79 protein-coding genes, 1 other RNA gene and 2 pseudogenes are annotated in these 92,152 nt (G+C 54.7%); 43 read left to right on the forward strand and 39 right to left on the reverse strand.

The window, feature by feature from the left end; all coding sequences use genetic code 11:
* Positions 1-7: 7 nt before the first annotated feature.
* On the reverse strand, positions 8-595 hold the full coding sequence (locus HB631_RS21990) for a DUF3251 domain-containing protein (RefSeq protein ID WP_213993317.1): 588 nt from the start codon (positions 593-595) through the stop codon (positions 8-10).
* Between the two features lie 176 nt (positions 596-771).
* Here HB631_RS21990 and nrdR point away from each other — a divergent pair, with 176 nt between their 5' ends.
* From nrdR to pgpA, 6 genes are all read left to right on the forward strand, one after another.
* A complete protein-coding gene (nrdR, locus tag HB631_RS21995) occupies positions 772-1,221 on the forward strand; it encodes a transcriptional regulator NrdR (protein WP_213993318.1) in 450 nt (149 codons plus the stop codon).
* A 9-nt stretch (positions 1,222-1,230) separates the two neighbouring features.
* Positions 1,231-2,355 (forward strand): bifunctional diaminohydroxyphosphoribosylaminopyrimidine deaminase/5-amino-6-(5-phosphoribosylamino)uracil reductase RibD, encoded by a 1,125-nt coding sequence (ribD, locus tag HB631_RS22000; protein WP_213993319.1) that lies wholly within the window; start codon positions 1,231-1,233, stop codon positions 2,353-2,355.
* Positions 2,356-2,440: 85 nt separating this feature from the next.
* Complete coding sequence (gene ribE / locus HB631_RS22005; RefSeq protein WP_213993320.1) at positions 2,441-2,911, forward strand: 6,7-dimethyl-8-ribityllumazine synthase; 471 nt, start codon at positions 2,441-2,443, stop codon at positions 2,909-2,911.
* A 15-nt stretch (positions 2,912-2,926) separates the two neighbouring features.
* A complete protein-coding gene (nusB, locus tag HB631_RS22010) occupies positions 2,927-3,346 on the forward strand; it encodes a transcription antitermination factor NusB (RefSeq protein WP_213993321.1) in 420 nt (139 codons plus the stop codon).
* 67 nt (positions 3,347-3,413) lie between these two features.
* Complete coding sequence (gene thiL / locus HB631_RS22015) at positions 3,414-4,391, forward strand: thiamine-phosphate kinase (RefSeq protein ID WP_213993322.1); 978 nt, start codon at positions 3,414-3,416, stop codon at positions 4,389-4,391.
* Positions 4,392-4,395: 4 nt separating this feature from the next.
* Positions 4,396-4,896, forward strand: coding sequence for a phosphatidylglycerophosphatase A (gene pgpA / locus HB631_RS22020; RefSeq protein ID WP_213993323.1), 501 nt, complete (start codon positions 4,396-4,398; stop codon positions 4,894-4,896).
* A gap of 629 nt (positions 4,897-5,525) precedes the next feature.
* Here the strand turns inward: pgpA and HB631_RS22025 are convergent.
* A complete protein-coding gene (locus HB631_RS22025; protein WP_213993324.1) occupies positions 5,526-6,500 on the reverse strand; it encodes an aldo/keto reductase in 975 nt (324 codons plus the stop codon).
* A gap of 232 nt (positions 6,501-6,732) precedes the next feature.
* Here HB631_RS22025 and HB631_RS22030 point away from each other — a divergent pair, with 232 nt between their 5' ends.
* Complete coding sequence (locus HB631_RS22030; protein ID WP_213993325.1) at positions 6,733-7,989, forward strand: dicarboxylate/amino acid:cation symporter; 1,257 nt, start codon at positions 6,733-6,735, stop codon at positions 7,987-7,989.
* A gap of 157 nt (positions 7,990-8,146) precedes the next feature.
* On the opposite strand, the gene HB631_RS22035 is transcribed toward HB631_RS22030, so the two are convergent.
* The gene (locus HB631_RS22035) at positions 8,147-9,127 is read right to left on the reverse strand and encodes an AraC family transcriptional regulator (RefSeq protein ID WP_255557204.1); all 981 of its coding nucleotides are present in this window, start codon (positions 9,125-9,127) and stop codon (positions 8,147-8,149) included.
* A gap of 232 nt (positions 9,128-9,359) precedes the next feature.
* On the opposite strand from HB631_RS22035, the gene HB631_RS22040 reads away from it, so the two are divergent.
* Together HB631_RS22040 and HB631_RS22045 are read left to right on the forward strand one after the other, a co-directional pair.
* Positions 9,360-10,193, forward strand: a complete 834-nt coding sequence (locus tag HB631_RS22040) for an oxidoreductase (RefSeq protein WP_213993387.1) — start codon at positions 9,360-9,362, stop codon at positions 10,191-10,193.
* Positions 10,194-10,837: 644 nt separating this feature from the next.
* Positions 10,838-11,605 (forward strand): inverse autotransporter beta domain-containing protein, encoded by a 768-nt coding sequence (locus HB631_RS22045; protein ID WP_213993326.1) that lies wholly within the window; start codon positions 10,838-10,840, stop codon positions 11,603-11,605.
* A gap of 120 nt (positions 11,606-11,725) precedes the next feature.
* Here HB631_RS22045 and dxs read toward each other — a convergent pair whose 3' ends face one another.
* From dxs to xseB, 3 genes are read right to left on the reverse strand one after another with little or no spacing between them, the layout of a single operon-like run.
* Positions 11,726-13,588 carry a 1-deoxy-D-xylulose-5-phosphate synthase gene (gene dxs, locus HB631_RS22050; RefSeq protein ID WP_213993327.1) on the reverse strand — a complete coding sequence of 621 codons (1,863 nt, stop codon included), beginning with the start codon at positions 13,586-13,588 and terminating at the stop codon, positions 11,726-11,728.
* Between the two features lie 37 nt (positions 13,589-13,625).
* Positions 13,626-14,525 carry a (2E,6E)-farnesyl diphosphate synthase gene (gene ispA, locus HB631_RS22055; RefSeq protein ID WP_213993328.1) on the reverse strand — a complete coding sequence of 300 codons (900 nt, stop codon included), beginning with the start codon at positions 14,523-14,525 and terminating at the stop codon, positions 13,626-13,628.
* A gap of 4 nt (positions 14,526-14,529) precedes the next feature.
* Positions 14,530-14,772 carry an exodeoxyribonuclease VII small subunit gene (xseB, locus tag HB631_RS22060; protein ID WP_213993329.1) on the reverse strand — a complete coding sequence of 81 codons (243 nt, stop codon included), beginning with the start codon at positions 14,770-14,772 and terminating at the stop codon, positions 14,530-14,532.
* Between the two features lie 226 nt (positions 14,773-14,998).
* Here xseB and thiI point away from each other — a divergent pair, with 226 nt between their 5' ends.
* A complete protein-coding gene (gene thiI, locus HB631_RS22065; RefSeq protein ID WP_213993330.1) occupies positions 14,999-16,447 on the forward strand; it encodes a tRNA uracil 4-sulfurtransferase ThiI in 1,449 nt (482 codons plus the stop codon).
* Positions 16,448-16,530: 83 nt separating this feature from the next.
* Here thiI and HB631_RS27325 read toward each other — a convergent pair.
* Positions 16,531-16,773, reverse strand: a pseudogene (locus HB631_RS27325) (hypothetical protein); the annotation flags it as partial.
* A 92-nt stretch (positions 16,774-16,865) separates the two neighbouring features.
* Here HB631_RS27325 and HB631_RS22070 point away from each other — a divergent pair.
* The 3 genes from HB631_RS22070 to HB631_RS27145 are packed head-to-tail and all read left to right on the forward strand — an operon-like array spanning position 16,866 to position 19,718.
* Entirely contained in the window at positions 16,866-18,491 is a 1,626-nt protein-coding gene (locus HB631_RS22070) for a lipase family protein (RefSeq protein ID WP_213993331.1), read from the forward strand.
* Complete coding sequence (locus HB631_RS22075; protein ID WP_213993332.1) at positions 18,485-18,946, forward strand: hypothetical protein; 462 nt, start codon at positions 18,485-18,487, stop codon at positions 18,944-18,946. Before HB631_RS22070 ends, HB631_RS22075 begins: the two co-directional genes overlap by 7 nt.
* Position 18,947: 1 nt before the next feature.
* Complete coding sequence (locus tag HB631_RS27145; protein WP_255557207.1) at positions 18,948-19,718, forward strand: hypothetical protein; 771 nt, start codon at positions 18,948-18,950, stop codon at positions 19,716-19,718.
* Positions 19,719-19,844: 126 nt separating this feature from the next.
* Here HB631_RS27145 and yajL read toward each other — a convergent pair whose 3' ends face one another.
* Both yajL and panE read right to left on the reverse strand, forming a co-directional pair.
* Positions 19,845-20,435: a protein deglycase YajL gene (yajL, locus tag HB631_RS22085; protein WP_213993333.1), complete on the reverse strand. Its 591-nt coding sequence runs from the start codon at positions 20,433-20,435 to the stop codon at positions 19,845-19,847.
* On the reverse strand, positions 20,395-21,312 hold the full coding sequence (gene panE, locus HB631_RS22090; protein ID WP_213993334.1) for a 2-dehydropantoate 2-reductase: 918 nt from the start codon (positions 21,310-21,312) through the stop codon (positions 20,395-20,397). The genes yajL and panE overlap by 41 nt, the downstream gene beginning before the upstream one ends.
* A 193-nt stretch (positions 21,313-21,505) precedes the next feature.
* Between panE and HB631_RS22095 the strand changes: the two genes are divergently transcribed.
* Positions 21,506-21,997: a YajQ family cyclic di-GMP-binding protein gene (locus HB631_RS22095; protein WP_213993335.1), complete on the forward strand. Its 492-nt coding sequence runs from the start codon at positions 21,506-21,508 to the stop codon at positions 21,995-21,997.
* Between the two features lie 341 nt (positions 21,998-22,338).
* Positions 22,339-26,127, forward strand: coding sequence for a hypothetical protein (locus tag HB631_RS22100; protein ID WP_213993336.1), 3,789 nt, complete (start codon positions 22,339-22,341; stop codon positions 26,125-26,127).
* A 138-nt stretch (positions 26,128-26,265) separates the two neighbouring features.
* On the opposite strand, the gene HB631_RS22105 is transcribed toward HB631_RS22100, so the two are convergent.
* The 8 genes from HB631_RS22105 to HB631_RS22140 form a co-directional block, all read right to left on the reverse strand.
* Positions 26,266-27,630: an MFS transporter gene (locus HB631_RS22105; RefSeq protein WP_213993337.1), complete on the reverse strand. Its 1,365-nt coding sequence runs from the start codon at positions 27,628-27,630 to the stop codon at positions 26,266-26,268.
* A 313-nt stretch (positions 27,631-27,943) separates the two neighbouring features.
* Complete coding sequence (gene cyoE / locus HB631_RS22110; protein ID WP_213993389.1) at positions 27,944-28,834, reverse strand: heme o synthase; 891 nt, start codon at positions 28,832-28,834, stop codon at positions 27,944-27,946.
* 15 nt (positions 28,835-28,849) lie between these two features.
* Complete coding sequence (locus HB631_RS22115) at positions 28,850-29,182, reverse strand: cytochrome o ubiquinol oxidase subunit IV (protein ID WP_213993338.1); 333 nt, start codon at positions 29,180-29,182, stop codon at positions 28,850-28,852.
* Positions 29,182-29,805 carry a cytochrome o ubiquinol oxidase subunit III gene (locus tag HB631_RS22120; protein WP_213993339.1) on the reverse strand — a complete coding sequence of 208 codons (624 nt, stop codon included), beginning with the start codon at positions 29,803-29,805 and terminating at the stop codon, positions 29,182-29,184. Before HB631_RS22120 ends, HB631_RS22115 begins: the two co-directional genes overlap by 1 nt.
* Complete coding sequence (gene cyoB, locus HB631_RS22125) at positions 29,795-31,789, reverse strand: cytochrome o ubiquinol oxidase subunit I (protein ID WP_213993340.1); 1,995 nt, start codon at positions 31,787-31,789, stop codon at positions 29,795-29,797. The genes HB631_RS22120 and cyoB overlap by 11 nt, the downstream gene beginning before the upstream one ends.
* 4 nt (positions 31,790-31,793) lie before the next feature.
* A complete protein-coding gene (gene cyoA / locus HB631_RS22130) occupies positions 31,794-32,726 on the reverse strand; it encodes a cytochrome o ubiquinol oxidase subunit II (RefSeq protein WP_213993341.1) in 933 nt (310 codons plus the stop codon).
* Positions 32,727-33,184: 458 nt separating this feature from the next.
* Positions 33,185-34,672 (reverse strand): muropeptide MFS transporter AmpG, encoded by a 1,488-nt coding sequence (gene ampG / locus HB631_RS22135; protein WP_213993342.1) that lies wholly within the window; start codon positions 34,670-34,672, stop codon positions 33,185-33,187.
* A 90-nt stretch (positions 34,673-34,762) separates the two neighbouring features.
* Complete coding sequence (locus HB631_RS22140; RefSeq protein ID WP_213993343.1) at positions 34,763-35,341, reverse strand: lipoprotein; 579 nt, start codon at positions 35,339-35,341, stop codon at positions 34,763-34,765.
* Between the two features lie 305 nt (positions 35,342-35,646).
* Here HB631_RS22140 and bolA point away from each other — a divergent pair, with 305 nt between their 5' ends.
* The 9 genes and pseudogenes from bolA (at position 35,647) to HB631_RS22185 (ending at position 46,686) form a co-directional block, all read left to right on the forward strand.
* Entirely contained in the window at positions 35,647-35,964 is a 318-nt protein-coding gene (gene bolA / locus HB631_RS22145; protein ID WP_213993390.1) for a transcriptional regulator BolA, read from the forward strand.
* A 459-nt stretch (positions 35,965-36,423) separates the two neighbouring features.
* A complete protein-coding gene (gene tig, locus HB631_RS22150; protein WP_213993344.1) occupies positions 36,424-37,728 on the forward strand; it encodes a trigger factor in 1,305 nt (434 codons plus the stop codon).
* A 426-nt stretch (positions 37,729-38,154) separates the two neighbouring features.
* Positions 38,155-38,778 (forward strand): ATP-dependent Clp endopeptidase proteolytic subunit ClpP, encoded by a 624-nt coding sequence (gene clpP / locus HB631_RS22155; RefSeq protein WP_213993345.1) that lies wholly within the window; start codon positions 38,155-38,157, stop codon positions 38,776-38,778.
* 148 nt (positions 38,779-38,926) lie between these two features.
* The gene (clpX, locus tag HB631_RS22160) at positions 38,927-40,201 is read left to right on the forward strand and encodes an ATP-dependent protease ATP-binding subunit ClpX (protein WP_213993346.1); all 1,275 of its coding nucleotides are present in this window, start codon (positions 38,927-38,929) and stop codon (positions 40,199-40,201) included.
* 198 nt (positions 40,202-40,399) lie between these two features.
* Positions 40,400-42,760: an endopeptidase La gene (gene lon, locus HB631_RS22165; protein ID WP_213993347.1), complete on the forward strand. Its 2,361-nt coding sequence runs from the start codon at positions 40,400-40,402 to the stop codon at positions 42,758-42,760.
* A gap of 212 nt (positions 42,761-42,972) precedes the next feature.
* Positions 42,973-43,245, forward strand: coding sequence for a nucleoid-associated protein HU-beta (hupB, locus tag HB631_RS22170; RefSeq protein ID WP_132922930.1), 273 nt, complete (start codon positions 42,973-42,975; stop codon positions 43,243-43,245).
* A gap of 239 nt (positions 43,246-43,484) precedes the next feature.
* Complete coding sequence (gene ppiD / locus HB631_RS22175) at positions 43,485-45,365, forward strand: peptidylprolyl isomerase (protein WP_213993348.1); 1,881 nt, start codon at positions 43,485-43,487, stop codon at positions 45,363-45,365.
* A gap of 196 nt (positions 45,366-45,561) precedes the next feature.
* Positions 45,562-46,134: pseudogene (locus HB631_RS22180) on the forward strand (helix-hairpin-helix domain-containing protein); the annotation flags it as partial.
* Positions 46,135-46,404: 270 nt separating this feature from the next.
* Positions 46,405-46,686 carry an Arc family DNA-binding protein gene (locus tag HB631_RS22185; RefSeq protein WP_213993350.1) on the forward strand — a complete coding sequence of 94 codons (282 nt, stop codon included), beginning with the start codon at positions 46,405-46,407 and terminating at the stop codon, positions 46,684-46,686.
* A 91-nt stretch (positions 46,687-46,777) separates the two neighbouring features.
* Here the strand turns inward: HB631_RS22185 and queC are convergent, their stop codons facing one another.
* Positions 46,778-47,479: a 7-cyano-7-deazaguanine synthase QueC gene (queC, locus tag HB631_RS22190; RefSeq protein WP_213993351.1), complete on the reverse strand. Its 702-nt coding sequence runs from the start codon at positions 47,477-47,479 to the stop codon at positions 46,778-46,780.
* A 187-nt stretch (positions 47,480-47,666) separates the two neighbouring features.
* A complete protein-coding gene (locus HB631_RS22195) occupies positions 47,667-48,707 on the reverse strand; it encodes a PLP-dependent cysteine synthase family protein (protein WP_213993352.1) in 1,041 nt (346 codons plus the stop codon).
* A gap of 112 nt (positions 48,708-48,819) precedes the next feature.
* Here HB631_RS22195 and HB631_RS22200 point away from each other — a divergent pair, with 112 nt between their 5' ends.
* From HB631_RS22200 to amtB, 5 genes are all read left to right on the forward strand, one after another.
* Entirely contained in the window at positions 48,820-49,275 is a 456-nt protein-coding gene (locus tag HB631_RS22200; protein ID WP_213993353.1) for an Lrp/AsnC family transcriptional regulator, read from the forward strand.
* Between the two features lie 70 nt (positions 49,276-49,345).
* Positions 49,346-51,115, forward strand: coding sequence for a SmdA family multidrug ABC transporter permease/ATP-binding protein (locus HB631_RS22205; RefSeq protein ID WP_213993354.1), 1,770 nt, complete (start codon positions 49,346-49,348; stop codon positions 51,113-51,115).
* The gene (locus HB631_RS22210; protein ID WP_213993355.1) at positions 51,108-52,892 is read left to right on the forward strand and encodes a SmdB family multidrug efflux ABC transporter permease/ATP-binding protein; all 1,785 of its coding nucleotides are present in this window, start codon (positions 51,108-51,110) and stop codon (positions 52,890-52,892) included. The genes HB631_RS22205 and HB631_RS22210 overlap by 8 nt, the downstream gene beginning before the upstream one ends.
* A 325-nt stretch (positions 52,893-53,217) precedes the next feature.
* Positions 53,218-53,556, forward strand: coding sequence for a P-II family nitrogen regulator (gene glnK / locus HB631_RS22215; RefSeq protein WP_009639071.1), 339 nt, complete (start codon positions 53,218-53,220; stop codon positions 53,554-53,556).
* 37 nt (positions 53,557-53,593) lie between these two features.
* Complete coding sequence (amtB, locus tag HB631_RS22220; RefSeq protein ID WP_213993356.1) at positions 53,594-54,880, forward strand: ammonium transporter AmtB; 1,287 nt, start codon at positions 53,594-53,596, stop codon at positions 54,878-54,880.
* Positions 54,881-55,455: 575 nt separating this feature from the next.
* Here amtB and tesB read toward each other — a convergent pair.
* Positions 55,456-56,325 carry an acyl-CoA thioesterase II gene (tesB, locus tag HB631_RS22225; protein WP_213993357.1) on the reverse strand — a complete coding sequence of 290 codons (870 nt, stop codon included), beginning with the start codon at positions 56,323-56,325 and terminating at the stop codon, positions 55,456-55,458.
* A 250-nt stretch (positions 56,326-56,575) separates the two neighbouring features.
* Here tesB and HB631_RS22230 point away from each other — a divergent pair, with 250 nt between their 5' ends.
* The gene (locus HB631_RS22230) at positions 56,576-57,136 is read left to right on the forward strand and encodes a YbaY family lipoprotein (RefSeq protein ID WP_213993358.1); all 561 of its coding nucleotides are present in this window, start codon (positions 56,576-56,578) and stop codon (positions 57,134-57,136) included.
* A 63-nt stretch (positions 57,137-57,199) separates the two neighbouring features.
* Here HB631_RS22230 and HB631_RS22235 read toward each other — a convergent pair whose 3' ends face one another.
* Positions 57,200-57,514, reverse strand: coding sequence for an MGMT family protein (locus tag HB631_RS22235; RefSeq protein ID WP_213993359.1), 315 nt, complete (start codon positions 57,512-57,514; stop codon positions 57,200-57,202).
* A 196-nt stretch (positions 57,515-57,710) separates the two neighbouring features.
* Here HB631_RS22235 and ffs point away from each other — a divergent pair.
* Positions 57,711-57,807, forward strand: an RNA gene (gene ffs, locus HB631_RS22240) — signal recognition particle sRNA small type.
* A gap of 575 nt (positions 57,808-58,382) precedes the next feature.
* Here the strand turns inward: ffs and HB631_RS22245 are convergent.
* The 6 genes from HB631_RS22245 to HB631_RS22270 all read right to left on the reverse strand — a co-directional run bounded on the left by HB631_RS22245 (position 58,383) and on the right by HB631_RS22270 (position 64,524).
* Positions 58,383-58,586, reverse strand: coding sequence for an HHA domain-containing protein (locus tag HB631_RS22245; RefSeq protein WP_132922918.1), 204 nt, complete (start codon positions 58,584-58,586; stop codon positions 58,383-58,385).
* A 46-nt stretch (positions 58,587-58,632) separates the two neighbouring features.
* Entirely contained in the window at positions 58,633-58,992 is a 360-nt protein-coding gene (gene tomB, locus HB631_RS22250) for an Hha toxicity modulator TomB (protein WP_213993360.1), read from the reverse strand.
* Between the two features lie 639 nt (positions 58,993-59,631).
* On the reverse strand, positions 59,632-59,772 hold the full coding sequence (gene ykgO, locus HB631_RS22255) for a type B 50S ribosomal protein L36 (protein WP_213993361.1): 141 nt from the start codon (positions 59,770-59,772) through the stop codon (positions 59,632-59,634).
* Between the two features lie 14 nt (positions 59,773-59,786).
* Positions 59,787-60,047 (reverse strand): type B 50S ribosomal protein L31, encoded by a 261-nt coding sequence (locus HB631_RS22260; protein WP_213993362.1) that lies wholly within the window; start codon positions 60,045-60,047, stop codon positions 59,787-59,789.
* Positions 60,048-60,150: 103 nt separating this feature from the next.
* Positions 60,151-63,309, reverse strand: coding sequence for an efflux RND transporter permease subunit (locus tag HB631_RS22265; protein WP_213993363.1), 3,159 nt, complete (start codon positions 63,307-63,309; stop codon positions 60,151-60,153).
* An 18-nt stretch (positions 63,310-63,327) separates the two neighbouring features.
* Positions 63,328-64,524: an efflux RND transporter periplasmic adaptor subunit gene (locus HB631_RS22270; RefSeq protein ID WP_213993364.1), complete on the reverse strand. Its 1,197-nt coding sequence runs from the start codon at positions 64,522-64,524 to the stop codon at positions 63,328-63,330.
* A 149-nt stretch (positions 64,525-64,673) separates the two neighbouring features.
* On the opposite strand from HB631_RS22270, the gene acrR reads away from it, so the two are divergent.
* On the forward strand, positions 64,674-65,321 hold the full coding sequence (gene acrR, locus HB631_RS22275) for a multidrug efflux transporter transcriptional repressor AcrR (protein WP_213993365.1): 648 nt from the start codon (positions 64,674-64,676) through the stop codon (positions 65,319-65,321).
* Here acrR and rsmS read toward each other — a convergent pair.
* Both rsmS and HB631_RS22285 read right to left on the reverse strand, forming a co-directional pair.
* A complete protein-coding gene (gene rsmS, locus HB631_RS22280) occupies positions 65,313-65,477 on the reverse strand; it encodes a pleiotropic regulatory protein RsmS (protein ID WP_213993366.1) in 165 nt (54 codons plus the stop codon). The genes acrR and rsmS overlap by 9 nt on opposite strands.
* A 122-nt stretch (positions 65,478-65,599) precedes the next feature.
* The gene (locus HB631_RS22285) at positions 65,600-66,142 is read right to left on the reverse strand and encodes a primosomal replication protein PriC (protein WP_213993367.1); all 543 of its coding nucleotides are present in this window, start codon (positions 66,140-66,142) and stop codon (positions 65,600-65,602) included.
* Between the two features lie 357 nt (positions 66,143-66,499).
* Between HB631_RS22285 and apt the strand changes: the two genes are divergently transcribed.
* The 7 genes from apt (at position 66,500) to hemH (ending at position 74,633) form a co-directional block, all read left to right on the forward strand.
* Positions 66,500-67,051 (forward strand): adenine phosphoribosyltransferase, encoded by a 552-nt coding sequence (apt, locus tag HB631_RS22290; RefSeq protein ID WP_213993368.1) that lies wholly within the window; start codon positions 66,500-66,502, stop codon positions 67,049-67,051.
* Between the two features lie 131 nt (positions 67,052-67,182).
* A complete protein-coding gene (gene dnaX, locus HB631_RS22295) occupies positions 67,183-69,351 on the forward strand; it encodes a DNA polymerase III subunit gamma/tau (RefSeq protein ID WP_213993369.1) in 2,169 nt (722 codons plus the stop codon).
* Positions 69,352-69,408: 57 nt separating this feature from the next.
* The gene (locus tag HB631_RS22300; RefSeq protein ID WP_132922907.1) at positions 69,409-69,738 is read left to right on the forward strand and encodes a YbaB/EbfC family nucleoid-associated protein; all 330 of its coding nucleotides are present in this window, start codon (positions 69,409-69,411) and stop codon (positions 69,736-69,738) included.
* Positions 69,738-70,343, forward strand: a complete 606-nt coding sequence (gene recR / locus HB631_RS22305) for a recombination mediator RecR (protein WP_213993370.1) — start codon at positions 69,738-69,740, stop codon at positions 70,341-70,343. The genes HB631_RS22300 and recR overlap by 1 nt, the downstream gene beginning before the upstream one ends.
* Before the next feature lie 169 nt (positions 70,344-70,512).
* Complete coding sequence (gene htpG / locus HB631_RS22310) at positions 70,513-72,435, forward strand: molecular chaperone HtpG (protein WP_213993371.1); 1,923 nt, start codon at positions 70,513-70,515, stop codon at positions 72,433-72,435.
* A gap of 403 nt (positions 72,436-72,838) precedes the next feature.
* A complete protein-coding gene (gene adk / locus HB631_RS22315) occupies positions 72,839-73,483 on the forward strand; it encodes an adenylate kinase (protein WP_213993372.1) in 645 nt (214 codons plus the stop codon).
* Between the two features lie 181 nt (positions 73,484-73,664).
* Positions 73,665-74,633: a ferrochelatase gene (gene hemH, locus HB631_RS22320; protein ID WP_213993373.1), complete on the forward strand. Its 969-nt coding sequence runs from the start codon at positions 73,665-73,667 to the stop codon at positions 74,631-74,633.
* On the opposite strand, the gene ybaL is transcribed toward hemH, so the two are convergent.
* The 5 genes from ybaL to copA all read right to left on the reverse strand — a co-directional run bounded on the left by ybaL (position 74,622) and on the right by copA (position 82,125).
* A complete protein-coding gene (gene ybaL / locus HB631_RS22325; protein ID WP_213993374.1) occupies positions 74,622-76,331 on the reverse strand; it encodes a YbaL family putative K(+) efflux transporter in 1,710 nt (569 codons plus the stop codon). The genes hemH and ybaL overlap by 12 nt on opposite strands.
* 232 nt (positions 76,332-76,563) lie before the next feature.
* Positions 76,564-77,769 (reverse strand): MFS transporter, encoded by a 1,206-nt coding sequence (locus HB631_RS22330; protein WP_213993375.1) that lies wholly within the window; start codon positions 77,767-77,769, stop codon positions 76,564-76,566.
* Complete coding sequence (gene ybaK, locus HB631_RS22335) at positions 77,766-78,272, reverse strand: Cys-tRNA(Pro)/Cys-tRNA(Cys) deacylase YbaK (protein WP_213993376.1); 507 nt, start codon at positions 78,270-78,272, stop codon at positions 77,766-77,768. The genes HB631_RS22330 and ybaK overlap by 4 nt, the downstream gene beginning before the upstream one ends.
* 88 nt (positions 78,273-78,360) lie before the next feature.
* Positions 78,361-79,161, reverse strand: coding sequence for a TraB/GumN family protein (locus HB631_RS22340; RefSeq protein ID WP_213993377.1), 801 nt, complete (start codon positions 79,159-79,161; stop codon positions 78,361-78,363).
* 123 nt (positions 79,162-79,284) lie between these two features.
* Positions 79,285-82,125, reverse strand: a complete 2,841-nt coding sequence (copA, locus tag HB631_RS22345; RefSeq protein WP_213993378.1) for a copper-exporting P-type ATPase CopA — start codon at positions 82,123-82,125, stop codon at positions 79,285-79,287.
* 111 nt (positions 82,126-82,236) lie between these two features.
* On the opposite strand from copA, the gene cueR reads away from it, so the two are divergent.
* Positions 82,237-82,638 (forward strand): Cu(I)-responsive transcriptional regulator, encoded by a 402-nt coding sequence (gene cueR / locus HB631_RS22350; RefSeq protein WP_213993379.1) that lies wholly within the window; start codon positions 82,237-82,239, stop codon positions 82,636-82,638.
* Here the strand turns inward: cueR and HB631_RS22355 are convergent.
* From HB631_RS22355 to tesA, 5 genes are all read right to left on the reverse strand, one after another.
* The gene (locus HB631_RS22355) at positions 82,601-83,080 is read right to left on the reverse strand and encodes an NfeD family protein (protein WP_213993380.1); all 480 of its coding nucleotides are present in this window, start codon (positions 83,078-83,080) and stop codon (positions 82,601-82,603) included. The two genes, cueR and HB631_RS22355, sit on opposite strands and share 38 nt — an antisense overlap.
* Before the next feature lie 2 nt (positions 83,081-83,082).
* Positions 83,083-83,997: an SPFH domain-containing protein gene (locus HB631_RS22360; RefSeq protein ID WP_132922895.1), complete on the reverse strand. Its 915-nt coding sequence runs from the start codon at positions 83,995-83,997 to the stop codon at positions 83,083-83,085.
* Between the two features lie 300 nt (positions 83,998-84,297).
* Complete coding sequence (locus HB631_RS22365; RefSeq protein WP_213993381.1) at positions 84,298-85,155, reverse strand: co-chaperone YbbN; 858 nt, start codon at positions 85,153-85,155, stop codon at positions 84,298-84,300.
* A 51-nt stretch (positions 85,156-85,206) separates the two neighbouring features.
* Positions 85,207-85,983: an SDR family oxidoreductase gene (locus tag HB631_RS22370; protein WP_213993391.1), complete on the reverse strand. Its 777-nt coding sequence runs from the start codon at positions 85,981-85,983 to the stop codon at positions 85,207-85,209.
* Positions 85,984-85,987: 4 nt separating this feature from the next.
* Positions 85,988-86,650, reverse strand: a complete 663-nt coding sequence (gene tesA / locus HB631_RS22375) for a multifunctional acyl-CoA thioesterase I/protease I/lysophospholipase L1 (RefSeq protein ID WP_213993382.1) — start codon at positions 86,648-86,650, stop codon at positions 85,988-85,990.
* Here tesA and ybbA point away from each other — a divergent pair.
* The 3 genes from ybbA to HB631_RS22390 all read left to right on the forward strand — a co-directional run bounded on the left by ybbA (position 86,618) and on the right by HB631_RS22390 (position 92,099).
* Entirely contained in the window at positions 86,618-87,304 is a 687-nt protein-coding gene (ybbA, locus tag HB631_RS22380; RefSeq protein WP_213993383.1) for a putative ABC transporter ATP-binding protein YbbA, read from the forward strand. The two genes, tesA and ybbA, sit on opposite strands and share 33 nt — an antisense overlap.
* On the forward strand, positions 87,301-89,733 hold the full coding sequence (ybbP, locus tag HB631_RS22385) for a putative ABC transporter permease subunit YbbP (protein ID WP_213993384.1): 2,433 nt from the start codon (positions 87,301-87,303) through the stop codon (positions 89,731-89,733). The genes ybbA and ybbP overlap by 4 nt, the downstream gene beginning before the upstream one ends.
* Before the next feature lie 134 nt (positions 89,734-89,867).
* On the forward strand, positions 89,868-92,099 hold the full coding sequence (locus tag HB631_RS22390) for an NADP-dependent isocitrate dehydrogenase (RefSeq protein WP_213993385.1): 2,232 nt from the start codon (positions 89,868-89,870) through the stop codon (positions 92,097-92,099).
* The last annotated feature ends 53 nt before the right edge of the window (positions 92,100-92,152 follow it).

Consider the following 92,152-nt stretch of genomic DNA (forward strand, 5'->3'; position numbering starts at 1 on the left):
TCCGTCTTTATTGCTGCGATAACGGCTTGGCGGCGTCGGGTGGCGGCAGAGAATCGGCGGTTATTTTAGTGATATCGTGCAGCCGGACAAAACCCACCTGTTCCGGCGCCAGTCCGCTCAGGCGCAGCTCGATGGCGGCGTCGGATTTCGGCAGCAGCGAAGCCGGTACCACAATGGGCTGGCTGAGGGCATCGGCGGTCAGGGGTTTGCCGGTGGCGGGATCCACCTGGCCCCAATCCACCGTGGCGAAGAAAGGCGTTAGCGGTTGGTTGTCGGCGGTTCGAATATGCAACAGCGCCCGCGAACCGTTGGCTTCCGTTTCCACCTGGCTCAACGACACCTGAAGCTTGCCTATCCGGCTGTCCACTTCGGCGGCGGTTTGGGCCGCCGGATAAATATAAACGCCGCTGTCGGACTGTGCGTTAAGGGCATTTTGCTGCATCAGCGCCGACACCTGATTATTGAGATAATCCAGCCGCTGATTCAACTGGCCCATCTCGCTTTTCAAGGCGGGAACGTTGGCGTTTGGTTGTGCGGCGCATCCGGCAAGCAGCAGGGTGACAACAACACAGGCCGGGCGGTAAGCGATTGTCATGGCAACAGTTTCCTTATTCTGCCGATAAATTACAGCTTAGCCCGGAACACCGCAAAAGTCATGAACTGAAAGGCGGGAGAATTCCGTGTCCAGTGCTTAGCGCCGGGGAAGGGCCTTTGTTGTCGCCACAGTTCGCGCTAAACTAGCATACCCCTATCAGCCGCACAGGAAGCTATATGCATTGTCCTTTTTGTTCCGCAGTCGATACCAAGGTAATTGATTCCCGTCTGGTGGGGGATGGTTCCCAAGTCCGGCGTCGCCGGCAATGTCTGGTCTGCAATGAGCGTTTCACCACCTTCGAGGTGGCGGAACTGGTGTTGCCCCGGGTGATCAAAAGCAATGATATCCGGGAGCCTTTTAATGAAGATAAATTACGCGGCGGCTTTTTAAAGGCGTTGGAAAAAAGGCCGGTGAATTCCGACGATGTCGAAATGGCCATTAGCCACATCAAATCACAGCTGCGCGCTACCGGTGAACGGGAAGTCCCGAGCAAAATGATCGGTAACCTGGTGATGGACGCACTGAAAAAATTGGATAAAGTGGCCTATATCCGTTTCGCGTCGGTGTATCGCAGCTTCGAGGATGTGCGGGAGTTTGGCGAAGAGATAGCCCGTCTTCAGGATTAAGGTGGTGTTATGCAGCAGGACGAATATTACCTGGCGCGGGCGTTTGAACTGGCTCGTCGCGGACGTTTTACCACCACGCCGAATCCGAATGTCGGCTGTGTTATCGTGCGGGACGGCAAGATTGTCGGCGAAGGCTTTCATTTCCGCGCCGGCGAGCCCCATGCCGAAGTGCATGCGCTGCGTATGGCCGGGGAAGCGGCGCGGGGGGCCACCGTCTACGTCACGCTGGAACCCTGTAGCCATCAGGGCCGCACGCCGCCCTGCGCCGACGCGCTGATCGCGGCGGGGGTGGCGCGGGTAGTGGTAGCCATGCAGGATCCGAATCCACAGGTTTCCGGGCGGGGCATGCACCTGTTGCGGCAGGCCGGCATCGAAGTCCGTCACGGTTTGATGATGGATGAAGCAGAAGCGGTGAACCTCGGTTTCCTGAAGCGCATGCGAACCGGGTTTCCTTATGTTCGGCTGAAGCTGGCCGCGTCGCTGGACGGTCGTACCGCCATGGCTTCCGGTGAAAGCCAGTGGATAACCTCAATCCACGCACGGGAGGACGTGCAATCCTTCCGCGCTCAAAGTTCGGCCATTCTCTCCACCAGCGCGACGGTGTTGGCGGACGATCCCGCCCTGACCGTGCGCTGGTCCTCGCTGCCGGAACCGATTCGGTTAAGTTATTCCCAATCCGATGTGCGCCAGCCGGTGCGGGTGATTATCGACAGCCAAAATCGCGTAACGCCTGCCCACCGGCTAATAGCCCAGGAGGGCCAAACCTGGCTGGCCCGTCTGCAGGCGGATAACCTGGTCTGGCCCTCATCCGTTGAGCAATTGACCCTGCCCGCCGGAGATACGGATAATCCCCGTATCGATTTGGTTATCCTGATGATGCAGTTGGCCCGGCGCCAGGTAAACAGTGTCTGGGTCGAAGCCGGCGCCGCTCTGGCCGGCGCCCTGCTGCAGGCGGGACTGGTGGATGAGTTGATTGTTTATCTGGCTCCCCGGCTGCTGGGGGACGGGGGAAGGGGACTATGCGTCCTTCCCGGGCTTGGGCAGTTGGCGCAGTCGCCGTCGTTTACGGTGGCGGATTTACGCCAGGTCGGGCCGGATATACGGCTACGGCTCAAACCTCGTTACGCGGACTAATTGGCCCGCGCAGCGGACAAAAGAATATGTTAGAATCCGCCCCCTCTTGGGGCAATTATCGCCATTTGCCAACTGAAGGAAAGCCATGAACGTTATTGAAGGTGTTATTGCCACTCCGGAAGCCCGTATAGCGATAGCGATTGCGCGTTTCAATCATTTCATCAATGACAGCCTGCTGGAAGGCGCCATCGATGCCCTGAAGCGCGTCGGCCAGGTGAAAGACGAGAACATCACCGTGGTCTGGGTCCCCGGGGCCTATGAATTACCACTGGCGACCCGCGCATTGGCCGACAGCAAAAAATTTGACGCCGTGGTGGCCCTTGGCACGGTTATCCGTGGCGGTACCGCGCATTTTGAATATGTTGCGGGCGGATGCAGTACCGGTTTATCCCGCGTGGCCCTGGAAAGCGTTTTGCCGGTGGCTTTCGGGGTATTGACCACCGAAAGCATCGAGCAGGCCATCGAACGGGCCGGTACCAAGGCCGGCAACAAAGGTGCGGAAGCGGCATTAGCCGCACTTGAAATGATTAACGTACTGAAAGCTATCAACGCGTAAGTAAAGGGGAAATTTGTGAAACCTGCTGCTCGTCGCCGTGCCCGTGAATGTGTCGTCCAGGCGCTTTACGCATGGCAAGTATCTCATAACGATATTGCCGAAATTGAAGTCCAGTTCCTGGCGGAACAGGATGTCAAAGATGTTGATATCGCTTATTTTCGCGAGCTGTATTCGGGTACGGCGGCGCATGCGGCGGAGCTGGATCAGCTGATGGCCCCCTATCTTTCACGCCAGCTTGACGAACTGGGCCAGGTGGAGCGGGCAATTTTACGCCTGGCTTTATACGAGTTGAGCAAACGCCAGGATGTGCCCTATAAAGTGGCGATCAACGAGGCCATTGAACTGGCCAAAACGTTCGGTGCGGAAGAAAGTCACAAATTTATCAATGGCGTACTGGACAAGGCGGCGCCTTATATCCGCCCCAACCGCAAATAGCCTCGCAGGGGCGGCTGTCGGGCGCGATGGGTGCCGAGTTAGCGAGACAACAACATTTGGATAGGTTATGGCCAGTGGCGAATTCGATCTGATTGCCCGTTATTTCAACCGGGTAAGAAGCGCACGCCGGGATGTCGTGATGGGCATCGGCGATGATTGCGCCCTTTTGTCGGTTGATGAAAAACGGCTGATTGCGGTCAGTACCGATACCCTGGTATCGGGCATCCATTTCTTGCCGTCGATTTCACCGGCGGATCTCGGGTATAAATCCCTGGCGGTTAATCTCAGCGATCTGGCCGCCATGGGCGCGGATCCCGCCTGGCTTTCGCTGGCGCTGACCCTGCCGGAAATGGATGAAAACTGGCTGGCAGCCTTCAGCGACAGCCTGTTTGAGCAGTTAGATTACTACGGCATGCAGCTGGTGGGCGGTGATACCACCCGCGGCCCGCTGAGCCTGACACTGACCATCCAGGGTCTGATCCCGGCCGGGCGCGCCATTCTCCGCTCCGGCGCCCGTATCGGTGATTGGATCTATGTTACCGGCACCCTTGGGGACAGCGCCGCCGGACTGGCGGTTCTGCAGGACCGGCTTGAGGTGCCTTCAGCCCCTGACCGACAATATCTGCTTGAGCGCCATTTACGTCCTCAGCCGCGCATTTTGCAGGGTCAGGCCCTGAGGGATCTGGCCAGTGCGGCCATTGATTTGTCGGACGGGCTGATTTCCGACCTGCGGCATATTCTCGACAGCAGCGAGTGCGGCGCGCGCATTCATCTGGAAGACCTGCCTTACTCCACCGCCCTGCGCCGTCAGGTCTCGCCGGAGCAGGCGCTGCGCTGGGCGTTGTGCGGCGGGGAGGATTATGAACTCTGCTTTACCGTGCCCGAAATCAATCGCGGCGCGCTGGATGTTGCGTTGGGACATACGGGTGCGGATTTTACCTGCATCGGCCAAATAGGACCCCATAGCGAAGGCTTGCAACTCCTCCAAGATAATCAACCGCTAGACCTTGATTGGCACGGTTACGACCATTTCAGCCAGGAGTGAACCTGTGACCAGCGAAGTAACCCTCGGCATCAGCCGAATCAAACTGCGCAATCCCTGGCATCTGATGTCCACCGGTTTCGGCAGCGGACTGTTTCCCTGGATGCCGGGCACCGTCGGCTCCTTGGCGGCTATCCCCCTCTGGTGCCTGATGATCCTGTTGCCCTGGCAGCTTTATTCGCTGGTGGTGATGTTGGCAATCTGCTTAGGGATCTATGCCTGCCATCAAACCGCCAAAGATATGGGTGTGCACGATCACGGCTGTATCGTCTGGGATGAATTTGTCGGTATGTGGATTACCCTAATGGCCCTGCCGGTAAACGACTGGCGCTGGGTGCTGGCGGGATTTTTGCTGTTTCGCGTGCTGGATATCTGGAAGCCCTGGCCCATCCGATGGTTCGATCGCGAAGTCCAGGGCGGCGTGGGAATCATGATTGACGATATTATCGCCGGCATTGTCGGCGCCGGGCTTATCTATGGGCTGGGCCACTACTGGCCGTTGTTTTAAGCCGTAACTCTATTCCTCTGGCATAACCTATGCTGCGTGGTCTCACCGATCGTGCAACGAGCCTGTTAAAGGGAGAGCGTGCCAATGAGGTCGAAGCGGGCGTGGTTTTTCCGCCCGCCGGAGCACCTCATGGCTCGCTAGGCCCGCCAACACCGAATCTGAACCCGTCGTGTTAAAGGAAGAGCGTGCCGATGAGGTCGAAGCGGGCGTGGTTTTTCCGCCCGCCGGAGCGCCTCATGGCTCGCTAGGCCCGCCAACACCGAATCTGAACCCGTCGTGTTAAAGGCAGAGCGTGCCGATGAGGTCGAAGCGGGCGTGGTTTTTCCGCCCGCCGGAGTGCCTCATGGCTCACTAGGCCAGCCAACACCGAATCTGAACCCGTCGTGTTAAAGGCAGAGCGTGCCGATGAGGTCGAAGCGGGCGTGGTTTTTCCGCCCGCCGGAGTGCCTCATGGCTCGCTAGGCCCGCCAGCACCGAATCTGAACCCGTCGTGTTAAAGGCAGAGCGTGCCAATGAGGTCGAAGCGGGCGTGGTTTTTCCGCCCGCCGGAGTGCCTCATGGCTCGCTAGGCCCGCTTTCGCCAGACGTGCAACGAGCGTGTTAATGGGAAACCGCGCCAAAGCGGTCTTCTAGGCAAATCCCACCGGATAATGCGGGGTATAAGCGGTTTCAAGCTCGGCAATGTCCTGCTCGTCCAGCGTAACCTCAAGGGCACCCACCAAATCCGACAATTGATCCGGACGGGATGCGCCAATAATGGGCACCGTCACCGCCGGCTTGCTTAACACCCAGGCCAGCGCGACCTGCGCCCGTGAAACGCCGCGGGTATCGGCAATCACGCCCACGCGCTCAGCTATGCGGGCATCCACCTCTTCCGTCTGGGTGTACATCGCCTTGCTCACCTCATCGGAAACGGAACGGGCGGTGGTTTCCCCCCAGGGGCGGGTCAGCTTGCCTCGGGCCAGTGGGCTCCAGGGCAATACGGCGATATTTTCAAACCGGCACAGCGGATGCATTTCCCGCTCTTCCTCGCGCTGGATCAGATTATATTGATCCTGCATGGTGACAAACCGCGTCCAGCCGTGCAAATCCGCCATATACAACGCGCGGGCGAATTGCCAGGCGTACATTGACGAAGCGCCGATAAAACGCGCCTTGCCGGCTTTAACCACATCGTGCAGCGCCTCGAGGGTTTCCTCCAGAGGGGTATCATAATCCCAGCGATGGATTTGCAGCAGATCCACATAGTCGGTTCCCAAACGGGTCAAACTATCGTCAATGGATTGCATGATTTTTTTACGCGACAGACCCTTCGGCAAGTTGCTCATTTCATTGAACACTTTGGTGGCCAAGACGATCTTATCCCGCTGGGCAAAGTCTTTTAATGCCCGGCCGACAATTTCTTCACTGCTGCCGTCGGAATAGCTGTTGGCGGTATCGAAAAAGTTGATGCCAGCGTCCAGCGCCTGTTTGATCAAGGGCCGCGAGCTCTCTTCGGGCAGGGTCCAGGCATGTTTGCCCCGGGCGGGATCGCCAAACGTCATACAGCCGAGGCATAAGCGGGATACGCGAAGATTGGTCTGGCCAAGCGTGGTAAACTGCATGTTTATCTCCTGAATAGGCGGTGCCTTTAATGAATTTATTATAGCGGCGTTTATTCGCCGCAGGCGAAGGTAAATGCGATGCGAACCGGCAGTCAACCGGTTAATTGCTTTATTTATTTTGTTTTTTTGATGTGATACAGGGAAATTATTTCTTCATCAAGGATGATTATGCAACCAAATCTTATCTTCTCACCACTATATACGCTTCAGGGAACTGATCAGCGGGAAATATATGTCTAAATCTAATAAATTAACCACATTCATCCTGGCATTCATGGTGCTGGGCATCATCGTCGGCGCCCTGGTTCATCAGTTTGCGTCCGCGGACAGCGCTCATGCCTATGCCGACAACGTCGCGCTGCTCACCGACGTTTTTCTTCGCTTAATCAAAATGGTCATTGCGCCATTGGTCTTTACCACGTTGACCGTGGGCATCATGAGCATGGGGGATACCTCCGCCATCGGAACCTTGGGCGGCAAAGCGTTTCTTTGGTTTATCTCTTCCTCAATTGTTTCGATCCTGCTGGGTCTGGCGGTGGTCAGTATTATCCAGCCCGGGGCGGGCCTGAATCTGCAGGTTCCGGCACAGGCGGTGAATACCGGCTTGGCCACTGACGGGATGTCGCTGAAGACCTTTATCGCCCATACCTTTCCCACCAGCATCGTTGATGCCATGGGTCACAATGAAATATTGCAGATCGTGGTGTTCTCACTGTTTTTCGGTATTGCCGGCGCGTCGCTGGGAGAGAAATTCAACCGGCCGCTGGCGGACGGTTTGAATGTCGTCTCGCATATCATGCTCAAGGTCACCGGTTATGTTATGTATATGGCGCCCATAGCGATTTTTGCCGCCGTGTCGTCGGTTATCGCCAATGAAGGACTGGGCATCCTCAAAAGCTACGCGGCGTTTATCGGCGGCTATTATCTGGCCATTCTGCTGTGCTGCGGGCTGATGGTGGGATTTTGTTATATTGTATTGAAGTCGGCCACCTTCCGCCTGATAAGCCTGCTGAGAGAGCCGGTGATACTGGCCTTCACCACCAGCAGTTCGGAAGCCGCCTATCCGAAGACCCTCGAACAGCTGCGTCGCTTTGGTTGCCCGAACAACATCGCCTCGTTTGTCCTGCCGCTGGGTTACTCCTTTAATCTGGTGGGGTCGATGATTTATTGTTCGTTTGCCGCGATGTTTATCGCCCAGGCCTACAATATTCACCTCACCGGCGCGGAAGTCGCCATGCTGATGCTCACCCTGATGATGGCGTCGAAAGGCATCGCCGGCGTGCCGCGCTCGGCCTTGGTGGTGCTGGCGGCCACCATTCCGAGCTTTAACATCCCGGTTGCGGGCATTTTATTGCTTATGGGCATTGACCATGTGCTTGATATGGGGCGCTCCGGCATCAATGTGCTGGGAAACGGCATAGCCACCGCCATGTTGTCCCGTACCGATACCCAAGAAGATACGGTGGCGGAATGGCAGGAAAACCATTGATGTATACCCTCTGGATTTCAGGTTGCGGGAAGGCGGCAAGTGAGTGACAGAGCTACCCGGAGCAGATGTGAACGCCGCTTGCGGCGGCCAGAGGGGCAAGGCTCATGGATGAGCCGAGTAACGAAGCCAACACCACTGCCGCTTGGAAGATGAGGGGTCAGTGCGACGAGATATAGCCGGAAGGAGTGCGCAGGGGAGGCAGGGCGAAACTCGCTTTCATGCGTTTGGCTTCCTCCTGCGGGCTTTGGCCGAATAGCCGTTTGAATTCACGGCTGAATTGCGACGCGCTTTCATAACCGACATCCATGCAGGCCGTCGCCGCCGTCATATTGTTGCGAACCATCAGCAGGCGCGCCTGATGCAGGCGGATGGATTTGAGATATTGTATCGGCGATGTATTGGTGACCGCCTTGAAATGGCTATGAAAGGTGGGCACGCTCATGCCCGCTTCGGCGGCCAATTGCTCGACGTTGAGTTCTTGGCTGAACGAGGCGTGTATCCGCGCAATCGCCTTGGCAATCTTGCCAAACTGCCCTTGCATCAGTAGCGCCGCGCGCATGGAACCGCCTTGGTCCCCGGTGAGAACATGATAATACAGTTCCCGCACCAGGTACGGGCCGAGAATTTCCGCTTCCAGCGGCCGGCTCATGGCTTCCAGGAAACGCAGCACCGATTCGCTGAACCGCGGGTCCATGGGGGTGGAGATCATACTCTGGGGCCTGGCCTGTACACCCCCGGCCTGTGAACCCTTAGCCTGTAAATCGACATAACGCTGGTCGATCCGGATCATCAAATCCGCAGCCACCTTGAAATCAAGATGCATATAGATGGCCAATAGCGGCTCTACCGCGCTGGCGTCGGTTTCCATGGTAAAAGGCACCGGCACCGACACGGCGAGATAATGTTGCCGGTCGTACAAATAAACCTGGCCGCCGAAGAATCCCCGCTTCCTCCCCTGGCAGACAATCACGATGCCCGGGTCGTACAACACCGGCGTGCGGGTTAGCGGTCGATTGGAGCGCAAAAAACGCACATCCGGCAGCACCGTAAGGTTATACCCCTCCTCGGGGGCCAATTGCGTCAACAGTGAAACCATGCGCGCTTCGAGGGAGTTGGCCCCGCCGTTGGTGTTATCCATGTTATCAACCCTCTTATGCAACCCTTTTTTACAGGCTGGGCGCCCATTATGCCACGCTTTGCCTAAAGAATTCACCTGATCATAGGATTAGGCAAGAAAAACAGAACAATAGACATCCGTATTATTCTCCCTTAGGGATACCATGCATATCCGCTTACTACATGGGTCTTGAAAAATGAATGCTACCGCTAAACATGACGGGTCTTTGAAAGAAAACGCTAATACCAACGGCCTGGTTACCGCCAAGACGTTATTGGTTACCGGCGTCAGCAGCGGATTCGGGCTGGCCCTTGCCAAGGCGGCCATTAGCTCCGGGCATCGGGTGATTGGGACGGTACGCAGCCTATCGGCAAAAAATGCTTTCGAAGCGCTAAACCCGGCACAGGCTTTCGGGCGGATACTGGATGTCACCGATGTTGATCCCATGGACGACCTGATCGCCGAGGCCGAGTTATTGCTGGGGCCCATTGACGTGCTGGTGAATAATGCCGGCTACGGCCATGAAGGAATTTTTGAAGAATCACCGCTGGCGGACATGCGACGCCAGTTTGATGTCAATGTGTTCGGCGCCGTGGCGATGACCAAAGCGGTATTGCCATATATGCGCAAGCGGCGCGCCGGTCATATTGTCAATATTACCTCCATGGGCGGTTTTATCACCATGCCGGGCATTGCCTATTATTGCGGCAGCAAGTTCGCCCTGGAGGGCATATCAGAGGTGCTGAGCAAGGAGCTGAAACCCTTTAATATCGCCGTTACCGCCGTGGCGCCCGGATCGTTTCGCACCGACTGGGCGGGGCGTTCCATGGTACGTACCCCCAGGGACATTGCCGATTACGACCCGATATTCGATCCCATCAGAAAAGCGCGCGAGGAAAAAAACGGCAAGCAGCTCGGCGACCCGGCCAAGGCGGCGCAGGCCATACTGGCGTTGATTGAAAGCAAAAAACCGCCGGTTCATCTGCTGCTGGGGAGCGACGCCCTGGCGCTGGTGCGGGACAAACTGGCCCAATACGCGCTTGAGATTGACGCCTGGGAACAGGTCACACGATCCACCGACGGCTAGCCCAATACGCCGTAGCTTCCTGCCCAGCGTGGACTGAACCCACAATTTGGACTTTTATGGGTTCACTTCAACCGTGGGCGGGGAGATAAAACAAAAAGCGTTTGCGGACCTTATGGCGACCAACGCGGGCGTGTTTGGCCGAATGGCTAACCACCGGCCACAGCATTCGATTACAGCTCTATTGTATTAAAATTACTCTCATTCAATTTTTCTAAATAATTCGCCTGATAACTAAATATTTTCATTTCCGTCAATACGGCCGGCTAGGTTTTTTTTATTTATAGCTACCGCTGCTGTTTATTTCAATAAGCCGTGCTTTCATTAATGAAAAAAATAAATCAGCAATATATAAGTTTTTCTATGCAATAGAACCTATAAGAAATATTGTCCTGTTAATTGTCTTTATAATATGTATATTAAATATTGCCTAGTATAAAAATCGATAGCGAACTCGAAATTTTTTAATTTTGGGAGACATCTGTATGTACATTATATCTTATGGGTTGATTGATCATTCAATCAATGATTCTCATCAGGAGTGGTTTTTTTTAAAATATCCTTTATTCCATCGCTGCCTGCTTCCATTAACGATATTGGTTATAACAGTGCCTCTCTTTTCGGCGGCGTCGCCTCAGGTGGCCGTGATGGATAACCCTAACTCCCGCTATTCATCAAGTCAATTCGGCACGGCCCGGATTCAGTTTGATACGGACGATGATTTCCATTTGAACGGCAGTTCCATTGATCTGCTGGCACCCCTCTATAACAGGCCAAATACGATGTTATTCACTCAATTAGGCGGCCGTAATCGGGACAGTCGCAATGCGCTGAATCTAGGCGTCGGCGTCCGCCTGTTTACCAATAACTGGATGTACGGTATAAACTCGTTTTTCGATAACGATTTTACCGGCACTAATCGGCGCATGAGTCTGGGTGCGGAACTGTGGACCCACTATATTAAATTATCGTCAAACCTCTATTACCGCATTAAGAATTGGAGTCATTCTCCTGATTTCGATGATACTGATGAACGTCCCGCCTTCGGTTATGATATGCGGGGAGACGCCTATTTGCCGTTCTATCCCCAATTGGGCGCTAGCATGGTTTTTGAAAAGTATTATGGTTACGGGGTGGCATTGTTCGATAAAAATAAGCAGTTGGACAGTCCCCGGGCGTTAATTGTCGGTTTAAACTACACGCCGATTCCCCTGCTGACACTGGCGGTTGAGCAGCGTGTCGGCAGCGGGGATCAAAGCGAAGACCGTATCAGCCTACAAATAAATTACCGGCTGGGCCTGTCCTGGCGGGAACAATTCAACCCGCAGGGGGTGGCCTCCACCCGCACCCTGGCCGTCAGCCGATATGACGCGGTGGAGCGTAACGGTAATATGGTGCTCGACTACCGGCAGTGAACGCTATCCGGTATGGTTAAGGTATGGAGTTCGCCGTCAGCGGCCGATACGGCCTTGACCGTATCGAACGCCAGACCGGCGCGTAAAGAAGGGAGACTTATTATTGCCGCCGGGAAGGGGTCACGCCAGCCACTGCTGTATCTGGCTCAGAATGCCGACGCTGTCCAGGCCGATATCAGCGCGGATCTCCTGCTGTGAGCCCTGTGGAATAAACCGATCGGGCAGGCCGATATTCAATACCGGCACCAGCAGCCGCCTGTGCATCAGAAATTCGTTTACGCCGCTGCCGGCCCCGCCCATGACGGCGTTTTCCTCCAGTGTCACCAAAACCTCATGGCTGGCGGCCAGGGACGCAATCAACACCTCGTCCAGAGGCTTAACAAAGCGCATATCCACCAGGGTGGCATTTAAATGCCGGGCCGCGATTTCCGCTTCGGCTAACAGTGTGCCGAAATTGAGAATGGCGATTTTCTCCCCCTGGCGACGGATGATGCCTTTACCGATCTCCAGCGGCGCCAGCGGCGAGAAAGCCGCGCCGGTGCCGTTGCCCCTGGGATAACGCACCGCGGCGGGGCCGGCATCATAATGGTAGCCGGTATGCAGCATCAGCCGGCATTCGTTTTCGTCGCTCGGCACCATAATCACCAGATTGGGAATACAGCGTAAATAAGACAAATCAAACGCGCCCTGATGGGTCGGCCCGTCGGCCCCCACGATACCGCCGCGATCGATGGCGAACAGCACAGGCAGACACTGGATGGCGACGTCATGAATCACCTGATCATAGGCTCGCTGTAAAAAAGTGGAGTAAATTGCCACCACCGGCTTATAGCCGCCGATGGCCAGGCCGGCGGCAAAGGTCACCGCGTGCTGTTCGGCTATCGCCACATCGAAATAGCGATCCGGATATTTCCGGGAAAACGACACCATGCCGGAACCTTCCCGCATGGCCGGCGTTATCGCCATCAATTTAGGGTCGGTGGCGGCGGTTTCACACAGCCAGTCGCCGAAAATGGCCGAATAGGTGGGCAAGCCCCCGGCGCTCTTCGGCAGGGTACCGATGTGCGGATCGAACTTGGGCACCGCATGCCAGCCGATGGGATCTTTTTCCGCCGGGGCGTAACCTTTGCCTTTTTTGGTCATGATGTGTAAAAACTGCGGGCCTTTCCTGCCGCGCATGTTCTTCAGGGTGTGAACCAACCCCAAGACATCATGGCCGTCAACCGGCCCGATATAATTAAAGCCCAGCTCTTCAAACAGAGTGCCGGGCACCACCATGCCCTTGATATGTTCCTCGGTTCGCTTCACCAGTTCTTTAATGGGCGGTATGCCGGACAGCACTTTTTTGCCCCCCTCCCGCAGAGTGGAATAAAGCTTGCCGGACAGGATTTGCGCCAGGTGATTGTTCAGCGCGCCGACGTTTTCCGAAATGGACATTTCGTTATCATTCAGGATAACCAGCAGATCGGGTTTGATGTCCCCGGCATGATTCATAGCTTCAAACGACATGCCGGCGGTAATGGCGCCGTCGCCTATCACACATACCGTTCGGCGGCCCTTGCCTTCATGTTCCGCCGCCACCGCCATGCCGAGGCCCGCGCTGATGGACGTGGACGAGTGCCCCACCGACAAAACGTCGTACTCGCTTTCGCCGCGCCAGGGAAACGGGTGCAGGCCGTCCTTTTGCCGGATGGTGGAGATGTTCTCCCGCCTTCCGGTTAGTATTTTATGGGGATAAGCCTGATGGCCCACGTCCCATATCACATGATCAAAAGGGGTGTTATAAACATAATGCAGCGCCACGGTGAGTTCAACGGTACCGAGTCCCGAGGCGAAATGGCCGCTGGATCGACTTACGCTATCAAGCAAAAACTGCCTGAGTTCGTCGCAGAGTTTAAGCAAACTCTCCCTGGGCAGCAGGCGCAGTTGTGCCGGGATGTCCGCTAAAGCCAGTGTCGGGTACTTTGTTATATCAAGACTCATTGGATACTCATGCCTGAGGTAATAAAACCATCAAATTTTATTTATCGCGCTCGATAACGAAACGGGCCAATGCCATCAGCGTGGAAGTATCATAGCCCAGGGCGGCGACATATTCTAAAGATGCCAAAGATTCCCGGTGCAGATCCCGCGCCTTGGCCCGCGCGCCGTCCAGCCCAAGCAGCGCCGGGTAGGTATTTTTACCCAATTGTTGATCGGCCCCTTGTCGTTTACCAATAGTAGCGGTATCACCCACCACGTCCAGAATGTCATCCTGCACCTGAAACGCCAGTCCGATGGCGGCGGCGTAACGATCCAGATGGGGCAAAACCTTTTTGCCCGGTTCGCCGGCGGCCAGCGCGCCCAGTTTAACCGCCGCCCGGATCAGGTCACCGGTTTTATGTCGGTGGATGGTTTCCAGCGCCGGCAATGATACCGGCTGACCTTCCGACGCCAGATCCAGCGCCTGGCCGAGACACATGCCGTGAGCGCCGCTGGCCTGCGCCAGGGCTGAAATCATCAGCAGGCGATCTTCAGCCGTCACCGCCGGCATCGGCGCGTCCGCCAGAATGGAGAACGCCAGGGTTTGCAGTGCGTCTCCCGCCAGGATAGCGGTGTCTTCGCCAAATATTTTATGGCAGGTGGGCAGGCCGCGCCGCAGATCGTCATTATCCATGGCGGGTAAATCGTCATGGATCAACGAATAGGCATGGATACATTCAATGGCCGCCGCCGGCGCGTCCAGGGTGTCCGGTGTCAGGCCGAATAATTGTCCGGTACGGTAAACCAAAAACGGCCGCAGGCGCTTGCCCCCCAATAAGGCACCGTGGCGCATGGCCTGCATCAGCGGTTCGCGATTATCCAGCGGCGCAAAAAAGCGATCCAGCGCGCCGTTGACCCGCTCATGGCTGGCCTTGAGCTGCGAGGCAAAATCACTCATGGGTCTATTCCGCGTCCGGGGTAAATGGCGCTAATGGCGCTTCCTGGTCTTCGCTTTGCAAAATCTGCACCCGCTGTTCGGCCTGTTTCAAGGTTTGCTGGCCCTGACGCGCCAACTGCACCCCTTGCTCAAACGCATTAAGCGCGTCCTCAAGCGGCAATTCGCCGGATTCAAGACGGGTCACAATCTGCTCCAACTCTTTTAGCGCTGTTTCAAAACTGGCGGGCTGTTCGGCTTTTTTCGGCATAATTTTTTTCAATATGGTGAGTGACGGCGAGTATGAAAACAGTCAACGTTAGCCCAGAGTGCGATGATAAGCAAATTGAGCCTCAATCCGCCAGCGTAAGGTGATATACTCCGCGCCTCGGATGCTATTGATAACACCCGTGCCAAGGCTCCGGAGGTTATCGATAACTCATTATATGACGTGTTCCGATACGTTGTCTTTTTCTGATCACATAACGACTATTGCCATGAAGTTTATCATTAAACTGTTTCCGGAAATTACGATAAAGAGTCAATCCGTACGGTTGCGCTTTATTAAAATCCTTACCAGCAATATCCGCAACGTTTTGAAACATTATGACGAATCTCTGGCGGTAGTGCGCCACTGGGACCATATTGAAGTCCGCGCCCAGGATGAAAGCCAGCGTACGCCGATTATCGATGCGTTAACCCGTATTCCCGGTATTCATCATATCCTGGCGGTGGAAGATCACCCCTATGCGGATATGCATGATATCTACCTGCAAACCCTCGAGCTGAATCACGACCGCCTGGTGGGCAAAACCTTCTGCGTACGCGTAAAGCGCCGCGGCACTCACGACTTTACCTCGCAGGATGTGGAGCGCTATGTGGGGGGGGGTCTGAATCAGAATGTGGCCGGTACCCGCGTCAAGCTCAACCATCCGGAAGAAACGGTCCATCTGGAAATTGAAGACGACCGGCTGCTGCTGATTACCGGGCGCTATGAAGGCATCGGCGGTTTTCCCATAGGCACCCAGGAAGACGTACTGTCGCTTATCTCGGGCGGCTTCGATTCCGGCGTATCCAGTTATATGCTGATCCGTCGCGGTTGCCGGGTGCATTACTGCTTCTTCAACCTCGGCGGCGCGGCCCATGAAATCGGCGTCCGGCAGGTAGCCCATCATATTTGGAATCGCTTCGGCAGCTCCCACCGGGTCCGTTTTATCGCCATAGATTTTGCGGCGGTGGTGGGGGAAATCCTGGAAAAAGTGGACGACGGGCAAATGGGTGTGGTGCTTAAACGCATGATGGTGCGGGCGGCTTCAAGTATGGCCGAACGCTACGGCATCCAGGCGCTGGTAACCGGAGAAGCCCTGGGCCAGGTTTCCAGCCAAACGCTGACCAATCTGCGCCTGATAGATAATGTCTCGGATACCTTGATTCTGCGTCCGCTGATCTCTCATGATAAAGAACATATCATCAATCTGGCCCGTAGCATCGGCACCGAGGATTTCGCCAAAACCATGCCGGAATATTGCGGCGTCATTTCCAAAAGCCCGACGGTGAAAGCGGTAAAACAGCGTATCGAACATGAAGAGGAGAATTTTGATTTCGCCATTCTTGATCGGGCGGTAGCCGAAGCGCAAAGCATCGATATCAGGGAGATTATCGAACAGACCAACCAGGATGTGGTGGAGGTTGAAACCGCGGACAAAGTGGGCGATAACGATATCGTGCTGGATATCCGCCCGGTGGATGAACAGGAAAGCCAGCCGCTGATACTGGACAAGATTGTCGTGAAGGCCCTGCCGTTTTACAAGCTGGGGTCCCTGTTCAGCGAACTGGACCAGAGCAAATCCTACCTGTTGTACTGTGAACGGGGCGTCATGAGCCGTCTACAGGCGCTCTATCTGCGCGAACAGGGATTCGCCAACGTCAAGGTATACCGGCCATAAAAGGCGGCCATAAAAGGCCCGAGCGAGCGGCCTGGGACGCGCAACGTTCAGGCTGCCGCTCAGTTCCCCATCGTCCGCATCCGTCAGCAACCCTTAAGGTATCCGCTTGGGAAACGGAAAACATCCCCGCTAAGACTGTTTTTCTCCAGACTGCGATCCACTGCGCGTAACGAACGGTATTTCCCTGACCCCTGCTTAAGATTGGTTCACCAGACATAATCCTCGCTCAGGTTGATATGCTCCCTGACCAGCGGGGACAGATAAGAAACCCATTGCTTATTAAGCGGGATCCCTTTTCGCTTCAGTGAATCCGGAGCTTTTTCTATATTACTTTTGTTAATCCCCCGTCGACGAAGATGAAATGCCGTTTCGGTTATGATGGAGCGCTATTAGCCTCTTTAAAGTGCAAGGAATTGGCATGGAAATCATTGGCGAAAACACCTGCGTAACCAGCATAAGGCCCACAGGCAAAGTCGTTTACTGCCGCAGTGAGCCTCATAAATACTGGCTTGAGTTGCAGTTTGTTGATGAGAATAATTTGCCCGTCGCCGGGCTGAACGTGAGGTTGGAGTACCGTCCGCTGGCCTCCGCGGAGGAAGTGGCGATGTGGAGCAAAACAGGCCGCCACTACAGTCCCACGCCGCCACCCAATCCGCCCGCCGGCGTCACCGACAGCCAGGGGCTGGTCCGGTTCGACGACCTGTACTGGGTCACGGTTGATGTGAAAGTTGATGCCCAGCCGCTGGCCGACGAGATGGCGCAGCGCCCGCTGGGCCTCCGGCGCAATCCGAACAGCCAGCCGGTGAGTAAAAACGCGTTCCGCCGGGAAACGCGGGACAAAAGCTGGCGTTCGGACGTGCAGGAAAAAGCCGAAGCGGCTGGGTACACACATCACTATGTGACCATCGGCGAACTCTGCGACCGGCTGCCGCAGATGGAGGGCTGGGATGAGCCGGAGCCACCGGAATTTCACTTCCCACCGGGGCGGTCACTAACAAGCACGGAGATAGCACGGGAGGCGCTGGCGCAGCGGCACGTCATTGAAATCTGCCCGTTCCGGGCGTGGGTACTGACGCTGCATGACACGAAAGAATACGACCTTGCCAACGGACTTAACCTCGGCATTATGGCCGACCTGGCCTATTCAGCCGAAAGAGAGAATAAAACAGTGGCGTATTTCTTCCGTCAGAAATGCCAGGATCTGTCCGTTATCCCGCAGTTTGCCGAGTACCCGTCTTATTTCCACACGCTGGCGGTGGATGTGCCGTTCCGAGATCGCTATCTTGCGCCGGTGTATCTGAGCACGAAGGATAGCGAGCAGCCGGAAGGTGATACCCGACTGTTTACAGTGGAGTGCGGGACTCACGTATTGGTTGCCTGGTGCGGAACGGACAGCCTGCTGAACGCCCTGACGGATGCCTCCTTCGGGCCGAAGCGATGCCTGCCCGAGCTTGCCGATGCGGGTAATATTCACGGCGGTTTTCTGGAAGCCTATGCGCTGGCGAAGCAAAAGTTTGAAACTCTATTTCAGCAAGTAAAAACGTCAATTTATGAAGCCCAAGGAACAAAGAAACTGTTCATCTGCGGCCACAGCCTGGGTGGATCTCTGGCGCTGCTTTATGCCGCCGAAATGAAAGAGCGTCATCCGGTGCTGTATACCTTCGGGATGCCGCGCACCTTCACACGTGCGGCTATGCAGTCTCTGGACAGCATCACCCACTACCGCCACGTCAATGATAACGACACGGTGCCACAGGTGCCGCCGGACATCGACATGGACAGTTTGTTTTATCAGAAGCTGGGGCCATTGGGCGACAAGCTGGGGTTTAACTGGCTGGCAATGTCCATCTCGGGGCTGTATCCGCTGCTTTGGCAGCGCAATCTGGAAGCGGGGCTTGGGATTAAGCTGAAACGGGATCCGTACTGGCATCACGGTAACACGGTGGTCTTTTTCAAGGCACAGCAGTGCTCGATGGAATCCCGTCCCCAAAATATGCCGTGGATAGGGGGCGGCGGCAGCGATAACCGGCTCCCGGCGTGGTGAATTACCGAAATACGGTGGCTGTAAAACTTTTTCTGGTGCCGTCGCTGAACAATGAATGCCTGAAATCCACCGGCGAGCACCAGGCGGCGTTTATTCAGTGCCTGAACCCGGCCAGCCTGGAAAAGACCTTTCCGAGGAACACCAACCCTACACTGGACGGCCTGGCCACCGATCCCCGCAGCCATTCGATGGCGCACCGTTATCTTCCTTATATCCATAACCAAGTGCTGGAACTTGCGGCTCCTGAACTTCCGATGAGCAGGAAGGCGATGCGGGAGCGGTTCCTCGCGGAGATTGAGAAAGGCGCATCCGGCAGCGGTAATCCGGATGAGGTTCAGCGCAACCGTGAGTTCCTTGCGCTTCAGAACATGCTGCCGGTTGCGCTGCAACGGACGCAGGCAGAACAAACCGGAAGTAATGCTCTGATCCGCTTTGCGGCGGTAACGGAGGAATAAGTTGAATTTTCTAGTTAAAATAACTGTTTTTTTGCCGTTTAGCACGCTAGTTTTCGGATGTGGCGACAAGACAGACCAGACGCTTTCTCCATCTGAGAATGCCCGCCATGTAACGCTGTTATTCACGATACCGGCTGGTATCACGTTGATGCCGATGCAGGTGCTGTACCGTTCTGACAAGTGTATGGGTAAAAGCTATAACTCAAGCTTTGAATCTTATCCGGTGAAGGGATACAACGGCTTTTCACAGCCGTTTGTCAGGCAGGGGCACAGCAATACCTGGCAGACTCGTATAGCCGTAGACGGCGGCGGTTCGTGTCAGTGGCAGCTGAATTCTCTGCGGGTCAGCTTTAAATTGTCTGATGATAATCCTCTGGTGAAGGGGAAAAAGGTTATTGCATCCAATTATATTTTTGATTTTGGTGATTACGGGCTCAGTGACGGCTATGGCACAGGAAGAGCGAAGGCGGTCAGCGGTAATCTCGATTTGAAAACGAATTTTTTCCCTACAACTATCATCAATAAAATGTTTCATGAAACCTCTATTGAGTTGTTTGGCGGCGATACGGATTATGCAAACTGGAGCAGACGTTACAGGCTTCAATATACCCAAAAGATAGCCATAGAGCCGATATTGCACAGCCAAAAAGGAGTGTTACTTGAGGGCGATGAGGAGCGGGGAATCGGGATGGTGATAACGTATCCCGATGGAAGCATTGAGCGTGTACGTAAGATAAAACCTGATTATCAAAGGCTACTATTGCAAAGGTAAAAAGAATAACCATGAGAGGATCTTCTTGAGATCCTTTTTTTACGCTGCTAGACGCCCTTAATGGCGATTGCCATAACCCGCAGGCCATTCTCAATCCCCGCCATGACTGATATACGCAGATAATTCTCAGCTAGCGTAATTGTCAATACCCGCCGGCAATACCAATTGCGCCGCCACCTCGGCCGCCTTGGCGTTACCCAGCAGGATGTCAATGATCTTCAGGGCAAAATCCATTGCGGTACCCGGCCCCTGGCTGGTTAATAGATTTTCCTCCTTAACATAGACCCAGCGCTGGTCGCGCCATTCCTTCGGCGGAATACGATCTTTCAAGGCCGGAAAGCCGGTCATGGCGACGGAGGGGAACAGCTGGTGATGCTGCAAAACCAGAGCCGGCGCAGCGCAGATTGCCGCCACCAGTTTGCCCTGATTTTTCATCCGGCGAACGGCCGCCACCAGTTGGGCATCGTCGCGAAAGCCTTCGGCGCCTTTGGCGCCCCCAGGCAATACAATGACATCAAATTGCCGGTCACGCACTGCCGACAAGGGCGTGTCGGCCAGCAGACGTACTCCTCGTGAACAGCGGACTTCACGTTCATCGCCGTTATTCACGGCGGCGGTTGTTACCTCGATACCGCCACGCACCAGCAGATCGATAACGGTGACGGCCTCGGTCTCCTCACTCCCATTCGCCAGACATACCAGTGCCGAGACGGCCATAAAGATTCTCCTTTTGCTTAACCAGTTCATACATACGTTGATTGGCGGGGACATTGACGCCGTGCGCCCGCGCGCGCCGCAACAGATAACCATTAATATAATCAATCTCGGTATGCCGCTGGGCGCGAATATCCTGCAACATGGAGGAAGTATTATCGGCGGTGTTTTTGATGATCTGCCCGACATACAGCAGCAGGCTTTCATAGGAAGTGTGAAAACCTTCGCGATCCATTACCGCGGCCACTTCGCGGCATAAATCCTCGATTTCGTTACTGTAACGATCCATTTCACCATTTGTGCATTCATAAATCGCCGTGAGCGGGTTGATGACGCAGTTTGACGCCAGCTTAATCCAGCAGGTGGCGGCAATATTGTCATGCCAGGCCACATCCGGCAGCGCATCGTGCAGGACTTCCGCAATTGAACTGATGGATTGCGCATTGGCGGTCAGCGGTCCGATACGGGTGGTGCCGCTGTAAACATGGATAATGCTGCCGCCGTCGCTGCGGTAGGCCGCATGGGTGGTTATGCCCTGCAAAAGAGGCTGACTCAGGGCCGGCAATTCTTCACGGGTACCCAGGCCATTATGTAACAGCACAATGGCGCAATCTGGCTTAAGCTGCGGCAGCAGGCTTCTGATAGCGTCGGAAACCTGCCAGGCTTTCAGGGTCACAAGCAATAAATCGCTCTCGGCCAGTAACGCGGCGTTATTGGCCGGCAGCTGATATTGAAAGGTTTCTCCAAGCGGCGAGACCACATCAACGGTACAAAAGGGTTGCGGCACACGGAGCCAACCCTGAAGGGTATGTCCCTGCTGGAACAGTCCCGCCAGCCAGAGTTGACCGATAGCCCCACAACCCAGAACGGTAATATTCATGTTCCTAACCTTTGTGTAGATTTAGCCTTCACCCGGCTATATGTGCAGTGCGACGCTTTCATTATAGACATTTACGCTATTCGGGACGTATTGCTACCGGCCGGAGAGCAAGCCATCGGCGACGACTGACTTTTGTATCTGGCAAACCAAGCAGGTATGATGCTTGCCATGGTGAGACTGACAGAGAAACATTATGCCCTCATTTGATATCGTTTCAGAAATAGATATGCAAGAAGTTCGTAACGCGGTGGAAAATGCCAATCGGGAATTGTCCACCCGCTGGGATTTTCGCAACGTGCCGGCAAGCTTTGAGCTGAATGAAAAAAACCAAAGCATCACCGCCACCAGCGAATCCGATTTCCAGGTGCAGCAACTGGTGGAGATCCTGCGCGAGAAGCTGGCTAAGCGCGGTATCGAGGGCGGGGCTATCGAGCTGCCCGACGAGATGACGCGCAGCGGCAAAACCTACAGCATCGAGGCCAAGCTCAAACAGGGTATAGAGTCAACCCTGGCCAAAAAGCTGGTGAAACTGATCAAAGACAGCAAACTCAAGGTGCAGGTGCAGATCCAGGGCGAACAGGTGCGGGTGACCGGTAAATCCCGGGATGATTTGCAGGGCGCCATGGCGCTGGTCAAAGGCGGCGAGCTGGGCCAACCGTTCCAGTTCACCAATTTTCGCGATTGATGGACCCGGGCTGTTGCCCGGCATAAACAAACGCAGGTATTCCGTTCTTTGGCTTTCCGCCGGAGAACGGGTTTAGGGTTAAATCTATGGTAAATCCAGGCTGGGAGCGAGCCGACAGCGCAACAAGGCTATTTTTTGCATCACGACGCCCATGGCAAGCAGAGGCCGCTTAAATTTTTGATTGAAATAATACTCATACTACTCGTTTAAGACAATTCAACGAAGTGAAATAAAGACTGCCGTTAAAAAAACTTATTTCTTTCCCGTTGAAGAAAATTCTGGTTAGGTCACTTAAAAAAAAGTAAAGTTGGACCGAGGTTAACCTGCCGAAGGAAAGTAATATGCATATTTCTACCCACAAAACAGGTCATAATATAATTGACAGAGAATTGTTATCTAATTCAACTAATTCACGTGAGTATAAGGAAACATTGCAGTTATTTGATGCGCTAAAAGCCATAAGAACATCTGAAAATATACAATTGGCAATACCAAAAATACAGGGTAAGAAAAATTGGGCTAATAATGCCGTGCGCCTGTTATTTGCCTCGGTTCTTTCGCCAATAAATTTTTCGTTAGGTAATATTACCACAAATAAACATAATTCCCTTTCCGTCAATGTCGACTCAAGGACCGTTAAGCCTATTCTGGGGTTGGCTGCCCCGATGGCTTATAATAACGCCGGCGTCAGCATATTGGCTAATAAAATATCCATCGATATATCTTCCCGAGATACATATACTTCCAGGCATCAAAGCCCACGACGAGTAGTCAGAGGCACTGACGAGAAAAATAATTCCGCGGGGAATACACTTTATTTACCATCAGTGTCATTAGCAACAAAGAATATTGAAAATTTTTTAACCGCGAGAGGGCTTATTGATAATAAAACGTCGCAGGGAAAGACGGATTTAATCAATGCCGCGGTGGATTACATTTCTAATCACAGCGATGGGATGAATAAGATCGCCAAACATTTGATACGGCACTCAGGGCTATTTGGCGCTAAAAAAAATGAAAAAATAAGCGAATTTATTCAGCAAAAAACGGTGATGGCCTGGATGCATTCATTACTTTTTGCGGACGGGGTTGAAGTCTTTACAGTCAATGAATTTATTAGGGTCTACCAAAATGAATCCTTGGGCAAAGTTGTTTCCACCCATCATTTCGCAGCGCATCTCTCCGAGACCGTTCGCCACGGATTGACCGTCGACTGCGATACCCGCGAGAGGGCTGGCTTAAATAAAAGTTCGCTGGCATTTATAGATGATAATATTTTTATACCGATAATGCCGACTTTTTATTTTAATACTGTGCAAGATGCATCGATGACCTATTCAATCGGCTCTCTTGAATGGGGATACTTGCATGCTGGTATGGGTTTCGCTATGAGCGCTGAAATGAACCTGCAGTCTATATCGGCAAATGAGCTGGTATCCTTAGGGATATTCTTGGATTCTATGTTAAGAGAAGGGCTGTCGGATCCTTCACTGATTAAGCTGTTTATACTGCCAGCCATATTTTATCAAGTTAAATACAGTCTGGATAATGGCATAAAAATTAATATTGATGATGTCATGGATGCGAAAGAAATAAAACAAGAGGTTCTAGAGAGATATTTTTTGGCCTGCGATAAATTCAATGAAATGATTGATCCGGTAATGTATCTTTCTCAGGCATTGGCGTCATATCAAACCCGGACAAAGCTCGCTGAAGAGTTGATTAGCACAAACTGTGCCGCGGAAGACCAAACAGGCGTGCCTTACATTTCTTTATATAAATATTATAATAACTATATTAAGTGTGCCGATGTCATTGATGGGGCAAAAAACGCGGTTCGGCAACTCCCCCCACTTGATGTGGTGTTTGAAAAGCAAAACGCCGATATCGCCGATGCTTTCGCCAACGTCGATAAACGGATCATTTACAACGCCATATCCGGTATTGATGCTCATGAGGTTGATTTCCTGGCGGGGGCCGAGGTGCAAAAGGTTAGGGTCGGTTTTGCCCATCGAATGAAACCTCATACGGCGTTAGGTTATTTGGCCTTTTCTCAATATGATAATTTATCACTCCGGAGCAATGTCGATGTGTTCTCAGCTAAAAAAGACAATAAAGAAAGAATTTATGCTTTAATTAATGAAAAAGAAGGATATCGCGTTAAACGTGTTGATGAAAATGTGGTTGCCTATTTTGAATTATTAAAAATTTATCGTTCTGAATTAGAGACGGATAATAATATCAAGCTAAATCTTCAAAAGGGCAGATGGCAGGTATTGCAGACCGCCACTCAGTCCCTTAAGGTTTTCGCCACAACTTTAAGTCAGATACACCGTGACAATATGTTCGAATATTTAAATGCATTAGGATATGACAAAACGGCGGCCGAAAAGACCAGAGATTTTTTCTTATCCCTCATCCCTCTTTATGATTGTATTACTTACGCACAGGGTGGCAAAGAAGGCGAAGCCGTGGCAGCCTGTAGTATGGATGCATTAATGCTGGCCCCGTTTGTCGGCAAGGGACTGAGTATGAGCGCCAAGGCCGCGACGAAGTTCGGTTTTGGATCAAGGATCGCATTGGGGGAGTTCGCAAGCGGTTTCGCCGCCGGACAATCCCTTAGGATGGCGATGAAAAACGGGGTGCTACAGCTATCAAGATTCGCGGCCCTGCCTGCATCGCGCGAGCTTAATCGGGTGGCGCTGAGCGAATTGGGCGTGGAATTTCTTCGCTTGTTTGATCCGGGCCTTGAGATTACCGGCCGTATGAGCGGCGCGATATTAAAACGGGTGATTCAAGGGGCTGACATCGTAGGACGGTCCCTTCCCGCACTGGATAAAGTCCTTGCCGCGTTGCGAGCAAAAAAAATCGACCCTTTCACTCCCCCTGGCAACCCGTATCAAATGGCGCGCCTGCCGGCATTGAAGCGAGAGGTACCGGTGGTAAAGCTTGACGGGGATACCCTTCACGGCAAGGCAATCTATGTCAGGATAAACCCTGAGAACAATGATATTTTCGGCCGTAAGTATACGCTGGCCGAGGATAAAACCCTGGTCCCCGTCCCTCTTCGCTTGTCAAAAAGGCTGATTAATTTGCGAACCCAAGGCCTGGGCGGCTTGGGGGGAAAGGTGCGGGCCAGGCAATGGATGACCGAGCAAAGAAGCCTGTCCGACGAGGTTCATGAATCTCTGCGAGACGTAGTGCTCTCGCCGGCCAATGAACACATCGGGTTCCCCGGTATGGGTCATGGGCATGGCAGCGCGGCAGGCGGCATCGAACGGTCCTGGAGGGCGGCCTATGCCGTGGAAAAGCATTTACCGAAGCAATTTTTTATCAAAACCTTTGGCGATCGGGACAGCGAATCCATCCTTTTTCCGGAACTTGGCGTACCGTTGCATCAGAACAGCTTAGACGCGACTGAATATGAGCGCGCTTTTGCAAGGTTGTCAGAAAATGAAAAAACCGCGGTACGTACCTGGTCGCTGGTTGAAGATGACGTCAGAAGCTTCAGTGATGGCACGCCTAACCTTACCTGGTTGAACAAAAAGCCTATAAATGTCGAGCTCAACCAAAAATTGCGGGACGGCATCCCCTTCACTCCGGAGGAAAAAGAGGTTCATGACGGTCTTATGGCCTTCTTGCGGGCGGATATACCCCGACAGCACGGGAGCTATCTGCGTATCGCGGAATACCGGCAGGGCCAGCGCATTCCCTGGCCCCATGATATTGCCGTGGGGGACATCGTCACCAATCATCCTCAGTTGATGAGCGTGTCGGCGGACGATGGGTTCGCGCGGCTTTTTGCTGAACAGGCCGCTGAAGATGGTCCGGAAATTGAGCAGGGGCTGGAGGCGCTGGTTATCTATCGAATTGACAATGGGGAAACATGCACGCCGCTTTTACCTATGGCCGCCAGTACGGTGATCGACGAAGTGGAATATCTTTATCCACCCAAAACCTATTTTCGCGTCAAGGGCATCAGTATTGCCGATGGAATTTCACAGTATATTTTCCCCCGAAAACGGATCGGGGTTATTTTGGAGGAGATAACAGAAGTCCCCTTTAGAGCAAAAAATCTCTTTTCCGGATATACCTATTTATACGACCTGCCGCCGCTGGCGCGCCGCTAAGTCTCTTCACGGCCGTCAGCATAGTCATCGGCGGGATAGATATGCCCGAGGCATAGCCGCCGATAGGCGAGGAATCTCAGGCATAGCAGTCGGTGGATAGCTGGATCTTAGGCATGTGCGGCGACAGGGTAGTTTGACTTAGAGCACATCCACCAAACGCTCCAGCTCAATCCGGTTGGTGCGTTTGGTGTCAATCTTGACATAGGCGCTTTGCTCTTCCGGCACCACCACCACCTCGGTAACCCCGGGTTGGGACTTCAGCCGCTGTTCCAGTCCGCCGTCTTTCACCGCCAGCGCGGATAACGTCAGACGCAGGCTACTGACATAAGGGGGTTCCCGCAACGTGCTGCTTACCAGCCACCATACCAGGGTGATGCCCGCGCCGGTCAGGAAAACCAGTCCGGCGCCGGACAATTCAAATAGCCAGCCGCCCAGGCTGCCGCCGACCGCGACGCCAAGAAACTGGCTAGTGGAGTAAATGCCCATGGCGGTGCCTTTGTAACCGGCCGGCGCTTCTTTGCTTATCAAGGAAGGCAATATGGCTTCCATCACGTTAAACGCCAGGAAGAACAGCTGCACGCCGGCAAAAATGGCCCACAAATCCTGTCCGGCTAGCCAAAGCACAATTTCAGCCGTCATCAACACGGTGATGCAGCCCATAAACACCCGCTTCATCTGCCTTTTGACTTCGGCATAAATAATAAAGGGGACCACCGCGGCGAAAGAAATCAGCATGGTCACCAAATAGACTTTCCAGTGATCGGCGGCAAGCAGTCCCGCTTTTACCATCATGGGGGGCAGGGCGACAAAACTGGACATTAACAAAGCATGCAGGCAGAAGATGCCGAAATTCAGCTTCAATAATTGAGGGTTGGCCAGCACTTTGGCGAAACTGTCCTTAACAATGCCGGATTCGCGGTTAAGGATATGGGCATCGGCGTTAGGCACCACCAGCAGGGTCAGTACAATACCCGCCAACGCCAGTATGGCGATACCCCAGAACAGCGCGTGCAAACCGAGGGCATGGGTAATAATCGGACCCAAGACCATGGCAATGGCGAAGGTGACGCCGAAGCTGATGCCGATAAATGCCATGGCTTTGGTGCGGTTCTGTTCGCGGGTCAAATCCGATAACAGCGCCATCACCGCGGCGGCGATAGCACCGGAACCCTGCAAGGCGCGGCCTAATATGACTCCCCATATGGAGTCGGTCATGGCGGCAATCGCGCTGCCGAGGGCAAACACCAATAACCCGCCGACAATAAGCGGCTTGCGGCCGACACGATCGGAGATCAACCCGAAAGGCAGCTGGAATATCGCCTGCGCCAGTCCGTATATACCGATAGCCAGGCCGATCAGCGCCTCGCTTGCGCCCTGTAGCGCCATGCCATAAGTGGTAAGGACCGGCAGCACCATAAACATGCCCAGCATTCGTAATGAAAAAACCGTGCCCAAACCCCAGGTGGCGCGTAGTTCGGTGCCGGTCATTTTATTGTCGTTCATTCTTACCTCATGATGCCAAACAGGGCTATTTTACAGCCAATCTCAAGCGGGGGAAATGGAATGTCTTTTAACAGATGTTACGGCAAAACGCCATTGATCCGATGTAGATATCGGTTTGGGGCAGGGGAAGGGGGGAGGACCGGCAAAGCATGGCTTTACCGTTATACCCATCATCTTTCAAGCCGCAGCTGTGTTGACTGCGCCCACTCACCCCAGTCACTTAGTGATCTAAGCTCCAGGGGTTCGCGAGCTTGCCGCCTTGCTGCAACTTGAAAGCTATTGGGTATAGCAGGCATTACTTACCAGACATTATTTACCATACATAGGATAATAAGCCGTTACTGGCCGGGACCATAAAATCCACCGACATCATGACGCTCAGCGAGGTAATGGCGACGATGGAAAATATAAACAGCTTCCGCGCCCAGACTTTATCATCATTGGCCGATTTGTAGCCTTGCAAGGCCATGCCCAACCACCAGACGCTCACCGAGGCCGCGACGATCAGGTACTTATAACCGGCATACCCCCCCAGCGTCAGCATCAGGGTGGCCACCATAAACCCGATAATATAGAGGGTAATATGGTGTTTGGTAACCGAAATCCCCCGTTTCACCGGCAGCACCGGTATGGAGGCCGCCTGATAATCCTTGAAGCGGAATATGGCGATGGCATAAGAGTGGGGCATTTGCCACAAACTGAAGATCAGCAGCAGGATTAATGCGCCCATGTCGAACCTGTCGCTGACGGCGCAGTAGCCGATAACCGGCGGCGCGGCGCCGGAAAGACTGCCGATTAACGTGCCGTAAACCGACTTACGCTTCATGTACAGGCTGTATATGCCGACATAAACGATAAAGCCCATCACCGCCAGCCACATGGCCAGCGGATTGGCTGCCGTATAAAGCACGACGAAGCCTACAATACCCAGCACGGTTGCGTAAACCAGCGTAACTTTCGGTGAAATAAGTCCCTTCACCAGGACACGGTTTTTTGTCCTTTCCATTTTTTTATCAATGTCCCGGTCGATGAAGTTGTTGAAAACACAACCCGAGGCGACCACCAAAGAGACACCGATCAAGGTGGCGATAAACAGCGCGTGATCTATCTGGCCTTTTGAGGCCAGAAGAAAACCGCCGATGACAGAAATTAAATTACCGAAAATAATCCCTGGTTTAGTGACTTGCAGGTATTTTTTAATCATCACCGTTGCGCTCTTTTAATGGCCCATCAAGTTGTAGTTCAGGTACCACATAATCCACAGGGAGCCCACAACAAGAATCGCGATTATTAATACTGCAAAGACAAAGGCCACCACATTCCAACGCTGTTCGGAAGAGGAATCCAAATGCAGGAAATAGATCAGGTGAACCAATATTTGTACCACCGCGCAGACAACCAGAACCGCAAGCAGAGTGACTTTGGTGGCCGAACCGTTCATCACCATGGCAAAGGGAATCACGGTCAAAATGATTGACAGTACAAAACCGGTTAAATAAGACTTCAGGCTGCCGTGGCTGGCGCCGCCGTGCCCGGTTGCGGAATGACTCATTACATGGCCCCCATTAGATACACCACGGTAAACACGCAAATCCACACAACGTCCAGGAAATGCCAGAACAGGCTCAGACACATCAACCGGGTTTGGTTGGTGGCGCTCAGGCCGCGCCGGGAAACCTGCACCATCATCACCAGGATCCAGATAAGACCCGAGGTAACGTGCAGCCCGTGGGTGCCTACCAGCGTGAAGAACCCGGACAGGAACCCGCTGCGGTCAGGACCAAAACCTTCGCCGATCAGATGATGGAATTCATACAGTTCCATGCAGATAAACGCCAGGCCGAACAGGAAGGTCAGTCCCAGCCAGGTGATAACCTGGCTTTTATTGCCTTTGTGCATGGCAAGAATCGCCACGCCGTAGGTGATGCTGCTGAATAACAGGCAGAAAGTTTCAACCAATACAAAGGGCAGCTCGAAAATATCCTTGCCCGACGGGCCTCCGGCGACGCTGTTCACCAAAACCGAATAGGTGGCGAACAGGGTGGCGAATAAAATACAGTCGCTCATCAGGTAGATCCAGAAGCCAAATACCTTTATGGCTCCCGCATCGTGGTGCCCATGCGCGGCTTGCGCTGTATGGGCGGTATCATGATTTGACAGAGTCTCAGTTGACATTATTCACGCCCGCTTCACTAATTTGTTCAAAATGCCGGTTTTCGATACGTTCCACTTCGGCCGCGGGCACGTAATAGTCCACATCCTGGTTAAAGCTATGGACAATCCAGGTCACTATCATGCCGGCAAAGCCGATGATCGCCAGCCACCAGATATGCCAGATCATGGCGAAACCGAAAAACAGGCTGAAGGCGGCGATGATTACGCCGGCGCCGGTATTTTTCGGCATATGGATCTGTTCGTAGGCCAGTGGTTTCTGATAAGCCGTTCCGTCTTCCTTCATCTGCCAAAAGGCGTCGCGATGATTATTGACATCCGGTACCAGGGCGAAATTATAAAACGGCGGCGGTGAAGAGGTGGACCACTCCAGGGTACGTCCGCCCCATGGGTCGCCGGTGAGATCGCGGTTCTGATCCCGTTGAATGACGCTAAGGACGATTTGTATCACCTGGCACAGAATGCCCAGGGCAATGAGGACTACGCCACCGGCCGCCACCATCAGGAGCGGGTGGAACGCAGGGTCGATTTGCTGGCTTAAGCGACGTGTCATGCCCATGAAGCCCAAGGCGTACAGCGGCATGAAGGCGACGTAGAAACCGATAATCCAGAACCAGAAGGCGCGTTTGCCCCATGTTTCGTTCAGCGTATAACCAAAGGCTTTCGGCCACCAGTAGGTCATACCGGCGAAGCAGCCGAACACCACGCCGCCGATGATAACGTTATGGAAATGCGCTATCAGGAACAGGCTGTTGTGCAAGACGAAGTCGGCGCCGGGCACCGCCAACAGCACGCCGGTCATGCCGCCGATGGAGAAGGTGATGATAAAACCGATGGTCCACAGCATGGCGGAATTGAAAACAATGCGCCCTTGATACATGGTGAACAGCCAGTTGAAGATCTTCACCCCGGTGGGTATGGCGATAATCATCGTCATGATGCCGAAGAACGCATTGACGTTGGCCCCGGACCCCATGGTGAAGAAGTGGTGCAGCCAGACGCAGAACGACAGGAGGGTGATGGCGATGGTGGCCCAAACCAGCGAGGTGTAGCCGAACAACCGTTTTTTCGAAAAGGTGGCCACCACTTCGGAGTAAACGCCGAACACCGGCAGCACCAGGATATACACTTCCGGATGGCCCCAGGCCCAGAACAGGTTGACATACATCATCATGTTGCCGCCCATGTCATTGGTAAAGAAATGGGTGCCCAGATAGCGATCCAGCGTCAGAAGCACGATGGTGACGGTCAGGATGGGGAACGCGGCGATAATCAGGATGTTGGTGCACAATGCCGTCCAGGTGAAGACCGGCATTTTCATCAGCGGCATGTTCGGCGCGCGCATTTTCATGATGGTGGCGAAGAAATTCACGCCGGTAAGGGTGGTTCCGATACCGGCTATCTGGATACTCCAGATCCAGTAATCCACCCCCACGCCAGGGCTATACTCCTTGCCGGCCAACGGCGGATACGCCACCCATCCGGTCTGGGCGAATTCCCCTACGCCCAGCGAGATGTTGATGAGTATCACCCCCACCACGAAGAACCAGAAGCTGATGGAGTTAAGGAAAGGGAAGGCCACGTCGCGGGCGCCGATTTGCAGCGGAACCGCCAGGTTCATCAAACCCACCACGAAAGGTGTTGCCATGAAGATGATCATGATGACGCCGTGGGCGGTTACCACCTGATCATAATGGTGGGGCGGCAGGAAACCGGCTTCGCCTGCTGAGGCCAGCGCCTGCTGCGAACGCATCATGATGGCGTCCGCAAAGCCGCGAAGCAGCATCACGAAGGCCACGATCATGTACATTACGCCAATTTTTTTATGATCCACCGAGGTAAACCATTCACTCCATAAATATTGCCATTTGCCAAAATAGGTAATGGTCGCCAATAAAGCCAGCCCGAGAACGACAATGGCGGCTACGGTGATCATAATGATCGGTTCATGGTATGGAACCGAATCCAGCGTTAATAATCCGAACATCGTGTTATTCCTCGGTTCCCGCGTGAGAGTGCTCACTCATGCTCATGTCCATTCCCGACTTCTGGGTCATGTCCATGCTCTTGCCCTTGCCCATGAATTTGCCGATGACCGAATTGAACAGGTCGGGTTTCACACTGGAGAAATATTCCACCGGGTGGAATTCGCTCGGCGCGGCCAATTGTTCATAGGCATCCATGGTATTGAGGGTTTCCGGCGACGATTTCACTTTTTGCACCCACCTTTCAAAACCCTGCTGGTCCGGTGTGGCAATCGCGGTGAACTTCATGCCGGAAAATCCCCTGCCGCTGAAATTGGAGGATATGCCGTTGTAAGTGCCGGGTTCATTGGCAATCAGGTGCAACGTGGCATTCATTCCCGCCATGGCGTAAATCTGCCCGCCCAACTGTGGAATAAAGAAGGAGTTCATTACCGAGTTGGAAGTGATATTGAACCTGACCGGTACATTGGCCGGAAAGGCAATCTGGTTAACGGTGGCTATACCCTGTTCCGGATAGATGAACAACCATTTCCAATCCATCGCCACCACTTCAATATTGATGGTCTTGGCATCGGATGCGATGGGTTTGCCGGGATCCAGGGCATGAGTTGACTTCCAGGTCAGGGTCGCAAGGAAAATGATGATCAAAACCGGCACGATCCAGACCACCAGTTCCACTTTGCTGGAGTGGGACCAATTGGGGCTGTAGGTTGCCTTGGTATTGGTTGCGCGATATTTTATGGCGAAGACTACCGCCATGACGATAGCAGGTACGACTACCAGCAACATCAGCCCGAGGGCGGTCAGTATCAGTGAACGTTGCTCCAGTCCGATCTGTCCTTTGGGATTCATTAACGCCATATCACAACCGCTCAGCAAAGTGGCGGCGGAAATCAATGACAGAATCCCTATACTTTTATTGTATTTCCTGAGTCTCATCTAACGACCTCAATAAAAAAGGGCTCTAATGTCGTTTCTTGTGTGTGGGCATTTTACGGGAAGGTTGCAGTACTGTAAACATGCTTAAGGTTATGTCAGAAACATGTTTCCGCTCGATGTGTGAGATATCATTGCCTTGGAAAATTATGACAAAATATGAATACTCACAACGGCTTAGAGAAAAATTAGCCTTTGAGCATTAATTACCGGTTTATAAAGAATAAAGCGGCAGCATTGTTATCATAACATTAACACAAGAATAGCATTTGGCGACATATAAGCTACAAAAAAGCAAATACGTCCATCGAGAAATAGTAAAGATGTTAAACTATCACCACTTTGTCTAATCAATAAAAAAAAGTTCAGAAACAGAAAAAGCAATTTTTGTATACCAATCTGATACATTTTTTCGACAAAGAGATGAGCCCGACTTCTTATTTCGTTTATTTATTGACCGATCAGGCGGCGTCTCGGCCACGCCGCATCGACATAAAATCACACCAGCATCCCGCCAGGATGCTCAGGGCGATGAGCATGGCGCCGCTTTGCCAGCAATAGCCGGACACCGGCGCGGCGTTAAACCATCCGGCCGCCTGCACCAGCATGAGCACCAGGCCCAGAGCGAGCAGCGCGGCGCCGGACACCAGCAGCAGCAGAGCCCATCGGTAGGGGCCGGCATAGCCGTTGCGCCTGGGAAACACGCCGGTTTCCTGGGCGAAGCTCAGCGTATCCCTGCATAATACCAACAGCAGCAGGCCGGGTATGCCGGCAATAACCGAGAACAGGTAGAACCAGGCCCAGCCATGAAGTTCCACGAACCAGCCGGCAATGGGACCCACATAAACCCGGCCGACGGCGGACAAGGCGGAAAGCAGCGCGAACTGGGTGGCGGAAAAAGACTTGTTGCACAGGCTCATCAGCAAGGCCACGAAAGCCGCGGTACCCATGCCCCCGCAAAGATTTTCCACAAAGATCGCCGTGCCCATGGTGGCCAAGTGCTTATCCGTAACCGCCAGAACCCAATAGCCGGCATTGGATACCGTTTGCAGCAGGCCGAACAGCAGCAGGGCGCGGTACAGCGTCAGGCGTTGCATCAATAGCCCGCCAAGCAGGGTGCCGAATATAGTGGCCAGTAAACCGAACGTCTTGTTCACTACCCCGACCTCACCGGCGCCGAAACCCACCCCCCGGATAAGGAAAGTGGTGCTGAGGCTGCCGGCGAAGGCATCGCCGAGCTTGTAAGTGACTATCAGCAGTAAAATCAGCCAAGCGTTGTTACGGCCGAAAAAATCCCGCAACGGCTCGACAATGGCCTGTTCAAGCGTACGGGGGGCCGGTATGGCGTTATCCGGTTCCGGCGCCGCCAGCGCCGTCACCACGCCGATAACCATTAAGCCGGCCATGAGGTAATAGGTGCCTTGCCATCCCAAAAACCTGTCCGCCAGCCATAACGCCAATCCGCCGGAGACCAGCATGGCGATACGATAACCCAATACCGAAACGGCGGCGCCGGTCCCGCGTTCTTCCGGCGGCAGCAGATCGGTTTTATAGGCATCGAAAACAATATCCTGCGACGCCGAACAGAAGGCCACCCAGACCGCCACCACGGCCATGGCGGCCAGGTTGCGCTCCGGACTGAGGCTCGCCATGGCCAGGAGGCCGCCAATCAGGAATAATTGGGTAATTATCAGCCAGCCCCGCCGCCGACCGAACGACGGTGGGGTATAGCGGTCCATCACCGGCGACCAGAGGAATTTGAAGACATAAGCCTGGCCCACCAGGGAAAAGAAGCCGATGGTTTTCAAATCGACGTTGGCCACGGTCATCCATGCCTGGAGCGTTCCGGACGTTAATGCCAGCGGCAAACCGGAGGCAAAACCCAGGCACAATAACATCAATGAACGTGGCTGGGTCAGGGTCGCAAGGCTAAGGTGACGATTGGGCATAGGGCGTTCAGTTCATTAACCGGTGGGTTAAAAGCCCACCCGCGCGGAGCGGGCGGGAACGTGGGGAGACGAAGGGAATAATAGCGCGAATTAATGTGCGTTTTCTTTAATAAATTGGCTGATGCTGGTGTCTTGCGCCATATCGCTGATGACGTCGCTCAGAACCTGGTTAACGGCTTTGGTGATGTTTTCGTTGTTGGCGGTGAATGCACCCTGCACGCTATAGAGCGACTGATAATGCTTCGTTTGCTTGTTGCCGTTTTTCGCCGTGGCGATAATCGAGATATCGGCGCTGGTGGCGATGTTATATCGCACGTTGCCCTGCGAGACATCGGCAAAGAGCTTATTGACCACGATTTGCAAGTCAACCGCACCGTTCGGCCCTATCATATAACCGCGCGCGGTCATCTGCTTTTCCAGCACTTCCTGCAGCAGGAATCGCAGATCCCGCGACGGGGTCAACACCACCAGCTGGCCGTCGCGATTCACTTTCGCCAGGGCCTGGTCGGGGCGCTGGTCGGCACCGTTGATGCTTACCGTAACGCCCATCAAGGAAGGGTCCTGCTGCGGCAGGTCGATTCTCGGTGTCACTTCAAGGGTGGTGCTTTTGGCGGCACAGCCGGCGAGCAGCAGCACAGCCAATAAGGGGAGGAACATTTTTTTCAGCATAATCGCCTTCTCAATCATTAAGATGCACAAGGGGGGACAAATTTGGTCACATCATATCATTGCCGCTCGCCGGGGGAAGATCAGAATCACGCTAAATTGTGTTAACGATGGTCTCTCGGGCCTGGTTCCCCTCGGATGGCAAAAAAACACATTACCAACGCTACAGCGGGATGGCGGTCATCCGAAGTGAAGTTTCGGCTTTTTAAGACAAAAATTTATGATATTAGTGCTATGAGTTAATAAAAAGTCAGCTAAAGTCTTAATTAACGATGTTGAGCGCGCAGCCTTTAGGCAGTAAGGAGAAAATCATGTTCCGCGAACAAATAGAAGCAAAAATAAGGGCAGCGTTTGATCCGACCTATTTGGAGGTCATCGACGAGAGCTATCGGCACAACGTGCCGGCGGGTTCGGAAAGCCATTTCAAGGTGATTATGGTGAGCGAGCGTTTTACCGGCGAGCGGATCCTGACCCGGCATCGCGCCATGTATGCGGTACTGTCCGAGGAATTGGCCGGACCGGTACATGCCTTGGCGCTGCATACCTATACCCTTAAAGAGTGGACCAGTTTGCAGAATGCCGTACCGGAATCGCCGCCCTGTCGCGGCGCGGGACTTTTGGCCTGAGGACAGGATCCCCGTCGCTCCCCATCCACGCCCGGATAAATCACACAATCAGAACGGCCGTCAGGCCGTTTTGCTGATTTTGTGCGCCGCTGCTCGCAGTTGAAGTCAAATTTCGCGCTGTTCTCGACTCATAAACTCTATGCCGCTATAATGCCGCGTCTTATATCCGTCATCTTTCAAATTGCAGGTGCGTTGGCTACGCTCGCTCACCCGAATCACTTACTTTAGTAAGCTCATCGGGGTTCATTCGCTTGCCGCCTTCCCGCAACTTGAAATCTATTGGATATATATTTCCGGAATGTATTCGGGATGCTTCTGACGACGACGGGGAACAGGTTTCTGTTCACTCAGACCTCCCGGTTCTAAGAGGCCATTTTCACGTCAGTGGACCTGGATGACCGCTTCTTTGAAAACGGCTTCTGGAGTTGACCGAGCACTGTGATTTTTTGAGGTAACAAGATGCAAGTTTCTGTTGAGACCACTGAAGGCCTGGGGCGCCGCGTAGCGATTACCGTTGCCGCCGACAGCATTGAACAAGCGGTAAAAAGCGAACTGGTGAATGTCGCTAAAAAAGTTCGTATCGATGGTTTCCGCAAAGGGAAAGTGCCGATGAATATCGTGGCACAACGTTATGGCGCTTCGGTACTTCAGGATGTACTGGGCGATCTGATGCAGCGTAACTTTGTCGATGCCATCATTCAGGAAAAAATCAATCCGGTCGGCGCGCCCGACTATGTCCCCGGCGAATACAAAAAAGGGGAAGATTTTACCTACCATGTTGAATTTGAAGTTTATCCTGAAGTCGAGCTGAAAGATCTGGATACCATCGAAGTCGAAAAGCCGGTGGTTGAGGTCAACGACGCCGATGTCGATCAGATGCTTGAAACCCTGCGTAAGCAGCAGGCGGACTGGAAGGAAACCGAACGCGCCGTTATCGCGGAAGATCGTGTGACCGTAGATTTTACCGGCACCATTGACGGCGAAGAATTTGAAGGCGGTAAAGCCAGTGATTTCGTGCTCGCGCTGGGCCAGGGCCGAATGATCCCGGGCTTTGAGGAAGGTGTGATCGGTCACAAAGCCGGCGATTCTTTCGATATCGACGTCAATTTCCCGGAAGATTACCATGCGGAAAATCTGAAAGGTAAAGCGGCCAAGTTCGCCATCGTATTGAAAAAAGTTGAAGAGCGCGAATTGCCGGAGCTGTCCGAGGACTTTATCAAACGTTTCGGCGTGCCTGACGGTTCCCTCGACGGCCTGCGCGCCGAAGTGCGTAAAAATATGGAACGCGAGCTGAAAAACGCCGTGCGCAACCGGGTCAAAAACCAGGTTATCGACGGGCTGATCAGCGCCAACGATATCAATGTCCCGGCACGGTTGGTGGACGGTGAAATCGACGTCCTGCGCCGCCAGGCCGCGCAACGTTTCGGCGGCAACGAAAAACAGGCGCTGGAATTGCCGCGCGAATTGTTTGAAGAACAGGCTAAACGCCGCGTTAAAATCGGCTTATTGTTGGGTGAAGTGATTCAAACCAATGAGCTCAAAGCCGATGAAAACCGGGTTAAAACCTTGATCGAAGAAATGGCCTCGGCCTATGAAGATCCGCGGGAAGTCATTGAGTTTTACGCAAAAAATCAGGAAATGATGAATAATATGCGTAACGTGGCTTTAGAAGAACAAGCGGTTGAAACTGTATTAGCCAGCGCTAAAGTGGTGGAGAAAAGCACCACGTTCAGCGAGTTAATGAATCAACCGAACGCGGCTTGATAAATCTGCTTGGCCGGACTTGCTCCCAACCAAGCGCTGTGTTTATCATTAACGGCCCGTCATCCCTTGATGGCGGGTTTTTTATTGTAAAAGGTCGTTTTATGCTGCTGCCGCGTTTTTAAATAAATACGGCGGTAAAACGCAAATGGCCTGGCTTATTTGATACTTAGCGACCACCGGCAGATGTCGGCACCGATCGTTTTAGCGTTACAACCGATGAAAGAACGAGTGCCAACGCTTGAAAAATGAGGTCGGACCCCCCAATTAAAGGTTACAGGGAATCATTAGGCCCAGACGCATACGTCCCTGCTGATAACATCCGCTCGACCAAAAAGGCGATCCGGCCGCTTGAACGTGGTGATTGTTCCACATCTCAAGTAGAATCGGTAATAATGGCGCCGAGAGAAATTTATCTAGGAGATGGTAATGTCAAACAGTGGCGAAAGAGATCAACACGCACCCCACATGGCGTTGGTGCCGATGGTGGTTGAGCAGACTTCACGCGGAGAGCGTTCTTACGATATCTTTTCGCGCCTGCTGAAGGAACGGGTCATATTCATGACCGGCCAGGTTGAAGATTATATGGCGAACCTGATTGTGGCGCAGATGTTATTTCTTGAGGCCGAAAACCCTGAGAAAGATATCTATCTGTATATCAATTCGCCGGGCGGGGTTATCACCGCGGGTATGTCGATTTACGATACCATGCAGTTTATCAAACCGGACGTCAGCACTATATGTATGGGGCAAGCGGCTTCCATGGGTGCATTCTTGTTGACGGCGGGAGCCAAGGGTAAACGGTTTTGCTTGCCCAATTCCAGAGTGATGATTCACCAGCCTTTGGGCGGCTTCCAGGGTCAGGCGACCGATATTGAGATTCATGCGAAAGAGATTTTGAAGGTAAAATCCCGCATGAACGAACTGATGGCCAAACATACCGGCCGTCCGCTTGAAACAATTGAGAAAGACACGGAACGCGATCGTTTCTTATCCGCTGATGAGGCGGTAGACTACGGATTGGTGGATGGCATATTAAACCATCGCGATTGAGGCGAAATTCTGAATACCGATGGACTATAGTTATAGTATAAGGTCATTCGGTTAGACTAATATTGACTCATCGCGCCGGTTTTACGTTTAGCAGTCGCGTTACCGCCGTGGTTGGTTTGCGGGACAAGACTAGAGAAAGAGGTTACTGATGACAGATAAGCGCAAAGACGGTTCAGGAAAGCTGCTGTATTGCTCTTTCTGCGGTAAAAGCCAGCATGAGGTGCGGAAGCTGATCGCCGGGCCGTCAGTGTATATCTGCGATGAATGCGTCGATTTATGCAATGACATTATTCGCGAAGAGATCAAGGAAGTTGCCCCGCACAGGGAACGCAGCGCGTTGCCGACGCCCCATGAAATTCGCCATCATCTGGACGATTATGTTATCGGCCAGGAAAAAGCAAAAAAAGTCTTGGCGGTAGCGGTATATAACCATTACAAGCGCCTGCGCAACGGCGATACCACCAACGGTATCGAACTGGGCAAGAGCAATATCCTATTGATCGGACCTACCGGCAGCGGCAAGACCCTGTTGGCGGAGACGCTGGCGCGTTTTCTGGATGTGCCTTTTACCATGGCGGATGCCACCACCCTTACCGAAGCGGGTTATGTCGGCGAGGATGTGGAAAACATCATTCAGAAACTGCTGCAAAAATGTGATTACGACGTGCAAAAAGCGCAGCGCGGTATTGTTTACATCGATGAAATCGACAAGATTTCCCGTAAATCGGATAATCCGTCCATTACCCGCGATGTATCCGGTGAAGGCGTCCAGCAGGCGCTGTTGAAACTGATTGAAGGGACCATTGCAGCGGTGCCGCCCCAGGGTGGCCGCAAGCATCCGCAGCAGGAATTTTTGCAGGTGGACACCTCGAAAATCCTGTTTATCTGCGGCGGCGCGTTCGCCGGTCTCGACAAAGTGATTGAGCAGCGTATTGATACCGGACGCGGCATTGGTTTTAGCGCAACGGTTAAAGGCAGCGCCGAAAAGGCGTCTGAAGGCCAGTTGCTGACCAAGGTCGAACCGGAGGACCTGATTAAATTCGGCCTGATCCCTGAATTTATCGGTCGTCTGCCGGTGCTTGCCACGCTTAATGAACTGAGCGAGGACGCGTTGATTCAAATCCTGAAAGAGCCGAAAAATGCCTTAACCAAGCAGTACCAGGCATTATTCAATCTGGAAGGGGTGGAGCTTGAGTTCCGCGACGAGGCGCTGACGGCCATTGCCAAAAAAGCCATGGCCCGCAAAACCGGCGCTCGCGGATTACGTTCCATTGTCGAGGGCGCGCTGCTGGATACCATGTATGAGCTGCCTTCGCAGGATAGCGTGGAAAAAGTGGTTATTGACGAATCGGTTATTGAAGGCCAATCGGAACCTTTATTGATTTATGGTAAACATGAGGCCCAGCAGGCTTCCGGTGAATAATAGGCCGACAAGGTGCTGAAATAACGGCAAAGTGACCAAGGTGGGGGATTTAATCCCCCATTTGTTTTTCCATTATCTTGACCGTTGAATGTAAAAAAATTGCCCCCATATACTCAAATACCTATTTGTTGAAACTGGCAAAAGCCGAGTTTTGCGAATCCCCTAAACCTGGCGGAAGCTAAACTAAGAGAGAGCTCTATGAATGCTGAGCGTTCCGAACGCATAGAAATCCCCGTATTGCCTCTGCGCGATGTGGTGGTCTATCCGCATATGGTCATCCCGCTGTTTGTCGGGCGGGAGAAATCGATTCGGTGCCTTGAAGCAGCCATGGATAGCGACAAAAAAATCATGCTGGTGGCGCAGAAAGAGGCCTCTACGGATGAACCGGGTATTAACGATCTTTTTTCAGTCGGGACCGTCTCTTCGATTCTCCAGATGCTGAAATTACCCGACGGTACGGTAAAAGTACTGGTGGAGGGTTTACAGCGCGCCCGTATAACGACTTTGTCGGATAGCGGCGAACACTTTGCCGCCCAGGCTGAATATTTCGAAACCCCCGAAATAGACGAACGTGAACAAGAAGTGCTGGTGCGCACGGCGATAAATCAATTTGAGGGATACATCAAACTCAATAAAAAGATCCCGCCCGAAGTACTGACGTCTTTAAACAGTATTGATGATGCCGCCCGTTTGGCCGACACCATCGCCGCCCATATGCCGTTGAAATTGAGCGACAAGCAATCGGTTTTGGAAATGGCCGATATTACGGAACGGCTGGAATATCTGATGGCGATGATGGAATCGGAAATCGACCTGCTGCAGGTGGAAAAACGTATCCGTAACCGCGTCAAAAAGCAGATGGAAAAAAGTCAGCGCGAATATTATCTGAATGAGCAAATGAAAGCCATTCAGAAAGAATTGGGGGAAATGGACGATGCCCCCGATGAAAACGAAGCGCTGAAACGCAAAATCGAAGCGGCAAAAATGCCAAAAGAGGCGCGTGAAAAAACCGAAGCGGAATTGCAAAAGCTAAAGATGATGTCGCCGATGTCCGCGGAAGCTACCGTGGTGCGTGGTTATATCGACTGGATGCTGTCGGTGCCTTGGCATGCGCGCACCAAGGTGAAAAAGGACCTGGTAAAGGCCCAGGAAATTCTGGACAAAGATCACTACGGTCTGGAACGGGTCAAGGAACGTATTCTCGAGTATCTGGCGGTACAAAGCCGGGTCAGCAAGATAAAAGGGCCGATTCTCTGCCTGGTGGGGCCGCCGGGGGTAGGTAAAACCTCCCTGGGTCAATCCATCGCCAGGGCCACCGGGCGCGAGTATGTGCGCATGGCGCTCGGCGGGGTGCGCGACGAGGCGGAAATCCGCGGTCACCGCCGGACCTACATCGGCTCAATGCCGGGTAAACTTATTCAGAAAATGTCCAAGGTCGGCGTGAAAAATCCGCTGTTCCTGCTGGATGAGATCGACAAAATGTCTTCGGATATGCGCGGCGATCCCTCTTCCGCACTGCTGGAAGTGCTGGATCCCGAACAGAACGTGGCGTTTAACGATCATTATCTGGAAGTGGATTACGACTTGTCCGACGTCATGTTCGTGGCAACGTCGAACTCCATGAATATCCCGGCGCCCTTGCTGGATCGTATGGAAGTGATTCGCCTGTCGGGTTATACCGAAGACGAGAAGCTGAACATCGCCCGCGAACATCTGCTGCAAAAACAGATTGAACGCAACGCGTTGAAACCGGGCGAGCTGACGATTGAAGACAGCGCGCTGATTGGGATTATCCGTTATTACACCCGTGAAGCCGGGGTGCGTAATCTTGAACGGGAAATTTCCAAATTATGCCGCAAGGCGGTGAAGACGCTGCTGATGGATAAGTCCATCAAGCATATTCATATCGACGGCGATAATCTCAAAGACTATCTGGGCGTGCAGCGTTTCGACTATGGCCGCGCCGAAGGCGAAAACCGGGTCGGGCAAGTTACCGGCCTGGCCTGGACCGAAGTGGGCGGCGAGCTGCTGACCATTGAAACGGCCTGTGTGCCGGGCAAGGGCAAGCTCACCTATACCGGTTCGCTGGGCGAGGTGATGCAGGAGTCGATTCAGGCGGCGTTGACCGTGGTACGTTCCCGCGCGGATAAATTGGGCATTACCGCCGATTTTTACGAAAAAAGGGATATCCATGTGCATGTGCCGGAAGGCGCGACGCCCAAAGATGGTCCCAGCGCAGGTATCGCCATGTGCACCGCCCTGGTTTCTTGCCTGACGGGTAATCCGGTACGGGCCAATGTCGCCATGACCGGTGAAATCACGTTGCGCGGCCAGGTGCTGCCCATCGGCGGTTTGAAGGAAAAACTGCTGGCGGCGCATCGCGGCGGGATTAAGACCGTTTTGATTCCGTACGAGAATAAACGTGATTTGGAAGACATGCCGGCGAATGTGATTCGCGACCTGGATATCCATCCCGTTCAGCGTATCGACGAAGTGCTGACCTTAGCCTTGCAAAATTCACCTTTTGGCATGGAGATAGTCACCGCGGCGGCAAAATAGTGGCTTTATGTAACATATACCGTTAAAAATAAGGCTGACAGGCGAAATCCCGCTTGCCAGCCTTTTTTTGTACCGTTAAGTTAGGTAGCTGTCTGGCCTGGTCGGTAATTGCGTTACACTTGCCAGTACATAACAGGCTTGGTATAACAGCTGCGCTGTCGCGTTTAAGGAAAATTCCGCCGCGACAAGAGAATTTTAGAGGGGATGAATGAGTGAATAAGTCACAACTGATCGACAAAATTGCCGCAGGTGCTGATATTTCCAAAGCGGCTGCCGGACGTGCATTGGACGCAATTATTGGTTCCGTTACCGAAACCTTGCAACAGGGAGATGACGTTGCACTGGTCGGCTTCGGCACCTTTACGGTTCGCGAACGCTCTGCCCGTACCGGTCGTAATCCGCAAACCGGCAAAGAAATCAGTATTCCGGCAGCCAAAGTGCCCGGCTTCCGCGCCGGCAAGGGTTTGAAAGACGCTGTCAACTGATTGTTGCACCGTTGTTTTTTGCGTCAAACTATTACCTGACGCAAGTGAACGGGTAGGGTAGAATACAGGGCGCATCTTTTCGATGTGCCTTTTTTGTTTTTGTTTTCTCCTGACTCAGGGTTAACGTTGTTGTCAGAGGAATAGCTTTAGCGCGCAGCCGCTCTCGGATGACGGCATGATAGCGGGATACCACCGCGGCGCAGGTTTTCATTCATTTTACAGCGGAGTGTTGTCACACTATGATGGACAATTTACGCGCGGCCGCAAATCACGTCGTGCTCAAAATTATTCTGGCCATTGTCGCCATTTCATTCGTGCTGACCGGGGTAGGCAACTATCTGATAGGCGGCGGCGGTGATTATGCCGCCAAGGTCAACGGTCAGCAGATCAGCCGTGCCCAGTTGGAGCAGGCGGTGCAAAATGAGCGCAATCGTCAGCAGGAATCCTTGGGCGACAGTTTTTCGGCGCTGGCGGGCAACGAAGGTTACATGCTCCAGATGCGGCGGCAGGTATTATCTCAGTTGATAGATGAAACTCTGCTGGATCAATATGCGCAAACCCTGGGGCTGGCGGCCAGCGACGAACAGATCAAAGAGTCTATTCTTGCCATCCCGGCGTTCAGGACCGACAACAAATTCGATAACGAAAAATATCGCTCGATCATCACTAACATGGGATTGACGCCGGATCAGTATGCGCAGCTGATGCGCAAACAGTTATTGACCCAGCAATTAATTCAAGGCATGGGGGGAACCGGTTTTATGCTGCCGGACGAAACCACCCGCTTGCTGTCGCTGGCAATCCAGGATCGCAAAGCGCGTTTGGCGACGTTGAATATCGATACCCTTGTGGCCGCACAGACCGCGACCGATCAGGAAATCCAGGACACTTACAATCAGAACAAAAATACTTACGTCCTGCCTGAATCCTTCAAAGTCTCCTACATCCCCCTGGACGCCGCCTCGATGATGGATAAAACCACCGTCAGCGACGCCGAGGTACAGGCCTATTACGATCAGCACAAAGATCAGTTCACCCAGCAGGCCCGCAAACATTACAGCATTATACAAAGCAAAACCGAGGCCGATGCGAAAGGCATCCTGGTCCAGTTGCAGCAAGGGGCGGATTTCGCCACCCTGGCAAAACAGAAATCCACCGATGTGATTTCGGCCAAGAAAGGCGGCGATATTGGCTGGATGGAACAGGACTCCACCGTTGATGAGCTTAAACAGGCCAATCTGAACGATAAAGGGCAGCTTTCCGGCGTTATCACGTCGTCGGTGGGGTACTTAATCGCCAGGCTGGACGATGTGCAACCGGCGCAGGTAAAGCCCCTGGCGGAAGTGCATGACAGCGTCGCGACCAAAGTGAAGCAGGAGAAAGCGGTTGATGCTTATTATGCCTTGCAGCAAAAAGTGAGCGATGCCGCCAGCAACGATAATGAGTCGCTGGCCTCGGCGGAAACCGCCGCCGGCACCAAGGCGATTGAAACCGACTGGTTCAGCCGCGACAGCGTTCCGGCCGCCCTGAGTTTTGATCCGGTGAAACAGGTGATCTTCGATGGATCCCTGTTGGGCGCCAACGGTGCCCCCGGCAATAATTCCGATGTCATTACGGTGGACGGCGATCGGGCCTTCATTGTGCGTATCGCCGAGCATAAGCCGGAGGCCATCAAATCGCTGGATACGGTTCGCCCGCAGGTGGAACAGCAGGTTAAACGCCAGAAGGCCGCACAGCAGGCCCGCGTGGACGCCGAGAAAATCCTGATGGCGCTAAAGCAGGGCAAAGGCGACGATGCCTTGAAGGCGGCGAACCTGGCGTTTGGCGGACCTCAGACCTTCGATTCCACCCGGCAAAACGACCGGTTGAGTCAAGCGGTCTTTACCCTGCCGCAACCGCAGCCGAATAAATCCTCCTACGGCCTCTCCGAGGATGAAAAAGGCAACATTGTGCTGCTGGCTCTCGATGAAGTCGTCCCGCGTAAACTTGACGATCAGCAGCGCAGCCTGTTTGTCGGCCAGTTGAATCAAGGTATGACCGGCGTCACATTCGATGCGCTGCTGAATAACCTGCGCAGTGAAGCCAAAATCAAACTGGGCAATGCCGCACAAATGCAATAGCGGTCATAAAAATCCCGCATACAATGTAATAACAGAAGGCCCCGCAAGGGGCCTTTTGCATCTTCGATATTCCCCGGTTGTTCCTTTCTCCCCGCTCGGGCATTCTGCCTTCCGTGCAAACAAACAAGGAGAAAGCACAATGACGACATCATGGAAACGCACCCTCGGTATTATTCTGTCCACTGGTTTATTTATCATGCCCCTCGGCGCCTATGCAACGGTGGAGGGAGAACAGGATACGACGGTCAGCGCCGCTACCGATGCTCTTAGTGACAACGGGCCAGGGAACAGCGGTACCGAACTGACGCGTTATGACTCACTCGAAGGCGCTGAACGTCCTGCCTCAAACGAGGAAGACAACCCGACGAAGGCCGCTGAAGATCGGGTCATTACCCAAACGGAGGAAGTCGCCGGTCATGATGCCGATTCGCCACCGACGGATTCACAACCGGCGGAGGCTCGGCAGGACGTCACTGAGGGCAAGACTGAGGACAAGTCCGTTCAAACCGATGTCGCGGTGGAAAAGAGTGAACCTGCCGATAAGGCTGGCAACGTCGACAGCACCGCTGATGACGGGGATGAAAACGAAAAGGTCAATATCAATACCGCCACCGAAGATGAATTGGTGGAGGCGTTAAAAGGGATCGGCCCATCCAAAGCCAGGGAAATTATCAAGTATCGTGACAAACACGGCCCTTTCAAAAAGGTCGATCAGCTGAAAAAAGTCAAAGGCATTGGGCCTTCCACTTATGCGGACATTAAATCCCAGCTAGAGCTCTGATTTAAAAGCGGAACTGCGGGTTCTCACGACGACGTCATCGGGAGAACCCGCTTATTCATGAGGATTAAAAAAGTTAATTTATTGATTTTAAAGATTATCTGGCCTATAAGTTATTAAGAAACTTTTTTATATTCGATTAAAATGTATTTTCTCAATATGTCGCAATTTTTTGACAATAATATTAAATTTTTATGACAGTCTGGACAACCGGAACTAACTTTCCTAAGTTAGTGGCTCTTCTATGAATAGGAAAGCACGATGAGTGAGACAGCTAACTTAACGATCAAACTTCCTCTGCAACTCAAGGAAAGAATTAAAGCCTTGGCAGAGAGCAATAGCGTTTCCATGAGTGCAGAAATAGGCGCAAGGCTGGAACGCAGCCTGAGTGAAGACAGCACTCCGCCAAAGGAGCACGTTGCTGCTGATGTCGATAATCAGCACACCCAAGAAATTACTGAACAGCCCTTTACCAGTAGTGAAGTGAAAAAACTTCGTGCGTTGCTTAATGTCGCTCCCAAAAAGAAATCCAAGAAAAAATAGTATTTTCCCGTTTACGTCTTTGGTCGTTTATTAATTGATATATTCAGGCACAGAGGGAGTCGGCTGGTCCCTCTGACCCGATAAGATGCCGTTAACCCGTCAGACCGGTTTTACGTTTCATTTCAGCGCCGACCCGTTCCGGATCCTGTTGATATTCTGCCAATCCCCTGGCCCGCAAATGGCAGGCGGCACACTCGCCGCAGCCGTCGCCTTTGATACCGTTGTAACATGTCAGCGTGTCGTGGCGGATCTTGTCCAATTGATGATAATAATCCGCCAGTGCCCAGGTTTCCGCCTTGTTCAGCCACATAAGCGGCGTTTTGAACTGAATATCCCGCGCCATGCCTAGCTTGACCGCCTGGTTCATCGCTTGCACAAATTCGTCGCGGCAATCGGGATAACCGGAAAAGTCCGTTTCGCACACGCCGGTAATCACCGTTTGCGCACCGACCTGGTAAGCATAGATGGATGCCAGGGTGAGAAAAAGAATGTTGCGTCCCGGCACAAAGGTGGAGGGCAATGCGTCGCCGGTGGAATCGTCGTAATGGGGAAGCGGGATATTATCCCGGGTCAGGCTGCTTACCGCCAAGGCATTGAGCAATCCGGCGTCGATCACCTTATGGACTCGGGCACCCAGTTCCTGCGCCAACTGGCGGGCAATGTCGATTTCAGCCCGGTGGCGCTGGCCATAATCAAAGGTTATACAATGGACTTCATCATATAACGTCAGTGCCTGTATCAGGCAGGTTGTGGAATCCTGCCCGCCGCTAAAAACCACCACAGCTCGTTTCATCACTGGACTCGTTGCATCCGAATTTAAAAGGATATGTTACTGCCTTCTCTGTGCCGGGCATAGCCGTAATCCCACGGATCGAGCCTCCTGGGATGGATTCACGGCAGGTTTGCCATTTAGCTATGATCTGGCATCCTGTCCCGACCGGCACTTTGTCAACAAGCTCAACGCGTTTATCCCGGGGCAACTATAGATCACGTAATCGTTGCAGCCAGGGGGCAATATCACCGATATGCTCACGTACCCACTCCCGGTTGTAATAAGTATCCTGATAACGTTCGCCGCTGTCGCACAAGGGCGTCACGATGGCGCCTTGACGTCCTTGCGCCCGCATCTCTTGCGCCAATTGCATTACGGCCCACATATTGGTGCCGGTGGATCCCCCGACCCGACGGCCCAAAATCGGTTCCAGCCAATAAAGGGCGGCGATGCTGGCGGCGTCGGGAACCCGGATCATCCGGTGGATAACATCGGCAATAAAAGAAGGTTCAACCCGCGGTCGTCCTATTCCTTCAATGCGCCCTGCCTGCTTCCCGGTGAGCAGGGGATCACGCTGATGATAATAATCATAGAATACCGAATGTTCAGGATCGGCCACCACCAGACGGGTATCCTTTCCCTGATAGCGGATATACCGCCCAAGGGTGGCCGACGTACCGCCGGTACCCGCGCTCATCACAATATAGTCCGGTTCGGCGAACGGCTCACGGGACATCTGCCGGAAGATACTTTCGGCAATATTGTTATTGCCCCTCCAATCAGTGGCCCGTTCGGCATAGGTGAACTGGTCCATATAATGACCATTCAATTCCCCGGCAAGCCTCTTGGCCTCATCATAAATCAGGCCGCTGTGCCCGACAAAGTGGCAGCGTCCGCCATAAAAGGCAATTTGTTCTATTTTTCGCTTGGCGGTGCACTCGGGCATTACCGCGATAAACGGCAGACCCAGTAGCCGTGCGAAGTAGGCTTCGGATACCGCCGTGCTGCCGGAAGAGGCTTCAATCACCGGCCGGTTCTGTTTAATCCAGCCGTTGCATAAACCGTATAAAAACAGGGAGCGGGCTAAACGGTGTTTCAGGCTGCCGGAAGGGTGGGTGCTTTCATCCTTTAAATAGAAAAAAATGCCGGGAAATGACGGTAGCTCAAAGCGTATCAAATGTGTATCGGCCGAACGCTGGAAGTCAGCCTGTATATCGCTGATAGCCTGTTTAACCCACTGCTGGTCCATATTATCCCCCGAATCTTGTTGGCAACAGCATAACGGGGACGGGGGAAAAAAGGATTGCCTTTTTCACCCTGATAACGTGTTATGAGAGAATACTTTTCTCCCTAAGCATGCCATGTTAGATAAAACCGATCGCAAGCTACTCTCATTACTGCAGCGGGATTGTACTTTGTCGTTACAATCACTGGCGGAAGCGGTAAATTTAACCTCCACGCCCTGCTGGAAACGTCTCAAACGCCTCGAGGAAAATGGGGTCATTCGTGCCAAAGTGGCCTTGCTTGATCACGATAAACTGGGATTGGCACTTACGGCATTTGTACATATCAAAACACAACAGCACAATAGCGACTGGTATCACCGCTTTGTCGCCCTGGTAAAAGAGATGCCGGAAGTCCTGGCTTTTTATCGTATGGCCGGTGAGTACGATTATCTGATGCAGGTCCTGGTTGCCGATATGAAAAGTTACGATGATTTTTACAAGCGACTGGTTAACGGCGTACCGGGGTTGATTGACGTTACGTCCAGTTTTGCGATGGAAGAAATTAAAAATACGACGGTATTACCTTTATAATGAGTTTCCCTGAATCGGTCCCGATTATCGGTCCGGGATAAACAGGTAAATGATGCTGGAATAATATTTCGTGAGATTATTTGCACAACTAGGTTGGTACTTCCGTCGCGAATGGCGACGTTATCTGGGATCGGTTGCTCTGCTGATCGTCATCGCCGTTTTACAGCTGATCCCGCCCAAATTGGTGGGCGTAATTGTGGATGGCGTAACCGAACACCGGGCGTCAAACCGCATGATCATGCTGTGGATCGGCGCCATGACCCTTACCGCGGTGATGGTTTACCTGCTGCGCTATGTCTGGCGCATATTGTTATTCGGTGCGTCATATCAATTGGCGGTCGAACTGCGCGCGCGTTTCTACCGGTTGCTCAGCGGCCAGTTGCCCGGCTTCTATTTGCGCCATCGTACCGGTGATTTGATGGCCCGCGCCACCAACGATGTGGATCGGGTGGTGTTTGCCGCTGGGGAAGGGGTACTGACCTTGGTGGATTCGCTGGTGATGGGCTGCTCGGTACTGGTGGTGATGAGCGTCCAGATCAGTTGGCAGCTCACGCTGCTTTCCCTGGTGCCGATGCCGATTATGGCGCTGATTGTCAAACATAATGGCGATGAGCTGCATCGGCGTTTCAAATCGGCGCAGGCGGCGTTCTCTTCTTTGAATAATCAGACCCAGGAAAGTCTCACCGGTATCAGAATGATCAAGGCTTTTGGCCTGGAAGATTACCAGTCGGATCGATTCGTACAGGTGGCCGCCGAAGCCGGCTCGAAAAATATGCGGGTGGCGCGCATTGACGCCCGTTTTGATCCGACCATTTATCTGACGGTGGGTTTCTCTAATTTGCTGGCCATTGGCGGCGGCAGCTGGATGGTGATGCAGGATCTGCTGACCCTCGGTCAACTCACCAGTTTTATCATGTATCTGGGGCTGATGATTTGGCCGATGCTGGCACTGGCCTGGATGTTCAATATCGTCGAACGGGGCAGCGCCGCCTACAGCCGGATACGGCAAACCCTTGACGAGGCCCCTGAGGTCACAGACGGCGTCAGCGCGTTGCCCCCCGACCGGGGCACGCTGCAGGTGGATATCGGCAGTTTTACCTACCCTCATACCTTGCAGCCAACCCTGACCCAGATTCAACTGACGCTGTCGCCGGGTAAAATGCTGGGTATCTGTGGCCCCACCGGCGCCGGTAAAAGTACGTTGTTGTCGCTTATCCAACGTCATTTCGATGTGACCCGCGGGGAAATCCGTTTCCACGGCATTCCACTGCCGTCCATCAAGCTTGATGAATGGCGCGGCCGCCTGGCGGTGGTCAGCCAAACCCCGTTCCTTTTTTCCGACACCGTGGCGCATAATATCGCCCTCGGCAGGCCGGACGCCACCCGCCGGCAGATTGAACAAGCGGCTGAACTGGCCTGTGTGCACGATGATATCCTCCGGCTACCACAGGGGTACGAAACTCAGGTAGGGGAGCGGGGCGTAATGTTGTCCGGCGGCCAAAAGCAGCGTTTGTCCATTGCCCGGGCTCTGCTGCTGGAGGCGGAAATCCTGGTGCTTGACGATGCGCTGTCCGCTGTAGACGGGCGTACCGAACATACTATTTTGCGCAACCTGCGCCAGTGGGGCGAGGACCGCACCCTTATCATCATCGCCCATCGGTTGTCGGCGTTGCACGCGGCGGATGATATTCTGGTATTAGCCCATGGAACGGTCACCCAGCGGGGGCAACATCAGAGCCTGTTGCAACAGCCTGGCTGGTACCGGGATATGTTCCGCTACCAGCAGTTGGAGGCGGCCCTCACCGCGGATCCCGATGCGCCGGAGGTGGCCGATGCGTAAATGGCAAACCCTGTGGCCCACCTTGAGACGATTGTTATCCTACAGCGCGCCCTACCGCAAATCCCTTATCCGGGCGGTGGTCATGCTGTGGCTGGCGGCGGCGGCGGAGGTGGCCGGGCCGGTGGTCATCAGTTATTTTATCGATCACGTGGTGCCGCTTAAACAATTCCCGGTGCTGCTGGTGACGGGACTGGCCCTGGCGTATATCGCGCTGCAGCTTATTTCCGCGTCGCTGCGTTATTTTCAGTCCCTGCTATTTAACCGAACGGCATTGGACATTGTGCAACAGTTGCGTACCGAAGTGATGGACGCCTCATTGCGACAGCCTTTGAGTACTTTCGACACCCAACCGGTGGGGCAGCTCATTTCGCGGGTCACCAACGATACCGAGGTGGTGAAGGATCTCTATATCACCGTGATGTCCACCTGGTTGCGCTGTATCGCGCTGGTCGTGGCGATGCTGGTGGCCATGTTCGCGCTCGACTGGCGCATGGCCTGCGTTGCCCTGGTCATCTTCCCGGTGGTGGCGCTGGTCATGTCCATATATCAATATTACAGCACGCCCATCGTTCGCCGTCTGCGCGCCTACTTGGCGGATATCAACGACGGATTCAACGAAGCCATCAGCGGCATGACCGTTATCCAACAATTCCGCCAGCAGCAGCGCTTCGGAAAAAAACTGGCGGATGCCAGCCACTCTCACTACCTGGCCCGTATGCAAACCCTGAGATTGGAGGGCTTTTTGCTGCGGCCGTTGCTGAGTTTGCTCTCCGCCCTGGTGCTGTGCGGCCTGTTGATGCTGTTTGGCTTTAGTCCGGTGGGTTCGGTGGGGGTAGGTGTATTATATGCATTTATCAACTATTTAGGCCGGCTGAACGAGCCGCTGATTGAACTTACCACGCAGCAATCCATGTTGCAGCAGGCGGTAGTGGCGGGGGAACGTATCTTCGAATTGATGGATGGCCGCCAGCAGCAATATGGCATTGATGATGCGCCGCTGTGCAGCGGGAGTATAGAGATCCGCGATCTGACCTTTGCCTATCGGGACGACACGTCGGTGTTAAAGCATGTCTCGCTTACCGTCCCGTCCCGCAGCTTTATCGCCCTGGTGGGACATACCGGCAGCGGCAAAAGCACCCTGGCTAATCTTATGATGGGGTATTACCGTATCGGCCAGGGGCGCCTGCTGCTGGACGGGCGTTCCATCGACAGTCTGTCGCACCGGGTGCTCAGGCAAGGGGTGGCCATCGTCCAACAGGATCCGGTGGTGATGGCGGATACGGTGTTCACCAATATTACCTTGGGGCGGGATATCACCGAGGCCCAGGTTTGGCGGGCCCTTGAACAGGTACAATTGGCCGAACTGGTGCGCGCGTTGCCCGACGGGCTGTATGCTGAGCTCGGCGAACAGGGAAATACGCTCTCGGTGGGGCAAAAGCAGCTGCTGGCGCTGGCCAGGGTCATGGTATTGACACCGGAGATCCTGATTCTGGACGAGGCCACGGCCAATATTGACAGCGGCACCGAACAGGCCATTCAACGGGCGCTGGCGACCATTCGCAGGCAGACGACACTGGTGGTCATCGCCCATCGTCTGTCCACCATTGTCGATGCCGATGAAATCCTGGTATTGCATCGTGGGGAAGCGGTAGAGCGCGGATCCCACGATTTCCTGCTGCGGCAGCAGGGACGTTACTACCAAATGTACCAGCTCCAACAGGCCGGCCGGGTCTTGTATTCCGGCGTTGGGGTCGCCCCCATTCCCAGACCGGTCTGAACGGCGTTTTCCACCGTGATTTCCGTTTTTGCCCATCGGGCGGGTTGTATTGCCCGCCTATTTACATTTAGCCGCACCGCAATCGGGCATTCACCGCCAATCACCCGCCCCAATGCACTTTTATCAGGCGTTACGCCTCTTTTTAGTGCATAACATCTCCCTCTCTTTGGACCCGACGCCGGGTAAAACAGGGTCCATACCTGCCCGCGCTCCCTAGGCAGGCATCGAAGGGTAAATTTTTATTTCAAAACATTTATGGCACATGCTTTGCTTTACTCAGGCGTAGTGGTCGCGAGTTCGGATCCAAATTCTTGAGGGGGAGCATATGAAGCTGGTAACCGTGGTGATTAAACCATTCAAATTGGAAGACGTGCGAGAAGCGCTATCTGCTGTGGGTATTCAAGGGCTAACGGTCACCGAGGTAAAAGGGTTTGGACGGCAAAAAGGCCATGCTGAACTTTATCGCGGGGCTGAATACAGCGTTAATTTCCTGCCAAAAGTAAAAATTGATATTGCCATCGCCGACGATCAACTGGACGAAGTTATCGACGTCATCAGTAAAGCGGCTTACACCGGAAAGATCGGGGACGGCAAGATTTTTGTTGCGGAGTTACAACGGGTCATTCGTATTCGTACCGGCGAAACCGACGAAGCAGCACTTTAACGACCAGCGCGAATTTTGTGGATAGGGATGAATGAAAATGAAGAAACTTGTCTCATTAACCGGCCTTGGGGCATTGGCACTGTTGCCAACATGGGCTATGGCCGCGACACCGGTTGTCGATAAGGCCGATAATGCGTTTATGATGATTAGCACCGCTTTGGTGCTGTTTATGACTTTACCGGGTATCGCTTTATTTTACGGCGGCATGATACGTGCCAAAAACGTTCTGTCAATGCTGACCCAGGTTTCGGTGACCTTCGCCATGGTATGCGTACTGTGGATGCTTTACGGTTATTCACTGGCCTTCAGCGATGGCAACCCTTTCTTTGGCAGCTTTACCTGGGCCATGCTGAAAAATATTCCAATAACGGCATTGATGGGGACTTTCTATCAGTTGGTGCATGTGGCGTTCCAGTGCTCGTTCGCTTGTATCACCGTGGGCCTGATTGTCGGCGCGCTGGCGGAACGCATCCGGTTCTCCGCTGTTTTGATCTTTGTGGTGATCTGGCTGACGTTCTCTTATGCACCTATGGCGCATATGGTTTGGGCGGGTGGTTATCTGGCTTCCATGGGTGCGCTGGATTTCGCCGGTGGTACGGTGGTTCACATCAACGCCGCCAGCGCAGGGCTGATCGGTGCTTATATGCTGGGCAAACGTGCGGGTTTTGGCCGAGAGTCTTTTAAACCGCATAATCTGCCGATGGTATTTACCGGTACCGCCATTCTGTATGTGGGCTGGTTCGGCTTCAACGCCGGTTCCGCCAGCGCTGCTAACGAAATCGCCGGCCTGGCGTTTATCAATACGGTGATGGCTACCGCCGGCGCCATCCTCTCCTGGGTCTTTGTAGAGTGGATGATTCGTGGCAAGCCGTCGTTGTTAGGCGCCTGTTCCGGTTGTATCGCGGGTTTGGTCGCCATTACGCCCGCCGCCGGTTTCGTTGGTGTCGGCGGTGCGCTGGTGATTGGCCTGGCGGGTGGTGTTGCCGGTCTGTGGGGTGTGGTGGCGCTGAAGAAATGGCTGCGTGTGGATGACGTTTGCGATGTGTTCGGCGTGCACGGCGTTTGCGGTATCACTGGTTGCTTGCTGACCGGCGTCTTCACCTCCGCTTCACTGGGCGGTGTCGGCTATGCGCAGGGCATGACCATGGGTCATCAGCTTTGGGTGCAGCTTTATAGCGTGATTGTTTGTTTGATATGGTCCGGCGTGGTTGCCTTTGTCGGCTTCAAGATTGCCGATATCGCGGTGGGTTTGCGGGTTTCGGAAGAGCAGGAACGCGAAGGCCTGGATGTCAACAGCCATGGCGAAAGTGCTTACAACGAATAATTCAAGCAGGGCTGGCCGGTATAAGTTTACCGGCAAGTAACTGAACCCGGGGCGTCTATATGACGCCCCGGTTTTTTTTGCGGACAAATAGGGTCTCCCTTTAACACGTTCGCTGCACGTCCGGTGATAGCGGGCCGCGCTGTGGGGCGCTCGGGCAGGCGGAAAAACCACGCCTGCTTCGACCCTATTGACAGGGTCTCCCTTCAACACGGTCGCTGCACGTCCGACGATCGCGGGCCTACCGCGTCATGGGGCGCTCGGGCAGGCGGAAAAACCACGCCTGCTTCGACCCTATTGACAGGGTCTCCCTTCAACACGGTCGCTGCACGCCCGACGATCGCGGGCCTACCGCGTCATGGGGCGCTCGGGCAGGCGGAAAAACCACGCCTGCTTCGACCCCATTGACACGGTCTCCCTTCAACACGGTCGCTGCACGTCCGACGATCGCGGGCCTACCGCGTCATGGGGCGCTCGGGCAGGCGGCAAAACCACGCCTGCTTCGACCCCATTGACACGGTCTCCCTTTAACACGATCGCTGCACGTCCGACGATCGCGGGTCTTCCCACTGCTTGGTTCAATCCGGTCCGTTGGTGCGGCGCATCACGCCTTCCTGGGCCGCCGATGCGATCAGTATCCCGTCTCGGCTGTAGAATTGCCCGCGGACATAACCGCGCGCTCCCGAGGAAGAGGGGCTTTTTATGGCATATAACAGCCAATCTTCGAGATTGAACGGTCGATGAAACCACATGGCGTGATCAATCGTGGCTATGTCCATGCCCGGTTCGAGAAAACCGACGCCGTGGGGCTGGAGCGCGGTGGGCAGAAAATTGAAATCGGAGATATAGCCCAGCAAACATTGATGGCTATGGATATCCGCGGGCATGGCACCGTTGGCACGTAGCCAGATATAGCGCTCGGGTTTTTCCAGTCGTCCTTTGACGGGATTATGGAAAATAACCGGACGTACCTCGAAGGGTTGTTCCCCGGATAATTTTTCCCGCAGCAACGGCGGCAGACTTTCAGTCAGCCGGTCTAAAATCTCCCTCTCCGACGGTAATCCCTCAGGTGGCGCCACCCGCGGCATGGGGTCCTGATGTTCAAATCCCTCTTCGGGATATTGAAAGGACCCGGTCATGGTAAATATTGTCTGTCCCATTTGTGAGGCTTCGACCCGGCGGGCGCTAAAATTATGACCGTCGCGCAGGTTCGCGACCTGATACATGATTGGCTCATCACTGTTGCCGGGACGCAGGAAATAACAATGGAAAGAGTGCAGGATGCGGCCATCCGGCACGGTTTGTCGGGCGGCAAACAGCGCCTGGCCTACCACTTGGCCGCCAAATACGCGTTTGAGGCCTAAATCCTCGCTTTGACCGCGAAAAAGTCCTTCTCCAATATTTTCCAATGTCATCAGCGTCAATAACTGATTAAGTGTGTGGCTCATAGGCATACCGCGTAAATATCAAAATGGATTAAGGATAACGTACAGGACGCTTAACCCCCGCCGTTCAATATGGGTCCGCCGCATCCTGGAGCGGGCAGAACCCCAATCAGTTTACCTGCGAAATTGGCTAACAGGAAAATATCAGGATCCTGTGCCATTATTAAAGCATTAGGTGGTATTAACCACTACGAATTCACCGCCAATATAAGTGGTGAAATGGTGAGCTGATAATAAGAAGGAGAGGTAAATCATGAAACTCTGGCAAACAATCGGCGGGGTCATTTTTTTGGCAACGCTTTCCGGCTGTGCCGATAAAGGGCATCAAGTGGCGACTCCCGCGTTTAAAACTCCTGGTACGGCGGATGAGGCGCAAGCCATCAGACAGCCGGCGGTAACAGGTACCGTCTGGATCAGGCAACGTTTGGCCTTGCCGCCGGATGCGGTGTTAACCGTTACCTTATCCGATGCAAGTTTGTCCGACGTCCCCTCTACCGTGATCTCACAGCGTGTGATACGTACCGAAGGCAAACAGGCGCCGTTCAGCTTTGTGCTGCCGTATAATCCCACTGAAATCCAGGCCAATGCACGTATCCTGCTGAGCGCGGCCATTACCGTAAACGGACGCGTGGCGCTGATGACCGAGCAAGTGAAACCGGTGATTAATAACGGCGGCACCAAGCAGGATCTGGTTCTGGTTCCGGCTGCATCGGTACCGTTGGCAACCCGACCCATGGCGGCCTCAACCGTGCCTTCCACGTCGCCGACGCAGGTAACGCCTTCAAGCAGCATCCCGGCACCTAATCAGCTTTAAACTGTAAGTCACTTGGGTTTGTGCCACACCACTGCCGGCAAAGAGTGCCCGCAGTGTGATGCGTTACCAGCGCCAGCGGTAACGGTCAAGGTCCACTTTACCCTGGTTGTCCATTTCAATGCCTTCTGCTTCCAGCGCCGTTTTTTGGCGCAGGAAGCCTTCTCCCGGCAGCGAGATGCCGCCATGCCGATTAAGCACCCGGTGCCAGGGCAGCTTTGTGCCCTGAGGCAAGCGGCTAAGGATGCCGCCTACTTGCCTGGCGGCGCGTGGCGAGCCGGCCAGAAGGGCTACGTCGCCATAAGTGGTTATACTGCCGGCCGGAATAGCGGCAATGATCTGGAATACCCGCTGACGAAAGGAATCTGTTGATTCATCCATTATGCTGTAGCCAAAGATAACATTTACCCGTTTATGTTGGCATAAAAGTCATAGGCGGGGAAGATGGACATGGCTGGACCTCGGCTTTAGGATTTCGGCCAAGAAAGCAGCGCTTAAATTCTATCGGCTTGCAATTGGTGGGGGCATCATCGATAATGCCCCGCGCCTTAGAATTTAGGGCCGTCAATGGAGGCTCTGTTGGTGCTCCCGCAACATTAACTTGTGAACTCGGTCAGGTCCGGAAGGAAGCAGCCGTAGCAGGCGTCGTGTGTGCCGGGATGTTGCTGGCGGGGCCTCCACCCATTTCTCTTTGCAATAACTGCTTATATTCGTCTTGAGACACAGTGACGACTCATCCCGTTTTTTCATCGCGAAAGATGAGCATGCTAAACAGGAGTGTGATTTGCATGTTTATCACATCCAAATTTAAATTTCCCGGCTAAGGCAACGATGATTCCCGTCGTCTAAAGATATGCGTAGATTATAGGTGAGTGATTACCGTTTAACGAAGTCATAGCCTGTACATTATAGCTCTATGCCATATTACTCAGGCTTAATAGAATGTTTGGGATATATTGTCTATTAAATTTTTTTCGGTGAATGTGCCTTTCGCAAAACGCTCAATAAAATTAACCACTGGTAAATCCCGTTTGAGCCATGCTTGATGCTGGTTAGGATTTTGGGTGTAATTTTTTTTTGGCGAGCGTCCTTTGCGCGAGGAAAGTGAAACGGGTTTTCATACAAATGAGCGGCGAATCAAATCACAAAAACATCACTTTTTATAAGGTTGATAGTGTAAGTATGACGGATCATTTATATGGATGAGGATATATAATAATGTTAATACTAAGTATCAGATAATGGGCATTTATCGAACATACTTCCATACAGACACCGGGACTTTATCATAGAGCTTGTCCATTGTCAGCTCAGCCAATCGATGATCGGCAGCGGAGTTGAATATCTCAAGCTCATCGTCGGACAGTTCGTATTTGTTCTTTTCAATCACACGCTCCAATGTCTCGAGGGTTCTGCATTTGCGCAGACGCATTAGATAGTCAATTTTTTTCATGATGGCCTTAGATGTTGAGTGGAATGTTAAAATATTATTTACTATTTCAAGAAATACAAAGTTCAGTCTCTGAGAATGTTCCGAATAAACGTGAACGGCTGGTGCGCCATCTCTGAACATCCAGGTTGTTGATACCGCAGCTGCTGAATAGCGTAAACGTATCATCCAAGAAAGATTCTACATGATCGGTAAGATCGCTTTCGTTATGATGTTTAAGCTTAAAACTCACCATATAAGAAGCAATATGATCAATTAATTCATTCATCTGCAAATTTATGGCGGAAGCGGGATCATTAACCCATCCATGGTAACTATCACCAAGGCTGGCAATACCTTCATCATAAAGAGTAGCACAGAGGAATTTTAGTTGCGCAATATCATGTCTTTTGGGTGAATACTCATCCATATCAGCCCTCCTACCTTAGACAAATTACCTTCATCTTTAAAATCGGCCGGGATTGAGCGGCTTGTTATCCGTGTCGATTCTTGCGCCCTATTTAAAGATAGAAGATGCAAGTAGTATAGCACAATCAGCTTACATTAACTTACTGTTCGATGCTCGCGCAATTTTTATATCGTAGCCGATACCGCTGTACGTGTACAGACCGGGCAATGAACAAGATACCATCAGTACAGTTATGAAGGGAGTGGTAATTCAAGTCGAAAACAAATTGCAGGTTACCCTTAAAGTCATTACCCGGCACACCGACAACCAGATAAAAACTCATTTCCACTTCGATATCCTAACAGGTATTTATTATTACCATTTATTGCCTGGTTACACACCCTTTATTGCTAAAAAATTATGACAATACGTTGCAAATCAGTCTTAATCACTTAATTTACATAACACTTTAGCTGGATATGTTTAGTTTGCCTGAACAAAAGCTACAGCCCCCTTCGGGGCCGAAAGCGATTAACACCGAGGCTGTCGGGAAGCCGCTTAAACTATATAAGGATGATATCGGGGTATTTCAACCTTAACCGGTAATAAAAAAGGGCCCCAAACAGAGGGCCCCGATAATGACGGCAAGCTTGCCGCGGGCTATTTTTTTCCGCTGCCTCCCTGGACGGCTTTAAAACGGGGATTGGATTTGCAAATGACATAGATACGTCCGCGACGGCGTACCACTTTACAATCCTTGTGACGGGTTTTGGCCGAACGTAACGAGCTTAATACCTGCATGCCGATGCTTTTCCTTATGACGGATCTTTGCTGAAAAACCGACCGAAACGTTGGTTAAAGCGCGCCGTACTGCCCTCTTTATCCACTATCCTCTGTTTGCCTGTGTAATAGGGATGTGATTCCGACGAGACTTCCACGGTGACATAGGGATAGGTTTTCCCATCTAAATCCAGAGTGCGATCGGTTTTTATGGTGGAGCCTATCTTAAAATAGGTATCGGCGCTGGTGTCATGGAATAGCACGGTGCGATAGTCAGGATGGATACCGGGTTTCATAAATCACCTCATATGTTATGTTATATCATAACTATTATGCACGGATTTATTCCCAAGTCAAATCAGCAAAAAAAAAGGCCGCTTGCGCGGCCTTGGTTAACACTTAGTCATGGTAGGGATTATCTACCGGTCGGCTAGGTTCGTTTTCATTCTCGGACCGGTTGCCGAAGCGGCGGCGGACCACCACAAAGAATACCGGGACAAAGAAGATCGCCAGCAGGGTGGCGGTGACCATCCCGCCCATCACGCCGGTACCCACCGCATTCTGCGCGCCCGAACCGGCACCGGTACTGATGGCCAGCGGCAGCACGCCGAGGATAAAGGCCAGGGAGGTCATCAGAATCGGACGTAGTCGCATACGTACCGCCTCCAATGTCGCTTCCACCAAGCCCTTGCCTTCTTTATCCATCAAATCCTTGGCGAATTCGACGATAAGGATGGCGTTCTTCGCCGACAGGCCGATAGTGGTCAGCAGGCCTACCTGGAAGTAGACGTCGTTGGTCATCCCGCGCAGGGAGGCGGCTATCAGCGCACCCACCACGCCAAGGGGAACCACCAGCATGACCGCGAACGGAATCGACCAGCTTTCATACAACGCCGCCAGGCAGAGGAATACCACAATCAGCGATATGGCGTACAAAGCCGGCGCCTGATTGCCGGACAAGCGTTCCTGGTATGAGGTACCCGTCCAACTGTAACTGATGCCCGCCGGCAGTTTGGCTGCCAACTGTTCCATCAAAATCATAGCCTCGCCGGTACTTCTGCCCGGGGATGCCTCGCCCTGTATTTCCATTGAAGGCAAGCCGTTATAGCGTTCCAGACGAGGCGAACCGAATTGCCAGTGGCTGGAAGTAAAGGCGGATAAAGGCACCATTGAACCGTTAGTCGCGCGGACAAACCAGTTATTGATATCCGTGGGCAACATGCGATACGGCGCGTCACCCTGGACATAAACCTGTTTTACCCGGCCTCGGTCGACGAAGTTATTGACATAGCTACTTCCTAGCGCCGCACCGATGGTGGTGTTGAGATCGGAGAGAGATACCCCAAGCGCCTGCGCCTTTTCCTGATCAACATCGAGTTTGAATTGCGGAGTATCTTCCAGTCCGTTGGGCCGTACTCGCGCTAGAAGTTCAGGATGCTGTGCAGCCATGCCGAGCAATTGATTTCGTGCTTCCGTCAATTTATCGTGGCCTAAGCCATTGTTATCGATCAATTCAAAGTCGAAGCCGGTGGCATTACCCAATTCCGTGATCGGCGGCAGGTTGAACGATAAAACAATGGCGTCCTTGATTTGGGCAAAGGCAACATTGGCGCGTGCGACAATGGCCGGTACCTTGTTCTCACTACCGCTGCGATGGCCCCAATCCTTGAGGCTGACAAACGCCAGACCGTTATTCTGTCCCCGCCCGGAGAAACCAAAGCCATTAACGGTAAACACCGAATTGACATTGTCCTTCTCATCTTTCATGAAATGTTCGCTGACCTGATTCAGCACCTGCTGCGTCCGTTCCTGGGTGGCGCCCACCGGTAACTGGATCATGTTGAGAAATACGCCCTGATCTTCCTCCGGCAGGAATGAAGAGGGCAGTCGAATAAACAGCAGCGCCATACCCACCACAATCAACAGATAGATGATCAGATAACGGCCGGTGCTGTTCAGTATATGGCCGATACTGTCGGTGTAGTGATTGGAGCTTTGTTCGAACTTTTTATTAAACCAGCCGAAGAATCCGGTGGTGGTGCCGTGCTCGCCCTTTTTTATCGGCTTCAGCAGGGTGGAACACAGCGCCGGGGTCAGAATCATCGCCACCAGCACCGACAATACCATGGCGGAGACGATGGTAATGGAGAACTGACGGTAAATGGCACCGGTGGCGCCGCCGAAGAAAGCCATGGGAACGAATACAGCCGACAGCACCAGGGCGATACCTACCAGGGCTCCCTGAATCTGGCTCATGGATTTGCGGGTGGCTTCCTTGGGGCTCAGACCTTCCTCCCCCATCACCCGCTCGACGTTTTCCACCACCACGATGGCATCGTCCACCAATAACCCGATGGCCAGCACCATCGCGAACATGGTCAAGGTGTTAATGGAAAAACCGAAGACGTTCAAGATGGCAAAGGTCCCCAGCAATACCACCGGCACCGCGATGGTGGGAATCAGCGTGGCGCGGAAGTTTTGCAGGAACAGATACATCACCAGGAATACCAGGATGATTGCTTCCACCAGGGTCTTAACCACTTCCTGAATGGAGATTTTCACAAACGGCGTGGTATCGTAGGGATAAACCACCCGTAAACCGGCGGGGAAGTTTTGCGATAAACGACTCAGCTCCGATTTTACCGCCGCGGCGGTATCGAGGGCATTGGCGCCGGTGGCCAGCTTGATGGCCAGGCCGGACGCCGGTTTGCCGTTAAACTGCGCAATGACGTTATAGTTTTGCCCCCCCAGTTCTATTCTCGCCACATCCCTGAGGCGCACCTGCGATCCGTCCGGATTGACTTTCAGCAGGATGTTGCCGAATTCCTGCACGCTGGTGAGCTGGGTTTGTACGATGATCGAGGCGTTTAACTGCTGGCCTTTGATGGCGGGAGAACCGCCCAACTGCCCGGCGGCAATCTGGCTGTTTTGCACCGTCAGCGCATTGATAACATCCACCGGCGTCAGCGCGAAGTTATTCAATTTGCTCGGATCCAGCCAGACACGCATGGCATACAGCGAGCCGAACAAGGTGAAATCCCCCACGCCCTCGGTCCGGCTGATGGGATCCTGTATATGGGATCCCACGTAGTCGGATATATCCTGCTGGGTCATGTTGGGGTCGTCGCTGATGAATCCGGCCACCATCAAAAAGCTGGAGCTGGCTTTCTGGATTCTTACCCCTTGATCCTGCACTTCCTGCGGCAATAACGGCATCGCCAGCTGCAGTTTGTTCTGCGTCTGCACCTGGGCGATATCCGGATTGACGCCGGAGTCGAACGTGAGGGTAATCTGCACCGTACCGGATGAGTCGCTGTTGGACGACATATACAGCAGGTGATCGATACCGCTCATATTCTGTTCGATAACCTGGGTAACAGTATTTTGCGCCGTGGTCGCATCGGCGCCCGGATAGGTCGCCGTGATTTGTATGGATGGCGGCGCAATTGCCGGATATTGCTCGATGGGCAGCTTCAAGATGGAAAGCGCGCCCGCGAGCATAAGAATAATGGCAATCACCCATGCAAAGATGGGTCGATCTATGAAGAACTTAGCCATGTGGTTTATCCGTTCCTATTAAGACTTGCTGGCATTTTCAGGCTGTGGTTGTGCCGGTTTTTGTTCGTCTGCGGTTGCCTCTTTTGCCGTAACCTGCGCTCCCGGTCTTACCTTTTGCAGGCCGGTGACGATGACGCGATCCCCTTCCTGTAAACCGGCGGTCACCAGCCATTGATCGCCAATGGCCTGCGGCGCGGTGATCTGACGTACGGCAACCTTATTGTCCGGGCCAACTACCATGGCGGTGGCATTGCCGCGCGGGTCATGGGTTATGCCTTGTTGCGGAACCAGCAGCGCGCCGTCGTTTACCCCTTCGTCAAGACGGGCGCGGACAAACATGCCGGGCAGCAGGGAGAGCTGCGGGTTGGGGAATATGGCGCGCAGGGTAATGGACCCGGTGGTTTCATCCACGGTGACGTCTGAGAATTCCAACGTACCGCTTTGTGCATAAACGCTGCCATCTTCCATCAGGAGGCGCACGGTGGCCTTACCGTTTTGCTGCTTCAGCGTGCCGTTCGCCAGTTCCTGTTTTAACCGCGTATAGTCATTGCTCGATTGAGTCACATCCACATACATGGGATTCAATTGCTGCACGGTAGCCATGGCGGTGGTTTGAGCATTGGTGACCAACGCGCCTTCGGTATAGGCGGATTTGCCGATACGGCCGCTGATGGGGGAGGTGACGCGGGTATAGGCCAGGTTGATGCGAGCGGACTCCAGTGAGGCCTTGGCCGCTACCACCGCGGCATTGTCCTGACGCATGGTGGCCACTGCCGTATCGTAATCCTGTTTGCTGACAAAATTGGTCGGTAGCAGTTTTTGATACCGGTCGACGGTGACCTTGGCGATAGCCGCGTTTGCCTGCGCTTGAGCCAGGGTCCCGTTGGCGTTGTCATAGGCGGCCTGGTAAGTCGCCGGGTCGATTTGATAGAGCGATACTCCGGCCTGCACGTCGCTGCCTTCGACAAAATTCCGCTTCAATATAATGCCGTTGACCTGAGGGCGGACTTCGGCAACACGGAACGCGGTGGTACGGCCGGGTAGATCTGTTGTGACATTCAATGATTGTTTTTTTACCGTCACCACATTCACTTCCGGGGCCTGTTGCTGATTACCTGCCTGTTTAGCATCCTTATTGTCACATCCAACAAGAATAAAGCTGCCTGAGAGCATCAGAACGGCTGCCAGAGGCAAAATCCCTCTGTTTTTGATCATAGTAAACCTCAAGAGTCCGATTTTAAAAAATTAAAGTTGATCAACTGATCACAAGCCTGCAAACCTATTGCTGCGTAACAATTAGCCTTATGCTATGTTACATACATTCGTGAATGTATGTAAATCTAAAGACCTCTAAAAAAAGCGCCATGGCACGAAAAACCAAACTACAGGCTCTGGAAACCCGGCAACACATTTTAGACGCCGCTGTCCATGAATTCTCCCGGCGTGGCGTCTCCGTCACGTCGTTAACCGATATCGCGACGGTGGCGGGGGTGACCCGTGGTGCTATTTATTGGCATTTCAAGAATAAAGTCGAGTTATTTAATGAGATTTGGCATAACGCCGAATCAAAGATTCATGCGTTGGAGCTTGAGTATCAGGCAAAATTTCCCGATGATCCACTCCATGTGTTAACTGAGACATTGATTTACATTCTGGAGTCCACCGTTTCCAATACAGAATGGCGCGCCCTGATGGAAATTGTATTTCATAAATGTGAATTTGTCGGAGAAATGGCCATGTTCCAGGACGTACGTAAAGGATTGTATGCCGAATGCTACGAACGGATCGAGGACGTTCTCAAGCGGTGTATTGCCTGCGGACAATTGCCGGAGGATTTACACTGCCGCCGCGCCGCGATTATGCTGCGGGCCTATATGACCGGGCTGATGGAGAACTGGCTGTTCGTGCCGGGGACTTTCGACCTGCAGGGCGGCTCCCGCGTCCTGGTGGCGGTGCTCATCGATATGCTACGGCTCAGCCCCAGCTTGCGCCACGCGCCGGCATTAGCATGAGGGTTTATCTTCGTCCCGGCGGTGCTTTCGCTGGTAATCTTTTTTAACAATTTCCAGCGCCGCCAGAACCAGCTCCGGTTCCACGTCATTGCTTTCCAGCAGCATAATCAAATCAACCGCTAATTTAACCTCTGGGGACTCATCTTCAAGTGCCACTGTCCTCTCCCGCAAACTTAGCCACGCCGGATAAAATAGAGAGTATAGATGAGATTGATAACATGCTAAATAGTAAGCATATCATTAATGACGGCCACCCATTCCTGGGCTCAACCCGAGGCTCAACCGGTAGTCCCCCCGTTTTCACGGCGCTCAATCAGTTTCTCAATGCGCGTCAGCGCTTGTCGACAACGGGTAAGGCGGCCTTCCAGAGCGGCGATTTCCTGTTGCAACTGATGCTGACGCACCCTGTCGTCGCTATTTTGCCGCAGACTTTCCCGATCGCGGATAAGCGTCATTAACCGGCGTTCATAATCCTGATGTTCCGCCAGCTTGATATACTCATCCACCGGCCCGGCAACCTGAGGCTGCCGGCGGCGTAAATCCAGAGTGGCCAGTTCGCGCGCCAGCGCGGTCATTTGATCCACCAACCGTTGCGCCAACCAGGCAACCTGTTCGGTTCGTCCCTGTTCCGCCGTTTGCGTCAGGCGCTGCAGCGTCAGCCTGCTCTCGGCCAGGTAATCCGCCAACCCTGTGCCACGGCTTTGAAAAAGCTTATGATCAAAGCGGGACTGGGTTGCGTCGTTGTGGCCGCTGTCATCGATGCGGGTGGCCAGCGCATCCAGCTGCAAGCTTAATGCATTGATAAACTTAGGTGATTGCACGCCGATTACCTGTTGATGATTAACTATTTACCGTAAGACGCAATATTAACGCGCCCGCTTCGGTCATGCACGGTGTTAACCGCCTGTGGTAAAAAAACTGTTTTCTCTGTAAGGTAATTAAATGCCAATGGTGGCAAAATTACTGTGACCATCATGTTCCGTCCAGGTTGATGTGAAACAATAAAAGACCAAATGACGGTGCGTCGATGTTGCATATTTTTGCCGGTTTGCATAAATTTTAGCGCTTTCGTGCGCGGTATTTCCTGCCAGTCCATGATAGCCGGAGCGTTACTGTCGGCGGGCTGGTTTTGTATGTCCGCGCGGAATGTGATTTCAAAAGTTTCAGGCGCATATATTATGACCGCGATGGACCTACAGCTCGAACTTATTAAAAATAGTATCAAAACAATCCCCGATTACCCTAAACCAGGCATTTTTTTTCGGGATATTACCAGCCTGCTGGAACATCCCGAGGCGTATGCCGACAGTATTCAACTGATGGCTGATCATTATCGGGACAAAGGGCTGACCAAAGTGGTCGGTACGGAAGCCCGCGGATTTTTGTTCGGCGCTCCGGTGGCGCTGGCGCTTGGGTTGGGATTTGTGCCGGTGCGCAAGCCCGGCAAGCTTCCCCGCGCGACGCTGAGCGAAAGTTATGAACTGGAATACGGCGTGGATACGCTGGAAATCCATCAGGACGCCATCACGCCGCGAGACAAGGTGCTGGTGGTGGATGATTTGCTGGCCACCGGCGGCACCATCGAAGCGACGGTTAAACTCATCCGCCGGCTGGGCGGCGAGGTCCATGACGCGGCGTTTGTGATTAATCTGGCGGATCTCGGCGGCGAGGCGCGTCTCAAGCGCATGGCGGTAGAGAGTTTCAGTCTGGTGGTCTTCCCCGGCCACTGATTCATATACCCGATGACTTTCACGTTGCAGCCAACACAGCCGCGACGTTAAAATGATGGGTATATCAGTCTCGCGCTACGGTGCGGGGCTGTGTTAGCATGATCTCCTGTTCACCGACTTTTTCGCGACCCATGAGCTATCAGGTTCTTGCCCGTAAATGGCGTCCGCAGACGTTTTCAGATGTTGTAGGTCAGGAACATGTTCTGACGGCGTTGACCAACGGCCTTTCACTGGGCAGAATTCACCACGCCTATTTATTGTCCGGCACCCGGGGCGTCGGTAAGACCACTATTGCCCGTTTGCTGGCGAAGGGACTGAACTGCGAAACCGGTATCACCGCCACGCCGTGCGGTGTATGCGATAACTGCCGTGAGATCGAACAGGGGCGATTCGTCGATCTTATCGAGATTGACGCGGCCTCCCGCACCAAGGTGGAAGATACCCGCGACCTGCTGGATAACGTGCAATACGCACCTGCCCGGGGCCGCTTCAAAGTCTATCTCATCGATGAAGTGCATATGCTGTCGCGTCACAGCTTTAACGCGCTGCTGAAAACGCTGGAAGAACCGCCGTCCCACGTTAAGTTTCTTTTGGCCACCACCGATCCGCAAAAATTGCCGGTGACCATATTATCCCGTTGCCTGCAGTTTCATCTCAAGGCGCTGGATATCGTACAAATTCGCGATCAGCTCGATCGCATTTTGCAATGGGAGAATATAGGCAGCGAGCCGCGGGCGCTTCAGCTGTTGGCCCGGGCCGCCGACGGCAGCATGCGCGATGCGCTGAGTCTGACCGATCAGGCCATCGCCATGGGGCTGGGGCAGGTGACCACCCGAACGGTCAGCGAAATGCTGGGCACCTTGAACACCGAGCAGCCCCTGGCGCTGATAGAGGCGCTGGTGAAGGCGGACGGCGGCGCTATGATGGCGCAGTTGGCCCAGTGCGCCTCCCGCGGCGTGGACTGGGAAACGCTGCTGGTGGAAATGCTGACGCTGCTGCACCGCATCGCCATGGGGCAGCTTTTGCCGGATGCCTTGTCGGAAGACGATGATGCCGTTATCGCGTCGCGATTGCGCGGGTTGGCGCGGCAGATCCCCCCCGCCGATTTGCAGCTCTATTACCAAACGCTGCTGGTGGGGCGTAAAGAGTTGCCGTTCGCCCCCGATAGGCGGATGGGGGTTGAGATGACCCTGCTGCGCGCACTGGCGTTTCACCCCCGTAATCCGGCGTTTTCGTCACAACCGGAACAGTTTTCCGCTGAAGACGGCGACTCATCGGCGAAGGCGCCGGCGTTCAAGGCCAATGGCACAGAGCAGGCGGCGCCGGCAAACCCCGGACCGGAAGTGCTCGCCGTCACGGACCCTGTCCATCCCCGCACGGCGGAACAGCAGGGTACGGCTCTCCCGCCCCGTTCCGGGGTGAACGAAACCACCGCGCAAGAGACCCATCATGCCGCTGTGCCGCAGCGAAACGGGGGCGGCGATTCCCCGGCCGATCCGTCGCGGCCGTCGAACGCGCACGATGATGCCTTGCCGCCCGCCTCCGATGACGCGCCCCCCACGGCGGCAAATTTGCCGGAGAATACCGCCCAATTATTGCAGGCGCGCACCGCGTTGTTGCAACGCAGCGAGAGCCACAAACCAAAAAAAACTGAACCGGCATTGACGCCGGAGCGCCGAAAACCGGCCAATAGCGCATTGGAGCGTTTGGCTTCAGTGAGTGAACAGGCCCAGCAGCGTCAGCTTGCCGGACAAAAGGAACCCAAGGCGGACATAGGGGCCAAGCCGGAGGCCTACCGCTGGCGGGCCAGCGTGCAATCCGGGCCGGACGAGCCGGCCACCACGCCTAAATCCCTGCGCAACGCCCTAGAACATGAAAAGACCCCGGAGCTGGCCGCCCGGCTGGCGGTGGAATCGATGGAGCGCGATCCCTGGGCGGCGTTGGTGGATCGGCTGGCCCTGCCAAAGCTGGTGCAGCAATTGGCGTTAAATGCCTTCCGGGAAGATTTGGCCCCGGGGAAAGTCTGTTTGCATCTGCGGTCCGGCCAGCAGCATTTGAATTCCGCCGTGGCGCAGGGCACCTTGAGCGAGGCATTGAGCACAGAACTCGGCGCGCCGGTTGAATTAAGCGTGGTGACGGATGATAATCCGGCGGTGCGTACGCCTCTGGAATGGCGGCAAGCCATCTATGAAGAAAAATTGATGCAGGCGCGTCAGGCGATTATCGAAGATAATAACATCCAGACGCTCCGGCGTTTTTTTGACGCCGAATTGGATGAAGACAGCATCCGTCCTGTTTAACCGCCGCACCGTCGGCATATCTACCGCGCTGCGGTTAGCTACGAGAGAGAGAATATTATGTTTGGTAAAGGCGGCATGGGCAACCTGATGAAGCAGGCCCAGCAAATGCAGGAAAGAATGCAGAAAATGCAGGAAGAGATTGCCCAGCTGGAAGTGACCGGTGAATCCGGCGCCGGTCTGGTGAAGGTTACGATCAACGGCGCCCATAACTGTCGCCGGGTGGAAGTGGATCCCAGCCTGCTGGAGGACGACAAGGACATGCTGGAAGACCTGATTGCCGCGGCGTTTAACGATGCGGCCCGGCGTATCGCCGAGACGCAGAAGGAAAAAATGGCCTCCGTCTCCAGCGGCATGCAGCTTCCTCCCGGTTTTAAAATGCCGTTCTGATGCAAACCAGCCCATTGCTTGAAGCGTTAATGGAAGCGTTGCGTTGCCTGCCGGGGGTGGGACCGAAATCGGCGCAGCGTATGGTTTTTCATTTGCTGCAGCGGGATCGCAGCGGCGGCATGCGGCTGGCGCAGGCATTGACCCGCGCGATGTCGGAAATAGGCCAGTGCGCCGACTGCCGGACATTTACCGAACAGGACATTTGCACCATCTGCGCCAATCCGCGCCGCGCGCAGAGCCGGCAAATTTGCGTGGTGGAAAGTCCCGCCGATATTCATGCCATTGAACAGACCGGACAATTTGCCGGCCGTTATTTTGTCCTGATGGGGCATTTGTCCCCCCTGGACGGTATCGGCCCGGAGGATATCGGCCTCGGCCGGTTGCAGGAGCGGCTGGCCGATGAAGATATCGCTGAAGTGATATTGGCCACCAACCCCACGGTGGAAGGGGAAGCAACCGCCAACTATATCGCCGAGATGTGCGCCCATCACAACGTGATGGCCAGTCGTATCGCCCACGGTGTGCCCATGGGCGGCGAACTGGAAATGGTGGACGGCACAACCCTGTCGCACTCCCTGGCCGGTCGCCAACCCATCAAGCTGTAAGGCCGCGACGGGGGGATTCCCCGTCCGCGCCGCCCCCTTCCGCATTGAATCCGCCAACAATTTTTAACTTTTTTGCCTTGAAATTCTTCGGGGCCACCCCCATTTGTTCTTCATCGTTGTATGCAAACCCGCCTGACTGACAGCTATTTGGATTGAGGTAAGTATAAGTATGAAAGGACAAGAAACTCGCGGATTCCAATCTGAAGTAAAACAACTACTCCAGTTAATGATCCACTCACTTTATTCCAATAAAGAAATCTTTATACGCGAACTGATCTCTAACGCCTCGGATGCGGCGGATAAGCTGCGTTTTCGCGCATTGTCCCAGCCTGAGCTCTATGAGGGCGACGGCGAGCTGCGTGTTCGTCTGTCGTGCGATAAAGAGAAACGTACGCTGACCCTGAGCGATAACGGCATCGGCATGCGCCGGGACGAGGTTATCGACAACCTGGGTACCATCGCGAAGTCCGGCACCAAGGCCTTCCTTGAGTCCATGGGCTCGGATCAGGTGAAAGACAGCCAGTTGATCGGCCAGTTCGGCGTCGGTTTCTATTCCGCCTTTATCGTGGCGGATAAAGTCACCGTTCGCACCCGCGCCGCCGGTGCTTCCGCCGAGGAAGGGGTTTTCTGGGAATCCGCCGGTGAAGGCGATTACACCATAGCCGATATCACCAAACCGGAACGCGGCACCGAAATCACCCTGCATATGCGCGAGGGCGAGGATGAATTCCTGGATGACTGGCGTTTACGCAGCATCATCAGCAAATATTCCGACCATATCGCCCTGCCGGTGGAAATAGAAACCCGCAGCAAGCCGGAGAAGGAAGACGACGCTGAAGACAAAGACATCAACGCCGCCGATGACGCCGCCGAGACCGTCACCTGGGAAAAAATCAATAAAGCCCAGGCGCTGTGGACCCGCAGCAAGGGTGAGATAAGCGACGAAGAATATAAGGAGTTTTACAAACACCTTTCCCATGATTTCAGCGATCCGCTGATTTGGAGCCATAACCGGGTGGAAGGGAAGCAGGAATATACCAGCCTGCTGTATATCCCCGCCCAGGCCCCCTGGGATATGTGGAATCGCGATCACAAGCATGGCTTGAAGCTCTATGTGCAACGGGTCTTTATCATGGACGATGCCGAGCAGTTCATGCCGAACTATCTGCGGTTCGTCAAGGGGCTGATTGATTCCAACGATTTGCCGCTGAACATCTCCCGCGAAATCCTGCAAGATAACCGCGTGACGCAAAATCTGAAAAACGCCCTCACCAAACGCGCGCTGCAAATGCTGGAAAAACTGGCCAAGGATGATGCGGAAAACTACCAGAAATTCTGGGAACAGTTCGGCCTGGTGCTGAAAGAAGGCCCGGGTGAAGATACCGCCAATGGGGAAAGCATCGCCAAGCTGCTGCGTTTTGCCTCAACCCATACCGACAGCTCGGCGCAAACCGTCTCGCTGCAGGAATACCTGGGACGGATGGTGGAAGGGCAGGAAAAAATCTATTACCTCACCGCCGACAGCTACGCCGCCGCCAAGAGCAGCCCGCACCTTGAACTGCTGCGCAAAAAAGGCATCGAAGTGCTGTTGCTTTCCGATCGTATCGATGAATGGATGATGAGCTACCTGACCGAGTTCGAAGGCAAGCCCTTCCAATCCATCAGCAAAACCGATGCAACGCTGGATAAGCTGGCGGATGAAGAAACGCCGGAAGAGCGGAAAGACGCCGATAAAGCGCTGGAACCCTTTGTTAGCCGGGTGAAGACCCTGCTGGGGGATCGGGTTAAGGATGTACGCCTGACCCACCGGCTCACCGATACTCCGGCCATCGTGACCACCGACGCCAATGACATGACCACCCAGATGGCGAAGCTGTTCGCCTCCGCCGGTCAGAAAGCCCCTGAAATCAAATATATATTTGAACTCAATCCGGATCATGCGCTGGTCAAGCGTGCCGCCGATATCAATGATGAAAGCCATTTCGGCGAATGGATCGATCTGCTGCTGGATCAGGCGCTGCTGGCGGAACGCGGTACCCTGGACGACCCGAACCAGTTTATTCGCCGTATGAATCAGTTGCTAGCGAAATAAGCTGTAGAGGTTTGGGTAAAAACATTGAGGCCGGGCTTGCCTGGCCTCAGGCTGCTGACAAACGTACTCGGAGTCTATGAGGCGGGGCAGGATGCTAGAAGAGTAAACCGTCCGCGCCATGGATGGCGCGGATCGAGCCTCCAGGGATGGATTCACGGCGTGTTTACGATCTAGCATTCTGTTCCGACTAGGCACTTTGTCATCAAGTTCAGGCCGGGCTTGCCCGGCCTTTCTTATGGACAATCACGTCGGTTTTCACCCCTCCCGGTAGCGGGCAAGATTCCGAAAGCGCCATAAAACCGCCTCTACCCGCCGCCATGCCTTGAGGAACGCTATACACTAGTGGTAAGGTTTAGCGTTTTCTCACTTTATTACATTTAAGATTAGCAAGGGGATTTACGCAATGCGTATCATTCTGCTGGGCGCTCCGGGCGCTGGTAAGGGCACTCAGGCACAATTTATTATGGAGAAGTACGGTATTCCGCAAATTTCAACCGGCGATATGCTGCGCGCCGCGGTGAAAGCGCAATCCGAACTGGGAAAAAAAGCCAAGGAAATCATGGATGCCGGTAAGCTGGTGACCGATGAATTAGTCATTGCGTTAGTGAAAGAGCGAATCAAACAGGACGATTGCCGTAACGGATTTCTGCTGGACGGTTTCCCCCGCACCATTCCTCAGGCGGATGCAATGAAAGACGCCGGCATCAGCGTGGACTATGTGCTTGAATTTGCCGTACCGGACAGCCTGATTATTGAACGCATCGCCGGCCGCCGCGTGCATGCCCCTTCCGGCCGCGTTTACCACGCCAAGTTCAATCCGCCGAAGGAAGACGGCAAGGATGACGTGACAGGCGAGCCGTTAACCAGCCGAAAAGACGATCAGGAAGAAACCGTGCGCAAGCGTCTGGTGGAATACCATCAGCAAACCGCGCCGCTGATTGATTATTACCGTAAAGAAGCCGATAGCGGCAATACCCGCTATTTCAAAATCGACGGTACGCGCAAAGTCGCTGAAGTCAGCGGCGAACTGGCAAAGATCCTCGGTTAAATCCACGCCTGGCGGGTCGGGTAATGCGCCGGCCCGCCACCTATCACAGCGATTTATATTCCTACCCGGGATCATAAACATCTAAGCCGATTTTTCGGCTACACTGTCTTATCGAAACCGCCAGGCTATTCCCATGGATTTACAGGATGTTGGCGGATAAACCTTAACAGGAGATAAGGTCATGGGGCAGGAAAAATACGCGGTCCTGATGGTTAACCTTGGCACCCCCGAGACACCCACGCCCCGGGCGGTAAAACGCTATCTGGCGGAGTTCCTCAGCGACCGGCGGGTAGTGGATACCCCGCGTCTTCTCTGGTGGCCGTTGCTGCGCGGGGTGATACTGCCCCTGCGTTCACCTCGGGTGGCGAAGCTTTATAAAAGCATCTGGATGGAAGAAGGTTCACCGCTTATGGTATTTTGCAAGCGCCAGCAAGCGGCGTTGGCGGCCGCCTTACCCGATATCCAGGTGGAGCTGGCCATGAGCTATGGCCGTCCCGACCTGCCGTCCGCCATCGAACGCTTGATAAGCGCAGGGGTAACGAAACTGACGGTTTTGCCGCTCTATCCGCAATACTCCAGTTCCACCAGCGCCGCCATTTGGGATGCCATCGCCCGCATTTTAACCGATTACCGCCGTTTGCCCGCTATCCGCTTTATTCGAGATTATGCCGAACATCCCGCTTATATCGCGGCGTTGAAACAGAGTATCGAAGCCTCTTTCGCCCGGCACGGGCGCCCGGATCGACTGGTTATTTCCTTTCACGGCATCCCGCAGCGTTATGCAAGGGAAGGGGATGATTACCCGCAGCGCTGCGAGGATACCCGCCAGGCCCTGGTGGCCGCGCTGGATTTCCCGCCGGAACGGATCATGATGACATTCCAGTCCCGTTTCGGCCGCGATCCCTGGCTGGTGCCTTTTACCGATCACAGTCTGCGAGACTTACCGGCCCAGGGCGTTAAGCATGTGCAGGTGGTCTGTCCGGGTTTCTCGTCGGACTGTTTGGAAACCCTGGAGGAAATCAATGTACAGAATCGGGAAATATTCACCCATGCCGGCGGTGAAACCTTCCATTATATCCCGGCATTAAATGCCGAACCCTCCCAGATAGAACTGTTTTGTCAATTGGTAAGGGAACCTTCAAAAGGGTAATGACCGCTGCCCCGGTACGCTGTCATCCGCCTGCGGAACCAGGGAGGTTTCAAGCTGTAGCAGGGAGATCATGCTATTGGCAATCTCCCGCTCTCCCATGACCACAAGCGTAGCGCCACGTTCGCTGATATAGGTCACTTCGTCATCGTAATGGGCGCGGGCGACAATGTGCAGATCCGGCCGTTTGGCTCTGGCCATGGCGACAATTTCCCCGGCTTCGAAGCCATTGGGAATGGTCAATAATAGCCAATGGGCGCAATCCAGGCGCGCCAGGGAAAGAATTTCCGCTTTGGCGGCATTGCCCATCACCACATTGATCCCTTGTTCGCGCAAGGCGTCCACCCGAGGGCGAGCGTTTTCAATCACCACCATCGGCATGCCCGCCTGAGCCAGCTTGGCGCCGATGAGACTACCCACCCGACCATATCCCACCAGCAGCACGTGATGGCAGATTTCCATGGGGGTCTGGGGTTCTTCACCCGGTTTTTGTTCCGCATATTTTTCTTCATCGGCTTCACCACGAGCCAGATAGCGCTCCAGCACGGCAAACATCAGCGGATTGATCATGATGGATAATATCGCCCCGGCCAGTACCAGATTTTGTCCTTCCTGAGTCAGCATACCGAGGGCTATACCCAGCCCGGCGAGAATAAAGGCAAATTCGCCGATTTGCGCCAGGCTTACGGAAATCGTCAGCGCGGTGCGGGTGGAGAGACCGAATAAATTCACCAGGGCAAAAGCCGCCGCCGATTTGCCCAGCAGGATAATGGCCAGCGTCGCGAGCACCGCGCCCGGTTCGTTGAAAACGATACGCGGGTCGAACAGCATGCCCACCGACACGAAAAACAGCACCGCGAAGGCATCCCGTAACGGCAGGGTATCCTGGGCTGCGCGGTGGCTCAGTTCGGATTCGCTCAGCACCACCCCGGCAAAAAAGGCCCCCAGGGCAAAAGAAACGTCAAACAGCTTTACCGCCCCGAAAGCGATACCCAGGGCCATTGCCAGCACCGACAGAGTGAACAGCTCCCGCGAGCCGGTGCTGGCGCTTTTGGCCAAGACCCAGGGCACCACGCGACGGCCCACCACAATCATAAGGGTAATAAACGCCACCACCTTGCCGATGGTAATGGACAGATCCTGCCACAATTGCGCCTCGCTGCCGGCGTCGCTGCTCAGCATATTGCCGTAGGCCGGCAATAATACCAGCGTAAGCACCATCACCAGATCTTCCACAATCAGCCAGCCGATGGCGATTTGCCCGCGCCGGCTGTCGATTAACTGACGCTCCTCAAGCGCCCGCAGCAATACCACGGTGCTGGCGGTGGACAGGCAAAGACCGAATACCAGTCCGTTGACCGGCGTCCAGTCCATCAAGGTGGAAAAAAGAATCCCCAGCAGGGTGGCAACGCCGATTTGGGCGATGGCGCCGGGGATGGCGATGGATTTTACCGCCATCAGATCCTTTAAGGAAAAATGCAGTCCCACCCCGAACATCAGCAATATTACCCCCAGTTCGGCCAGTTCCGGCGCCAGGGAGGTGTCGGCGACGAATCCCGGCGTATGGGGTCCCACCAGCACACCGGCGGCAAGATAGCCCACCAGGGGTGAGATGCGGAAACGATTGGCAAGAATGCCTAGCAGAAATGCCAGGACCAGGCCTCCGACAATGGTATTGATGAGTGGTGTGGCATGATCCATCCAGACCCCTTGGTAAGAGACGTTAGAAACAAAAAGTTACATATTGAGTTTATGGCAAAGCCGGTCAATTTGGGTAGGAATTTATCGCCAGATTGCAAAAAACCTTGGCTGGAAAAGGCTCAACCGCGGTATTACAGCCGGATTTAGGGGTGACGGCATGAGTCTCAGGGGGAAAATTCTCCCCGCGAAAAACGATTCAGCAGGGATTATTTAGCCAGGATAGCGGTAAATGTCAGCGCGGATTAGGGAGAAATGCGGTGAGAATGCCTAACAAAGGCAAAAAAGCACAGATTTGGTAAACATATTCGATGCTGGTCAAATCGGCGATATAACCCAGCACCGCCGCCCCAAGTCCGCCCATGCCGAAAGCGAAGCCGAAAAACAGCCCGGAGACCATGCCGATTCGGCCGGGCAGCAGCTCCTGGGCGAAGACCAGGATGGCGGAAAAAGCCGATGCGATAATCACGCCGATAAACAGGGTCAGCACGCTGGTGACCGCCAACGACGCATGGGGCAGCCACAGGGTAAACGGGGCGACGCCGAGTATGGAACCCCAGATGACATATTTGCGGCCGATGCGATCCCCCAGCGGACCGCCGACGACGGTGCCTACCGCCACGGCGAACAAAAAGGCGAACAGGTGGATTTGCGCCGCCTGCACCGACAGGCCGAATCTATGCATCAGATAAAAAGTGTAATAACTGCTGATGCTGGTTAAATAAAAATATTTGGAGAAAATCAGCACCAGCAAAATAGAGATGGCCCCAGCCACCTGGCGGGCGGGCAAAAGCGGCGCGGTGGAGGGCTGGCCGTGGCGTGCCGCGGGCGCCGTTACCGCCCCGCGATACCACTTACCCACCTGCAGCAGGATAACCGTTGCCAGCAGCGCCGCCAGCGAGAACCAGGCAATATGCCCCCTGCCGTAGGGCGCGATCACCAGCGCCGCCAATAGCGGCCCCAGGGAGGCGCCGAAATTACCGCCCACTTGAAACAGCGACTGCGCAAGTCCATGGCGTCCGCCGGAGGCCATGCGCGCCACCCGCGAGGATTCCGGATGGAATACCGAGGAACCGGTGCCCACCAGCGCCGCCGCCGCCAGGACCCAGGGAAAACTGTCGGCGGTGGCCATCAGCAGCAGGCCGCACAGGGTAAATCCCATGCCGATGGGCAGCGAGTAAGGCTGAGGATGCTTATCGGTATAACTGCCGATCAGCGGCTGCAATAACGAGGCGGTGATCTGGTAGGTCAGGGTAATCATGCCCACCTGGGTAAAACTCAGGGAAAAAGAAGCCTGCAGCAGCGGATAAATCGCCAGGATCAGCGATTGAATCATATCATTGAGCAAATGTGCGACGCTGATGGCGGCCAGCACCGGAAAAACCGTGCGCCGGGCCAGGCTCGCGACGGGTTTTGACCCGGAGAGGATACGTTCAGTCATGCTTGCTCCGCCGTCTGGTCCTGGCCGTCCCTTTTGGCGATATCGGCAAAGACGGCCGATAACAATTGACCTAAGTCAGCGGGTTTTAATTCAATATCCAGTCCCCGCTTGCCGCCGGAAACGAAAATAGTGGCGAATTGCCGCGCCGGTCTGTCGATGACGGTGGGCAGGCGTTTTTTTTGTCCTAACGGACTGATGCCGCCTACCAGGTAGCCGGTGGTTTTTTGCGCCAGCAACGGATCGGCCATTTCGGCTTTTTTGGCCCCCAGGGCTTTGGCGACTTTTTTCAAATCCAACTGCAGCGCCACCGGCGTGACCGCCACCGCCAACTGTTTAGGCTCGCCATTCAATGCCACCAGCAAGGTTTTATACACCTGAGCCGCGTCCAGCCCCAGTTTCTCAACGGCTTCTTCACCGAAGTGGGTCTCATCGCTGTCATGCTCATAGGGATGGAGGGTAAAATCGATATGGTTTTTTTCCAATAACTTAACCGCAGGGGTCATGGTGTCAACCTGAGCGCAAATCGCATTAGGGATAAAATAGGGTAACGTACAGACGCCGGAGGGTAAATGCCCGTCGTTTAAAAAATATTTACTGTTGTAACAGCGAGGGCAGGTTTTGCTCGCCATAGAGATGCAGCGCGCCTACCGCCACCACGTACGCGCCGGCGGGCAGATCCTCCAATGCCGATTTCCAGCGCCGGTTTCGTTCGGTCATCAGGTATTGGTAAAGCTCGCTGCTGAAGGTGGCGGGAAAGGCATTGGCCACATCCGCCGGCCCGCGGTTCAGCCACCAGCCGATCATGGTTTGCAGCAGGCGCGCATTGGTATGCCAATGGCTCAGCGTGTCCTCCAGCAAGGCATTGCCCTGATCCGGCAACTGTTGCAGCAGACCCAGCTGTTCATCCGGCCCTTCCAGTTCAATCACCGGTTTATCCATGGCTTTCGCCGCCTGGATCAACTGGTAATCAATACCGTAGGCCGCGCGCAACCCCAGCCCCTCGGCCTGGCGCGCCTGCAGCGTCAATGCGATATGCCAGGCGGGAAGCTCGGCGAGCGCGGTCTCGTCCAGACGGTATTCTTCACACAGGCGCCGGAAGATGCCGAGGTGTTCGGGGGAAAGCCGTTCGGCCAGAGGCACCGTCAAAGGCGTAGCGTTGGACAGCGGCGGGCTGACGGTAATATCCGCTTCCACTATCAACGCGCTGGCTTTGCGCAGCATCAGCAGCAGGCTGGCAGGCAGCGGCGCCATGTCCCGGGTGCCCATATGAATGCTGCCCACCAGATGCAAGCGCCGATCTTCGGGCAGGTTGATATCCATTCCCGGCCACGCATAAACCGGCCGGGATATCAATCCCAGCACGGTCGTCATGCGCCGCCACCATTTTCTCATTACCCGCCGTCCCCGTTGTCTTATAGCATCCTAGGTTAACATGAAGCCGCCGGGAGATTATACCCGTCATACTTCAAGTCGCAGCCGTGTTGGCTTCACCCCTCACCCCAGTCACTTAGTTATCTAAGCTCCCGGGGTTCGCGGGCTTGCCGCCTTGCTGCGACTCGAAGTATTTAGGGTATATGCTTTTGGTTTGAAACCTATCAAGCGGTTGGCGTTACTCACCACGGTAATCGAGGATAACGCCATCGCCGCGCCGGCCACCACCGGGCTGAGCAGCGTGCCGGTAAAGGGATATAAAATACCGGCGGCGATAGGGATACCCAGGACATTATAAACAAAGGCTCCCAGCAGGTTTTGCTTCATGTTGCGCAAAGTGGCCTTGGATACCGCCAGCGCGTCGGCGACCCCGTGCAGGCTATGGCGCATCAGGGTAATGGCGGCGGTTTCAATCGCCACGTCGCTGCCGCCCCCCATGGCGATGCCCACTTCCGCCTGGGCCAGGGCCGGCGCGTCATTGATGCCGTCGCCAATCATGGCTACCCGGTGCCCCTGCCGCTGCAACTCCCTGATGGCCTCCGCCTTGCCGTCCGGCAATACGCCGGCAATCACCCGATCGATACCCGCCTCTTTCGCCACGCTCCGGGCGGTGGCGGGATTGTCCCCGGTGAGCATAACCAGGGTATAACCCTGGACGTGAAGCCGGTTCAGCGCCTCGACGCTGTCCGACCGCAAAGGATCCCGTACGGCGAACAGCGCCGCCACTTCACCGTTTACGGCCAATAGCACCGGCGTGGCGCCCTGTTCCGACCACTGTTTTACCCGGGGGGCGATGGCGTCGCCGGTGATGTGATACTGTTCCAACAGGGCGCTGTTGCCCAATAAAACCTGCGCCCCCGCGACCTCGCCGCTGACTCCGAGGCCGCGCAGAGTCCGAAATTCCCGCACTTCAGGCAGCGTCGCTTCACCGGCACGCTGGACAATGGCGTGGGCCAGGGGATGATTGGACCCTTGTTCCAGCGCCGCCGCCAGCGACAGCACCGCGGCTTCGTCAAAGCCGGCCGCGGGTTCCACCGCCACTACCCTGGGGCGACCTTCGGTGAGGGTCCCGGTTTTGTCGAACACCAGGGTATCGAGGGAGGTGGCGTGTTGCAGCGCATCGGCATCCCGCACCAGCACACCGAATTCCGCCGCCCGGCCGATGCCGGCAATGATGGACATGGGTGTGGCCAGGCCCAGGGCGCAGGGGCAGGCGATAATCAATACCGTGGTGGCCACCACCAGCGTATAGACGATTTGCGGCGCCGGTCCCACCCAATACCAGATGGCGCCGCTGATTAAAGCGATAGCCACCACCGTCGGTACAAATACCGCCGAAATCCGATCCGCCATCTGTCCGATGGCCGGCTTGCTGCTTTGCGCCTGGCGTACCAACCTGATAATCCGCGCCAGGGTGGTTTGGTTGCCTACCGCGTCGGCACGGAATAACACGGTGCCGTCCTGCACCACGGTTCCCGCGTGTACCTTATCGCCGTTTGATTTTTGCCGCGGCGCCGGTTCCCCTGTGAGCATGGACTCATCCAGCCAGATTTCGCCCTGGGTAATTTCACCGTCCACCGGCACCCGATCCCCTGCGGTCAGCCGCAGAATCATCCCCAATTGTACATCCGACAGGGGCATGGATAACTCGCCGTTTTCGGTGACTACCCTGGCCGTGGGGGGCGTCAGATCCAACAGACGTTCCAATGCCTGGGATGAGCGCTGACGGGCACGCTGTTCCAAGGCACGGCCGAGATTAATCAGGCCGATAATCATAGCGCTGGCTTCGAAATAGAGATGACGCGCCATCATCGGGAACACGTCCGGCCACAGCACGATACTGATGGAATACAGCCATGCCGCGCCGGTGCCCAGCGCCACCAGCGTGTCCATGGTGGCGCTGCCGGTTTTCAGGCTGCGCCAGGCGCTGCGGTAAAAGTGACCGCCGGCGATGATCATCACCCCGAAGGTCATCAGGCCGATAAGCAGCCAGGGCAAACGAGTCGGCGGGGTGAGGGTCATGCTGCCGCCAAACAGGCCCCAGGCCATTAACGGGATACCCAGGGTCAGCGCCAGCGCCGATTGCCAGCTAAACCGGCGCATCGCGCTTTGGGCGGTCTGCTGCTGCCGCTCCCGCCGCTGGGTTTCATCGGCTATAAGCTCCGCGCCGTAGCCGGCCCGTTCAATGGCGTTTATCAACGCCTGACCGTCAGGCGTCCCTATCACCAGGGCGCTGCGTTCCGCCAGATTCACCCGCGCCTGTTCCACGCCGGGCACCCGTTGCAGCGCGTGTTCGACTTTACTGACGCAGCTGGCGCAGCTCATGCCGCTAATCAATAGCTGCAGACTGTCGTCAATCTGCGGCGATGCGCCGTGAGGCAATACAGTGAGGGGGGAAGGGGCCGTCGCGGGCGCGGCGGCCGTTACATTAGCATTTACATCTGCCGGAACAGGAGTCGCCGCTGCCAGAAAGTCCGGCGCTGAGGTATGGACTGTCAGCGGCTCAGTTTTTGGGTGGGGCATACTCCCCGCCGGGCCGGCCTGATAACCCGCCTGTTCCACCGCCTTGATAAGCACCGCCGCCTCCGCGCTACCATAAACAGTGGCATGATCCAGCGTTACCTGAGCGGCGGTGACGCCGGGCACCGCTTCCAGCGCTTTACGGGTGCTGGCGATGCAATGCTCGCAGCTCAGGCCGGAAAGGGCCAGTTCGGTATTGCCCCGGTCCGCCGGCGCGGCGTCGTAGCCGGCTTGTTTAATGCTGGCAATCAGGTCCGGCGTTTTAGCCTCGCCGGTGACTTCCGCATAATCCAGCGCAACCCGTGCGCTTTCCACATCGTCACGGGATTCAAGGGCCTCTTTGACCCGGTTAATACAGTGCTCACAGGACAAACCCTGCAAGGCGAGTACAATAGTCTGCGACATACACGACTCCTTTGCGGTTAACAGGATTTTCCAAACCGGTTGACTTCGGCAGGAAAAACTCGATGTAATGAAGCTTAAACCTTGCCGCAAGGGGAAGGTCAAGGGGGGAATATGAATATTAGCGACGTGGCGAAAAAAACCGGCCTGACCAGCAAGGCGATCCGGTTTTATGAAGAGAAGGGGCTGGTGACGCGGCCCGCTCGCCGGGACAATGGTTATCGCAGCTATGACGCCCGGCAATTGGAAGAATTAACGCTGTTGCACCAGGCACGGCTGGTGGGCTTCAATCTTGATGAATGCCGCGAACTGGTGGCGTTATTCAATAATCCCAGTCGCCACAGCGCCGACGTCAAGTCCCGCACCCTGCAGAAAGTGAAGGACATCGAAAATCACATTGAGCAGTTGAAGGCCATGCGAGAGCATTTGCTGGCGCTGGCGGAAAGCTGCCCCGGCGATGAGGGCGCCGCGTGCCCGATTATCGAAAATCTGTCGGGATGCTGCTCGGGCCACTGATGGGGCGGACGTGCAGGGTAATACCCTCCACGGCAATCACCTCCACGATAGCCCCGGCAGGCAGATCCCTGTCGCAGACGGCCCGCCATGTACCGTCGCCGATACGTACCCGGCCGATGCCGTTCGCCACCGCCTCTATCAGGATGGCATGGGTGCCCACCAGCTGTTCGCCGCGCCGATTGAGCAACGTCGTGGGTATGCTTTTATTGTGATTGCGCAGCCAATACCACCATAAAAACCCGGAAACCAGGGTAAGCAACGCGAACAGCAGGCCCTGCGCCGCCCACTCCATGGGCACCGCCCATATCATCAGACCCACCACCACCGCGGCGCAGCCGCTCCATAACAGGAATCCGCCGGCGCCCAGCATTTCCCCGGCCAGCAGCAGACCGCCGAGCGAAATCCAGAACCAATGTGGATTTACCACCAAAGCGGTCAGCATGGTTATTTACCCCGGACCTGTTTACTTTCACCGATTAGCTCGGCAATACCGCCGATGGCGCCCATCAGGCTGCTGGCATCCAGCGGCATCATGATGACCTTGCTGTTATTGGCGGAACCGATATGTTTTAACGCGTCGGTGTATTTCTGGGCGACAAAATAGTTAATCGCCTGGATATTGCCCGCCGCAATGGCATCGGAAACCACCTGGGTGGCCTGCGCTTCGGCCTGCGCCGCCCGTTCACGGGCTTCCGCCTGCAGGAAGGCGGATTGCCGCTCCCCTTCCGCTTTCAGAATTTGCGACTGTTTTTCACCCTCGGCGCGCAGGATAGCGGCCTGGCGTATCCCTTCCGCTTCAAGAATATTCGCCCGTTTGGTACGTTCGGCCCGCATCTGCGCGTTCATCGCGGCAATCATTTCCACCGGCGGACGGACGTCGCGGATTTCGATACGCGTGACCTTGATACCCCAGGGACTGGTGGCCTCGTCCACGATATGCAGCAGGCGGGTATTGATGCCGTCCCGCTGGGACAGCATTTCGTCCAGCTCCATGGAGCCCAACACCGTACGGATATTGGTCATGGTGAGGTTAAGTATGGCCTGTTCCAGGTTACTGACTTCATAGGCGGCGCGCGACGGCTCCACCACCTGGATAAAGCACACCGCGTCGATGGTCACATTGGCGTTGTCCTTGGAGATGATTTCCTGGGACGGAATATCGAGCACCTGTTCCATCATGTTAATCTTGCGCCCGATCCGGTCCATAAACGGCACCACCAGATTAAGGCCGGGTCTCAGGGTGTGGGTATAACGGCCAAAACGCTCCACCGTCCAATGGTATCCTTGCGGGACAATTTTTATCCCCGCCCAGACGATAATCAGGGCGACAATAACTATGATAGGAATAACCGTCAACATAGATGGAATCTCCATTTCTTTGAGTGAATTGACTAACATGACCGGCCCGATCCGTTTCGTACCGCTGGCGGTTGCCGGCCAGCATGACATAGCGATTTCAACGCTGTCTCAATAGTACGCTTTTGCCGCCGCGGTTACGCGGGGAGAGGGAGCAAATTCAGCGACAGGGATGAAATTCGCCTTCCCGCGACAGGGGTGTGCTAAGCACGCATCCTTATCGGCGAATGACTGCCAACCGGTTCGGTTCCCTGCATGGTCGACGGCGATGGGGCGGGGCAGCCACCCCGCCCGGCACGAAGGCTAATAAAGCAGGGAGTACAGCTGGCGGCGATATTTACCCGTCAGGGCGTTACCGGTGCCCAAAGCGGACAGAATATCCATCATGGTTTTGCGCGCATTCCCCTCCGCGGCGGCGAGATCTTTACGCAGATGGCCGATAAGCAGCTCCAGGGCTTCCTCGTTTCGACCCACCTGATGCAATTGCAGCGCCAATTGCACCGCCAGCGCCGCATCCTCCGGCGCATTTTGCACCTGGGTCTGCAACTGCTGTATTTCCGGCGTGTTCGCCGCCTGTTTCATCAAATCGATTTGCGCCAGCAGCCCTTGATAGCGGCTGTCCTTATCCTGCAGGGGGAAGACGTCCAGCACCGCCTTGGCATCCTCGATACGCTTGAGATGGAGATAGGTTTCCGCCAGCAGCAGGCCGGCTTCGCTGGACTGATTGCTCATCTGCCAGGCCTCTTTCAGCAAGGGCAGGGCTTCGCCGTAGGCGCCTTGTTCCATAAGAGCGCCGGCTTCGGCCATTTTAAGCTCGGCGGGATCGGGCAAGGCCTTCAGCAACAGCTCGCGAATCACTTCCTCCGGCTGCGGCCCCTGCAATCCGTCCAGCGGCTGTCCGTCTTTAAACAGATAGAGGGTCGGAATGGCGCGCAGGCCGAATTGAGCGGCGATCTGCTGTTGGGCGTCGCAATCCACCTTGGCCAGGATGAACTGGCCGGCAAATTCCTGCGCCAGACGGTCGATAATCGGCGTCAACAGTTGGCAATGTTGGCTGCGTTCCGACCAAAAATAGAACAGCACCGGCTGGGACATGGACTGTTCAAGGGTTTGCTGCAGGTTTGTTTCATTAATTTCAACAAGGGTGGCTTGAGCTAGCATGAAATTTTCTCTCGTCCGTTTTAGCGATATATGGGGGCAATTTTCCCCGCCTCAATGCCTGCCGCGTAAAATCATATCAAGGCTTCGGTCCGGTAAAATACGGCGTAATAATGACAGAGTATGCGCCACCAGCGTGACCGGATAACGTAACCGGGGTCTCGGATGTTCCAACGCATGATACAGTTTGGGCAGGATTGCCTCGGGAGGCAATGTAAATCGTTTGGCAATACCGGGATTGATCACCGGTTTATCGGACCGGGACTGCCGGACGTTGCCGGTAAACGCGGTACTTATCGGCCCGGGTTCAATCAGGCTGACATACAGGCCGGTGCCGTGCAGCTCCATACGCAGGGTATCCGACCAGGCTTCCAGGGCGAATTTGCTGGCGGCATACGCCCCGCGCCCCGGCGTGGAAACCAGCCCCATAACCGAGCTGGTCTGGATAATCCGCCCCTCCCCGTGGGGCAGCATGGCCGGCAGCAGGCGCTGGGTTAATTGATGGGTGCCGAACAAATTGCTGGCAAACTGTTTTTCCAACTGCTCTCGCGACAGGGCGGCCAGCGGGCCATACTGGCCATAGCCGGCATTGTTGAACAGGGCGTAGATTTGGTTGCCGGTCAACTCAACGATGGCGGCGGCGGCGGCGTCGACGCTTTGGGCGTCATCCAAATCCATTCGCAGCGCGTCGAATCCGGCGGCCATAAGCCGTTCGACATCCGCCGGTTTGCGGCAGGTCGCCACCACCCGATAACCGCGCTGGCGTAAATCCGTCGCCGCGACGGCGCCGATACCGCTGGAACAGCCAGTGATCACCACCGTTTTTTGCATAACGTTACCCATGGCTTGGTCCCGCGGCGGCGACATCTGGTTTAAGTAAGGGGGTAAGCTGCGACGACATCCACTCGGCGATAAAAGGCTGGGCCAAGGGATTGGGATGAATGGCATCATCCTGCATCCATTGCGGCTTGAGATAGACTTGCTCCATAAAAAACGGCAGCAGCGGCACGCCGTACTTTTGCGCCAGCGCCGGATAAATTGCGCTGAACGACTGGGTATAGCGCTGGCCATAATTGGGCGGCAGACGGATTTGCATCAGTAAAGGCTGCGCCCCCGATTGTTTCACCTGTTGGATGGCGCTGGACAAGTCCTGTTGGATGGCCGGCGGCGGGAAACCGCGCAGTCCGTCGTTGCCCCCCAGTTCAATCACCACCCAGCGCGGCTTATACAGTTTAAGCAAGGCCGGAAGGCGCGCCAGGCCCTGGGTGGCGGTATCGCCGCTGATGCTGCCGTTAATCACCTGGATGCCGTGGGATTGCTGACGCCATTTATCATTGAGCAACGACGGCCAGGCCTGATTTGCCGCCATTCGATAGCCGGCACTGAGACTATCGCCCAAAATCAATAAGGTATCTGCGGCAATTGCACGTACACTGAAGAATCCTAACAGTAAAAGGAAGGGGAAATGCCAGCGGAAAACGCTCTTGAAGTTCATCATCTTAGTAAACACGTCGGTCAGGGGGAACATCAGCTTACCATCCTTACCGCAGTTGAGCTTGTTGTCAAACCCGCGCAGACAATTGCACTGATTGGCGAATCGGGTTCCGGTAAATCAACCCTGTTGGGTATTTTGGCCGGACTGGACGATGGTAGCGAAGGTGAGGTAAGGCTGCTGGGCCGGTCGCTGGCGGACCTGGATGAAGAAGGACGGGCGGCGTTGCGGGCCAGCCACATCGGTTTCGTATTCCAGTCTTTTATGCTGGTGCCCACCTTGACCGCCCTGGAAAACGTGCAGCTACCCGCCCTGTTGCGCGGTGAAAGCGAACGCCGCAGCCGGGAGCAGGCGTTACAGCTGCTGGAAAAGCTCGGTTTAGCCAAACGCCTGAGCCATATGCCCGCCCAGCTGTCCGGCGGAGAACAGCAGCGCGTGGCGCTTGCCCGGGCCTTCAGCGGGCGACCGCAAATTCTTTTCGCCGATGAACCCACCGGCAACCTGGATCGTAAAACCGGCGATCGCATCGCCGACTCGCTGTTTTCCCTGAACCGGGACTGCGCCACCACCCTGATATTGGTGACTCATGACCTGCAGCTCGCCGCCCGCTGCGAGCGCCGCCTGCGCCTACAGGACGGCCGATTGCTGGAGGTGGCATGATAGGACGATGGTTCTGGCGCGAATGGCGTTCCCCCTCGCTGCTGATAGTCGCCCTGGCGTTGACCCTGTCGGTGGCCTGCGTACTGGCCTTGGGAAATATCAGCGATCGTATGCAAAAAGGCATCGGGCAGCAAAGCCGCGAATTTCTGGCTGCCGACCGGGTATTGCGCAGCGCGCGCCCGGTGGATGAAAGCTGGTTGCAACAGGCCGCCGCCGACGGTTTGGTCCTGAGCCGCCAAATCAGCTTTATGACCATGACCTTCGCCGGCGACAACGCCCAGCTAGCCGATGTCAAAGCCACCGATGAGCGCTATCCGCTCTATGGCCGGCTGGTCACACGCCCGGCGAGTCTGCAGGCCCGGCCCGGCACCGTGCTGGTGGCGCCGCGTCTGCTGGCGTTGCTCGCCCTGAATGTCGGCGACATGCTGGCGGTAGGGGATGCCACGCTACGCATCAGCGGCGAGGTGGTGCAGGAACCGGACAGCGGTTTTAACCCGTTCCAAACCGCGCCGGCCATTATCATCAACGGAGCGGATGTGGCCAAAACCGGCGCCGTCCAGCCCGGCGGCCGGGTGACCTGGCGCTATATGTTTGCCGGTACGTCCCAGCAGCTTCAAACTTTTGAGGCTTATCTGCTGCCCAAGCTCGGCGCCGACCAGCGCTGGTACAGCATGGATGATTCCAACGGCGCGTTGAACGCCTCCATACAGCGCTCACATTCCTTCCTGGTGCTGTCGGCATTATTGACATTGATGCTTGCCGTGGCGGCGGTGGCGGTGGCCATGGGGCATTATTGTCGCAGCCGCGGCGATTTGGTGGCGGTGCTGAAAACCCTTGGCGCCGGCCGCCGGGCGCTGATGAAGCTGATTATCGGCCAGTGGCTATCGTTGCTGGTCTTCTCCGGGGTTTGCGGCAGCCTGATTGGTTTGGCGTTTGAATGGTTATTGATGCGCATGCTGGCGCCGGTACTGCCGGCGACGTTGCCTCCCGCCGGAGTCTGGCCCTGGCTCTGGTCGCTGGGCTCGATGGTGATTATATCACTATTGGTTGGCCTGCGGCCGTACCGGCAACTGCTGGCCACCCGACCGCTGCGGGTCCTGCGCCGGGATTCGGCCGCCGCCGTCTGGCCGTTGCGTTATTATGCGCCGGTTGTCCTGCTCATCGTCCTCGGACTATTGACCGCCATCGTCGGCGTCGGCGGGCTATTCTGGACCCTGATGGGGGGCATGGCGGTCCTGACTATGATGCTGGCGGCGGTGGGGTGGGGGGCCTTATGGCTGTTACGGCATGTGGCGGTACGCCGTCTCACCCTGCGGCTGGCCATCAATCGCCTGTTGCGGCAGCCATGGATAACCATGAGCCAACTGGCGGCGTTTTCCCTGAGTTTTATGTTGCTGGCGCTGCTGCTGGTGATGCGAGGGGATTTGCTCCAGCGCTGGCAACAGCAATTGCCGCCGGGCAGCCCGAATTATTTCTTGCTGAACCTGACCGCCGATCAGGTGCCGCAGGTCAGGGATTTCCTACAGCAAAACCGGGTGGCTCCGGGGACGTTTTATCCCATCATCCGCGCGCGCCTGACGGAAATAAACGGGCAAAAGGCCACCGATATCATCCATGATAACGATTCAGGGGGCCGCACGCTCAATCGCGAGCTGAACCTGACCTGGCTTAAGGACCGGCCTGACGGAAACCAACTGGTGTCGGGCCAATGGCCGCCGCGGCCGGGGGAAGTTTCCATGGAGCAGCAGGTGGCGGATGAGCTGCACCTTAAACTCGGCGATACCTTGGCCTTTACCGGTGATACCCAAACCTTTACCGTGAAGGTCACCAGCCTGCGTAAAGTCGATTGGGAAAGCCTGCGGCCCAATTTCTTTTTTATCTTCCCTCCTGGATCGCTGGATAATCAGCCCCAAACCTGGCTCACCAGTTTCCGCTATCAGGGTGACGAAAAGCTGCTGTCCCGCTTGAACCGTCAGTTTCCCACCCTGACCCTGCTGGATGTGGGGGCCATTCTCCGGCAAATCGGCCAGGTATTGCAGCAGGTCAGCCGCGCCCTGGAAATCATGGTGGCGCTGGTCCTGCTCTGTGGTGGTCTGTTGCTGGTGGCGCAGGTACAGGTGGGCATGCGCCAGCGCCAGCGGGAACTGGTGGTCTACCGAACCCTGGGGGCCAGCGCCAAACTGCTGCGGGCGACCCTGTGGAGCGAATTCGCTCTGCTGGGGCTGGTGGCCGGCGTGGCGGCGGCCATCGGCGCCGAAGCGGCGCTGGCGCTGTTGCAACAGAAGGTTTTCGACTTTCCCTGGCAACCGGATTATGTGCTGTGGTGGGCGCTGCCCCTGGCGGGCATGGCGTTGTTGTCCCTACTGGGCACCGTGCTGGGCAGGCGTTTGGTCAAGGGCAACGGCGGCTTTCGGCAGTATTTGGGGTGATTTTTGTTGCGTAACATTAATGCAACAAAAAATCCTCAGTGAAGTGACAACCAGGTTGACAGCCACCGCACGCCTACTGCACAGTAACGGCCAGGCGTCATACTAAAATCCGGTTTGAGGAGTTAACATAATAAATGTCCACAACGTCTAAAATAATCTATACGCTTACTGACGAGGCGCCGGCGCTGGCGACCTATTCCCTGCTGCCGATCGTCCAGGCGTTCACCCAGTCGTTGGGTATCGCCGTCGAAACGCGCGATATCTCGTTGGCCGGTCGCATTATCGCCAACTTCCCCGAATACCTGAAAGTGCATCAGCGCATCGCCGATCACTTGGCGGAGCTGGGGCAATTGGCGGTCACCCCGCAGGCCAATATCATCAAGCTTCCCAATATCAGCGCCTCGCTGCCGCAGCTGAAGGCCGCCGTCAAAGAGCTGCAGGAGCAGGGTTTCGCGGTCCCGGATTACGTGGATGAGCCGAAGACCGATGCGGAGAAAGACGCCAAAGCCCGCTATGACAAGATAAAGGGCAGTGCGGTCAATCCGGTGCTGCGCGAAGGCAATTCCGATCGGCGCGCGCCGCTGTCGGTGAAAAATTACGCCCGCAAGCATCCGCACCGCATGGGCCCCTGGTCCGCTGATTCCAAAACCCATATCGCGCACATGACCGCCGGTGATTTCTACGGCAGCGAAAAAACGGCGCTCATCGACCACGACGGCAGCGTGAAAATCGAGCTGGTGAGCAAAGACGGCGCCGTCAAGGTTCTCAAGGAGAAAACGGCGGTTAAGGCCGCTGAACTTATCGACGCCTCGGTAATGAGCAAAAAAGCCCTGAGCAGCTTCATTAACCAACACATTCAGGATGCAAAACGCCAGGGCGTGCTGCTGTCATTGCATCTGAAGGCCACCATGATGAAAGTCTCCGACCCCATCATGTTCGGCATCGCGGTGAACGAGTTCTTTAAAGACGTGCTGGACCGCTACGGCGATGACCTTAAACCCCTTGGCTTTTCCGCCAATAACGGTATTGGCGATTTGTACGCCAAAATCAGCGCTCTGCCGGCGGAAAAGCAGGAAGCAATCAAGCAGGATATCGAAGCGCTTTATGCCCAGCGTCCGCCGTTGGCGATGGTGAATTCCGATAAGGGCATCACCAACCTGCATGTGCCGAGCGATGTCATCGTAGATGCGTCAATGCCGGCGATGATCCGCGATTCCGGCAAAATGTGGGGACCGGACGGGCAACTGCACGACACCAAGGCGCTGATTCCCGATCGCTGTTACGCCGACATCTATCAGGTGGTTATCGACGATTGCAAACAGCACGGTGCCTTTGATCCCACCACCCTGGGCACTGTGCCCAACGTCGGACTGATGGCCCAGCAGGCCGAAGAGTACGGCTCCCATGACAAGACCTTCCAGATTCCGGCGAACGGCGTGGTGCGGGTGACGGATGAATCCGGCCGGCTGTTGCTTGAGCATGACGTGGAAGCCGGTGATATCTGGCGCATGTGCCAGGCCAAGGATGCGCCGATCCGCGATTGGGTGAAGCTGGCGGTTAACCGCGCCCGTGAGTCCGACACCCCGGCGGTGTTTTGGCTGGATCCGGCCCGTGCCCATGACGCCCGCATGATTGAAAAAGTCCAGCACTATTTAAAAGACCACGACACTTCCGGCCTGGATATCCGTATCATGTCGCCGGTGGAAGCCACCCGCTTCTCTCTCGACCGGATTCGGGCCGGCAAAGATACCATTTCCGTGACTGGCAACGTGCTGAGGGATTACCTCACCGACCTGTTCCCCATCATGGAGCTGGGCACCAGCGCCAAAATGCTGTCCATCGTGCCGTTGATGGCCGGCGGCGGGTTGTTCGAAACCGGCGCCGGCGGCTCGGCGCCGAAGCATGTCCAGCAATTCCTGCAGGAGAATCATTTGCGCTGGGACTCGCTGGGTGAATTCCTGGCGCTGGCGGCATCGCTGGAGCACGTCGGCATCGCCGGCAATAACCCCAAGGCCAAGATCCTGGCGAAAACCCTGGATCAGGCCAACGGCAAATTCCTCGATACCAACAAGTCGCCGTCGCGCAAGACCGGCGAACTGGATAATCGGGGCAGCCACTTCTACCTGGCGCTGTACTGGGCCCAGGCGCTGGCCGAGCAAAATGAAGACCCGGCGCTGAAACAGCAGTTTGCCGCCTTCGCCACCGTCCTTGCCGGCAACGAGCAGCAGATAGTCAGTGAGCTGAATCAGGTGCAGGGCAAACCGGTGGAGATCGGCGGTTATTATCACCCGGATCCGGCGCTGGCCAGCCAGGCGATGCGCCCGAGCGCCACGTTGAACAACGCGTTAAAGGCGGTAATGGACTAGGTTTCAACACGATGGCAATAGGGAAGGAAGGCCCCATGTATTGGGGCCTTTTT

The organism is Sodalis sp. dw_96 (assembly GCF_018449575.1).
GTDB lineage: Bacteria > Pseudomonadota > Gammaproteobacteria > Enterobacterales > Enterobacteriaceae > Acerihabitans.

Coding starts and splice junctions, on each gene's coding strand:
- HB631_RS22045 (WP_213993326.1), top strand. CDS start 10,838: ATGGATAACCCTAACTCCCGCTATTCATCAAGTCAATTCGGCACGGCC.
- HB631_RS22030 (WP_213993325.1), top strand. CDS start 6,733: ATGTCTAAATCTAATAAATTAACCACATTCATCCTGGCATTCATGGTG.
- htpG (WP_213993371.1), top strand. CDS start 70,513: ATGAAAGGACAAGAAACTCGCGGATTCCAATCTGAAGTAAAACAACTA.
- copA (WP_213993378.1), bottom strand. CDS start 82,125: ATGTCGCAGACTATTGTACTCGCCTTGCAGGGTTTGTCCTGTGAGCAC.
- dnaX (WP_213993369.1), top strand. CDS start 67,183: ATGAGCTATCAGGTTCTTGCCCGTAAATGGCGTCCGCAGACGTTTTCA.
- yajL (WP_213993333.1), bottom strand. CDS start 20,435: ATGGCCGTCTCGGCACTGGTATGTCTGGCGAATGGGAGTGAGGAGACC.
- HB631_RS22035 (WP_255557204.1), bottom strand. CDS start 9,127: ATGGATAACACCAACGGCGGGGCCAACTCCCTCGAAGCGCGCATGGTT.
- cyoA (WP_213993341.1), bottom strand. CDS start 32,726: ATGAGACTCAGGAAATACAATAAAAGTATAGGGATTCTGTCATTGATT.
- HB631_RS22210 (WP_213993355.1), top strand. CDS start 51,108: ATGCGTAAATGGCAAACCCTGTGGCCCACCTTGAGACGATTGTTATCC.
- ribE (WP_213993320.1), top strand. CDS start 2,441: ATGAACGTTATTGAAGGTGTTATTGCCACTCCGGAAGCCCGTATAGCG.
- HB631_RS22140 (WP_213993343.1), bottom strand. CDS start 35,341: ATGCTGAAAAAAATGTTCCTCCCCTTATTGGCTGTGCTGCTGCTCGCC.
- HB631_RS22025 (WP_213993324.1), bottom strand. CDS start 6,500: ATGCAGTTTACCACGCTTGGCCAGACCAATCTTCGCGTATCCCGCTTA.
- HB631_RS22360 (WP_132922895.1), bottom strand. CDS start 83,997: ATGTTGACGGTTATTCCTATCATAGTTATTGTCGCCCTGATTATCGTC.
- HB631_RS22355 (WP_213993380.1), bottom strand. CDS start 83,080: ATGCTGACCGCTTTGGTGGTAAATCCACATTGGTTCTGGATTTCGCTC.
- ppiD (WP_213993348.1), top strand. CDS start 43,485: ATGATGGACAATTTACGCGCGGCCGCAAATCACGTCGTGCTCAAAATT.
- ybbP (WP_213993384.1), top strand. CDS start 87,301: ATGATAGGACGATGGTTCTGGCGCGAATGGCGTTCCCCCTCGCTGCTG.
- HB631_RS22340 (WP_213993377.1), bottom strand. CDS start 79,161: ATGAGAAAATGGTGGCGGCGCATGACGACCGTGCTGGGATTGATATCC.
- HB631_RS22100 (WP_213993336.1), top strand. CDS start 22,339: ATGCATATTTCTACCCACAAAACAGGTCATAATATAATTGACAGAGAA.
- ykgO (WP_213993361.1), bottom strand. CDS start 59,772: ATGCAGGTATTAAGCTCGTTACGTTCGGCCAAAACCCGTCACAAGGAT.
- HB631_RS21990 (WP_213993317.1), bottom strand. CDS start 595: ATGACAATCGCTTACCGCCCGGCCTGTGTTGTTGTCACCCTGCTGCTT.
- thiI (WP_213993330.1), top strand. CDS start 14,999: ATGAAGTTTATCATTAAACTGTTTCCGGAAATTACGATAAAGAGTCAA.
- panE (WP_213993334.1), bottom strand. CDS start 21,312: ATGAATATTACCGTTCTGGGTTGTGGGGCTATCGGTCAACTCTGGCTG.
- HB631_RS22120 (WP_213993339.1), bottom strand. CDS start 29,805: ATGTCAACTGAGACTCTGTCAAATCATGATACCGCCCATACAGCGCAA.
- cueR (WP_213993379.1), top strand. CDS start 82,237: ATGAATATTAGCGACGTGGCGAAAAAAACCGGCCTGACCAGCAAGGCG.
- HB631_RS22095 (WP_213993335.1), top strand. CDS start 21,506: ATGCCCTCATTTGATATCGTTTCAGAAATAGATATGCAAGAAGTTCGT.
- HB631_RS22370 (WP_213993391.1), bottom strand. CDS start 85,983: ATGCAAAAAACGGTGGTGATCACTGGCTGTTCCAGCGGTATCGGCGCC.
- cyoB (WP_213993340.1), bottom strand. CDS start 31,789: ATGTTCGGATTATTAACGCTGGATTCGGTTCCATACCATGAACCGATC.
- queC (WP_213993351.1), bottom strand. CDS start 47,479: ATGAAACGAGCTGTGGTGGTTTTTAGCGGCGGGCAGGATTCCACAACC.
- thiL (WP_213993322.1), top strand. CDS start 3,414: ATGGCCAGTGGCGAATTCGATCTGATTGCCCGTTATTTCAACCGGGTA.
- clpP (WP_213993345.1), top strand. CDS start 38,155: ATGTCAAACAGTGGCGAAAGAGATCAACACGCACCCCACATGGCGTTG.
- HB631_RS22070 (WP_213993331.1), top strand. CDS start 16,866: ATGGAAATCATTGGCGAAAACACCTGCGTAACCAGCATAAGGCCCACA.
- HB631_RS22105 (WP_213993337.1), bottom strand. CDS start 27,630: ATGAACGACAATAAAATGACCGGCACCGAACTACGCGCCACCTGGGGT.
- HB631_RS22330 (WP_213993375.1), bottom strand. CDS start 77,769: ATGACTGAACGTATCCTCTCCGGGTCAAAACCCGTCGCGAGCCTGGCC.
- tomB (WP_213993360.1), bottom strand. CDS start 58,992: ATGGATGAGTATTCACCCAAAAGACATGATATTGCGCAACTAAAATTC.
- glnK (WP_009639071.1), top strand. CDS start 53,218: ATGAAGCTGGTAACCGTGGTGATTAAACCATTCAAATTGGAAGACGTG.
- recR (WP_213993370.1), top strand. CDS start 69,738: ATGCAAACCAGCCCATTGCTTGAAGCGTTAATGGAAGCGTTGCGTTGC.
- apt (WP_213993368.1), top strand. CDS start 66,500: ATGACCGCGATGGACCTACAGCTCGAACTTATTAAAAATAGTATCAAA.
- HB631_RS22365 (WP_213993381.1), bottom strand. CDS start 85,155: ATGCTAGCTCAAGCCACCCTTGTTGAAATTAATGAAACAAACCTGCAG.
- HB631_RS22195 (WP_213993352.1), bottom strand. CDS start 48,707: ATGGACCAGCAGTGGGTTAAACAGGCTATCAGCGATATACAGGCTGAC.
- ribD (WP_213993319.1), top strand. CDS start 1,231: ATGCAGCAGGACGAATATTACCTGGCGCGGGCGTTTGAACTGGCTCGT.
- hemH (WP_213993373.1), top strand. CDS start 73,665: ATGGGGCAGGAAAAATACGCGGTCCTGATGGTTAACCTTGGCACCCCC.
- HB631_RS22270 (WP_213993364.1), bottom strand. CDS start 64,524: ATGATCAAAAACAGAGGGATTTTGCCTCTGGCAGCCGTTCTGATGCTC.
- dxs (WP_213993327.1), bottom strand. CDS start 13,588: ATGAGTCTTGATATAACAAAGTACCCGACACTGGCTTTAGCGGACATC.
- ybaL (WP_213993374.1), bottom strand. CDS start 76,331: ATGGATCATGCCACACCACTCATCAATACCATTGTCGGAGGCCTGGTC.
- ybbA (WP_213993383.1), top strand. CDS start 86,618: ATGCCAGCGGAAAACGCTCTTGAAGTTCATCATCTTAGTAAACACGTC.
- ampG (WP_213993342.1), bottom strand. CDS start 34,672: ATGCCCAATCGTCACCTTAGCCTTGCGACCCTGACCCAGCCACGTTCA.
- clpX (WP_213993346.1), top strand. CDS start 38,927: ATGACAGATAAGCGCAAAGACGGTTCAGGAAAGCTGCTGTATTGCTCT.
- HB631_RS22200 (WP_213993353.1), top strand. CDS start 48,820: ATGTTAGATAAAACCGATCGCAAGCTACTCTCATTACTGCAGCGGGAT.
- acrR (WP_213993365.1), top strand. CDS start 64,674: ATGGCACGAAAAACCAAACTACAGGCTCTGGAAACCCGGCAACACATT.
- adk (WP_213993372.1), top strand. CDS start 72,839: ATGCGTATCATTCTGCTGGGCGCTCCGGGCGCTGGTAAGGGCACTCAG.
- HB631_RS22230 (WP_213993358.1), top strand. CDS start 56,576: ATGAAACTCTGGCAAACAATCGGCGGGGTCATTTTTTTGGCAACGCTT.
- HB631_RS22115 (WP_213993338.1), bottom strand. CDS start 29,182: ATGAGTCATTCCGCAACCGGGCACGGCGGCGCCAGCCACGGCAGCCTG.
- tesB (WP_213993357.1), bottom strand. CDS start 56,325: ATGAGCCACACACTTAATCAGTTATTGACGCTGATGACATTGGAAAAT.
- ispA (WP_213993328.1), bottom strand. CDS start 14,525: ATGAGTGATTTTGCCTCGCAGCTCAAGGCCAGCCATGAGCGGGTCAAC.
- tig (WP_213993344.1), top strand. CDS start 36,424: ATGCAAGTTTCTGTTGAGACCACTGAAGGCCTGGGGCGCCGCGTAGCG.
- nrdR (WP_213993318.1), top strand. CDS start 772: ATGCATTGTCCTTTTTGTTCCGCAGTCGATACCAAGGTAATTGATTCC.
- HB631_RS22260 (WP_213993362.1), bottom strand. CDS start 60,047: ATGAAACCCGGTATCCATCCTGACTATCGCACCGTGCTATTCCATGAC.
- HB631_RS22235 (WP_213993359.1), bottom strand. CDS start 57,514: ATGGATGAATCAACAGATTCCTTTCGTCAGCGGGTATTCCAGATCATT.
- HB631_RS22390 (WP_213993385.1), top strand. CDS start 89,868: ATGTCCACAACGTCTAAAATAATCTATACGCTTACTGACGAGGCGCCG.
- lon (WP_213993347.1), top strand. CDS start 40,400: ATGAATGCTGAGCGTTCCGAACGCATAGAAATCCCCGTATTGCCTCTG.
- HB631_RS22265 (WP_213993363.1), bottom strand. CDS start 63,309: ATGGCTAAGTTCTTCATAGATCGACCCATCTTTGCATGGGTGATTGCC.
- HB631_RS22300 (WP_132922907.1), top strand. CDS start 69,409: ATGTTTGGTAAAGGCGGCATGGGCAACCTGATGAAGCAGGCCCAGCAA.
- tesA (WP_213993382.1), bottom strand. CDS start 86,650: ATGATGAACTTCAAGAGCGTTTTCCGCTGGCATTTCCCCTTCCTTTTA.
- ybaK (WP_213993376.1), bottom strand. CDS start 78,272: ATGACCCCTGCGGTTAAGTTATTGGAAAAAAACCATATCGATTTTACC.
- amtB (WP_213993356.1), top strand. CDS start 53,594: ATGAAGAAACTTGTCTCATTAACCGGCCTTGGGGCATTGGCACTGTTG.
- xseB (WP_213993329.1), bottom strand. CDS start 14,772: ATGCCGAAAAAAGCCGAACAGCCCGCCAGTTTTGAAACAGCGCTAAAA.
- HB631_RS22245 (WP_132922918.1), bottom strand. CDS start 58,586: ATGAAAAAAATTGACTATCTAATGCGTCTGCGCAAATGCAGAACCCTC.
- HB631_RS22185 (WP_213993350.1), top strand. CDS start 46,405: ATGAGTGAGACAGCTAACTTAACGATCAAACTTCCTCTGCAACTCAAG.
- cyoE (WP_213993389.1), bottom strand. CDS start 28,834: ATGATTAAAAAATACCTGCAAGTCACTAAACCAGGGATTATTTTCGGT.